75 protein-coding genes and 1 tRNA gene (1 of these 76 only partly in view) are annotated in these 88,676 nt (G+C 63.6%); 33 read left to right on the top strand and 43 right to left on the bottom strand.

What is annotated here, in order from left to right:
• The 5 genes from AC1RUR_RS25935 to AC1RUR_RS25955 all read right to left on the bottom strand — a co-directional run.
• Nucleotides 1–365, bottom strand: the beginning of a protein-coding gene (locus AC1RUR_RS25935) for an MFS transporter (protein ID WP_492849242.1). It extends 928 nt beyond the left edge of the window; the window shows 365 of its 1,293 coding nt (coding positions 1–365); the start codon lies at nt 363–365; its stop codon lies beyond the left edge, outside the window.
• A gap of 80 nt (nt 366–445) precedes the next feature.
• Nucleotides 446–1,435 carry a succinylglutamate desuccinylase/aspartoacylase family protein gene (locus AC1RUR_RS25940; protein ID WP_492849244.1) on the bottom strand — a complete coding sequence of 330 codons (990 nt, stop codon included), beginning with the start codon at nt 1,433–1,435 and terminating at the stop codon, nt 446–448.
• Complete coding sequence (locus AC1RUR_RS25945; protein WP_492849246.1) at nt 1,432–2,649, bottom strand: pyridoxal phosphate-dependent aminotransferase; 1,218 nt, start codon at nt 2,647–2,649, stop codon at nt 1,432–1,434. Before AC1RUR_RS25945 ends, AC1RUR_RS25940 begins: the two co-directional genes overlap by 4 nt.
• 27 nt (nt 2,650–2,676) lie before the next feature.
• Nucleotides 2,677–3,885 (bottom strand): CaiB/BaiF CoA transferase family protein, encoded by a 1,209-nt coding sequence (locus tag AC1RUR_RS25950; protein WP_492849248.1) that lies wholly within the window; start codon nt 3,883–3,885, stop codon nt 2,677–2,679.
• Nucleotides 3,869–5,494: a thiamine pyrophosphate-binding protein gene (locus AC1RUR_RS25955; RefSeq protein ID WP_492849250.1), complete on the bottom strand. Its 1,626-nt coding sequence runs from the start codon at nt 5,492–5,494 to the stop codon at nt 3,869–3,871. Before AC1RUR_RS25955 ends, AC1RUR_RS25950 begins: the two co-directional genes overlap by 17 nt.
• A 99-nt stretch (nt 5,495–5,593) precedes the next feature.
• Here AC1RUR_RS25955 and AC1RUR_RS25960 point away from each other — a divergent pair, with 99 nt between their 5' ends.
• Complete coding sequence (locus tag AC1RUR_RS25960) at nt 5,594–6,517, top strand: LysR family transcriptional regulator (protein WP_492849252.1); 924 nt, start codon at nt 5,594–5,596, stop codon at nt 6,515–6,517.
• Between the two features lie 40 nt (nt 6,518–6,557).
• Here AC1RUR_RS25960 and AC1RUR_RS25965 read toward each other — a convergent pair whose 3' ends face one another.
• Nucleotides 6,558–7,577, bottom strand: coding sequence for a Bug family tripartite tricarboxylate transporter substrate binding protein (locus AC1RUR_RS25965; protein ID WP_492849254.1), 1,020 nt, complete (start codon nt 7,575–7,577; stop codon nt 6,558–6,560).
• A gap of 22 nt (nt 7,578–7,599) precedes the next feature.
• Nucleotides 7,600–8,814: a 3-sulfinopropanoyl-CoA desulfinase gene (gene acdA, locus AC1RUR_RS25970; protein ID WP_492849256.1), complete on the bottom strand. Its 1,215-nt coding sequence runs from the start codon at nt 8,812–8,814 to the stop codon at nt 7,600–7,602.
• A gap of 170 nt (nt 8,815–8,984) precedes the next feature.
• Here acdA and AC1RUR_RS25975 point away from each other — a divergent pair, with 170 nt between their 5' ends.
• The gene (locus tag AC1RUR_RS25975) at nt 8,985–9,827 is read left to right on the top strand and encodes a nitroreductase family protein (RefSeq protein ID WP_492849257.1); all 843 of its coding nucleotides are present in this window, start codon (nt 8,985–8,987) and stop codon (nt 9,825–9,827) included.
• Here AC1RUR_RS25975 and AC1RUR_RS25980 read toward each other — a convergent pair whose 3' ends face one another.
• The 13 genes from AC1RUR_RS25980 to AC1RUR_RS26040 all read right to left on the bottom strand — a co-directional run bounded on the left by AC1RUR_RS25980 (nt 9,828) and on the right by AC1RUR_RS26040 (nt 23,480).
• The gene (locus AC1RUR_RS25980) at nt 9,828–10,814 is read right to left on the bottom strand and encodes a YeiH family protein (protein ID WP_492849386.1); all 987 of its coding nucleotides are present in this window, start codon (nt 10,812–10,814) and stop codon (nt 9,828–9,830) included.
• 123 nt (nt 10,815–10,937) lie between these two features.
• Nucleotides 10,938–12,347, bottom strand: a complete 1,410-nt coding sequence (locus AC1RUR_RS25985; protein ID WP_492849259.1) for a dicarboxylate/amino acid:cation symporter — start codon at nt 12,345–12,347, stop codon at nt 10,938–10,940.
• A gap of 172 nt (nt 12,348–12,519) precedes the next feature.
• Complete coding sequence (locus tag AC1RUR_RS25990; protein WP_492849261.1) at nt 12,520–13,359, bottom strand: amidohydrolase family protein; 840 nt, start codon at nt 13,357–13,359, stop codon at nt 12,520–12,522.
• Between the two features lie 29 nt (nt 13,360–13,388).
• Nucleotides 13,389–14,888 carry a CoA-acylating methylmalonate-semialdehyde dehydrogenase gene (locus AC1RUR_RS25995; RefSeq protein ID WP_492849263.1) on the bottom strand — a complete coding sequence of 500 codons (1,500 nt, stop codon included), beginning with the start codon at nt 14,886–14,888 and terminating at the stop codon, nt 13,389–13,391.
• A 45-nt stretch (nt 14,889–14,933) separates the two neighbouring features.
• Nucleotides 14,934–15,605, bottom strand: a complete 672-nt coding sequence (locus AC1RUR_RS26000) for a fumarate hydratase C-terminal domain-containing protein (RefSeq protein WP_492849265.1) — start codon at nt 15,603–15,605, stop codon at nt 14,934–14,936.
• A 5-nt stretch (nt 15,606–15,610) separates the two neighbouring features.
• Entirely contained in the window at nt 15,611–16,570 is a 960-nt protein-coding gene (locus tag AC1RUR_RS26005) for a fumarate hydratase (RefSeq protein WP_492849266.1), read from the bottom strand.
• Complete coding sequence (locus AC1RUR_RS26010) at nt 16,567–18,300, bottom strand: L-aspartate oxidase (protein ID WP_492849267.1); 1,734 nt, start codon at nt 18,298–18,300, stop codon at nt 16,567–16,569. The genes AC1RUR_RS26005 and AC1RUR_RS26010 overlap by 4 nt, the downstream gene beginning before the upstream one ends.
• Nucleotides 18,301–18,307: 7 nt before the next feature.
• A complete protein-coding gene (locus tag AC1RUR_RS26015) occupies nt 18,308–18,661 on the bottom strand; it encodes a succinate dehydrogenase, cytochrome b556 subunit (RefSeq protein WP_492849268.1) in 354 nt (117 codons plus the stop codon).
• Nucleotides 18,658–18,987, bottom strand: coding sequence for a succinate dehydrogenase/fumarate reductase transmembrane subunit (locus tag AC1RUR_RS26020; protein ID WP_492849269.1), 330 nt, complete (start codon nt 18,985–18,987; stop codon nt 18,658–18,660). The genes AC1RUR_RS26015 and AC1RUR_RS26020 overlap by 4 nt, the downstream gene beginning before the upstream one ends.
• A complete protein-coding gene (locus AC1RUR_RS26025) occupies nt 18,984–19,721 on the bottom strand; it encodes a succinate dehydrogenase/fumarate reductase iron-sulfur subunit (protein WP_492849270.1) in 738 nt (245 codons plus the stop codon). The genes AC1RUR_RS26020 and AC1RUR_RS26025 overlap by 4 nt, the downstream gene beginning before the upstream one ends.
• Nucleotides 19,722–19,826: 105 nt before the next feature.
• Nucleotides 19,827–20,759, bottom strand: a complete 933-nt coding sequence (locus tag AC1RUR_RS26030) for a LysR family transcriptional regulator (RefSeq protein ID WP_492849272.1) — start codon at nt 20,757–20,759, stop codon at nt 19,827–19,829.
• Nucleotides 20,760–20,840: 81 nt separating this feature from the next.
• Nucleotides 20,841–22,088: an NAD(P)/FAD-dependent oxidoreductase gene (locus AC1RUR_RS26035; protein WP_492849274.1), complete on the bottom strand. Its 1,248-nt coding sequence runs from the start codon at nt 22,086–22,088 to the stop codon at nt 20,841–20,843.
• A 6-nt stretch (nt 22,089–22,094) separates the two neighbouring features.
• Nucleotides 22,095–23,480 (bottom strand): aminotransferase-like domain-containing protein, encoded by a 1,386-nt coding sequence (locus AC1RUR_RS26040; RefSeq protein WP_492849276.1) that lies wholly within the window; start codon nt 23,478–23,480, stop codon nt 22,095–22,097.
• Nucleotides 23,481–23,720: 240 nt separating this feature from the next.
• Here AC1RUR_RS26040 and AC1RUR_RS26045 point away from each other — a divergent pair, with 240 nt between their 5' ends.
• From AC1RUR_RS26045 to AC1RUR_RS26075, 7 genes are all read left to right on the top strand, one after another.
• Nucleotides 23,721–24,893, top strand: a complete 1,173-nt coding sequence (locus AC1RUR_RS26045) for an ABC transporter ATP-binding protein (RefSeq protein ID WP_492849278.1) — start codon at nt 23,721–23,723, stop codon at nt 24,891–24,893.
• Between the two features lie 10 nt (nt 24,894–24,903).
• Nucleotides 24,904–25,953 (top strand): ABC transporter substrate-binding protein, encoded by a 1,050-nt coding sequence (locus tag AC1RUR_RS26050; RefSeq protein WP_492849280.1) that lies wholly within the window; start codon nt 24,904–24,906, stop codon nt 25,951–25,953.
• 56 nt (nt 25,954–26,009) lie between these two features.
• Nucleotides 26,010–27,221 (top strand): ABC transporter permease, encoded by a 1,212-nt coding sequence (locus AC1RUR_RS26055; RefSeq protein ID WP_492849282.1) that lies wholly within the window; start codon nt 26,010–26,012, stop codon nt 27,219–27,221.
• Between the two features lie 5 nt (nt 27,222–27,226).
• The gene (locus AC1RUR_RS26060; RefSeq protein WP_492849284.1) at nt 27,227–28,054 is read left to right on the top strand and encodes an ABC transporter permease; all 828 of its coding nucleotides are present in this window, start codon (nt 27,227–27,229) and stop codon (nt 28,052–28,054) included.
• Between the two features lie 8 nt (nt 28,055–28,062).
• A complete protein-coding gene (locus AC1RUR_RS26065) occupies nt 28,063–29,460 on the top strand; it encodes an ethanolamine ammonia-lyase subunit EutB (RefSeq protein WP_492849286.1) in 1,398 nt (465 codons plus the stop codon).
• A gap of 2 nt (nt 29,461–29,462) precedes the next feature.
• Nucleotides 29,463–30,248 (top strand): ethanolamine ammonia-lyase subunit EutC, encoded by a 786-nt coding sequence (eutC, locus tag AC1RUR_RS26070; RefSeq protein WP_492849288.1) that lies wholly within the window; start codon nt 29,463–29,465, stop codon nt 30,246–30,248.
• A 725-nt stretch (nt 30,249–30,973) separates the two neighbouring features.
• Entirely contained in the window at nt 30,974–31,417 is a 444-nt protein-coding gene (locus AC1RUR_RS26075; RefSeq protein WP_492849290.1) for a helix-turn-helix domain-containing protein, read from the top strand.
• Between the two features lie 237 nt (nt 31,418–31,654).
• Here the strand turns inward: AC1RUR_RS26075 and AC1RUR_RS26080 are convergent, their stop codons facing one another.
• Nucleotides 31,655–32,710, bottom strand: a complete 1,056-nt coding sequence (locus AC1RUR_RS26080; protein ID WP_492849292.1) for a LysR family transcriptional regulator — start codon at nt 32,708–32,710, stop codon at nt 31,655–31,657.
• Nucleotides 32,711–32,803: 93 nt separating this feature from the next.
• Here AC1RUR_RS26080 and AC1RUR_RS26085 point away from each other — a divergent pair, with 93 nt between their 5' ends.
• The 7 genes from AC1RUR_RS26085 to AC1RUR_RS26115 all read left to right on the top strand — a co-directional run bounded on the left by AC1RUR_RS26085 (nt 32,804) and on the right by AC1RUR_RS26115 (nt 41,227).
• Complete coding sequence (locus AC1RUR_RS26085; protein ID WP_492849294.1) at nt 32,804–34,270, top strand: ABC transporter substrate-binding protein; 1,467 nt, start codon at nt 32,804–32,806, stop codon at nt 34,268–34,270.
• 102 nt (nt 34,271–34,372) lie between these two features.
• Complete coding sequence (locus AC1RUR_RS26090) at nt 34,373–35,290, top strand: ABC transporter permease (protein ID WP_492849296.1); 918 nt, start codon at nt 34,373–34,375, stop codon at nt 35,288–35,290.
• Nucleotide 35,291: 1 nt separating this feature from the next.
• On the top strand, nt 35,292–36,203 hold the full coding sequence (locus AC1RUR_RS26095) for an ABC transporter permease (RefSeq protein ID WP_492849298.1): 912 nt from the start codon (nt 35,292–35,294) through the stop codon (nt 36,201–36,203).
• A complete protein-coding gene (locus tag AC1RUR_RS26100; RefSeq protein WP_492849300.1) occupies nt 36,203–37,189 on the top strand; it encodes an ABC transporter ATP-binding protein in 987 nt (328 codons plus the stop codon). Before AC1RUR_RS26095 ends, AC1RUR_RS26100 begins: the two co-directional genes overlap by 1 nt.
• Entirely contained in the window at nt 37,186–38,184 is a 999-nt protein-coding gene (locus AC1RUR_RS26105) for an ABC transporter ATP-binding protein (RefSeq protein ID WP_492849302.1), read from the top strand. Before AC1RUR_RS26100 ends, AC1RUR_RS26105 begins: the two co-directional genes overlap by 4 nt.
• Nucleotides 38,185–38,251: 67 nt before the next feature.
• Nucleotides 38,252–39,637 (top strand): M20 family metallopeptidase, encoded by a 1,386-nt coding sequence (locus AC1RUR_RS26110; protein ID WP_492849304.1) that lies wholly within the window; start codon nt 38,252–38,254, stop codon nt 39,635–39,637.
• Nucleotides 39,638–39,802: 165 nt separating this feature from the next.
• Nucleotides 39,803–41,227 (top strand): MmgE/PrpD family protein, encoded by a 1,425-nt coding sequence (locus AC1RUR_RS26115; RefSeq protein ID WP_492849306.1) that lies wholly within the window; start codon nt 39,803–39,805, stop codon nt 41,225–41,227.
• A gap of 15 nt (nt 41,228–41,242) precedes the next feature.
• Here the strand turns inward: AC1RUR_RS26115 and AC1RUR_RS26120 are convergent, their stop codons facing one another.
• From AC1RUR_RS26120 to AC1RUR_RS26130, 3 genes are all read right to left on the bottom strand, one after another.
• The gene (locus tag AC1RUR_RS26120; protein WP_492849388.1) at nt 41,243–41,374 is read right to left on the bottom strand and encodes an Arm DNA-binding domain-containing protein; all 132 of its coding nucleotides are present in this window, start codon (nt 41,372–41,374) and stop codon (nt 41,243–41,245) included.
• 161 nt (nt 41,375–41,535) lie between these two features.
• Nucleotides 41,536–42,666: a mandelate racemase/muconate lactonizing enzyme family protein gene (locus AC1RUR_RS26125; RefSeq protein WP_492849308.1), complete on the bottom strand. Its 1,131-nt coding sequence runs from the start codon at nt 42,664–42,666 to the stop codon at nt 41,536–41,538.
• Nucleotides 42,667–43,682: 1,016 nt separating this feature from the next.
• Nucleotides 43,683–43,772 (bottom strand) — tRNA-Ser (locus AC1RUR_RS26130).
• 196 nt (nt 43,773–43,968) lie between these two features.
• On the opposite strand from AC1RUR_RS26130, the gene AC1RUR_RS26135 reads away from it, so the two are divergent.
• A complete protein-coding gene (locus tag AC1RUR_RS26135; RefSeq protein ID WP_492849310.1) occupies nt 43,969–44,310 on the top strand; it encodes a hypothetical protein in 342 nt (113 codons plus the stop codon).
• Nucleotides 44,311–44,356: 46 nt separating this feature from the next.
• On the opposite strand, the gene AC1RUR_RS26140 is transcribed toward AC1RUR_RS26135, so the two are convergent.
• The 3 genes from AC1RUR_RS26140 to AC1RUR_RS26150 form a co-directional block, all read right to left on the bottom strand.
• The gene (locus tag AC1RUR_RS26140) at nt 44,357–45,820 is read right to left on the bottom strand and encodes a trehalose-6-phosphate synthase (protein WP_492849312.1); all 1,464 of its coding nucleotides are present in this window, start codon (nt 45,818–45,820) and stop codon (nt 44,357–44,359) included.
• A gap of 241 nt (nt 45,821–46,061) precedes the next feature.
• Entirely contained in the window at nt 46,062–46,886 is an 825-nt protein-coding gene (gene otsB / locus AC1RUR_RS26145) for a trehalose-phosphatase (RefSeq protein ID WP_492849314.1), read from the bottom strand.
• A gap of 3 nt (nt 46,887–46,889) precedes the next feature.
• Nucleotides 46,890–48,374: an MFS transporter gene (locus AC1RUR_RS26150; RefSeq protein ID WP_492849316.1), complete on the bottom strand. Its 1,485-nt coding sequence runs from the start codon at nt 48,372–48,374 to the stop codon at nt 46,890–46,892.
• Between the two features lie 182 nt (nt 48,375–48,556).
• Here AC1RUR_RS26150 and AC1RUR_RS26155 point away from each other — a divergent pair, with 182 nt between their 5' ends.
• Complete coding sequence (locus AC1RUR_RS26155) at nt 48,557–48,913, top strand: DUF3175 domain-containing protein (protein WP_492849318.1); 357 nt, start codon at nt 48,557–48,559, stop codon at nt 48,911–48,913.
• Nucleotides 48,914–49,143: 230 nt separating this feature from the next.
• Here the strand turns inward: AC1RUR_RS26155 and AC1RUR_RS26160 are convergent, their stop codons facing one another.
• The gene (locus AC1RUR_RS26160) at nt 49,144–51,177 is read right to left on the bottom strand and encodes a methyl-accepting chemotaxis protein (protein ID WP_492849320.1); all 2,034 of its coding nucleotides are present in this window, start codon (nt 51,175–51,177) and stop codon (nt 49,144–49,146) included.
• A 319-nt stretch (nt 51,178–51,496) separates the two neighbouring features.
• Complete coding sequence (locus AC1RUR_RS26165) at nt 51,497–53,536, bottom strand: methyl-accepting chemotaxis protein (RefSeq protein WP_492849322.1); 2,040 nt, start codon at nt 53,534–53,536, stop codon at nt 51,497–51,499.
• Between the two features lie 277 nt (nt 53,537–53,813).
• On the opposite strand from AC1RUR_RS26165, the gene AC1RUR_RS26170 reads away from it, so the two are divergent.
• Nucleotides 53,814–54,980 carry an FIST N-terminal domain-containing protein gene (locus AC1RUR_RS26170; RefSeq protein ID WP_492849324.1) on the top strand — a complete coding sequence of 389 codons (1,167 nt, stop codon included), beginning with the start codon at nt 53,814–53,816 and terminating at the stop codon, nt 54,978–54,980.
• A gap of 5 nt (nt 54,981–54,985) precedes the next feature.
• On the top strand, nt 54,986–56,335 hold the full coding sequence (locus AC1RUR_RS26175; protein ID WP_492849390.1) for a hybrid sensor histidine kinase/response regulator: 1,350 nt from the start codon (nt 54,986–54,988) through the stop codon (nt 56,333–56,335).
• Nucleotides 56,336–56,528: 193 nt separating this feature from the next.
• Here AC1RUR_RS26175 and AC1RUR_RS26180 read toward each other — a convergent pair whose 3' ends face one another.
• The 6 genes from AC1RUR_RS26180 to AC1RUR_RS26205 form a co-directional block, all read right to left on the bottom strand.
• Nucleotides 56,529–57,224, bottom strand: coding sequence for a response regulator (locus AC1RUR_RS26180; RefSeq protein ID WP_492849392.1), 696 nt, complete (start codon nt 57,222–57,224; stop codon nt 56,529–56,531).
• A 133-nt stretch (nt 57,225–57,357) separates the two neighbouring features.
• Nucleotides 57,358–58,044, bottom strand: a complete 687-nt coding sequence (locus AC1RUR_RS26185) for a response regulator transcription factor (protein WP_492849326.1) — start codon at nt 58,042–58,044, stop codon at nt 57,358–57,360.
• A gap of 138 nt (nt 58,045–58,182) precedes the next feature.
• Nucleotides 58,183–59,355, bottom strand: a complete 1,173-nt coding sequence (locus tag AC1RUR_RS26190; RefSeq protein WP_492849328.1) for a c-type cytochrome — start codon at nt 59,353–59,355, stop codon at nt 58,183–58,185.
• Nucleotides 59,356–59,494: 139 nt separating this feature from the next.
• On the bottom strand, nt 59,495–61,210 hold the full coding sequence (locus tag AC1RUR_RS26195) for a PQQ-dependent methanol/ethanol family dehydrogenase (RefSeq protein WP_492849330.1): 1,716 nt from the start codon (nt 61,208–61,210) through the stop codon (nt 59,495–59,497).
• Between the two features lie 429 nt (nt 61,211–61,639).
• Entirely contained in the window at nt 61,640–62,089 is a 450-nt protein-coding gene (locus AC1RUR_RS26200; protein WP_492849332.1) for an SRPBCC family protein, read from the bottom strand.
• Between the two features lie 171 nt (nt 62,090–62,260).
• Complete coding sequence (locus AC1RUR_RS26205) at nt 62,261–63,172, bottom strand: LysR family transcriptional regulator (protein ID WP_492849334.1); 912 nt, start codon at nt 63,170–63,172, stop codon at nt 62,261–62,263.
• Nucleotides 63,173–63,327: 155 nt separating this feature from the next.
• On the opposite strand from AC1RUR_RS26205, the gene AC1RUR_RS26210 reads away from it, so the two are divergent.
• The 6 genes from AC1RUR_RS26210 (at nt 63,328) to AC1RUR_RS26235 (ending at nt 70,815) form a co-directional block, all read left to right on the top strand.
• Nucleotides 63,328–64,308 carry a Bug family tripartite tricarboxylate transporter substrate binding protein gene (locus tag AC1RUR_RS26210; protein ID WP_492849336.1) on the top strand — a complete coding sequence of 327 codons (981 nt, stop codon included), beginning with the start codon at nt 63,328–63,330 and terminating at the stop codon, nt 64,306–64,308.
• Between the two features lie 16 nt (nt 64,309–64,324).
• A complete protein-coding gene (locus tag AC1RUR_RS26215) occupies nt 64,325–65,107 on the top strand; it encodes a dienelactone hydrolase family protein (protein WP_492849338.1) in 783 nt (260 codons plus the stop codon).
• Between the two features lie 655 nt (nt 65,108–65,762).
• Nucleotides 65,763–66,263 carry a (2Fe-2S)-binding protein gene (locus AC1RUR_RS26220; RefSeq protein ID WP_492849340.1) on the top strand — a complete coding sequence of 167 codons (501 nt, stop codon included), beginning with the start codon at nt 65,763–65,765 and terminating at the stop codon, nt 66,261–66,263.
• Nucleotides 66,264–66,349: 86 nt separating this feature from the next.
• Entirely contained in the window at nt 66,350–68,692 is a 2,343-nt protein-coding gene (locus AC1RUR_RS26225) for a xanthine dehydrogenase family protein molybdopterin-binding subunit (protein WP_492849342.1), read from the top strand.
• 13 nt (nt 68,693–68,705) lie between these two features.
• Nucleotides 68,706–69,506: an FAD binding domain-containing protein gene (locus AC1RUR_RS26230; protein WP_492849344.1), complete on the top strand. Its 801-nt coding sequence runs from the start codon at nt 68,706–68,708 to the stop codon at nt 69,504–69,506.
• A 199-nt stretch (nt 69,507–69,705) separates the two neighbouring features.
• Nucleotides 69,706–70,815: a CaiB/BaiF CoA transferase family protein gene (locus AC1RUR_RS26235; RefSeq protein WP_492849346.1), complete on the top strand. Its 1,110-nt coding sequence runs from the start codon at nt 69,706–69,708 to the stop codon at nt 70,813–70,815.
• A 190-nt stretch (nt 70,816–71,005) separates the two neighbouring features.
• Here AC1RUR_RS26235 and hppD read toward each other — a convergent pair whose 3' ends face one another.
• A complete protein-coding gene (hppD, locus tag AC1RUR_RS26240; RefSeq protein ID WP_492849348.1) occupies nt 71,006–72,124 on the bottom strand; it encodes a 4-hydroxyphenylpyruvate dioxygenase in 1,119 nt (372 codons plus the stop codon).
• Between the two features lie 121 nt (nt 72,125–72,245).
• Between hppD and AC1RUR_RS26245 the strand changes: the two genes are divergently transcribed.
• Both AC1RUR_RS26245 and AC1RUR_RS26250 read left to right on the top strand, forming a co-directional pair.
• The gene (locus AC1RUR_RS26245) at nt 72,246–72,725 is read left to right on the top strand and encodes an Lrp/AsnC family transcriptional regulator (RefSeq protein ID WP_492849350.1); all 480 of its coding nucleotides are present in this window, start codon (nt 72,246–72,248) and stop codon (nt 72,723–72,725) included.
• Between the two features lie 74 nt (nt 72,726–72,799).
• A complete protein-coding gene (locus AC1RUR_RS26250; RefSeq protein WP_492849352.1) occupies nt 72,800–73,111 on the top strand; it encodes a DUF1272 domain-containing protein in 312 nt (103 codons plus the stop codon).
• A gap of 122 nt (nt 73,112–73,233) precedes the next feature.
• Here AC1RUR_RS26250 and fahA read toward each other — a convergent pair whose 3' ends face one another.
• From fahA to AC1RUR_RS26275, 5 genes are all read right to left on the bottom strand, one after another.
• Nucleotides 73,234–74,508: a fumarylacetoacetase gene (gene fahA, locus AC1RUR_RS26255; protein ID WP_492849354.1), complete on the bottom strand. Its 1,275-nt coding sequence runs from the start codon at nt 74,506–74,508 to the stop codon at nt 73,234–73,236.
• A gap of 179 nt (nt 74,509–74,687) precedes the next feature.
• Nucleotides 74,688–76,034 carry a homogentisate 1,2-dioxygenase gene (hmgA, locus tag AC1RUR_RS26260; protein WP_492849356.1) on the bottom strand — a complete coding sequence of 449 codons (1,347 nt, stop codon included), beginning with the start codon at nt 76,032–76,034 and terminating at the stop codon, nt 74,688–74,690.
• A 2-nt stretch (nt 76,035–76,036) separates the two neighbouring features.
• Nucleotides 76,037–76,993, bottom strand: coding sequence for an MBL fold metallo-hydrolase (locus tag AC1RUR_RS26265; RefSeq protein WP_492849358.1), 957 nt, complete (start codon nt 76,991–76,993; stop codon nt 76,037–76,039).
• Nucleotides 76,994–77,016: 23 nt separating this feature from the next.
• Complete coding sequence (locus AC1RUR_RS26270) at nt 77,017–77,241, bottom strand: DUF2783 domain-containing protein (protein ID WP_237864313.1); 225 nt, start codon at nt 77,239–77,241, stop codon at nt 77,017–77,019.
• 8 nt (nt 77,242–77,249) lie between these two features.
• A complete protein-coding gene (locus AC1RUR_RS26275; RefSeq protein ID WP_492849360.1) occupies nt 77,250–78,854 on the bottom strand; it encodes an FAD-dependent oxidoreductase in 1,605 nt (534 codons plus the stop codon).
• A 110-nt stretch (nt 78,855–78,964) separates the two neighbouring features.
• Between AC1RUR_RS26275 and AC1RUR_RS26280 the strand changes: the two genes are divergently transcribed.
• Nucleotides 78,965–79,507: a MarR family winged helix-turn-helix transcriptional regulator gene (locus AC1RUR_RS26280; protein ID WP_492849362.1), complete on the top strand. Its 543-nt coding sequence runs from the start codon at nt 78,965–78,967 to the stop codon at nt 79,505–79,507.
• A gap of 244 nt (nt 79,508–79,751) precedes the next feature.
• On the opposite strand, the gene AC1RUR_RS26285 is transcribed toward AC1RUR_RS26280, so the two are convergent.
• Complete coding sequence (locus AC1RUR_RS26285) at nt 79,752–80,558, bottom strand: N-acyl homoserine lactonase family protein (protein WP_492849364.1); 807 nt, start codon at nt 80,556–80,558, stop codon at nt 79,752–79,754.
• A gap of 411 nt (nt 80,559–80,969) precedes the next feature.
• Between AC1RUR_RS26285 and AC1RUR_RS26290 the strand changes: the two genes are divergently transcribed.
• The 4 genes from AC1RUR_RS26290 (at nt 80,970) to AC1RUR_RS26305 (ending at nt 87,550) form a co-directional block, all read left to right on the top strand.
• The gene (locus tag AC1RUR_RS26290) at nt 80,970–82,493 is read left to right on the top strand and encodes a caspase family protein (RefSeq protein ID WP_492849366.1); all 1,524 of its coding nucleotides are present in this window, start codon (nt 80,970–80,972) and stop codon (nt 82,491–82,493) included.
• A 147-nt stretch (nt 82,494–82,640) separates the two neighbouring features.
• Entirely contained in the window at nt 82,641–83,312 is a 672-nt protein-coding gene (locus tag AC1RUR_RS26295; protein ID WP_492849368.1) for an OmpA family protein, read from the top strand.
• A gap of 159 nt (nt 83,313–83,471) precedes the next feature.
• Nucleotides 83,472–84,401 (top strand): efflux RND transporter periplasmic adaptor subunit, encoded by a 930-nt coding sequence (locus AC1RUR_RS26300; RefSeq protein ID WP_492849370.1) that lies wholly within the window; start codon nt 83,472–83,474, stop codon nt 84,399–84,401.
• Nucleotides 84,401–87,550, top strand: a complete 3,150-nt coding sequence (locus tag AC1RUR_RS26305; RefSeq protein ID WP_492849372.1) for an efflux RND transporter permease subunit — start codon at nt 84,401–84,403, stop codon at nt 87,548–87,550. The genes AC1RUR_RS26300 and AC1RUR_RS26305 overlap by 1 nt, the downstream gene beginning before the upstream one ends.
• Nucleotides 87,551–87,647: 97 nt before the next feature.
• On the opposite strand, the gene AC1RUR_RS26310 is transcribed toward AC1RUR_RS26305, so the two are convergent.
• Nucleotides 87,648–88,322 (bottom strand): Crp/Fnr family transcriptional regulator, encoded by a 675-nt coding sequence (locus AC1RUR_RS26310; RefSeq protein ID WP_492849374.1) that lies wholly within the window; start codon nt 88,320–88,322, stop codon nt 87,648–87,650.
• Nucleotides 88,323–88,676: the final 354 nt, after the last annotated feature.

An 88,676-nucleotide genomic window follows, 5' to 3' on the forward strand; every position in this document is an offset into this window, starting at 1 on the left:
GGCGCCGCCGGTCCGATCACGGCGTATGAAGGCGTCACCGCGATAATCAGCATTCCGACTGCCATGAGTGCAATCGTCAGCAGCATGGCGGGCTTGCGTCCCACACGGTCCGCATAGGCGCCAATCACGACGCCGCCGAGCGGACGGGTGACAAATCCAGCTCCGAACGCCGAGAGCGACAGCAAGAGGCTTGTGATCTCGGACTCTGCCGGAAAGAACGCCCGGCCGATCATGACGGCGAAGAACGAGTAGCTTGTAAAGTCAAAAAACTCGAGCACGTTGCCGACGACAGCCGCCGCGACGCCTCTGGCACCCAGGCGTGGCGCATCTTCGCGCGCAGCACTGCCTGCAACCGCTTCTTGCATGATGACGCTCTCTGTTTGAATGGAATGACTTCGACGATGCACGGACGCATGCGCGACAAGCGGAGAGCCCGTCGAGCAAACTATGTCTCGGCTCCTATCTCGTAGAGACAGTCACCGCGCTTGGTGAGACTTGGAAACCGCCGGCACAGAACGCTCCCGGCGGTCTGGAACGTCGCGATGGCCGGTTCTCGCCACGGCGTGTCCGGGAAGTGAATGCGTGCAGCCGGCTGGCCCGCCGCGACCACCTCACCCAGTTCGGCAAGAGACTGGAACAAGCCGTTTTCGGGGGCGTAGACGTAATTGTCGAAGCCATTGACCGAAAGGATCCGGGTTTCTCTGGGGAGGTCGACCTCGCCTTGCACCACGCCGGAGGCAACCAGGATCCTGTTCACGCCCGCACGCGTCAGCGCCAGATAGTCCTGCTGAATGCTGCCGCCTCCACCGATCTCGATACAGAGATAGGGGACATTGCAACGTGCAGCGGCCGCAGCCATGGTGCGATTCTCGCCGGCAAGCGGCTTGAAGATGCAGCCATAGGGCGCGCCGAACGCGCGTAGCAGCGTCAGCGTACGCTCCGTGATCTCCGGATCGGGATTCGAACGGGCACGAATGGTCGGACAATATTGCAACGAGCTCCCACCGGAATGCAGGTCGATCGCGCAATCCGCCATCGGCAGCAGCCTGGTTTCGATAAAATGGGCAATCATCTCCGTCGGAGAACCGCCCGCGCTACCTGGGAAGCTTCTGTTGAGATTGCCGCCATCGATCGGCGAGACCCGCCGCCCCGCCATCACTGCCGGATAATTTGCGGCCGGCAAAATAATGACGCGCCCCCGGACGCTTGCCGGATCGAGAGTTCGGCAAAGCTCGCCCAGCGCGACCTGGCCCTCATACTCGTCACCGTGATTGCCGGCGACGAGCAGCACCGTCGGCCCAGGCGCACCGGAGATGCATATGATCGGGATTGGTATCCAGCCATAGGCAGACTCGTGCGTCGAATGAGGCAGCCGCAGGAAGCCGACATGCTTGCCCGGCTCATCAAAGGAAATGGTGGGGGAGATCCGGCTCACTTGCGCTCTCCGCTCTTGAGCTTTGCGACAGCTGCCATGATTCGCCGGCACGCATTCTGTATTGCCTCCTCCGAGGTCGCGTAGGACAGGCGCAGATGTGGTGACAGTCCGAAGCCGGCGCCATGCACGATGGCAACATGCGCCTCCTCCAGGAAATACAAGGCGACGTCCTGATCGTTCTGCAAGGCACAACCATCGGGACGAATCGAACCAAGCAGACCCGCAACCGATGGATAGACGTAGAACGCGCCTTCCGAGGCGAGGCATCGAATCCCCGGAATGTCGTTGAGCAGACCGACGATCAGGTCACGCCGCCGCTCGAAGGCACGGCAGCGCTCGACGACGATTCCCTGTGGACCGCGCAGCGCCTCGATGGCGGCGAATTGGGTGATCGTCGAGGTATGCGTGGCCGTGTGTCCCATCACATCGTTCATGGCCTGGATCAGAGTGCGGGGTCCTGCCGCATAGCCGAGGCGCCAGCCGGTCATCGAATAGGCCTTCGAGACGCCATTCATCGTCAGCGTTCGATCGCGCAGATCGGGAAACAGCGCGGCAAATGACGCGTAGGTCCTGCGGTCGTACAGGATGTGCTCATAGATCTCGTCGGACAGGATCATCACGTCGGGATGCTTGCGAAGGACCGCCGCCAATCCAGCCAATTCATCAGCGTCCAGAACCGCGCCGGTCGGATTCGACGGCGAATTAAGGATCAGCCAACGTGTGCGCGGGCCGAGTGCAGCGGCAAGCTGCTCCGGCTTCAGCTTGAAGCCGGCCTCCTGGCCGCAGGGCACAACGACCGGCTGCCCGCCCGCCAGTCGAATGATGTCCGGATAGCTCGCCCAATAGGGCGCCGGCACGATGACCTCATCGCCCTCGTCCAGCGTCGCCAGCATGGCATTGAAGATGACCTGCTTGCCGCCGCAGCCATGCGTGACCTCCTGAACCGCGTAGTCCAGGTCATTCTCCCGTTTGAACTTCTCGACGATGGCCTTGCGGAGATCCGGCAGTCCGGTAATCGAGGTGTATTTCGTCGCGCCGGTCTCGATGGCCGCAATCCCCGCCTGCTTGACGTTGTCGGGCGTCTCGAAATCGGGCTCGCCGATCGACAGATCGATCACGTCGACACCCTGAGCCTTCAGCTCCGCGGACCTCGCGACTACCGAGAGAATGGGCGACGGGTTGATACGACCCATCCGTTGCGCAACTTTATTCATCATCGGTTCCGATTGCGGTTAGCGAGGTCAGGCGGGATCACACGCAGATTGGGTCAATTCGGCCAGCACTTCGCTGGAATGCTCGCCCAGGCGCGGCGGCGGGCGGCGGTAGCTCACCGGCGTTTGCGAGAGTTTCAGCGGACTTCCCAGAAGATCGATGCGTCCGCCCCGCGCGCTGCCGTACGCCATGCTGATCTTCATCTGCCGAGCCAGAACATGCGGATCGGCAAAGACCTGCGCAATGGTGTTCACGGGCCCGCAGGGAACGCCGGCCTGTTCGAGCGCTTTGATCCAGAATGAGGAGAGACGGGTTCGCATACGCTCCACCACGACCGGCTCGAGCACGACACGATTGCCGAGCCGGGCAGCGTTGGTCGCAAAGCGGGGGTCCCGCGCGAGCTCGGGCACACGCGCAATCTCTGCCCATCTTTGAAACTGCGCATCGTTTCCGACGGCCAGGACGACGTGACCGTCCTGTGTCCGATAAACGTTGTAGGGACAGATGTTCGGATGCGAGTTGCCCTTCCGGCGCGGCTCCTCTCCGCTCAGGAAGTAGTTGGTCGCCTCGTTGATCAACCAGGAGACCTGCGTATCGAGCAGCGAACAATCGATGTGCTGTCCAACGCCGGTTCGGTCGCGATGCCGCAGGGCGGCCAGGATGCCGATTGTCGCATAGAGGCCGGTGGTCACATCGGCGATGCCGACGCCAACCTTCATGGGCGGGCCATCGGGATCCCCCGTCAGGCTCATGATCCCGCCCATCGCCTGGGCGACGTGATCATAGCCGGGCCGTGAAGAGTATGGGCCGCTCTGCCCGAATCCGGTGATCGAGCAGTAGATCAACCCCGGAAATCGCTGGCTTAGACTCGCGTAGTCGAGACCATATCGTGCGAGCCCCCCGGCTTTGAAATTCTCGACCAGAACGTCCGACCGCGCGATGAGGGCAAGGATAGCTTGCTTGCCTTCCTCCGTACCCATATCCAGCGCGACGGATCGCTTGTTGCGATTGGCGCAGAGATAATACGCCGACTCCGCGGTCGGCATGCCGTCGGTGCCGCCGACGAAGGGCGGCCCCCATTTGCGCGTGTCGTCGCCTTCGTGCGGCTTCTCGACCTTGATCACGTCGGCGCCGAGATCACCAAGTATCTGCGTGCAGGTCGGACCGGCAAGGATGCGGGACAGATCGAGGACGCGCAGGCCACCAAGGCAGCCGGCCTTGTCAGATTCGTCCGTCATAGGCGCGCCTGTCGATTGTCGCAGCGATCAACGTGAAGCCGTCCTTGCGCGCCACCGCGTCACGGCACGCCCGTTCGAGCGACGGACGATCCGACACCGTCACGCCGACACCGCCGAACGCCTTTGCGATGCCAGCGAAATCGTGCTGGCCGAAGTCCACGCCCAGATTGCCCATCTGGCGGCCGCGCTGCTTCATCTCGATCAGGCTCAAGGAGGCATCGACGAATACGATGATGGTCACGGGAATCCGCAGTTCGGCCAATGTCGAGAGCTCGCCGATCACCATCAGCAGGCCCGCATCACCAGTGAACGCCACGACCGGCCGTAAGGGATCAGCGACCTTGGCGCCCATCGCCAAAGGAAGCGCACAGCCCATGGTGCACAGTCCCGTCGACTGCAGCAGTCCACGCGACTGATAGACCTCCCAAAGCTGCGACAGCAGAATCCGGTGCGCTCCGGAATCGACCGTTGCAACGGTGTCCCTGGGAAAGATGGAGCGCACGCCTTCGACCACAGCCGACGGACCCCATTTGCCATGACTGGCAAATGCGTCGCCGAGCGCGCGTTTGAGCTCGGTGGCGCGATCGCCTGCCCAGGTCTTGCGAGGTTCGATCCCCCTGGAAATCGTACGGAGCCCCTCGCCTGCATCGCAGATGAAGGCCAGTGTCGCATGGTGCATGTAGTGGTCGTTTCGCGCAGCCGCGAATTCGACGACGCGCTGCTTTGCTGGATCCCACACATCGCGCCATCCGATGCGCATCTCGATCGGGTCGTAACCGACAAGAAGGATGAGATCGGCTTCCTTGACGAATTCGACCAGGAAATTGTCGGCGAGCGGAGACAATCCGGCGCCGCCGAGCGCAAGCGGATGGTCCTCCGGCAGGGTGCCTTTTGCCTTGTAGGTGGTGATGACGGGAACGCCGAATGTCTCGGCGAAGCTGCGGATCTGCTCGTCCGCACCGTCGTTCAATGCGTCGAGACCGACGATCATGACCGGGCGCGACGCTTCACCGAGCCATGCGCGGCTCTGCGCCAGATCCTTGCCCTCGGCAGGCGCGACCTTGGCCACCGGCCGATGGCGCGATACCAGCGGTCGCGGCACAGGCATGTCCGCAACCGAGATCGGGATGTCGATGTGGACGGGACCCGGCCTTGCCGATATCGCCAGCAGCACCGCCTTGTCGGCGATGATGTCGGCGCCCTCAGCCGTCAGCGTAAAGGTCGCCTTGGTGATCGGCGCAAGCACGGCGCGATGGTCGAACACCTGATGCGTATAGGTCAGGGCTTCGTCGGCATCGACGCAGCCGGAAATCACGATCAGCGGCACGCGGTCCTGCTGCGCATTCGCGACCACGTTGAGACCGTTGGCAAGGCCAGGCCCGACCGTCGCGACGAGGATCCCCGGCGCGCCCGTCCGGTGATAGGCCCCTTCCGCCATGAAGCCCGCGGCATTCTCGTGCTTGCAGAGATGGAAGGCGATTCCGGCAGCTACCAGCGCGTCCACGATGGTGAGGACCTCGCCTCCGGGCATTCCGAAGGCATGCCTGCATCCGGCATCAAAGAGTCGGCGCGCGAGAATATCGGCAGCGCGCGGTGGGCTGGCGTCCATGCGATTGATCTCCTTCGGGGACCAAGAACATGACAGAAATCATATCAACACAACCGAAATATATTGATGTCTATCTTCACGACCTCTTAAGATAGGACCATGTCGGTCCGAGCCCTCAAGACACTTCTCTGGATCCGCGACGGGCGCTCCTTCCAGGAGACCGCGCGCGAGCTCAACATGACGCTATCTGCGGTCAGCATGCAGATGAAGCAGCTGGAGGAAACCTACCAGGTCGCACTGTTCGATCGCTCCACCCGCCCGCCGAGATTGACCCGGGAGGGCCTGACGCTGGCGGATGCGTCACGCGATATCGTCACGGCCTATGAAGATCTTCCGATCGTCCTGCGCAACAGCCAGCCGCTCTCGGGAAAGCTGGCGCTCGGCGTGGTCGCGACGGCGAGCATCCGCCTCCTGCCGGCGGTCGCCCAACATCTGATGACCGCATTTCCGCAACTCAGGCTGCGCGTCGAAAGCGCGCTCTCGATCGATCTGGTGGACCGAGTCGCCGACGGCCGGCTCGACGCCGCCGTCGTCACGGGAACCGAAGATCTCGGTAACGCCTTCGCGGTCACGCCGATCCTGGTCGAACCTTTCGTGCTGGTTGCGGCCAAGTCGGAGCGTCGGCAGCTGTCGATCAACCTGCTCCGCACGCGCCCGTTCATTCGCTTCGCCCCGCGAACGGGGATCGGACAACTGGTCGATGCCTTCCTGGCCGATCGGTCGATCGAAATCCGCGAAGGCATGGTGCTCGACTCACTGGAAGCGATCGTCGAGCTCGTGGCGCTCAACATGGGCGTGACCATCATCCCCGAACCGGAGGCGAGCCGCTACGGTCAAGGACGCGTCGTCTGGACCGAAAGCCTCGGCAGGCCGCTCACTCGGACGCTCGCGCTGATCACCCGGCGAACGTCCGGATCGCTGGTGCTTCACGATCCGCTTGTGGAGGCGTTTCGCCAGGTCGTGTCGCGACATCGCGCCACGGTTCGGCCTGGTGTAGAGAAGAAGAAGCAGGCAGCGAAGTAGACGTCATCCGAAGTTTCCGCCGGAGCATCCATTTCGACGATCAGTCCAGCTTGATTCCAACGGCCTGCACCGCGTGTTGCTGGCGCTCGAATTCGCGCACTATTTCCGCCTTGAATTGGCTCGGCGAACCACCGACAACGATTGCTTGCTGAGCTCCGAGCTTCTCGCGTACCTCGGGTCGGGAGAGCACTTCCGATGCCGCCCTGTTGATCCGATCGACGACGGAGGCCGGTACCCCCGATGGAGCAATCAAGCCAAAGAACGCCATCCAATCCAAGTCCGGAAGATTGAGTTCGGCGAATGTCGGAACGTCCGGCAGCACGTCGAGCCGCCTTGGCGAGGAAACGGCGAGTGCTCGCAATTGTCCACTTTGGACGAAGGACAACGACGTGGGAAGATTGTCGAACATGATCTGCACCTGACCGCCAATCGCGTCGCTAAGTGCGGGAGCCACGCCTCGATAGGGAACATGAAGCATGTCGGTCTTGGTAGCGAGCTTGAACTGCTCGCCCATGAGATGGCTCACCGAACCGACGCCGGCAGAGGCGTAGGCCAATTTTCCGGGCCGTGACCGAGCCAATCGAATGAGGTCCTCAATATTGGTTACGGGCAAGTCACGATTGACGCTGATGATGTTAGGCACCAAGGCGATCAGACTGATCGGCGCAATATCCTTCAGGACGTCGTAGCCCGGCGATTTGTAGACGGCCGGGTTGATCGCAAGCGTCGAAACGGTTCCTATACCTATCGTGTAGCCGTCCGGCCGTGCTTTTGCGATCGCAGCTGTACCCAGCATGCCGCCCGCTCCGGCGCGATTATCGACGATCACGGGAACACCGAGAATTTGACGCAGCCCCTCAGCGACGAGCCTGCCGATCACATCGCTCGATCCACCTGCCGGAAAGGGGATCACCATCGTAATGGGACGCGTGGGATAGGAGTCCTGAGCTCCTGCGGGAGAATGCAGCGCAAACGAACATATGACGACCAGGAGGCCGATAACGGCGGCTGCCGCGACGTTACGACGATACGAAAGCATCACACCTCTGACCTCAAGCATGCGTTCCCTTTGACTAACCATGTCACTTCGCCACGACGAGAGACGGAGCTTGAGCTGGCTCAACGTAGCCGTCGCGGGTCTGCGGAATCTTCGCGTCGAGGATCCGGGATGCCACCAATGTTCTCAGCACCTGCGCCGTGCCGCCCGCAATCGTGAACATGCGGGCATCGCGGACCATGCGTTCGAGCGGGTAGTCGCGCGAATAGCCTCTGGCGCCGAACAGCTGGAGCGCCTGATTGGTCACCGTATTGGCGGTCTCGGACGCGATGATCTTGGCCTGCGCCGCGAGAAGCGGGTCGGGAAACGGGTCCGCGCTGAGGGCTGCCTGATGCAGTGACAGCCTCGCCGCATTGAGCGCCACCGCCATGTCTGCGAGCATCCACTGCAGGCCCTGGAATTCCGCGATCGGCCGTCCGAACTGCCGACGCTCCTTGACGAAGGCTACCGCCTTCTCGAACGCTCCCTGCGCAATGCCGAGCGCAACCGTGCCGGCGCCGACCCGCTGGCTGTTATAGGCGTTGATCAGGTCTGCAAAGCCGCGCCGCAGTCCGCGCGGCGGCAGCACGAGCATGTCGTCCTGGATAGCCAGATCCTCGAAGATGATCTCGGTTTCGGGGATACCGCGCAGCCCCATCGCCGGCTCGCGCTTTCCGATGATCAGGCCCGGCGTACCTCCCAGAGCAATGAATCCGCCGATGCCTTGCTCCTCGCCCCGCTCGTCGAACACGCGAGCGAAGATTAGATGCAGTTTGGAGACGCCCCCGCCGGTGATCCAGTGCTTCTTGCCGTTGATGACATAGCTGTTGCCGCGCTTGTCCGCGCGGGTCGTCATCTCGGTTGCAGCCGATCCGGCGTTTGGTTCGGTGATGCAGATCGCGGGCTTGTCGCCGGACAACACGATCTCGGCCGCCAGCCGCTTCTGCTTCTCGGTGCCATATTGCATCACCGCAGAAATGGCGCCCATGTTGGCTTCGACGGTAATCCGTCCGGTTGCGCCGCAGACCCGCGCCATCTCCTCGATGATCAGCGCGGCCTCGAAGAAGCTGCCACCGCGACCGCCATAGCCAACAGGAATCGTGTAACCCATGAAGCCCGCGGATTTGAGCGCCGCGACGTTGTCAAACGGATAGGACTCCGTGCGATCGACCTCCGCCGCCTTGGGCGCGAAGGTCGACTCAGCGAGCTCTCGCGCGGCGGTACGGAGCTTGAGTTGCTCGGGCGATAGCTTCATGTCCATCGGAATTATCCTTCTCGCCGGGAGCGACATCAAACTCGGTTGCTATTCGGTCCCGACGCGCAGCAAAAGGCAAACCAATATTTTACGACCTCGACTTCAAATAATGTTAAGTCGTGCCATCCTCGTCACCTTGGCACCAGCTTTGGGGCCCTCAGTCCGGAGCATCAGATATGGCGTTCAGCAACAGCGCGTTGGACGATCGCTTCGGTCCCGACGCCTCGGATCTGCAGTTGCCCCCGGAAGCCCCGGCGGTGCATCGCCAGTTGGCCGCACGCGGCTCGACCAGAAAATTCAGGCCGGATGCCGTGCCGGATCAAACGCTACGGCGATTGAGCGCACTTGCGCTGTGTTCTCCGACCAAGAGCGACCTCCAGCAGCGCGATATCCTCATCGTTGACGATCCCTCCTTGCGAGCCCGTATCTGTGCGCTTCTCGCGACAGGACCGTTGGGACAGCAATGGACGGCAGCGCTGCCGAATCTGCTCCTTTTCTGCGGCAACAATCGCCGCCAGCGACGGCTCCACGCTTTGCGCGACAAGCCCTTTGCCAACGATCATCTCGATGCCTTCTTCAATGCGGCGGTCGACGCGGCGATCGCCCTGTCTGCTTTCGTGATTGCGGCGGAGGCCGAGGGCCTGGGGACTTGCCCGATCAGCGCCATCCGCAATCATGCGGCGGCCGTATCGCGTCTGCTGGACTTGCCCGATCATGTCTTTCCGATCGCCGGTCTCGCGGTCGGATATCCTGCCGAGGCACCGCGACCGAGCTTGCGGCTTCCGTTGTCCGTCACGGTGCATCACAACGTGTACTCGGAAGAAGGGCTCGAATCCGCGATCGACGGCTACGATACGCGGCGGACGGCTGCGCAACCCTATGCCAATCAACGCTACGTCCGCGAGTTTGGAACAACGGAAAGCTACGGCTGGTCGGAGGACAAGGCCCGGCAATATGCCCGTCCCGAGCGCCAGGATTTTGGCGCCTATGTCAGAGCGATCGGCTTCAAACTCGATTGATCACGCGAACAGATGAATAAGGCCGATACTGAGCAACAACAGAAGGAGCAGCGACAGCGTGACCGCTGCAGTGACCCTGCCTCCGACGCGGCCGATGACCCGCACGTCGACGCTGAGCCCAAGCGCCGCCATCGAGACGACAGTCAGAAAGCCGGCGACCTTTGTCAGGGGAGCGATTGCGCTCACAGGGACAATAGCCAGCGAACGCATCGCGGCGAGGATGAGAAATCCGATGATGAACCAGGGCACCAGTTTGAACGGGCTTAGGCGTTTCGGCTCGGTAGTGCCTGCAGACCGTCCCGGCCAGCGACGCGCGAGCAGTGAACAGCCGAGCACGACCGGTCCGAGCATCAGCACGCGCACAAGCTTCACCAATGTGCCGATCTGCGTGCTCACGAGACCCGCAGGGACCGTCGCGGCGAGCACCTGGGGTACGGCATAGACCGTCAGCCCTGCCAGGATCCCGTATTGGGTTGCCGACAAGTGCAGAAGTGGAATCAGGAGCGGCAATCCAAGCACCGTCAGCACGCCCAGAATGGCCGTGAACGAAATCGAGGACGCAATGTCGTCGCCATTGGCGCCGATCACGGGTGCCACCGCAGCTATCGCCGAGTTGCCGCAGATCGAGTTGCCGCAAGCGATCAGGATCGACAACCTGACCGGCAGCCCAAGTGTCCGGCTGATTCCATAGCTGGTTATGATGGTCACGACGACGGTTGCAACGATGACGGAGAGCAGCAGTGTGCCGGCGGCGGCAAGCGCGGCGATGCTGATCGAGGCGCCAAGCAGCATGACGGCGACCTCAAGAAGCTGCTTTGCGCTGAACGCAATGCCGGCCCGCCAGCGCGCGGCTGGATTCCAAATGGTACGGAGGATCATCCCCAGCAGGATGGCGATGACGAGCGCCTCGATGTAGGGATGCTCAAAAGCACGCTCCTCGAGATTCTGGACGGCCAACGAAGCGAAGGTGACCAGCAGGCATAGCATGACTCCCGGCAACCGATCCGTCGCTTTTCCCACCCATTTGTTCAGCAATTTCGGCCGCGGAAGCACACGGATCTCCTAAGTCGGCAGCTCGCCCCTCAAGCAACGGACGGGCCACGTACGCTCTCATGTCGTTACTGGAATGCGGGCTTCCGTGACGTCGCACCCTTCCGGAACCTGCTCGGAAGCGCTCGGCTCCGGAACCGCCTCGCCCGCGAGAATGCGATTCATGCGCTCGGCATCGAGCGCGTTGTCCCACTTCGCAACCGCAAGCGTGCCGACCCCGTTGCCGATGAGGTTGGTAACGGCCCGAACCTCGGCCAGGATCCGGTCCACACCCAGCAGCAAAGCCAGCCCCGATACCGGCAGATGGTGGATGGAGGACATCGACGCCGCCAACGTCACGAACGCAGCCCCCGTGACTGCTGCAGCGCCCTTCGACGTCAGCAGCATGACGGCGAGGATGGATAGCTGCTCGCCCAGCGACAGCTGGATATTGAAGGCCTGCGCGATGAATATCGCGGCCATGGTCAGATAGATGCAGGTCCCATCCAGGTTGAACGAGTAGCCAGTCGGAAGCACGAGACCGACGACAGACTTCGCGCAGCCGAGATGCTCCATCTTGGCAAGCATGCGCGGCAGCACCGTCTCCGAGGACGACGTGCCGACGACGATGAAGATCTCCTCCTTGATATAGAGCAGGAAGCGCCAAAGGCTGAAGCCGGTGATCCGCGCGACCGCGCCAAGCACGACGACCACGAACAGGATGCACGTGGTGTAGACGCCGGCAACCAGCATGAAAACCTGTTGCAGCGAGCCGATACCGTAACGGCCGACGGTGAAGGCCATGGCGCCGAAGGCACCGATCGGCGCGAACCGCATGATTAGGCCGATGATGCCGAACAGGCCGTGCGACGCCTGGTCGAGGATCTCGACCAGCAGCTTGGTATGGTCCTTGAAATGCGAAAGCGCCAGCCCGAAAAACACCGAGATGAACAGCACCTGGAGGATCTCACCCTTCGCAAAGGCGTCGACGAACGTGCCGGGGATGATGTTGAGCAGGAAGTCCGTGAGGCTCAGCTTCTGTGCACTGGTCACGAAGCCTGCTACGACCTTGGTATCCAGCGTCGCCGGGTCGGCGTTGATTCCAACTCCGGGCTTGTAGATGTTGACCACGATCAGACCGATGATGAGCGCCAGCGTGGTCAGTACCTCGAAATAGACGAGGGCCTTGATACCGACACGACCGACCTCCCTGAGGTCGCCGATCTTCGCGATTCCGACCGAAACCGTGATGAAGATGAGCGGGGCGATCATCATCCGGATCATCTTGATGAATCCGTCACCCAGCGGCTTCATCTCTTCGGCAAGGCTCGGGTAGAAATAGCCCAGCGAAATTCCGAGCAACAGCGCAAACAGCACCTGAAAATACAGCCGCATGTAGAACGGGGTCGCGGGTTGCGCAGCCTGCGCATGCGGCAGCCCGTGCTTGGTCGATTGTTGCTGGTCAGCAGCCCTGAGATGCAAAGCGGTCAATTGATCCCTCCCGTTTTCCTCGAAGCTTTCGATGCTTTTTCCGTCCCTGACACCCGAATAAAACGAAGTGCTTCACCCCCGGGCCTCAGAGTGCGATGTTGGTCTCGCTTGTGGGGGATCGGATAAAATGATTGTGCGTTGAGACACTCTCGTGATGATCGATGGCTTGACGTTATGGCAGCCCAAGAAGGTGGGCTGCGTTGTCATGCATGATGCGTTCAAGATTCTCCGGCTTGATCGGCAAAGCGCGAAACCAGTCGGCGTATGCCGCGACGGGCGCGAACGGGAATGCGCTGGCGTAGAGAAATCGATCCGAGAGCCAGCTGTCGGCCGCCTGGAGGTAGTCGTTCGTCCCGGGCATGTTGGCCAGGAGATAGTCCGGCGACAGGTACAGGTTCGGCCGCCGGAAGGCGACATGCAGGATCTGATGGACCCATGGCCAGTTGCCGTGCGAGGACACGATCCGCAGGCCGGGAAAGTCCGTGAGCACCCTGTCGAGGCGCTCGGGCGCGGTGTAGCTGAGGTCAGGACCTGCGTTTCCGCCGGTCATGATGATGAGAGGCAGGCCGCAATCTTCCAGTTGGGCGTAGATCGGGTAGATCCGGCGATCGTCCGTATGCATCGGAGGCGACGCGCCACCCGGTTCGATATTGAACGCCTTGAAGCCTGCCTTCGTCGCCTGCGCAATCGTTGCAGCAGCTCTTTTCCGATCGACGGGGTCAATGGATGCGACAGGAACGAAGCGTCCGGGATAGCTCTCGCAGAACTCCTTCACAACCGCGTTGTCGACTGAGCCGAGGGAGCCTGAATTTCGCCCGACGACCACGCCGCAAGCGACTCCAGCCGTGTCCATCTCGTCGATGAGGAGCTCGATCGATTGCCGGACCGCCGCGGTCGACGGCTTAAACCCGATCGCCCGGGTGATCCCGTCACGTCGTGCCGTACCCGCATACATGGCTGTACCGAGGAAATCCTTGAACGGCGGTCTGATGCGGAAATCAATGATGTTCATGGCGCTGGTACGACCTCGATTGATCCGTCTCAGCGCATCGTCGGCATGACGAAGTCCGCACCCGATCGACCTCCGGTCGGCCAGCGTGTCGTGATCGTCTTCAACTTGGTATAGAAGCGAACGCCCTCGGGCCCATGCATGTGATGATCGCCGAACAAGGAGGACTTCCAGCCGCCAAAGCTGTGGAACGCCATCGGCACCGGGATCGGAATGTTGATCCCGACCATTCCGACCTTGATCCGGTGTGCGTAGTCGCGCGCGGCATCACCGTCGCGGGTGAAGATGGACGTGCCGTTCGCGAAGGTGTGCGAGTTCACCAGCTCGGCTGCTGCATTGTAGTCGGCAGCGCGAACAACCGAGAGCACCGGTCCGAATATTTCTTCCTTCCATATCTTCATCTCCGGGGTGACGCGGTCGAACAGCGAACCTCCCAGGAAGAAGCCGTTCTCATAACCCTGCATCTGGAATCCGCGGCCATCGACAACGAGCCTGGCGCCCTCGCGTTCACCGTCTGCGATGTATCCCTTGACCTTGGCGAGATGCGCCGCGCTGATCAGCGGTCCCATCTCCGCATCGGGATCGGTGCCGGGGCCGATCTTCAGACCGCGCACGCGCGGCTCGAGCCGTTCGATCAGCGCATCGGCGACCTTGTCCGTCACCGGCACGGCGACGGAGATGGCCATGCAGCGTTCGCCAGCCGCGCCATAGGCCGCGCCCATCAAGGCATCCGCCGCAAGATCGAGATCCGCGTCGGGCATGATGATCATGTGGTTCTTGGCACCGCCCAATGCCTGACAGCGCTTTCCGTTTGCCGCCGCGGTCTCATAAATGTACCGGGCGATCGGGGTCGAGCCGACGAAGCTCACGGCCGCGACATCAGGGTGATGCAGCAGTGCGTCAACGGCCTCCTTGCCGCCGTGCACCACGCCAAAGACCCCGTCCGGCAGCCCGGCTTCCTTGAGCAGATCGGCCAGCAGCATCGACGCGCCCGGAACACGCTCGGACGGCTTGAGGATGAAGCAATTGCCGCAAGCGAGCGCGACGGGAAACATCCACATCGGCACCATGGCGGGAAAGTTGAACGGCGTGATGCCGGCGACGATGCCGAGCGGCTGTCGCAAGCTGTGGCTGTCGATGCGCGTCCCGACATTTTCGGTGACTTCGCCTTTCAGGAGCTGCGGCGCGCCCGTGGCAAATTCGACGACTTCGATGCCGCGATCGACCTCACCGAGCGCGTCGGACAGCACCTTGCCGTGCTCCTCGCTGATGATGCGCGCGATCCTGTCCCGGTTCTCCTCAAGCAGGCGCAGAAACCGATTGAGTATCCTCGCCCGGCGCAAGGGCGGCGCTTCGCTCCAGGCGGGGAACGCGCGCGCTGCCGCGGAGACAGCCTCTTCCACCTCGGAAGCGCCGCCAAGCGAGACGACCGCGGTTTCCTCTCCGGTCGCGGGATTGAGGATCGGTTGGGTCCGATTGGAGGAACCAGCCACGCGCCTTCCGTCGATGTGATGCGCGATCAGTCTGGACATGCAACTTTCCTGCTTTTGTGTGAATAGCCGGGAACGGCGATCATCTCAGATCACCTCGTCGGTCTTGTCGTCTGTTTCGCCATATCTGCGCAGTGTGGCGGGCCTGGTGCCCTCGTAGAGCCGCGCGAGGCCCGGCGCTATCTTGGCGTTCTCCCGCTCGAACAGTGAGGCGCCCCCAAGATCGCTCTCGACAAGAAATGGGCCGAAGCGCTCGACGTCCAGAACCCAGACGGCCTGAGCCAGGCCGAGCTCATCGCGCCAGTACACGCCGGGGACTTCGCGAATACCGCGGCCGAGCAGCGCGCCCGTACCGTAACCGACCGTCGTGAGATAGATCGCCGTGTTCGGCACGAAGATGTCGCGGTAGATCTCGGACGTCATGCCGCCCTTGCCGATGATGATGTTGCAGCCCGACAGCTTCAGCCAGTCGTTGAGCCATTTCGCGAAGCGGAAAGACGCCGTTGCCGTGACGGCGCCGACGTTGAATTTTCCGTCCGGCGTGATGGTCGCCGCCGGCGAGCAGTGGAAGTTGGCCGTGCCAAGATCGACATTGGTAGCGGGCATACCGGCGCCATCCTCGATCGCCCGCTTGTAGACCCCTTCCCGTGCGGTGAAGAGCCGACCCGTGAGATAGACAACCGTGCCCAGCTCGAGTTTGCGGAGATCATCGGTGGAGACCGGAAGCTTCAGCTCGACCGTCTTCAGTCCGTGCGACATGCCCATCACTCCGCCGCTACAAGCATCGACGAAGTCCATTCGACGGTCGCACGACGCGAATAGTCCGTGAACCACTCCGGATCCGTCCGATATGCCACCCGCCCATCGCCATGAATGCGAGCGGTCGCCCTGCGGGAGGACAGGCAGAACATGTGGACGCTCATGGGCATTCCGCCGGTGTGGCAATAACCGACCTCGATGTTGCAATCGATGACCATCGACGAGCCCATGAAGCCCATCGCGCCCATGCCGATGGAATTGCCGAGCTCCCTGAACTCGTCTTCCAGCGCGGCAATCCCAGGGTCGGGATTGCGGCTTCCGACTGTGCGAAGGCAGGAGGCCTGCTTGCCGAGCACCATGCAGGCGTCCTTGGATCCGCCGAGGCCGACGCCGACGATCGCCGGCTGGCACGCAAGGCCGCGCTTTCCAAAACCGATCAGCGTGTCGAGGAAGAACCGCTTGATTCCGGAAAGCCCGTCGCCGGGGAACAGCATCCGATAGTCCGAGCCAAACAGCCCGCCCTTGTGGACGGTCGTCAGATCGATCCAGTCGGCGTCCGGATGAAAGGCATACTCGATCTCCGGCGCGTTGATGCCGACGTTGTTGTCGTGGTCGGTCCGCCACAGCGGATGGACGCGGTTCGGCCGCAGCGGCACCGAGGTCGTAGCATTCGCCGTTGCGCGACGAAGCGCGGCCTCCACGCCGACGGGACCACCCTGGGGCCGCGCTTCGTTGCCGTATTTGACGTACCAGCGCGGCACGCCGGTATCGCCGCACATCGCGCGACGGTCTTCCTTAGCCGCCTCGTAGTTCTCGAGCATGGCCTGGATCACGAAGGACGAAAGATCGCCACGTTCCGTGTTCGCACAACGACGCAGCCCGCCGAGGTAATCCTCGGGGATTTCGATGGCAGCCTTCGCCATCAGCATTTCCGCGGTGTGCTCGATGACTGAAAGGGCGATCATTCCGCGGCCTCTTGCTTGAGCAGCGAGTCGCCGGGCTTCACATGGGTGAAGAGCACGGGTTCATCGACGATCGAGAGGCCTTCCGATCCCTGGCGCACGACGGTAAATGTCGACGCCTCGAAATGGCCGGGCGTGGGGAAGTCGGATCTGAAGTGGGCTCCGCGCGAATTTTCCCGGCGCCGGGCGGCCAGGGCGATGACGCGACTGGTCTCGACGAGCGAGCGCAGGTTCATCCAGTCGTGCCACGTCAGATTGAACGCGCGATCACCGTCGGGAACGCCGGTTTCGAGGAACTCGGCTTCGAGGTCGTCGAGCCTCAGGAGCGCCCGCGTGATGCCGTCAGCGTCCCGCACGACGCCGACATCGTCCCACATCAAATCCATCAAGCGTTCGCGCAAGCGGTTGACATCGCCGGGCTTGCGCGTGAACGGGTGCAGGCTCCGCGCAACCTCCGCCGCGAGCACGTGCTCGTCGGGCGCGCGGTGGCCGTCATTGGCGGCGATCCATCCGGGCATGGTATCTCCCGCGATGCCGCCGAACACGGTCGAGTTGGCGACGCCGTTGCCGCCGAGCCGGTTCGCACCGTGCATGCCGCTCGCGTCCTCACCGGCCACGAACAGTCCAGGCAACCCGGTCGACGTATCGGCCTTGCAGACGACGCCGCCCATGAAATAGTGGGCGGTCGGCACGACCTCGACGAGGCCGCCGGCGAGGTCGAAGCCACAATCGCGGCAGCGATCCACCATTCCCTTGAATTGCCTGGACACCTTGTTCGGACCGAGATGGCTCATGCGGATGTAGACTCCGCCAAGCGGCGTCGTGCGGCCCGCCTTCATTTCCGAGTAGATCGCGCGGCTGACAATGTCGCGCGTGGCACGCTCGAGCTTGGGATCGTAGTCGGCCATGAAGCGATGCATCGTGCCGTTGAGCAGATGACCGCCCGCGCCGCGCAGACCCTCCTCGAGCACTGTGCCGGTCATCCGCGTATCAGGGCCGGCCAGCAATCCCGTCGGATGAAACTGCACCATCTCCATGTCACGCAGCGGAAGGCCGGCGCGCAGCGCCATCGCGAGGCCATCCATGCTCTTGTCGCCGGACGGCGTGTGATAGCGATACATGGTCGGACCGCCACCGGTGGCCATCAGGACGGCCTTCGCCTGAACGAAGCGAAAGCCGCCGGTGCGGACATCAACCATCAACACACCGGAGAGCGCGGCTCCGTCGGCGGACGGAATCAGCGCCAAAGCACGATGTTCCTCAAGCCTGCGAATTCCGCGGCGCTTCCACACCTGCTCCATGAGGCGGTTGATGATCTCGATGCCGGTCAGGTCACCCTTGTGCACCGTCCGATCAAACGTCTGGCCGGCGAACGCCTTGCCGTGCAGAGAGCCATCGGCGTTGCGATCGAAGAAGCAGCCGATCTCGTTTTCCAGCTCGCGCACCCGCTCGGGGGCGGTCGAGACGAGTGTCCAGGCGAGCTCCTGATTTGGCAGCCACTTGCCGCCTTCGATCGTGTCCATGAAATGGCGTTCGATCGAGTCGCCGGCGTGCAGCGCGACGTTGTAGCCGCCCTGGACCATGCGGGTGCAACCGCACTTTCCGAGCAACCCCTTGGTGGCAAGAGTCACATTCAACGCCGGATTGCGATCAACCGCGTGCAGCGCCGCGAACAGGCCCGCACCGCCGGAGCCGAGGATCAGGATGTCGGTTTCGAGCCGCTCGATCGTCATGGGGACCTCAGAACACGCGGACGAGGAAGACGAATGCAACGACTGCTGCGAGGCTGCCCGCCGTCGCAGCCAGCCGAAGCTGATTGCTGCGCCACGCGAAATTCTCGACAAACAGCACGCGCAGGCCGCCGAGAAAATGCACCGCGAGCAGGAACACCAGCCCGCCCTCGGCCAGCTTGACGATCGGCAGGTCGGCCCAGCGCAGGAAGCCATCCAGTTTTGCTGCGCTCTGCAGCGAAAAACCGAGAACGAGGAAATGGAACGGAAGGAACGCCGCCAGAGCGATGCCGGAAAGGCGGTGCACCATGGCTGCGACCCATAGCGCGTTCCGCCGATAGGAACGTGGAGCGGAACGCATCATGCGAACACCACGGCGAATACCGCCCGCGCGCCGAAGGCGAGCAACAGGACACCAAAGGCCGAAGACAGAACTTTCGCGAACCGGTCCCGCAGCGACAGCCATTCGATCAGAATGGCGCGAATGCCGATGGTCGCATGGATCGCGGCCGCCGTCACAAAGGTGCTGTAGAAGGTGGCCCAGATCGGGCTGCCGCGCGTCCGGCTGAAAATATCCGCCGCCGTGAGCCCCTGACGCGTGGCGTAGAACATCACGGCGAGGTGGATGGTCACCAACGGCACCATCAGAGCCGCGGTCCCGCGCTGCCACACATAGAGCTTCACACTCATGGCTCGAGTTCCCCGCGAAGATAGGCCTTTGCGGACAGCCGCTTCAGAGAAGCGATCGAAGCCGTGGGATTGAGAGTTTGGGGGCAGAACTCCTGGCAGGACTGATGCGAGTGACAGGCATGGCAGCCGCCACTGGAGGCAATCGCCTGCAAGCGCGGCGCTTGTCCGGCGTCCCGCCGGTCGTTGGCCAGGGTCCAGGCACGGTTCAGGGCTGCTGGACCCAGATAGTCCTCGTTCCAGCGCACGGTATCGCAGGCCGCATAGCAGACGCCGCAGTTGATGCACTCGATTCCGGCATCGGCCGCGACGCGTTGCGGCTCATCCGGACGGATCGGTTCGACGGGATGCTGACGTGTCTTTGACGGTTCGAAAACGCCCTTCGCGTTCTGCCACTTGTCGAAGAACGGCAGCATGTCGGTCGCCAAATCCTTGATTACCGGCAGGTTGGCAAGCGGAGCGATCTTGAGCTTGCTTTGATGCAGGACCTTCGAAACATGCGTTCGACAGGTCCAGCGCGGGCGGCCATTCACCGTCATCGCGCACGAACCGCACATGCCTACTCGGCAGGCGAAGCGATAGGACAGCGTCGGGTCGAGATTACGCTGCACATAGGTGACGACATCGAGAACCGTCTGGTTCGCGCGACCGGGCACCGAGAACTCCTCGAACCCGCCGACTTGGCCGCCTCGCCAGATCGATACGGATATTTCGGATTGCTCACGATCAGGCGTCACTGTTTCGTCCTCCCGGTGCTCTCATATTCTCGAGAGGCACATCCAGGAGCGACGCACTAGCACGCGTGCCGCTTCATAAAAAACGAATAGATTTTGATCGTTTATTCAATTTTTCTTAAGTGGCGCCTTGCTGCGAGCCTTGCGGCCCGAAGCCCTCAATCGCGAGCCGAGCCCGCTGGCTCGCTTCAGCGCGTCGTTCAAGATCGCAATAAGATCGGCCTTCGGATGACCTTGAGGCTGGACGATGCCGATGACCCGCTGGGTGGGAGCGCCCGAGAACGGCACGGTGCGCACGGCCAGTGCGGAAGGATCGTCGTTCGCGCGAAGCGGTACGACGGAGACCCCCAGGCCGTGATGAACCATCGCCGTGATCGCTTCCAGCGTATCGAGCGTAATGAGCTCGCGAACCCGAAGACGCCGCCGCTTCAGGAATGCGTGAATCAGCTGGCCGACCCAGGCGCGCTGCGAATAGCGAATAAACGGATAACTCGAGATCAGCTCTTCCGCCGTCCGGAGTGGCGCATCCATCGGTGCAATCAGCACCAGCGGTTCCCGTGCGATCGGCGACCACTGCAAGCCTCTCTTCGACGTCTTCTTGAAATCACTCACGATAGCCGCGTCGAGGGTACCGCCCTGAACCCTGTCGACCAGATCTTTCGAGAGCCCGACCGCGAGCTCAATATGGATGGCGGGGTATCGGGCACGCAGCGCCACCAGCGCCCTCGGCAAAATGCCGGTGATCACGCTCGGAACCGCGCCCAGCCGCAGATGTCCCTCGATCACCGCATCTGCGGCAGACTGATAGAGGCGGTCGTAAGCCTCGACCGCCTCTATGGCACGCGGCAGGAAGGCTCGCCCGGCCGGGGACAGCACCGGCGGGCGACGCACCCGGTCAAAGAGGATAAGCTGGAATTCCTCCTCGAGCGCTTTCATCTGTACAGTAACGGCCGACTGGGTTCGCCTAACCGAGCGCGCGGCGGCCACAAACGAACCACCTTCAGCAATTGCCAGAAAGGTCCGAAGGTCACGGATGGACATGGCGCAGCCTCTTCAATTATTCTCAAGAGAATAGTAGCTGCTCTTTATTTTCTTCAAGCGGCTCGGGCCGCGAATAGAAACTCAGGCAAACCGGTCAGGCCGGAAAGCTTCAAGGTTTGGCGTGTCATTTCGCCTTTCGACGAGGCCCGCAACAATGCGGCTCGTCACGCCGGCCAACGTCATGCCGAGATGTCCGTGGCCAAAAGCGTGGATCAGGTTTGGATGGCGCCGACTGGGCCCAATGACGGGTAGCGAATCCGGAAGCGAGGGACGAAAGCCGAGCCATCGCGATTGAACGGGCCCGAGATCCGGGAGGAGCTTGCGGACGCCTCGCTCCAGAAGCGCAATCTGGTTTGGATTGAGCGGCGCGGACAGGCCGCCGAGTTCGACCGTTCCGGCAACCCGCAAGCGGCCGACCATGGGCGTGATATAGAAGCCCAGATCGACCGGGCTGACGGGTCTGTTGATCGGACAGACATCCATCGCGAACTCGATGTGGTAGCCGCGCTCCGTATCGAGAGGAATATTCTCGCCAATTGGCGCGGCTAGAGACTGGGACCAGGCGCCGGCGGCGAGCACGACCGTATGCGCTTCGACCGTGCGGTCGCGGCATATCAAGCGGATGTGTCCGCTGTCCTGCGGCTCCAGCCGATCCACGCGGGCGCGTTCAAACGTAGCACCTTTGGCCTCGGCTGCGGCCGCCAGTCGGCGGGTCATCACGGCTGGATCGACGGTATGGGCCGCATCGGGAAAGAAAAGACCGCCGGCCGCGGGAGGAAGCGCAGGCTCCAGCCTTGCCACCTCTGCCGACGTCAGCCATTCCTGTCGGACGCCGAGTTCGTTCCGCAGCCGGGCGCCCCACTCGCTGTCTTTTTGCGGAAGCTTTCCCCGATAGTAATAGAGGCAGCCTTCATAGCGAAGCAGGTCCGCAAGTCGAGCCTCTTCGGCGAGCGCTCGCCAATCCAGCATCGCATCCTTGAGCAAGCCCGCAAGCGCGTGTCCGTTGCGGCGCGCGCGAACCGGCGTGGATTGCCAAACGAACCGCGACAGCCAGGGAACGAGTGCGGGCAAAGCGGCCAGCCTGACGGTGAGAGGGCTGTCCGCCTTGAGAAGCAGGTTCGGCAGATTCCGGAGCACGTCGGGGTTGCCGACCGGCGCACAGGCGTAAGGAGCCAATGTCCCGGCATTGCCGTACGAGGCGCCCGAACCCGCCTCGTTCGGATCGACGACAACGACTTCACGGCCATCTCTCGCCAGCCGAAATGCAATCGCAAGGCCGACGATTCCGGCTCCGACAATCGCGACGTCTGTTTTGATCAACTCCGCCACGGCGCCTCACACCGCGCCCGAGATTTCGAGATGACCGGCATTCAGCAGGTCCCCCATGATCGAAAGCGCCTGCCGCAATTCGCCGGCTGAAGGCGCCGCGCCCACATTGATGCGCACGGCGTGGGCGAGCGTTTCGCGCCCCACGGCGAACGCGTCCGCAGGAAGCACGCCTACACCGCGCTGACGGCAGGCGCGCGCGAAAGCAGCGCCTCGCCACGGTTCGGGCAAATGCAGCCAAGCGTGAGGCGACGTCTCATCCGTCTGAACATCGAACGCCGCGAGGGCGTCGCGCAAAATGGCCTGCCGCCGGCGCAGTTCCTCGCGCTGGAATTCGATGATCCGCTTCGCAGTCCCCTCTTCCAGCAAAACGGTGGCAACCAATGCCGTGAGCGGGCTGATGCTCCAGCAATCGATCCGCAGCGCCGCTGCGACATTGCCCAAAACCGCGCGTGGCGCGACCACGAACCCGTAACGCAGGCCGGGTGCAATGCATTTCGACAGGCCGCTGATGTGGACGGTGAGTTCAGGTTCGAGGGCCGCGAAAGATGGAATGGCGCGATCAAGCAACGGACGGTAGACATCGTCCTCAATGATCAGCACGTTTTGGCGCCGCGCAATTGCCGCGAGCGCGCGGCGGCGCTCTTCGCTCAATGTGACCGTTGTCGGATTGTGCAAGCTGGGAACGAGGAAAACCGCGCGAGGGCGCAAGGCCGCGCATGCCGCCTCGAAAGCGTCAGGTCGCATGCCCTCTCGGTCGATCGACACCCCGCGCAGGTCGACACCTTGTGACCGGCAAAGCGCGCTGATGCCTTGATAGGTGATGGAATCGGCGAGGACGACATCGTCGGGCTGCGTCAAGGCCCGTAGCACGCAGGCAAGGCCATGCTGGGCGCCGTCGGTCAGGACGACGCGACCGGCGTCGCCATCGCCCGCTACGCCGTTGAGCCAATCCGCAACCGCGGCGCGCGCCCATAGCGGACCTTCAGGGGGGTGATAGTCCTGTATGGCGCCAAATCGGCGATCCCTTGCGACGTGCGGCAGAAGAAGCGCCAGCGCTTCACGATAGGCCGACGTCGCCGGTCTGTTGACGGACAGATCGATCAGACCGGCTTCGTCGCTGGGAGCAGACTTGAAGGTGCCTTCCTCCGTCTCCTTCGCGGCGACAAGTGTTCCGCGGCCGGGGCGCGCTTCAACGAGTCCGCGCTGTTGCAAGGCCGAGAAAGCGCGGGTGACGGTCGTGACATTGATGCCGAGCAGGCGCGCAATTTCCCGATGCGGTGGCAGCTTGTCGCCCTCAGCCAGTTCGCCGCGGGCAATTCGTTCACCGATGGCATCCGCCAAACGCTGATAAATCGGTCGATCGTTGTCCGGCAGTTCCAGATTTTCGAGCATTGCAGCTTGCTGCCCCGAGCATTCCTTGTCTTCGCCAACGCATTCTTATCATGGAGAAAAGAGTCGGACAATCCAACTTGTCTGCATGTCATTAGCCTTCATCTGCCCATTATATGACATGGAATATGCCATAAATTGCATCATTTGGCGGCCTTGACGCTCCGATTTACGCTTTGTATGGTCACCCAATCGCTATTTGTGTGATCACATAATCAAGACGAGGCATGTGGAGGTGGAGCGATGGTTGGGACCGGACAGAGTTCGTCGCTTCGCGAGGTCTCGGCGAGAGGAGGCCGCCCCGCGCCGAGCCAGGGCGATGCCAAATTTGTCGAATTCATCGACGTCGAGAAAACCTACGGCAATTTTCATGCGGTCCGTCGGCTGAATCTAACCATCGGGCGCGGGGAGTTCCTGACATTCCTCGGTCCCTCCGGCTCCGGCAAGACCACGACCTTGAACATGCTGGCGGGCTTCGAACGCCCGAGCCAGGGCGTAATTACGCTCGATGGCAAATCGGTCGACCGTCTGCCGCCGTATGACCGCAACATCGGCATGGTGTTCCAGAACTACGCGCTGTTTCCGCACATGACCGTAGCGGATAACGTTGCTTTCCCCTTGTCCGTGAGAAAGACGCCCAAGGCCGAGATCGGGCCACGCGTCGTGCGCGCCCTCGAAATGGTGCGCCTCGAGCAATTCAAGGACCGCAAGCCGGCCCAGCTCTCGGGTGGTCAGCAACAGCGCGTCGCGCTTGCTCGTGCGCTGGTGTTTCAGCCGAGCCTCGTTCTGATGGATGAACCGCTCGGCGCGCTCGACAAGAAGCTGCGCGAGCATATGCAGATCGAGTTGAAGCAGATCCACGAGATGCTCGGTGTCACCATCGTCTATGTCACGCATGACCAAAGCGAAGCGCTGACGATGTCCGATCGCGTCGCCGTGTTCGACAAAGGCGCCATCGTTCAGATCGGTACGCCGGACGGGCTCTATAAGAAGCCCGAGACCGCATTCGTCGCGGGCTTCATCGGTGAAAACAACACGCTGGGCGGAACGGTCGAACGCGTCACCGGCGGGCAATGCCAGGTGACGCTGCCGAAGGGATTGAAGGTGACCGCGCTTGCGATCGGCGACATCAGCCCAGGCGCCCCGGTGCAACTGACGATCCGGCCTGAACGGATCGGGTTGTCGCGCGACGGCACCGAATCGGACAACCGGCTTCAGGCAACGGTCGATGGCCGGATCTATCACGGCGACCATCAGCGCCTGCTCGCGCGCCTGCCGAGCGGACAGATCCTGACCGTGAAAATCGGACCTGAATCGACAATGGCGACGGGCGACGCAATCGACCTTTGCTGGCCGATCGCAGATTGCCGGGCCTTTCCGGCCGGCTCCGTCTCCGACGGTATTCCAACAACATAGGGAAAGCTTCATGAAACGCACCTGCAAGACGTCCTTGCTCGCCCTGGCGAGCGCCACGTTGATTTGTCAGCTTCAGCCGGCCCGCGCCGACGAACTCACTGTGATGGCAACCGGCGGCGCGTGGCAGGCGGCGCTGCGGCAGGCCTGGTTCGAGCCTTTCGCCAAGAAGATGGGCGTCAAGTTCAATGAGCAGGAATACACCGGTGAGCTTGGCAAGATCAAAGCGATGGTCGAGACCGGCAACGTCCCGATCGACCTCGTGACGGTCGAGACTTCGACCGTCCTGCAGGGTTGCGACGCCGGCGTTCTGATCCGCCTCGACTATTCGAAGATCGCCGACCGTTCGAGATTCCTGCCCGGCACGGCGCTCGATTGCGGCGTCGGCATCGACGTCTATGGCGACGTGCTGGCCTATGACACGACCGTCCTGAAAGACGCGCCCACTTCGGTGCTCGATATCTTCGACACCAAGAAATTCCCCGGCAAGCGCGCCATGCGCAAGGCGCCGGCACAAAATCTCGAATGGGCGCTGATGGCCGACGGCGTGCCGGTTACCGAAATCTACAAGGTGCTCGGGACGCCTGCCGGCGTCGACCGCGCGTTCAAGAAGCTCGACACGATCAAGAAGGACATCGTCTGGTGGGATGCCGGCGCGCAGCCGCCGCAGCTCCTGGCCTCCAAGGAAGTGGTAATGACCACGGCGTGGAATGGACGCATTCAAAACGCAATCGACCAGGACAAGCGCCCCTTCGCGCTCGTCTGGGACAACCAGATCGTCGAATACGACATGATCGCGATTCCGAAGGGCGCCAAGAACATCGACCTCGCCTACAAATATCTCGCCTATGCCGCCGAAGCCGAGGTCGGCGCGCAACTCGGCCGCTTCATTCCCTATGGGCCGGTGCTGAAGGATGCGACGCCCTTCGTGCCCAAGGATGTGCTGACGAAACTGCCGACCGCACCGGATCACATGAAGACTTATCTCGTCGCTGACGTCGAATTCTGGGGCGACCATGGCGAGGACCTGGTGAAGCGCTTCAACGCGTGGCTCGCCCAATAGGACAGGCAGCCGCAATAACCCATCGGACCCGTCGATCCCTACCCGCGAGGAGCCTCATGTCATCGATCGCCATGCCAAGGATCGGCGCAACGGATAGGCGGGAGAGCCTGCGTCCACTGGCGCTGGCGGCCCCGCTTCTGCTGCTTCTGCTCTTCAGCTTCGGCGCACCGATCGTGGGTCTGCTGTCGCGAGCCGTCTATGAGCCGACCATCGCCAACGCACTGCCTCGCACCGCCGTGGCTCTTGGGCAGGACGGCGGCGCCGGCGTGCCCGCCGAACCGGTCTTCGTCGCCTTCGCGGCCGATCTGAAGCAAGCGCAGGCGACGGGTGCCGTTCCTGAATTCGCGAAAGCCCTCAACACCCGCCTGCCCGGCGCGCGCAGCCAAGTGCTGCGGCTGGCGCGCATCGCTGCGCAAGATCAGGCGACCGGCAAGGAGGCGATGATCAAGGCAGCGCCGCTATTGGGTGAAGCACAAAGCTGGGCAGCCATTCGCACCGGCACCAATCGCTTCACGACGTTCTATCTCCTCAGTGCCTTCGACCTGCGATGGACCGAGCAGGGCACCATCGGAGCGGTTCCCGCCGAGCAAGCGGTGTTTCTCCGCGTCTTCGGCCGTACCTTTCTGATCGCCACGATCGTCACGCTTGCAACGCTGGCGCTCGGCTTTCCGCTGGCCTACGTGATCACCAACCTGCGTCCCGCCATTGCCGGGGTCGTCCTGGTCCTGGTGCTACTGCCGTTCTGGACATCGATCCTTGTGCGCACCGCCGCCTGGACCGTGATCCTGCAGAAATTTGGCCTGCTCAACGACCTATTGCTCTGGCTCGGCCTGACGTCCGATCGCCTCGAACTGATGTACAGCCGAACCGGGCTCATCATCGCGATGACGCATATCCAGTTACCGTTCACGCTGCTGCCGATCTACAGCGTGATGCGCTCGGTCAAGCCTTCGCTGGTCAGGGCCGCCCAGTCGCTCGGGGCCAGGCCCTTCACCGCGTTCTGGCGGGTCTATCTGCCGCAAGTCATGCCGGGCGTTCTCGCCGGTTGCCTGCTCACCTTCATCCTGTGCCTCGGCTACTACATTACGCCGGTGCTGATCGGCGGCGCGAGCGACCAGTTGATCAGTAATTTCATCGCCAACTACGTCAACGTCGAACTCAATTGGGAGATGGCAGCGGCGCTTAGCTTCGTGCTGCTCGCCTCCACCCTCGGCCTCTACGTGACCCTGACGCGCTACCTCGGCCTCGACCTCTTCAAGATGGGATGAACGCCATGTTGTCGCCCTACCCGACGACCGCCGAATGGATCCGCGTCGCCGCGCTCTGGTTCTGGAGCGGACTGGTGCTGATCTTCCTGATCGTGCCGATCTTCGTGCCGGTGCCATTGTCATTTAACAGCGGCTCGTTCTTCACCTTCCCGCTCGCCGGGCTTTCGACGCGTTGGTACGAGGTCGTGCTCGGGACGGCGCGCTGGCGCGCGGCGATCGGCAACAGCCTCATGATTGGATTCGGCTCCACCATTCTCGCGACGCTGCTGGGAACGCTCACGGCGATCGGCCTGTCGGACCCGAAATTCCCCGCCCGGCGGTTCGTCGTGCCGCTGCTGATATCGCCCCTGATCGTCCCGGTCGTCGTGACGGCGGTCGGCACGTACCTGTTCTACGCCCGGATCGGACTAGCCAACACCTATGTCGGCATCATGCTCGCCCATACGGTTCTGGCGAGCCCCTTTGTCGTCGTGACGGTCGGCGCCAGTCTGACGGGGTTCGATCGCAATCTGATGCGCGCGACCTCGATTCTCGGAGCAAAACCTCTGACGGGATTCTTTCGGGTCATGCTGCCACTGATCCTGCCCGGCGTATTGTCAGGTGCCGCTTTCGCGTTCGTGACATCGTTCGACGAAGTGGTCGTGGTGCAATTTCTCGCAAACGCCCAGCAGCGCACCCTGCCGCTCGAAATGTTCACCGGCCTGCGCGAGCAATTGAGCCCGGCGATCACGGCGGCCGCCACGTTGATGATGGGCTTGTCGATCCTGTTGCTGATCGTCGCAAACCTCCTCGCGCGCCGGTCGCAGCGCAACGCCGGCATCGCGCCGGAATAGGTTGCCGGATGTCCTATCACGCCACGATCAACGGCACACACTGGACGTTCGCCGATCTGAAGACGCTGCTCGCCAAGGCATCGCCCGCACGCTCTGGCGATGCCTTGGCCGGCATCGCCGCGCAGAGCGCTATCGAGCGTGTCGCCGCCCAGATGGCGCTGGCGGATCTTCCGCTCAAGACGTTCCTGAAAGTCGATCTCGTGCCATATGAGGAGGATGAGATTTCTCGTCTGATCCTCGACAGCCATGATCTCGCGGCATTCGCACCGGTGTCCCATCTGACCGTCGGCGGATTCCGCGAATGGCTGCTCGACACGCGGACCACGACGAGCCATCTGACGGCGCTGGCTCCCGGCCTGACCCCAGAAATAGCCGCGGCAGTGTCGAAGATCATGCGCGCCCAGGATCTCATCGTCGTCGCCGCCAAATGCAGCGTCATTACCTCCTTTCGCAACACGATCGGCTTCGCCGGGCGGCTTTCCACGCGGCTGCAACCGAACCATCCGACCGACGACTCCCGCGGAATCGCCGCCAGTCTGCTTGACGGGCTGTTATTCGGCGCCGGGGACGCCGTGATCGGAGTCAATCCGGCCACCGATAGCGTGCAGGACTATTTGCGGATCGTTACGCTCCTGGACGAAGTCCGGCAGCGTCTCGACATTCCGACGCAGACCTGCTGTCTCGGCCATGTCACGACTGCGATCCAGGCCATCAATCTCGGCGCCCCCGTCGATCTCGTCTTTCAATCCATTGCCGGCTCTGAAAAGGCCAATCGGGGGTTCGGAATCAGTCTGTCGGTTCTCGCGGAGGCGCAGGACGCCGCGCTCTCGCTCGGCCGCGGCACGGTCGGCCACAACGTCATGTATTTCGAGACCGGGCAAGGCAGCGCGTTGTCCGCCGACGCGCATTTCGGCGTCGATCAGCAGACGATGGAAGCGCGCGCCTATGCCGTCGCGCGGCGCTTCAAGCCGCTGCTGGTCAATACAGTGGTCGGATTCATCGGTCCCGAATATCTCTACAACGGCAAGGAGATCATGCGAGCCGGACTGGAGGATCATTTCTGCGCCAAGCTGCTCGGCCTGCCGATGGGCTGCGACGTCTGCTACACCAATCACGCGGAAGCCGATGAGGACGACATGGACGGCTTGCTCACGCTGCTGAGCGCCGCGGGAGTAACGTTCGTCATCGCGGTTCCAGGCGCCGACGATGTCATGCTGAATTACCAAAGCCTGGCATTCCACGACATTCTCTATCTCCGGCAGACGCTCGGTCGGCGTTGCGCGCCGGAGTTCGAGAACTGGCTGTGGCGGATGGGCCTCGTTGACACGGATGGACACCTTCTTGAGAAAGCGGCGTCCAAAACCTTCGGCCCGGCCATGGCACTGATCGAGTCGATGGGAGCCTGATCATGCCGGAGCAGCCACTAGATCGAGGTGCTCGGCTTGCGGTGGTCAACGACATCGCACCGTTGAGACGCTTCACGCCAGCGCGGATCGGACTCGGGCGGGCCGGCTCCGGGCAGTTGACCACGACTTGTCTCCAGTTCAGCCTCGATCACGCGCGCGCCCGCGACGCCGTTCATGCAGCGCTTGATCTTGAAGCCCTCGGGCAATCGCTTCGCGAGCGGGGCTGGGACGTCGTCCGTGTTCACAGCGCGGCATCCGACCGCAAGGAGTATCTGCGCCGACCGGATCTGGGACGACGCCTGTCTCCTGACAGCGGGCGCGTATTCGAAGACCGGATAGATCAAAGCGATATCGCGATCGTCGCCGCCGATGGCCTGTCGGCGCTGGCCGTCGAGACCAACCTGCTGCCGCTGCTCGATTGTTTGCGACCACGCCTGCTGGCCAGCGGCAGCTCCATCGGCCCCCTGGTGCTCGCGGAGCAAGCACGCGTCGCGATCGGCGACGAGATCGGTCAATTGCTCGGCACCAGGCTCATTGTGGTTCTGATCGGCGAACGACCTGGCCTGTCGGCTGCGGATTCGCTCGGCGCCTATATCACCTGGCAACCAAGGATCGGCACGATGGATTCGAGCCGGAACTGCATTTCCAATATTCGGCCGGCCGGCCTTTCGCCCGAAGAGGCGACCGCACAGATTGTTGACGTGATCAAGCAAGCGTTTGCTTATCAGACGACCGGCGTTCGCTTGAACGATCTGCGCTCCGTCGCGGCCGGCCACCAGTTGGAGTAAGCTTGCACGCGATGAAATGAAGTATCGGCACGGCGAGGCCACGGAAGCGCCTCACATCGACTGGCTGGCCGATTTCTCCGCTGTGATATGTTACTCCACGATTGGGTGTGGAACAGATTTGCCCAAATCGTCTCCGCCGATACATAGATTGAATGAAGTTCAAGCAGACAAGCCAACAACGATAGCGGCGTCAACTGCATTCCCTCCCGCTATCAGAATGCGGGCGCCGACCTCGACAGCATCGGGCTGTTCAGCGACGACAATTCCTTTATCCATTCCTGTTGGTCAGGGGCGGCGTTCCACGCCGCTTGCGCGCCCGATCGCATGCCCTGGGCGTCGCGGTGAATGCTTCGCGATGGCGGCGCGAAACTATATTTGAAATGGTTCGAGTGACCGTGCGGCGTGCGGCTTCAATCTGGAGCGGTCGATCGTGAGTTACCAAATTCCTGCATCGCTGCCGTCCCATGCAAGCGTCAGGACGTGGCGCGAATGCTATCGCGTACGACATCGCACAAAATCGAAGGTTAGCGCACAAAATCGCGCTGATGGCGGAGAGAGCGTCAGTCAATCCCCACTGGATGATAATGCATTTTCGACCTTCCTAGACCAAAACCCACTGTTCGAGCAACGACCCGAAATGGGATTTCGCCGCAGCGAATTGACTGGCCGAGAATGGCTCGCTTTGTCCTCTTGCGTTCGGCTATCTCGTCGCCCTGCCCGATCGCGTGACTTCTCTGTCGGAAGCTTCATCGCGAAGCGCGGCAAACAGCCTGAGCGAGTTGATTGCAGGTCTCCTCATCGAGGCCAGCCAAGGCAACTCCGCGCTGCAAACCGACCACCGCGATCTCTCCTTGATACGCATCAAGACGTTCGTCGAGCGTCACCTGGAAGATTTCGAATTAAATCCGGCAATGGTGGCGTCCGCGTTGAGGCTTTCGCCGCGTTACATGAACCAGTTGCTCGAACGGGAAAGAACGTCACTGTCTCGCTATATCTGGCGGCGAAGACTCGAGCGGGCGGCTGCTGATCTGCGCAATCCGGCCCTCGATGGTCTCAGCATTTCCTCGATCGCTTTCAACAATGGATTCAGCGACCTCAGTCATTTCAGTAAGGCTTTTCGCGACCGATACGCGCACTCGCCGAGCGAGTATCGCATCGCCAGGCGCTAAGTTAGCGCACCGGCATCGACAGGTCCGGTATCCACCACCTCGCCGCGCTCGAACACCGCAAAGCGATCCGCAAGCCCAAGGACAAATGACAGATGCTGCTCGACGACCAGCATCGCAGTGCCGCGATCAGCGTCTGGTCACCGCGAGCACTTCGGCGAAGCGGTCCACGACGGAAGGCTGAAGCACGTTGAAGCAAGCTTGATCGGGCGCCTGATGTCCGGCGCTTGGTCAGAACGCTCATGCGCGCAGCGCCGCCGCATCGGCGCTCTTCAGCTCCTCCACCAGCATGTTCAGGAAATTCGTCACCAGCTTCGGCAGCACGCGGCCCGACATGGTCTGCACCTGCAGGCTGCGCGCTGGCAACTCGCCGTCCTTGAGCGGCAGCGCCACGACTGAGCCGTCGCGGATCGAGGCGCCGAAGGAGATTGGGCTGGCAAACATCACCGCGCCGCCGAGTTTGCAGAATTGGCGCAGGCTCGCGACATTCGTCGTGACCAGCACCGGCTCGACGGCCAGTCCGCGCGTCGAAAAATAGAAGTCGACCATCATGCGCGCCGTGTTTTCGCCATCCAGCACGGCGACGGGATGGGCCAAAATGTCCTCGATTTGGACCGAGGCCCTCGCCGCCAGCGGATGGTGCGGCGCAACAAAGGCATGGGTCTGCACCGCGCATTGCCAGTTGATCCTGATCCCGCGTTCGGGCTGTAGCACGAAGGTCAAGCCGAGATCGACTGCACCGGTACGGACATGTTCTGTCACCGCCTGTGAGGACCCCACCTTGAGGTCGAAGGCGACATTGGGATAGCGCTGGCGGAAGGCGAAGATCGCCTCCGGGATGAAGCTCACCGCGAAGCCCTCGATCACGCCGAGCCGGATCAACCCCTTGCTGGCGCTGCGCAGCTCACGGATCTCGTTGACGATCTGCTCGGTTTCGAGTTCGACCCGCTGGGCATAGGCCGCCAGCGTCTGCCCGGCCTGGGTCTGGATCATGCCATGCGAGCGCCGCTCGAACAGGCGCGAGTCGAGCTCCTTCTCCAGATTAGCGATCTGTCGGCTGACAGCCGAGGCCGCGACGTGCAGGCGCTGCGCCGCGGCGCTGACCGAGCCGGTCCGCGCCACCGCCAGGAAGTATCGCAAGGCCGCGCTCTGCATGCTCAGCGAGCATAGTGTTGATTTGCCAAAAAGACAACGATTCATTCGAATCATTCTTATTGCAGCAAACGAGCTCCTTGGGCAGATTTCAGGCCGCAAGGACAGCGAACCGGCCTCGAGGCCGGAGCCGCGTCCCGCCATGCGGGCGCAAGGTTGCGAGGGGAATCGGAAATGCTGGGAATGAGCAGAGGCTTTGCCTTGGTGCTGACGTCTGTCGTTCTCGCAGGAACGGCCTTGAGCGGCCCCGCTTGGGCGCAGAAGGCTGCCAACACCATCCGTTTCGCCTACGATCAGGCTCCCGAAAGCGTCGATCCTTTCTTCAACAACACCCGTATTGGTGTGATCATCGGCGCCAATGTCTGGGACACGCTGGTCTACCGCGACCCCGACACCAATGAATACAAGGGCCAGCTCGCCACGAGCTGGAAGCAGGTCGACGACAGGACGATCGATTTCGACCTGCGCCAGGGCGTGAAGTTCCACAATGGCGAAGAGTTCGACGCAGACGACGTCGTCTACACTCTGAACTTCATCGCCAAGCCCGAGAACAAGGTCGTTACCCAAGGCAACGTCAACTGGATCGAGAAGGCGGAAAAGCTCGACAAGTACAAGGTCCGCTTGACCACCAGAGAGGTTTTCCCGGCCGCGATCGAGTATCTCGCCGGCCCGGTCGTGATCCATCCGAACGAATATTACGAGAAGGTCGGTCCCAAAGGCCAGAACGAGAAGCCAGTCGGCTCCGGCCCCTACAAGGTCACGAATTACGTCCCGGGCAAGTCGATCACGCTGGAGCTCAACAAGGACTATTTCAGCGGCTCGCCCAAGCCCAGGGCCAGGATCGGCAAGGTCGAGATCCGCTTCATCCCCGATCGCCAGACCCAGATGGCCGAAGCGCTCTCCGGCGGCGTCGACCTGATCATGAACGTGCCGAAGGACCAGGCCGACCAACTCAAGACGGTGCCTACGCTGCAGGTCGTCTCGGGCGAGACCATGCGTATCGTCTTCATGCAGATGAACGCACTCGAGAACTCGCCGGCTCCTGCGCTCAAGGACGAACGCGTGCGCAAGGCAATCATCTACGCCATCGACCGTGAGGCCATGGTCAAGAACATCGTCGGCGAGGGTTCGCGCGTCCTCAACACGATCTGCTTCCCCTCGCAGTTCGGCTGCACGGACGAAGGCGCGGCGCGCTACCCTTACGATCCCGCCAAGGCTAAGGCCCTGCTGGCCGAGGCCGGCGTCTCAAACCTGACGCTCGACATCGCCGCCTATCGCGAGCGCAACCAGACCGAGGCGCTGATCGGCTATCTCCAGCGGGTCGGCATCAAGACCAATCTGCGCTTCTTGCAATATGCCGCGATGCGCGAGGTCGTCAGCTCGAACAAGGCGATGCTGACCCATCAGACTTGGGGTTCGTTCTCGGTCAACGACGTCTCGGCCTCGACGCCGAATTTTTTTGCGTTCCGCAGCGAGGACATCACCCGCGACGCCGCGGTCCGCGACCTGCTCAACAAAGGCAACAACTCGATAGACCCCGAGATCCGCAAGAACGCCTACAAGAGCGCCCTCAAGATCATCGCCGACAAGGCCTATGCCGTGCCGCTCTTTTCGCTGCCGACCTATTACGTCGCCAGCAAGGACCTCGTCTTTAAGGCCTATCCGGACGAGATCGTGCGGTTCTGGGAGATGAGCTGGCAGTAGTCCGAACGGCGGAGCTTTGCGATCGACTCAGCGCTCCGCTTCGCTGCGGCCAGATTAGGAACAGAATGTTGGAAAAATCATGAAAAAGACCGGACAAACGCCTTGCTAGGCTTCATCCTCAAGCGCCTCGCCCTCGCGCTCCTCGTCGCGCTCGCGGTCTCCGCCATCGCCTTCTTCCTGCTACGGCTTACGGGCGATGTCGCGGTGGCGATCGCCGGCGAGGGCGCGCAGCAGGCCGATATCGACCTGATCCGCAAGACCTATGGGCTCGATAGACCAGTCGTCATCCAGTATCTCGACTGGCTCTGGGAAACACTCAAAGGCGATCTCGGCACCTCGATCTATTTCAAGACCGATGTCGCCCCGCTGATCATCGACAAGCTGCCGGTGACGCTGATCCTGGGCCTGAGCTCGCTTGCCTCCGCGCTCGCGATCTCAATTCCGCTCGGCGTGCTGGCGGCGATCTACGCCAACAGCTGGATCGACCGCGTCGCCCTCGCCATCGCGGTCGTCGGCCAGGCGCTGCCGAATTTCTTCTTCGCGCTGATCCTGGTCATGCTTTTCTCGATCACGCTGCGCTGGCTGCCGGTCTCCGGCTCACAGACCTGGCAGCACTATGTCATGCCGACGATCGCACTCGGCTATTACGCCGCTCCCGCCTTCATGCGCCTGATCCGAGCGGGCATGATCGAGGTGCTCTCGGCCGACTATATCCGCACCGCCCGCGCCAAGGGCCTGCCGGCGCACAAGATCATCTTCAAGCACGCGCTACGCAACGCAGTCGTGCCCGTGGTTGCGCTGGCGGCGGTGCAGCTCGGCTTCCTCCTCGGCGGCTCGGTGGTGATCGAGACCATCTTCGCGCTCGATGGGCTGGGCTACCTCGCCTATCAGAGCATCATCTACAAGGATTTTCCGGTCATGCAGGTCGTCGTCCTGCTGCTCTCGGTGGTCTACGTCCTGCTGACGCTGCTCGCTGACATCGCCAATGCCTGGCTCGATCCGCGCATTCGGGTGGCCTGAGATGCACCCCCCCGAAACAGGAGCGGCCATTCTCTCCGTCGCGGATGTGCCCGAGCTCTCGGAAGGCCGCAAGCTGCTGCGCCGGTTCCTCGGCCAGAAAGCCTTCACCCTAGGCTTCGGCCTGCTCGCGCTGTTCATCGCGATCGCGCTGCTGGCCCCGCTGCTCGCGCCGCACGATCCCTATGGGCAGGATTTGACCGTCCGCAACGTCCCGCCCTTCTGGTACGCCAAGGGCGGCTGGATCCATCCGCTCGGCACCGACCCGCTCGGCCGCGACTACCTCTCCCGCCTGATCTACGGCGCCCGGATCTCGCTGCTGATCGGCATCTGCGTCGTCATCATCTCCGGCGTGGTCGGCACGACCATGGGCGTGCTCGCCGGCTATTTCGGCGGGCGCATCGACATGGCGATGACCTTTCTCGTGACGACGCGGCTGTCCATGCCGGTGATCCTGGTCGCGCTCGCCGTCGTCGCCATCATCGGCTCCTCACTCTGGATTGTCATCCTCGTGCTCGGCCTGCTGAAATGGGACCGTTTCGCCGTGGTGATGCGCAGCGCGACCCAGCAGGTGCGCTCGCTCGACTATGTCGCCGCGGCCCAGGCCGCCGGCGCCTCGACGACGCGCATCATCCTGGGCGAAGTGGTGCCCAACATCGCTCCTCACCTCATCGTCGTCGCCACGCTGGAAGCCGCGAGCGCGATCCTGCTCGAGGCCGCCCTTTCCTTCCTTGGCTTGGGCGTGCAGCCACCCCTGCCCTCCTGGGGCCTGATGATTTCGGAGGCCAAGGCCTACATGTTCTTCTCATTCTGGCAAATCGCCCTTCCCGGTTCGGCGCTGGCGCTGCTGATCTTCGCGATCAATCTCGCCGGCGACGGCTTGCGCGACGTGATCTCGCCAGAGGGGCGCAGCTGATGCAAGCATCGGAAAGCACCGTCATCCTCGAGGTCGACGGCCTCAGCGTCGACATCGCGACACCACGCGGGCCGCTCCATGCCGTGCGTGACCTGTCCTTCAAGGTCGAGCGCGGCAAGACGCTCTGCCTCGTCGGCGAATCCGGGTGCGGCAAGTCGATGACCTCGCTCGCCATCATGGATCTGCTGCCGCAAGCGGCCAGGCGCAGCGCGCGCAAGCTCGCCTTCACCGGCGAGGAGCTCGCCAGGGCCGGGGCCAAGCGCATCAACCGCCTGCGCGGCGACCGCATGGCGATGATCTTCCAGGAACCGATGACGGCGCTGAACCCTGCCTACACCATCGGCGACCAGATGACCGAGGCCTACCGCCTGCACCGAAGGGCGAGTGCGATGGAAGCCCGCAAGCGCGCCATCTACCTGCTCGGCAAGGTCGGCATCGCCAACGCCGCGCAGCGCCTGGGGCAATATCCTCACCAGCTCTCGGGCGGACTGCGCCAGCGCGTGATGATCGCGATGGCGCTGATGTGCGATCCCGAGCTGCTAATCGCGGACGAACCGACGACGGCGCTCGACGTTACCATCCAGGCGCAGATCCTGCGCCTGCTAGCCGATCTCCAGGCCGAGTTCGGCATCGCCATGGTGCTGATCACCCATGATCTCGGCATCGTCGCGCGCATCGCCGACTGGGTCGGCGTGATGTATGCCGGCCAGATCGTCGAGGAGGGGCCGACCGAGGCAATCTTCCGGCACCCCCGCCATCCCTATACGCAAGGGCTGATCGACTGCATTCCGGTTCCGGGCCGGACCGAGCCCGGCGGAACGCTCGGCGTCATTCCCGGCGTCGTGCCCTCGCTTATCGGCGAGATCAGGGGCTGCAGCTTCCGTGACCGCTGCAAATATGCCGAGGCCGCCTGCGCGCAGGAGCCGCCGGTTCGCCGCAGGGCCGATGGCCATAGCTGGCGCTGCATCCGGGAGGACGCGGCATGAGCTCACCATCTTCGCCCGCCGCCCTGCTGGAAGCCCACGACCTGACCCGCTCCTTCTCGGTCAGCCAGGGCCTGTTCAAGGGCAGGCGCACTTTGCATGCGGTCAACGGCGTCTCGCTCTCGATCGCCAAAGGCGAGGTCCTCTGCATCGTCGGCGAATCCGGCTGCGGCAAGTCCACCCTCGCGCGCATGCTGCTTGGCCTGCTGCCGCCCAGCGCGGGCGCGATCGCGTTCGGTGGCGAGGATGTCCGCAGGCTCGGCCGGCTCGGCATGGCAAGGCGCGTCCAGCCAGTCTTCCAGGATCCTTATTCCTCGCTCAACCCGCGCCGGACCGTCGCCTCGATCGTCGCCCTGCCGCTCGCCGTCCAGGGCATCGGCAGCAGCGCCGAACGCCGTAAGCGCGCGCTCGACATCCTCGACAAGGTCGGCCTGCCCAAACGCTTCGCCGACCGCTACCCACGCGAACTTTCTGGTGGCCAGCGCCAGCGCGTCGCCATTGCCCGCGCCCTGATCCTGAACCCCGACGTGGTGATCTGCGACGAGCCGACCTCGGCGCTCGACGTCTCCGTCCAGTCGCAGATCCTGAATCTGCTCGGCGATCTGCGCCGCGAGCTCGGGCTCACCTATGTCTTCATCAGCCACAATCTCGTGGTCGTGGAGCACATCGCGACCCGCGTCGCCGTCATGTATCTCGGGCGCATCGTCGAGCTGACAGGGGCCGCGACCCTCTTCAGGGCCCCGCGCCACCCCTACACCAGGGCGCTGCTCGCCTCGGTGCTGACGCCGGAGCCGGGCGCTGGCATCCCCGACACCGGCCTCGGCCTCGCCTTCCCCGATCCGCTGGACCCGCCGCCGGGCTGCCCCTTCCATCCGCGCTGCCCCTTGAGGATGCCGCATTGCGCGACCGTGACACCGCCTTTGCGCCAGGACGAGAGCGGGCTCGTTGCATGCCATTTGTATGAGCCACGGACGGCAACCCCAACGGTCGCGGCTTGAGATGCTTCTCTCAGCCTCATCCTGAGGACAGAGAGTTGTCGACCTCGAATACCCAAAGGAGATCATCATGACCCGCGTCCGAGCCATCGCGCATGCGCAAGACTATTTCGACTCGGGCGCCTTCAAGAGTGACCTGACACGGCTCGTCGCGATGCCGACCGAGAGCCAGAACCCCGAGCGCGCGCCGGTGCTTGCCGCATACCTCGAGACCGAGATGCGCCCGCTCCTGAAGAAGCTCGGCTTCACCTGCCGGATTCTGACCCATCCCCGCGCCAAGGGGCCGTTCCTCTTCGCCGAGCGCCTGGAGGATCCGAGTCTGCCGACGATCTTCGGCTACGGCCATGGCGACGTCATTCGCGGCCTCGACGAGAGATGGAGCGCGGGATTGTCACCTTGGACTCTGACCGAGCGCGGCGACCGCTGGTATGGCCGCGGCGTCGTCGACAACAAGGGCCAGCACGTCATCAACCTCAATGCGCTGCGCGCCGTGCTGGAGACGCGCGGAAAACTTGGTTTCAACGCCAAATACCTGATCGAGATGGGCGAAGAGTGCGGATCGCCCGGCCTGCGCGAACTCTGCACCGAGCAGAAGGAGCTGTTCAAGTCGGATGTGCTGATCGCGTCGGACGGCCCGCGCCTCAATGCCGAACGCCCGACTGTCTTCCTCGGATCGCGCGGCGGCGTCATCTTCGACCTGACCATCACCGCCCGCGAGGGCGGCCATCATTCCGGCAATTGGGGCGGCATCCTCTCCGATCCCGCGATCCAGCTGGCCCACGCCATCGCCTCGATCGCGTCGTCGACCGGCCGGATCCGCATCCATGAATGGGTGCCGAAGGAACTGCCCGAGCCCGTGCGCAGGGCGCTGGCCGATTGCGAGGTCGATGGCGGGCCTGACGGCCCGACGATCGATCCGGATTGGGGCGAACCCGGTCTGTCGCCGGCCGAACAGGTCTTCGGCTGGTGCTCGTTCGACGTGCTGGCGATGAAGTCGGGCGAGCCGGAAACGCCGGTCAGCGCCGTGCCACCGAGCGCCTGGGCGCGTTGCCAGTTGCGCTTCGTCGTCGGCGTCGACCCGCAGGAGGCGATCCCGGCCCTGCGCCGCCACCTGACGCGCCATGACTTCCCCATGGTCGAGATCGTCGCGCGGAAGGAGATCTTCAACGCCACCCGCCTCGATCCCGAAGACGCCTGGGTACATTGGGCGGTGGCTTCGATCGCCCGATCCACCAACAAGAAACCGGCCCTGCTGCCCAATCTCGGCGGCTCACTGCCCAACGATATCTTCTCGGAGATTCTCGGCCTGCGCACGATCTGGGTGCCGCATTCCTATCCTGGCTGCTCGCAACATGCGCCCGACGAGCATCTGCCAGTTTCTATCGCGCGCGAGGGCCTGACGATGATGGCGGGACTGTACTGGGATTTGGGCGAGGGAACGACGCCGGCGCTCTGAGCCCTCATGGGTTCGGCCGGCGCGGCGGCCTTTCCGGCTGGGCATGGCGGGCCGGGCCCTGGCCGACAGACTCGGGAAGATACATTCATGACAGCTCCCGGCTGTTTCCACGACAAGAGTTGCGGTCCCCAAGTCAGGTAGCCACAGACGATTCAAGGAGAAAACATGAGCGCGAAACAACAGGCCACGAAAACCCTCTCGCATTGGGCGGCCACGGTACCAGCGCGATGGGCACCATCGACGCTCCGGATCGCCGAGCATTCCCTGGAAGACACCATCGCAGCGATGGTGGCGGGCGCAGGAGATCGCGTTTCGGCGTCCGTGCAGCAGGGGCTGGAGTCCGGTGCAGGATCTATTCCCGTCATTGGCAGCACCAAGGGACTGTGCGCGCCATTGAGTGCACTGGCGAATGGAACAGCGGCGCATGCGAGAGAGCTCGACGAAATGTTCTTGGTTGCGGGAGGCCATTTTGGCTGCGCCGTCATTCCGGCGATCCTGGCGCAGGCTTGCGCGATGGACGCCTCGCTGGACCAGGTGCTGGATTCGCTGGTTGTCGGCAGCGAAGTGATGGCCCGGATTGGCGTGGCCATGAACAGGCCGCATTTCGAAAAAGGCTGGCACGGCACGCAAACCATCGGCGTAATCGCCGCAGCCGCAGCGTGCGCAAGGCTCCGGGGCCTGGACACCGACAAGATGACGCACGCGCTGAGCCTGGCGGTTTCGATGGCCGCGGGCCCCAAGGTCCAGTTCGGCACTGACGCCAAGCCGATGCATGCTGGGCTGGCCGCGCAGGGTGGCGTCCTCGCGGCCTCATTGGCGGCGGCGGGAGTAAGAGGCAGTGAAGTGGCGCTGGAAGGCCCGCACGGCTTTGGCGCACTCTATGCCGGCCACACGATGGCTGACTGGTCCACCGTGGCAAACGTCCAGGACGAACCCTTGGCCATCGAGAGCCACGGGCTTTCATTCAAGCTATACCCGAACTGCGCGTCAACGCATCGATGCCTCGATGCGTTGCAATCTCTTGCGGCAGAGCACCGCTTCGATGCTGATGAGGTCGCACGCGTCGAAACGCTGGTAGGGCGGGTCAATATGGTGAACCTCATGCATTCAGAGCCCCGGGATTCGCGGGAAGCCATGTTCTCGATGCAGTACGCCATTGCAACCATGCTTCGCTATGGCACCGTGGGACTCGCCGACTTCACCCCGCAAGCGGTGCGCGATGCGGAAACCCGGCGCCGCATGCAAATCGTCGAGATGCGGCTGGATCCGAGGGCCGAAAGCGGCACGGAAACTGCGAAGAATCTGTTACCGCACACTACGATCGTGACCTTAAAGGACGGCCGGCGCCTGGCGCGATCACTACAGCATGCCAAGGGATCCCTGTTGAACCCGTTTTCCGCATTGGAGCGGCAAGCAAAGTTTGACCAGTGCACGGCCGGCATCGTTCCCGCAGAACGCCTCATGCAGGTTCGCCAGATTCTGTCCGCTCCGCAGGGCATCAAGGTCCGCCGCTTGCTGGAGCTACTCCAGTTCGAGGCTCACGTGGATGACGGAGAACGTTTTCACCGCACCACTGGGCGCACATCCTGAGTCCCATCGGCGTTGTCACGTTAGCGACACTTCCTTGACGGAGCCTAGGCCGAGCCAACGCGGCTTGCCGTCTTTCCAGTACCGGTAGCTCCAGTTCTTCGATGTGGCGCTTGCAACGACGAGGTAGAGACCGTCGCCATCAGATATTTGCCGGGCCGAGTTTCGCGTTCAATGTCGAGAGGCTTGAGCTTGCCGGCCATGTGTTCCCCTCGCGAAATCCCCGGCGATGAACCGATGCAATGTTCGATTCTCTCCGGCGAATTGAGCGGACGCTGCGGTGATCGTGTTCACCTGACCGTCAGAGACCGTTACAGAATCTTCCGCCCATATTTTTTAAGCGCCGCCTCTGACAACGTAACTCCGATACCAGGCTCCTGATTCAATTTGAGCAGTCCGTCAGCCATTTCGGGGGGATTTTCAAACAGCTCGGCCTGAAGCGGGTCCCGATCCGCATCAAATGATTCAAGGATGAGACCGGCGGGCGAGGATGCCACCAGGGGCGCGTGCAGGAAGCAGTCATGGTGAGGCGCGAGATGAACATGATTTAGCTCGCAGAGGGCACCGAGTTTTCTTAGAGCAGTGTATCCGCCTGACATCGTGCTGTCGGCTTGCAAGATCTGGATCGAATGATCCTCGATCAGGTCGCGGCAGCGAAAAACCGTCAATTCGCTTTCACCTGCTGACAACGGGATACTGGTCTGTCTGGCAAGCAGACGGAGTTCGCGGTGATCGTCGGCCCACCGGACCGGCTCCTCAAGCCAACGGATATTCAGAGATTCCAGCGCTCGCGCTCCCTCGATTGCTTCCTTCAAGGACCACGCCCGGTTGACGTCGATCATCAGGTCGAGATCAGCGCCGATGACCTCACGCAATGCCTCCATGCGTTTCATGTCGTCCTTCAGCGGCAAGCCACCGAACTTGGCCTTGAAGGCGCGGTTTCCCTTTGACTTCAGTTCAAGCGCTTCGTCCTTGATCTCGGAAATCGTCTTGCCATCGCGATAGTAGGCGCATGTAACGTAACACCGCACAGTGTCGCGATAGCCGCCGAATAATTTGTAGAGCGGCAGCTTTGCGATTCTTCCGATCGCATCCCAGCAGGCGATATCGACGGCGGAAAGAATTCGAATAAGTGTATCGCGCCCCCAACCCTTTTCGAAGGCGACGCGCTGCGAGGTAAGGCTGAAGAGCTTTTCGTACATCTTTTCGGGTGAAGACGCATCTTCGCCTACGATAAGGTCGCCGATGCCTGACTTGAATGCCTGAACAATCGGCTCTGTCGACGTGAAGCTGGTCGCCAGGCCAAATCCCTCGATCCCGCTTACGGTCCGGATGCGGACCAGCAATTCGTTCGCGCGGGGAACAATGAAATTGCTGACCCAATACGCCGGTCCCTCATTCGGCGCCGTGAGGAGTTGAACGTCGATTTCTGCGATTCTCATGGAGCCTCAGCGCAGTGGCAGTATCCGACAATCGTTGTTAAAGGCGACATTGCCTGTTCACCCTGCCTTTAGTGGCCTCATCCCGAGAGCGGGCGTCGCAGGGAGATAAACGCGAGCGGCACCAATCAACTCCGCTGCAGCGTCCATCGCCCACCGCGCCAACGTGCCGTGACGATCGCCATACGTCGTTCTACTGAAATTCGTAACCGTGCGAAAAATCGGGCGCTTGTCAGCCGCGCGGGAGGCCATTGGCGCACGTCGTCCACGAGGTGACAGTCGACATAGAGCAGACACGTACCGTCCACCTCCTCGCACGACGTGGTCGTTCCAGATCTTGTCATAGAGAGTGCGGGCCAAAGAAGATTTCTCCGTTGAGCGCCGAGCGGATCAAACACGCTGCCGCCAGACTCTCCGTCGTTGTCGTAGCGCCCGCAACAACGTATTGCTGGGGGTAGCCTCAACAAAGCTGAGCCTGACAAGGCTCTCCTCAATGCCGCTTCACTGGCCTTTTCTTAAGTCCATTCCCGATTTGAGCGGCCGCGCCGCTGCGCCTCCGAGACCAACAATGAACTCCCGCCGGCGGCTGCCATTCTTGCAACGATCACTGGGTCAACCAATGCTCAGCTGGCATGCCTGGACGCCGCGACGGCCAGTCAGTCACCATCGCTGGTGAGTTGCCTATTCCGAAAGCCGGCGCCGACAAAAAGCCCGCCGTCATTCTGCGCCATGGTGCGGGCGGTATCGGTGGCGCTGGAGGCTCGATTGACGAGTGATCGAGAGATTTCAACCAACTCGGTGTCGGGACATCCCTGAGGCTGCGACGCCCGGCCCCACTTGTCCGTTTGCTGCGCACATACTGCCCGGCGACCGTTGACGACGGTTCTACCCGCAAATAAGCGTGTCGTACGAGAAGCGAACGAGCCGATCGTTGCTCATTTCGCAACCTGTGCGCCAACCGCTACCGGCAAGCGAACGAAATCGTAGAAAATCGTAGTCCAGCGTGGAAAATCGTGGGCTGGCGGAGAGAGTGGGATTCGAACCCACGGTACGGTTTCCCGCACACACGCTTTCCAAGCGTGCGCCTTAAGCCACTCGGCCATCTCTCCGGAGCGCCCTCTCTTGAAGGGGCGCCGGCGATTTTGCAAGGGATCGCGGGGAAATCGGGTGAATTTTCCGTAAGATATTGTATCTGAAAGGGAATATCTGGCGTCCGCGAAGGCTTGGGAACCGCTCGCGGGCTGAACCAGAGCAGGGTTTGGCGCGACGATTCACTTGAGATCATCCAACACGCGTGGGGACGCCATGACCATCCGCAAGACCATCGCGACGCTCGGCCTGATTTCCGCCCTTGGCTCCGCCTTTGCCGGGCCGGCCCTGGCCCAGGTCTGCACCCGCCAAGGGGTCGACGTCAGCTGCGACGACGGGCGGCGCGGGGTGCTTTCGGGCGATGCGATCATCTGGCCGGACGGGACGCGCTCGAGCGCCTCGCCGCACCCGAGCGTGATCATCGGCAACAAGAGCTCGATTCATGTCGGGCCCGGCGTGTTCGTCGGCCAGGGCAAAGGCATGGTGCCGATGGACGATCCGAATGCACCAAACAAGCGGCAGTGCGCAATTCTGGATGGGGTTTCGTATTGCTATTGAGGCGCGCCCTTCCCTCTCCCGCAAGGGGAGCGGGAGGAGTGTCGCGCTAAATCAGCCTTACGCCTGAGATCGCCGACTTGAGCCAGCGCAGCGCCTGCGGAGGCTGTGCTGCGAGTGGTGCGACGGCGGCCTTCTCGACCCGGCACTTTTCGAGCTCGGCGACGAAATCGGCGGACCATTGCTGGATGGTGTGGCCGCGCAGCTTCTGCATCATCGCGTCCCAGCGCATCTTGCGCTCGGGGAGCGGCATCGCCGCGGCGACCGCGATCGCACGGGCCATGCCGTCGACGTCGTGCGGATTGACCAGCAGCGCCGTGTCGAGCTCGTTGGCCGCGCCTGCAAATTTCGACAGTACCAGCACGCCGGGATCAGCCGGGTTTTGCGCGGCGACATATTCCTTGGCGACGAGATTCATGCCGTCATGCAGCGGCGTCACCACGCCGACCTGCGCGGTACGATAGAGGCCCGCGAGCACGGCCTGGCTGAAGCCCTTGTTGAGATAGCGGATCGGCGTCCAGTCAACTTCGCCGTGGCGGCCGTTGACGTCGGTGACGAGGCGCGCAACTTCGTTCTGGAGATTGCCATAGGCCTCGATCGCGCCGCGCGAGGGATTGGCGATCTGGAGCAGCGAGATGCCGCGCAAGAACTGCGGCTGCTCGGTCCAGAGCCGGTCGAACGCGCTGATGCGGTTGACGAGCCCCTTGGAATAGTCGAGCCGGTCGACGCCGATCGCGAGCCGCTCGCCGTTGAGGCTGCGGCGCAACCGCGACACGTCGGGATGCGAAACAGACTTGGCGGCATACTGCGCAAACTTCTCCGCATCGATGCCGATGGGGAAGACTTCACAGCGCGTGCGGCCGTGCTGCGAGCTGACGACCCCATCCTCGATGGTGAGACCGAGCTCGCCGCCGGCATAGCCGAGGAAGTTCTGACAATCTTCGTCGGTCTGGAAGCCGAGGAGATCGTAGGCCAGCATTGCCGTGATCAGCTCGCTATGATTGGGCACGCCCTGCATCACCGCGGCCACCGGCCACGGCGTGTGCAGGAAGAAACCGATCGGATCGTCGACGCCGAGATCGCGCAGCTCAGCACCGAGCGCGAGGAAATGATAGTCCTGCACCCAGAACGCGGTCTGCGGTTTGCGGAAACGCATGAGGGCGCGCGCCATGAACGCGTTGACTTCGCGATAGCTGACATAGTCGTCGCGCGAGACGCGGATCAGATCGCTGCGCGAATGCAGCGCCGGCCACAGCGCCGAATTGGCGAAACCTTCGTAATAGCCGCCGTAATGCGCCGCCGGCAGATCCAGCGTTGCAATCGCGCCCGATCCAAGCGCCTCGATCTCGGCGAACGGTTCCTTCTGATGGCCGTCACGCACGCGGCCTGAGGACCCCACCCAGATGGCACCCGAATGCTCCACGACGGGAAGCAATGCCGCAGCCAAGCCACCCGTCATGGGCTCGTTGGGTTTGCCGCGCGCGACGCGATTTGAAACGACGACTAAGTTCACAGGTCGTCCCCTCCTGTTCATTCCACCCTGTTTAACTGATGTTCATCAATATGGTTCCTGATCATCGTTTCAACCAATTGAAACCAAAATCGGGCGCGCGCGTTGAAGCTGGTTTCCATTGCGGAACCCGGCAATTTCGCTGCAAAAACAGATTTTGTGGTCCCGTCGCGCCGTATCGACCGCCGCGCACAATGGAACCGTACGAACACGCATTGTGTCTGTGACGTGGTCTGCCTTGCTTTTACCTTCGATCATCGAGCAGGCGCGCGAGGAACGCGCGCACGTCGCTCGGCGCATCGAAGTGACCATTCACGCCCATGGCGCGGCGGCCAACCGAGAAAGCGAGCCCGTTCATGTCGGGCATGATCGCGAACACGGTTTCATCGGTGACGTCGTCGCCGATGAACAGCGGGCGGCGTCCCCTGAACGGCTCGTGCTTCATCAATTCGCGCACGCCGCTCGCCTTGGTGAAGCCGGAATGCTTGATCTCGCAGACGAACTTTCCGGGCAGCACCTCGATCGGCGCGTTGGGCAGATCGGCGCGGATCAGCGAAACGGATTCGTAGATCGCCTTCTCAGCATGCGGCGCGAGGCGGTAGTGCAGCGCGAGCGAATAGCCCTTGTCCTCGAGCAGGATGCCAGGGCTGAGCTTGGCGATCGCCGCGAGCCGCCGCTTCAACTCCTTGTCCAGCGGCGGCGCGTGCACGGCATCCGCTTCATTGTCCACCGACAGCCGCATCTCTGCGCCATGACCTGCGACGGCGCGATGCACGTCCGGCGCGAAGATCAGGTCGATGTCGTTGAGCGAACGGCCGCTGACCAGCGCCAGCGCCCCGGACGTGCGCTCCACCAGCCGGTTGAGCGTCCCCGACAGGCCCGGCGGCACCCACACCTCGCGCGGCGTCGGCATCAGGTCGAGCAGCGTGCCGTCGATGTCGAGCAGGATCGCGGTCTCGTCGAGATGCGGCACGAGGGCATGCGGCACCGGCACCGTTTCGGGCGCGTCGTCGTCAACGGGCATGATGCGCTTCTGGTCCAATGTCATTTCCGCAAGTTCCGATTTCATAGTCTACTCCATAAAGGCCAGCGGCCGCGCGACTTGTTCGAGCGATTTGCGTTCCGCGGATATGGCGTAGCGCCACGCCACGATCGCGGCCGCGATCATGAGGAATGCCCCCAGCAAATAGCCGGCGAACACGCTGGCGCGAGAGCCGGTATCGATCAGCACGCCGAACAGCGCGGGGCCGGCGACGCCGCCGATGCCGGTGCCGACCGCGTAGAACACCGCAATCGCCAGCGCGCGGACCTCCAGAGGGAAAGTCTCGCTGACGGTGAGATAGGCCGCACTCGCGGCCGGCGAAGCAAAGAAGAAGATCACCATCCAGGCGATGGTCTGTCCTTGCGCACTGAGTGCGCCGATCGAGAACAGGTAGCCCGACAGCGCCAGCAGCAGGCCCGACGCGCCATAGGTGAACATGATCATGGTACGCCGTCCGAGCGTATCGAACAGGCGACCGAGCAGCAGCGGGCCGAGGAAGTTGCCGGCGGCGAAGGGGAGCAGGTACCAACCGACATGATCGGCGCTGATGCCGTAGAAGTCGGTCAACACCAGCGCGAAGGTGAAGAAGATGGCGTTGTAGAAGAACGCCTGCGCGCTCATCAGCACGAGGCCCACCAGCGCGCGCTGGCGATAGACCGAGAACAGCGTGTGCACGACCTCCGGGATCGGCGTGTGATCGCGCATCTTCAGCCGGATCCTGGTGAAGCGCCCGTCGCTCGCATCCTGGCCGTGTCCGATCACCGAGCGCTCGATCTCGTCGACGATGGCATGGGCCTGATCGGGCCGCCCGTGGATCATCAGCCAGCGCGGACTTTCCGGGATCCACATCCGCATCAACAGCACGACGAGGCCGATGGCCGCGCCGATGAGATAGGCGAGGCGCCAGCCGAGATCGGGGCCGATCACATGGGGATCGAGCAGCACGATGGCCGCCACCGCGCCCATCGCCGCGCCGATCCAGAAGCTGCCGTTGATGACGAGATCGGTCCAGCCCCGATAGCGCGCCGGCACCAGTTCCTGGATGGTCGAATTGATCGCGGTATATTCGCCGCCGATGCCGGCGCCGGTGAGAAAGCGAAACAGCGCATAGCTCGCGATATCCCACGACAGTGCGGTTGCGGCGGTCGCAGAGAGATAGAGCGCGAGCGTGATGAAGAACAGTTTCTTGCGACCGATGCGGTCGGTCAGCCAGCCGAAGCCGAGCGCGCCGAGCACCGCGCCGGCGAGGTAGGCGGAATTGGCAATGCCGAGATCGAGATTGGAGAAGTGCAGCCTGGGACTCTGTTTCAATGCGCCGGAAAGCGCACCGGCGAGGGTCACCTCGAGCCCGTCGAGAATCCAGGTGATGCCGAGCGCCAGCACGACGCGGGTGTGAAAACCGCTCCACGGCAACGCGTCGAGACGTGAGGGAATGCTGGTCTCGATGATGCGATCGGTCGCGACCGCCGAGACGGCAGGTCCATAATTCAGCGCTGGGCTTTGCTGCAATTCCATCGCGTTGTCGGGTCTGACCAATGGAAGCGACCCCGGTGCACATGATGTGGCCGGGGGCGAACCGATCATCGGGGTGCGGCATTCCGCCTGCCACCTGCGACAACGTCTGCGGCAACGCCAGGTTCCCAGAGGAACAGCCTCCGGCACCGTCCGTTTCCGAAGGAGCCGCAAGGAGTTGACGCATGGCTCATGTCAGAAAGACGACACATTCTCGCAAAACTGCCGGACGCACGAAGACCAGCGTGCGCAAGAGCGCGAAACGTGCGACGCCGAAGCGCTGGTCGCAACGTGTGACGAAGGAAAGCGACGCGCTCGATCTCAAGCGCGGCGTTTTCACGCTCACGGGTCCGAAGAAGATCGCAGCCTCGCTGAAGCGCTCGGCCGAGCACAGTTCGCGCCGCAAGACCGGCGCCTACCGTTCGGCGCTGTCGATGCTGACGTTCTACATCAACCGCGCCGGCAAGACCCTCCCGAAAACCCAGCGCGCGCGTCTGGAGCGCGCGAAGGTGGAGCTGAAGCGGTCGTTCGGGAAGGAGTAAGGCCTCGCGTTCTCTAGTCGGTCGTCGTCCCGGACAAACGGAGCGCGTGGCAGCGCAAAGCGCTGTCAGGTCCGGAGCGCCGATCCAGGGCCCATTACCACAGGGCGTGGTTTGACGAAGATTCGGAGTTGCGAGCTCGCATCACGAGTCCCCCCGGAGGTAATGGGTCCCGGCCTTCGCCGGGACGACAGTGGAGAGGGACGCAACGGCGGAGGATGAGACGGCGAGTCTTACGCCGCCCGGATATTCCCCATGAAGCGATCGAGCTCGGCGCGGAGACGGGTGCTTTCGGATGACAGCGTCTTGGCCGAGTTCAGCACCTCCTCCGAGGCCGAGCCGGTCTCGGCGGCGCCGCGGTTGACCTCGCCGATGTCGGTGGCGGCGGTCTGGGTGCCCTGGGCCACCGTCTGGACGCTGCGCGCGATCTCCTGGGTCGCGGCGCCCTGCTGCTCGACGGCGCTGGCGATCGAGGTCGAGATCGACGAGATCTGGCCGATGGTGGCCCCGATCTCCTTGATCGCGGCAACCGATTCGGCGGTGGCGCCCTGCATGCCCGTGATGTGCGAGGAGATCTCGTCGGTGGCCTTGGCGGTCTGGCTGGCCAGCGACTTCACTTCGCTGGCGACCACGGCAAAGCCGCGGCCGGCTTCACCGGCGCGTGCCGCCTCGATGGTCGCGTTGAGAGCGAGAAGGTTGGTCTGCTCGGCGATCGCGGTGATCAGCTTGACGACCTCGCCGATCTGCTGGGCGGCATGCGAGAGCTTGCCGATGCGGCTGTCGGTCTCCTTGGCCTGCACCACGGCGGCCTCCGCGATGCGGCTGGAATCGCGGACCTGGCGGCCGATTTCCTCGACCGAGGCCGAGAGCTCTTCCGTCGCGGTGGCGACCGACTGCATGTTGGATGAGGCCTGCTCGGAGACGCCGGCGACCTGGCTCGACAGGCTCTGCGTGGTCTCGGCGGTCCGGGTCAGCGTGGACGCGGCCGATTCGAGCTGCACGGCCGAGGCCGAGACGTTGGAGACGATGGCGCCGACGGCGCTCTCGAAATCGTCGGCGAAGCGGATCAGCTCGGAGCGGCGTGCGGTGGCCAGTTCCTTGTTCTGAGCTTCGCTGGCGGCGGCATCGCGCTCGGCCTTGGCGACGGCCTGAACCTTGAATTCCTCGACCGCGCCGGCCATCTCGCCGATCTCGTCCTTGCGGCCGAGACCCGGCAGCACGACGTCGAAATTGCCCGAGGCGAGCTCGCGCATCGCCTTGCACATCGCGATCATCGGACGCGAGATGCCGTTGCCGAGCATCAGGGCCAGCACGGCGCCGACGGCAAGGCCGCCCAGCGCCATCATCAGCATCAGCTGTTCGGTTTCGCCGATGGTGGCATTGGCGCTGGCTTCGATGCGCTGCTGATCGGCGGTCAGATCCGAGCGCAGCTCGCCCGAGAGCTTGAGAATGGTGGCGGCCGTCTTGGTCATCTCGCCGTTCGACTTGACGATGACTTTCACGTTCTCGGTCAGCTTGGCAAAGGAGGTGCGGTACTGCTTCAGCAGGTTACCGATCTCGGTGACGCGGTCGGTGATCTTCTGGTCGTTGGCATAGATCGAGACCAGCAGGGTCTCCAGGAACTTGATGCGGGCGATTACGCCATCGGCAGCCTTTGGCTCGGGCTTGGCCACGAAAGCGCTGACCGAGGTGGAGACCGCCAGATATTGCGAAGTGATGTCCTTGGCCGTGGTCTGGACCGAGGCGAGCCCGGCGAGCGCCGCTGTATCGGCGAGGTCGTCGAACTTGAAGCGGATCTTGTTGCCGACACTGTTGAGCTCATCGGCGGCGATCTTGTTGTTCTCGCGCGTCAGGATGATGATCTCGCTGAACACCTTGGTGAAGCGCTGGAATTCGGCCTCGAGCTTGCCGACCTGCTCGCGGCGCGCAGCGCCGGTCGTGGCCGCCATGGACTTGGCGATTGCGCCCTTCAGATTCTCCTCGGCCGCCTTGGCCGCGGTCTCGTCATCCACTGCGCCGGTCAGGGTGTAGGCTCGCGCCAGCCCCTGGTAGGCGATCAGCTCGCGGTCGACCGTCCGCGCGAGATCCGCTTCGGCGACACTGGAGCGGTAGGACGCCACGGCGCCTGCGATCCGCTCGAACCCGAAATAGGCGAAAGCCATGCTGACGGCGAGGATGGCTAGCACCGCCACGAAGCCGAGGATGATTTTTGCGCGAAAGCGCAAAGTTGGCAGTTTCGATGTGTTCGGCTTGGACTTGACGGACATTCCCCCACCCCATTCCATTCGCGGAAAACCAGGCGCAGCCCGGAAGCAGCCCGCTTCCTGACTCGTATGCACGGTAATTGGCAAAGGATAAGCCGCGGTAAATTTGTGGCATCGCAACTTGCGGTTCGGTGACGCGGGAGGTCTGCCCGCTCCGCCGTCGTCCCGGCGAAGGCCGGGACCCATAACCACAGGATTGGGTTTGGCGATAGATCGGAGTTACCAGCCTGGCGTTGCAACTTCTCCCTGGGGGTATGGATCCCGGCCTTCGCCGGGACGACAGTGGAGAGGGACGCAACGGCGGAAGATGAGACGGCGAGCCTTACGCCGCCCGGATATTCCCCATGAAGCGATCGAGCTCGGCACGGAGACGGGTGCTTTCGCTCGACAGCGTCTTGGCCGAATTCAACACCTCTTCCGATGCCGAGCCGGTCTCGGCGGCGCCGCGGTTGACCTCGCCGATGTCGGTGGCGGCGGTCTGGGTGCCCTGGGCCACCGTCTGGACGCTGCGCGCGATCTCCTGGGTCGCGGCGCCCTGCTGCTCGACGGCGCTGGCGATCGAGGTCGAGATCGACGAGATCTGGCCGATGGTGGCCCCGATCTCCTTGATCGCGGCAACCGATTCGGCGGTGGCGCCCTGCATGCCCGTGATGTGCGAGGAGATCTCGTCGGTGGCCTTGGCGGTCTGGCTGGCCAGCGACTTCACTTCGCTGGCGACCACGGCAAAGCCGCGGCCGGCTTCACCGGCGCGTGCCGCCTCGATGGTCGCGTTGAGAGCGAGAAGGTTGGTCTGCTCGGCGATCGCGGTGATCAGCTTGACGACCTCGCCGATCTGCTGGGCGGCATGCGAGAGCTTGCCGATGCGGCTGTCGGTCTCCTTGGCCTGCACCACGGCGGCCTCCGCGATGCGGCTGGAATCGCGGACCTGGCGGCCGATTTCCTCGACCGAGGCCGAGAGCTCTTCCGTCGCGGTGGCGACCGACTGCATGTTGGATGAGGCCTGCTCGGAGACGCCGGCGACCTGGCTCGACAGGCTCTGCGTGGTCTCGGCGGTCCGGGTCAGCGTGGACGCGGCCGATTCGAGCTGCACGGCCGAGGCCGAGACGTTGGAGACGATGGCGCCGACGGCGCTCTCGAAATCGTCGGCGAAGCGGATCAGCTCGGAGCGGCGTGCGGTGGCCAGTTCCTTGTTCTGAGCTTCGCTGGCGGCGGCATCGCGCTCGGCCTTGGCGACGGCCTGAACCTTGAATTCCTCGACCGCGCCGGCCATCTCGCCGATCTCGTCCTTGCGGCCGAGACCCGGCAGCACGACGTCGAAATTGCCCGAGGCGAGCTCGCGCATCGCCTTGCACATCGCGATCATCGGACGCGAGATGCCGGTGCCGAGCAGGAAGGCGAGGACCGCGCCGAGCAGCGTGCCGCCGACGGCGAGCATGAGGACCAGTTGCTCGGTCTGCCCGATGGTCGCTTCCGATTCGGAATCCAGCCGCTGCTGTTCGGCGACGAGGTCCGCCTTCATGGCGGTGGCACCTTGCAGGATTGCACCGGCCGAGCCGGTCATCTCGGTCACGAGCTCATCGACCATCTTGGCGTTGGCGATCAACTTCTCCAACGCCTCGCGATAGGCCGCGAGCAGCGCCTTGGCATCCTTCAGGCCGGCGACGATCTTGTCGTCCATGGAATAGACCGCGCCCAGCGAGTTCTCGACGAATTTCAATCGCGCCAGCGCGCTTGCCGCGACCGCCTGGTCGGAGTTGAGGATGAAATTGCTCGCGGCGGCGCTCGCGGTCTGGAACTGGGTGTTGACCTGCTTGGTGCCGAACTCGATCGCCTGCGCCTCGGAGTCGGAGGCGTTGTTGCCGATGTCGTCGAGCTTGTACTTGAGGAGGTTGGCGTTGCGCTGAAGCTGGTTCTGGACCAGGAGCGCGCTGTCGCGCTTGGCTTGCAGGATCTTGGCAAACGTCGCGGAGAAGTTGGCGAACTCCTTGGCGAGCTTGTTGAGGCTCTCCTGCCGCGCCGGCCGCTTGGCACCCTTGACCGCCTGGTCGATGGCGTTCTTCAGGCTGGCCTCGGCATCCAGCGCCACCTTGGCATCGTCTTCCTTGCCGGTGACGACGAAGTAGCGGGCGGCCGAACGATAGGCGAGCAGCTCGCGGTCGATGTTGCGGGCGAGGTCGGCCTCCGAAACGCTGGTGCGGTAGGACCCGACGCCCGACGACACCCGCTCGAAGCCGAAATAGGCGAAAGCCATGCTGCCGGCGGAGATCACCAGCACTGCGGCAAAGCCCAGAATGATCTTGGCGCGGAACCTGAGGGTCGGAATTATGGTGCGCTTAGACGGCGACGCGATACGCCCGGACATTCCCACCCCCACCCTATGTTCTTGCAACGATCAGGCGGTCCGGAAGCAGCCCCTTCCGAACCCGTGCGGAAAATTAAGGCAGAAACGTCAAGGGGTGGTAAATCCATCCGGCCTGCACCCCGGGTGGAGAGAGTTTCTGCGCCTTTGGGCGCGCCCTCCCGGGCCGAGCGGCGCCGTGTTGCGGCTAACCGGAAAACGCCTTATTCCTTGTATACTTGTCAGGCACTTATCAGGCACTTGGCGTCAGACCAGGCTGGTCCTCGAGGGGAGAAACGGAGTGGGGCAAACCGATTTTCGGTTTGGCGGTGCGTCTGGCGTTGCCGTTGCCAAATCGAAGGCTGCGGGCGTCGATGAAGCCGTGGCCGAGCTCGCCGCCCAGCTCCCGTCCGACGAGCTGGCGCTGATTCTGGTCTTCCTCTCGCCCAGCTACGACCCCCATCACTTCATCGCCGAGATCACCCGGCAATTCGACGACACGCAGGTCTGCGGTTGCACGACCGCGGGCGAACTTGCTCCCGACGGCTGGGATGAGAACAGCGTCGTGGCGCTGGCGTTCAGCCGTGCCGACTTTTCGGCGGTGGTACGGCCCATTCTCAACCTCGACAGCTTTCGCGTCGAGGACGGCCGCAGGATCGGCGGCGAGCTCCGGCACGAGCTGTTGCGGGTCACCCCGCAAGTCGATCGCGGCAATCCCTTCGGCCTGGTGTTGATCGACGGCCTGTGCCGCCGCGAAGAAGCGGTGATGTCCGCGATCTATGCCTCGCTCGACGACATTCCCGTCGTCGGCGGGTCCGCAGGCGACGGGATGCGCTTCGAGAAGACCTGGGTGTTCTGCAACGGCAAGGCACACAGCAATGCCGCCCTCCTGATCCTGTTGAACACCTCGCTGCCGTTCCGGGTTTTCAAGTGCGACAATTTCGAGCCGAGCCCGCAGAAGATGGTGGTCACCGAAGCCGACATCGAAAATCGGACGGTCAGGGAGCTGAACGCGGAGCCGGCGGCCCAGGAATATTCGCGCGTGGTCGGGATCCTCGACGCCAAGCTCGACCCGTTCTCCTTCGCGTCCCACCCGGTGCTGGTGCGCGTCGGCGGCGCCTATTACGCGCGGTCGATCCAGCGCGTCGAGCCGGACGGCTCGCTGCATTTCTTCTGCGCCATCGACGAGGGCATGGTGCTGACAGCGGCGACCTCGCGCAGCCTGGTCGGCTCGACGTGCGACACCTTCGCCGAAATCCGCGACCAGATCGGAGAGGTCTCGCTCTATATCGGCTTCGAGTGCCTGCTCCGCCGGCTCGACGCCGAGCAGCATCAGCTCGCCCGCGACATGTCCGAACTGTACCGGCAGAACCGGGTCGTCGGCTTTCACACCTATGGCGAACAGTTCGGCTCCATGCATGTGAACCAGACCTTCACGGGCGTCGCGATCGGAAGGCGCCCGTCGTGACGGACATGTGGCAGGGCCCCGATGCGATCGACCAGCTGCGGCGCGAGGCGGCGAAGCTGAAGAAGATCAATGCCGCGCTGATGTCGCGTGTCGAACGCTCGATGGACCAGCAGCTCAACGCTTTTTCCTTGTTCGAAACCGCCATTGCGCTCGACCACAAGGTTCGCGACCGGACGCACCAGCTGCGCGAGGCGCTGCATTCGGTCGAGCGCGCCAATGAGGGGCTCTACCGCGCCAAGCAGCAGGCCGAAGCCGCCAGCTCGCTGAAATCGTCGGTGCTGATCTCGGTCACCCACGATTTGTTGCAGCCGCTGAACGCCGCGCGCCTGACCCTGTCGGCGCTGACCGAGATGATGGAATCGCAGGAGGCGGGCCTGCTGATCGACCAGGCCGACCGCTCGCTGCTGATGCTGGAGGACCTGCTGCGCTCGCTGCTGGAGATCGCAAAGCTCGACGCCGGCGCGCTCAAGCCCGACGTGCACGCGATCGCGCTGGCGCCCCTGTTCGAACAGCTCCGCAACGAATTCGAGCCGGTGGCGGCGCGGCAGGGTCTTTCACTGCGCATCCGCACCTCGCCGCTCGCGGTGCGATCGGATGCGATGATGCTGCGGCGGATCCTGCAGAACCTGCTCGCCAATGCGATCCGCTACACCCGCCGCGGCGGCGTCGTGATGGGATGCCGGCTGAGGGGCGACCACATCTGCATCCAGGTCTCCGACACCGGACCCGGCATTGCGCAGGGGCAGCAGGAGGCCATCTTCCGCGAATTCCAGCGCGGCGAGGCAATCGCGACCGGCCAGGCCGGCTTCGGGCTCGGCCTCTCCATCGTCCGCCGTTTCGCAACCGTGCTCGGGCACGAGGTGCGGCTGTCGTCGCAGGTCGGCAGGGGATCGACCTTCATCCTGGAGCTGGAGCCGGCCGATCTCGTGGAGGTCAGCGACGAGGTGCACGAGGTCAAGCTCACCGAGCGGCACTATAGCGGGCTCGAAGGCGCCAAGATCCTGCTGATCGAGAACGACCCGAACGGCTCGGAGGCGATGGCCGCGCTGCTGGAAGGATGGGGCTGCGATGTCGCGACCACGCGCTCGGCCGCGGATGCGCTGCTGCGCCTCAGCGAGCTCGGCGGCGCCCCCGATGCCGTGATCGCCGATCTCCACCTCGATCACGGCGAGAGCGGCCTGTCGGCCATCGCCGACGTCCGCCAGCATCTGAAGCTCGACACGCCGGCCATGATCATCACGGCCGACTACTCCGAAAAGGCCGCGAAGGAAGCGAGCCTTCACGGCCTCGAAGTGCTGAAGAAGCCGATCAAGCCCGCCGAGATGCGGGCGCTGCTGTCGTTCCTGCTGAGCTAGCCCGCGCGGGAGGTCTTCGCCGCGTCCCGCTCACGGCGGGGCGAGCGCGCAGGGGCTCGCAACAAAAATGGCGAAAACAACCCCATGCACAGTACCGGTAATATCTTACGCTTCACTAAGGAATTGATTTCATAGACTTTAAGTCAGCAACGATCCGCCCGCAATCTGGAGGGCAAAACAGAAGCAAATCGCCTCACTGCTGGTCCGGCTGGGCCCGCTCGCGCCGGGCCGCGGAGCCCTCCGCTGCCAGCGTCGCGAAGTCGATCCTGGACATTTCGACGATCGCCTTGGTGCGGCTGATCACGTTGAGCTTGCGCAGGATGTCGGAGACGTGGACCTTCACGGTGGTCTCCGAGATCTTCAGTTCATAGGCGATCTGCTTGTTTTGCAGCCCGCGCTTGAGCATCTCGAGCACGCGCAATTGCTGCGGCGTCAGCTCGTGCAGGCGCTTCAGGAGATCCTGCGCGGGGCCGGACGCGCGTTGCGGGCGGACCAGCCCGCGATAGGCGGCGGGAACGCAGACCGCGCCGCGCAGCACCTCGCCGATCGACTGCGCCAGATCCTGCTTGGACGACGATTTGAGAATGTAGCCGGACACGCCGAGCGACAACGCGGCGGACATGATCTGCCGGTCCTGATGCCCGGATACGATGACGACGGGAATCCTGGGAAATGCCTTGCGGATGCGGATGATGCCCGAAAGACCCGTGGTGCCCGGCATCGACAGATCGAGCAGGATCAGGTCGAGCCCGGCGCTCGCCGCGACCTGCTCCAGCGCACCATCGATCGATGTCGCCTGAAGAATATCGGCCGTGGGCGCCACCATCTGAAGCGCGCCTTCGAGCGCCTCGCGAAACAGCGGGTGGTCCTCGACGATCAGAAATCGCATCACGTATGAGCCATTCTGAAGACCTTGCTGAAGACCTTGCCCAAGATGCCGCCGGGTCCGGCGTCGCATTGAAGACGTCGAGAATGGCTCAGCGGGGCCATGCCGGCTTGATCCAGGTCAAGGACGACACGCATCATTGCGGCCTGCCGCGATCGACCCGCGCATAAGGCCGGCTGCGCGGATCGGGCAGGTCCATCTCGCCGATCTCGATGATCGCCTTGTTGCGGCTGAACAGGCCGAGCTTGCGCAGGATCTCGGTGATATGCGCCTTCACCGTGGATTCGGCGAGCTGGAGCTCCTGGGCGATCTGCCGGTTCGGATAGCCGCGACGCAAGAGGTCGAGCACGCGAAGCTGCTGCGGCGTGAGCTCGCGCAGCTTGACCTTGAGCGCCTTGCTGGCATCGGCCCGCCGCCGCTGCGGCGTCGCCACGAAATCCTTCGGCACCGACACCGATCCGCTCAGCACGCCCTCGATCGATTGCGCCAGCTCACGCTTCGACGTCGACTTGGGCAGATAGCCGGCGGCGCCCAGTGCCAGCGCCTCGCGGACGACGTGCTGGTCCTCCTCGCTCGACACGATGGCGACGGGCAGGCGCGGATAGGCCTCGCGCAAGCGCAGAAAGCCGGAGAAGCCGGTCGCATCCGGCAGCGACAGATCGAGCAGCGCGAGGTCGATGCCCGGCCCGGCCGACAGGATATGCAGGGCATCCCCGATCGACATCGCTTCGAAGATCCGCGCCTCCGGCAGGGCCAGCCGCACCGCATTGCCGAGCGCCTCGCGAAACAGCGGATGATCGTCGATGATCAGGAAGCTGGTCATGGCGCCTTCCCAACACTGCACTGCGCGCGCATCTGCCGCGACAGCGGAAACGGCACATCCATGCGATAGCCGCCCGGCGCCGGAATGATGCCGGACGGACGCTACCACATCCTCCCGATCGCGTTCGGTCAAGATCGTTCAATCGTTCGATTCGGACTGGACCGTGAGCAGGAAGGCAAAGATGTGATCGAACTGGTCGTCGGTGAAGACCTCTTTCCAGGCCGGCATGCCCTTGGCCGGCCGACCCTCATGCACCGTCGTCCAGAATTTCTCGCGCATCTCGTCGCCGTAGCGGTGACGCAGCAGCCGCAGATCGATCTTCCGCTCGCTCTGGATCGCGTCGGGACCGTGGCAGTGCGCACAGGTTCCGTTGAAGATCTCCTTGCCCGCGCCGACGGCCTCGGGGCCCGGAGCGGCTGCGTCCCCCTTGGTCTCGGTCGCCACCACGTTGGCGATCTGCGTCGCGCCGGGTCCGGTCCCGGTCGTCGTTCCCGCCGGCATGGCCTGGGTCGCCCCGAAGCGCGCCGGCTGGCCGGTCGGCAAGCCGTATTTCACCGCGAGCGCACCGATGGTGCCCTGAAGCTGCGGCAGAACGGCATCGACGCGGTCGCGCAGCTCGGTGGACGTCTTGGCAAAGCCGATGGCCGCGTCCCATGACAGGCCTTCGCCCTCGGTGAGCTGAATCTGATAGCGATCGCCGTAGCTGGTCTTGTTCAGCCAGCCGGCGACAGGGCCCCAGATGAAGGCGACGTCGGCCTTGCCCTGATCGAGCGCCTGCATGCCTTCCTCCGGCGACAGCACCGTCACCTTCTGGATATCGTCGCGGCTCGCGAGCAGGTTTTGCGGCGTGCTGGCGAACTGCACGGCAACACGCTTGCCCCTGAGGCCGTCAATGCCGTCGAGCGCCTGCCCCTTGGCGGCCACCAGGGCATAGCCCTCCTTCGCGAAGGTGCTGGAGAAGATCACGGCCGGTCCCATGAAATCCTCGGACCGCGGCAGCCCGATCATGGCATCGCATTGCTTGCCGAGCAGCGTGACGCGCACGGTGCGCTTGCCGAAGTAGGATTTGTACCAGTCGTAGGCGACCGGCCGGCCGAGCGCCTGCGCCAGGGCCTGCCCGATCTCGACATAGAAGCCCGGCTGCGACGGACTATCGCTCGAGAACGGGAGGTTGGTCGGATCGGCGCAGAGCCGGAGCGGCTGCGCCTCGTCTGCGTGCAGCGCCCCCGGAACGATCAGCGCGGCACATGCGAGCAGACCTGCGATGGCGCGATTTCGGCTCGCACCGATGCCAGAATGAGTCGGACGCATCCTCGTCTCCCGTAGCTTTGTTGGGCCAGAGCTTTGTCGAGCCAGACGCGGCGGCACCAGGCATCGGCCGCTGCCGGAATTTATCGTCTGGAAAAGGCGCGCGCGTATCCCGTCACCGCAGGGATACGCGCGCGAGTGGTCACTGGACGGAGAACACGAAGAGCGAACCGCCCTCGGGCGCTGCGGCCGTCATCTTCTTGCCTACCTCGCCCAGGAACGCGGGCAGCGCAGCCGTGCGGCCGACGACGATGGCGACATATTGCTTGCCGTCGACCTGATAGGTCACCGGACCTGCGCCGATGCCGGAGCCGAGATTCTTGCTCCACAACACCTTGCCGGACTTCGCATCGATGGCGCGGAAATCGCCATGGATGTTGCCGGCAAACACGAGGCCACCGCCGGTGGTCAGCGTGCCGCCGTTGAACGGCAGGTCTTCCTTGATCGACCAGACTTTCTTCTGCGCGACCGGATCCCAGGCCACGAGCTCGCCGAGGAAGCCGCCGGGGCCTTCCTTGGTCGGGAATTCGGCGCCGAGATAGAACACGCCGCGCTTGTAGGCGACATCGGAGACCGACCAGTCCATGCAGACGTTGTTGGACGGGATGTAGACGAGGCCGGTCTGCGGGTTGAACGACATCGGCTGCCAGTTCTTGCCGCCGATCAGGTTCGGGCAGATGTCCTTGGCGGGATGGTTCGGCCCGGGACGCTTGTCGGGATCCTCGACCGCGCGCATCGTGGCGACGTCCCACTTCTTGGCCCAGTTGGAAAACACGTATTTCTCGGCCGACAGCACCTTGCCGGTCTCGCGGTTGGCGACGAAGAAGTAGCCGTTGCGATCCGCCTTCATCAGCGTCGGAACGGTGCTGCCGCCGATCTTGAGATCCGCGAGCACGGCTTCGTTGACGCCGTCATAGTCCCAGGCGTCGGCCGGCGTGGTCTGGATGTGCCACTTGATCTTGCCGGTGTTGGGATCGAGCGCCAGCGTCGAGGCGGTGTAGAGGTTGGTCAGCTTGCCGAAATTGCCGTCGCCGGTCGAGCGCACCACCGTATTCCACGGGCCGGGATTGCTGGTGCCCCAATAGACCGTGTCGCTCTTCGGATCGTAGGAGCCGACCAGCCAGGCCGCGCCGCCGCCGTGCTGGGCGGAGTCGCCCTTCCAGGTGTCGCCGCCGGGCTCGTCCGGCGAGGGAACGGTGTAGGTCTGCCACAGCTGCTTGCCGGTGTTGATGTCGAAGGCCTGGAGCGAGCCGCGCACGCCGTACTCGCCGCCGCCGAAGCCGGTGATGACCTTGTCGCGCACGACGAGCGGCGGCGAGGTGATGACCGAACCCTGCTTGTAGTCGACCACCTTCGCCGTCCACAGCGACTTGCCGGTCGCGGCATCGAGCGCCGTCAGCTTGCCGTCGAGGCGGCCGACGAAGATCTTGCCGTCGGCATAGGAGACGCCGCGATTGTTCACGTCGCAGCAGGCGTATTGCAGCACGTCCTCGGGAATATCGGGCTCCCAGGTCCATTTGCGCGCGCCGGTGGCCGCATCGAGCGCGTAGACGTATTTCGGGCCCCAGGAGCTCGAAACGTAGAGCGTGTTGCCGATGACGATCGGCGAGGATTCGTTCGAGCGCAGCGACGCCAGCGAGAACGAATAGGCGAGCGTCAGCTTGCCGGCGTTCTCGGTGTTGATCTGCTTCAGCGGGCTGAAGCGCGTGTTGCCGTAGTCGTGGCCGGCAACGGCCCACTGGTTCGCATCGGATTGCGCCTTGAGCAGGGAGTCGTTGGCGCGAACGCCTGACGTAGCGGTAGCCAGCATCGCAATCATCGAGATGCCAGCCAAGAAGCCCTTCGTTCCAAAGGTCATGTATTCCTCCGCGGTGTTGTTGTGCACGCCATGTTGGGCGCTTGAGCGCACTGCGCTCGTGATGCGCAGTTCGTCTGCGAGCCATCGTTCGAAATTACAGCATCGCCCTTTCGCGCTTAGTATAGGCGGAAGGTAGTAGTGCAAATCATCGGCGGCTTTCGCCGCGCATCCCGTTGTCCGGACTTGTGTCTTGCGCCTATTTTGCAGCGCAAACAGCGCTCTCGGATTCCGGCAAAGTCATGCCGCAATCCGATTCATCCGGCCCGCTCAGCGCAGTAGGGTGGGCGAGGCGACTTGTCCGCCGTAGCTCGAAGAGCGAAGGCGGAAGCGTGCCCACGCATTCGTGGATTAGTAAGTGGTGGGCACGGCGCAAGAGCGCCTTTGCCCACCCTACGAGTTCGCATCATGCCGCCGAGGACGACGCGTTGATCACGATGATGGCGCTACCACCGCCGCGAAGTTCTCGAAGAAGTTCGCGGCAAGTTTTCGCGACGTCGAGTCGATCAGCCGCGAGCCGAGCTGCGCGAGCTTGCCGCCGATCTGCGCGTCGGCCTCGTAGTGCAGGATGGTGACGTCGGGCGATTCGTCTTCCAGCCAGACCTTGGCGCCACCCTTGGCAAAGCCTGCGACGCCGCCCGCGCCTTCGCCGACGATGCGGTAGCCGTTGGGCGCATCGATATCGGTCAGCGTCACCTTGCCGCTGAACGTCGCCTTGACCGGGCCGACCTTCAGCACCACGGTCGCCGTCATCTCCGTCGGCGATGCCATCTCCAGCGATTGGCAGCCGGGAATGCAGCGCCTGAGAATGTCGGGATCGTTGAGCGCTGCCCACACCGCGGCTTTCGACGCGGGAATACGCTGACTGTCGTTCATCTGCATCGCTTCCATCCCTTTTTTGCCGTTGCCTGTATGGCTCGACTAAAGGCGCGCGGAGCTGCAATCAATCGCCAGGAAGTACTAGGCCGTGCACCCTTGGACCAAGCGGAGCGATGCGGCGCTGGTGCGGCATCGCAATATGTCGCGATGAGCCGCAAGCGGACCTCCGGCTCGTCACTTGCGTTTCGCCGTTGGCTCTGCAAGCTCACGGGCGCTGTCAATGACGAGTTGCACGACCGGGCTGATGGCACGATCCCTGACGGTGACTATCCCGTTTGGTCGACGTGCCGCCGGCAGTTCAACGGACAAGACCTTAAGCGCCGAGCCCCTGGCGAGAAATTTCAGTGCGGAAGCCGGGAAAACCGTGATGAACCGCCCTGTCTCCAGCAGGCTGACCCGCATATGGGGGGAATCGGTGACCACCGTCGCGCGTGGATAGTCAAATCCGCTGGCGCGAAAGGCCTGCGTGATGATCGATCCGATCACGCTCTCCCTGGGTGGAAGCACCCAACGCTCCTCCGCCAGATTGGAGAGCTGGATGTTGCGCCGCCGAGCCCATGGATTTTTTGTACCCGCCGCGACGACATAGCAATCTTCAAATAGAAACTCGAAATGCAGCCGTTCGTCAGCAATCGGGCCGCCACTCCGCATGATCAACAGATCGACCTTGCGCTCGCTCAGGTCGCGGTGCAGTGCTTCCATGTAGCCGGTCACGAGCTGAAATCTGATCCGCGGATGACGCCGGGACAGCCGATCTACGAGAGCGGAAACAAAGCTCGCCGCCAGAAAGGCCGTGCTTCCAATCCGCACTTCTCCAGCGGTGGGGTCGGCCAGAAATTCGATGCTCTTCACGCCCCGACGCAGTTCGTCGAAAACGGCGGCGCCGCAATCGAGCAGGGCGCGACCGCACTCGGTCGGCTCGACGCCGCGGCGGTGGCGATCCAACAAGCGGACGCCGAACGCAAGCTCGAGCTCCGCGATCGATCTCGAAATATTGGGCTGAGTCGTATTGAGCATGAGCGCCGCCTTGCCCATGCTGCCGGCCTGCACCACCGCCATGAGCACGTGCAGGTCCTGCAGCTTCATTCGCTTTCCGATGCGATCGCTCATCTGCATCAAAGCACCCATTTCCGTTCTGAGATGATATCATCAGACAATAGCCTTATGTGCTTATGACAGCATCAACTATCCTCGGCGTTGAAGAGAGCCGGCGCGCGTGCGGGTTCGACAGAGCAAAGCCTATGACTCCCTCCCGACGTCAATTTCTGCACCTCGCAGCGGGGGTGGCCGGTCCGCCTCTGCTGTCGGGTCTGGCTTACGCGGATACTTACCCCTCGCGGCCGGTCCGGATCATGGTTGGCTTCGCCGCGGGCGGCCCGAATGACATCCTTGCGCGCCTGATCGGGCAATGGTGTTCGGAGCGGTTCGGCCAGCAATTTATCGTCGAGAACCGCCCCGGAGCTGGCAGCAATATCGCCACTGATGCGGTCGTGCGCGCGCCTCCGGACGGCTACACGCTTCTGCTGGTTGGCTCCCCCAATGCGATCAATGCGACGCTTTACGAAAATCTCGATTTCAATTTCCTGCGGGATATTGCGCCGGTCGCGAGCCTGACCCGCGGCGCCCTGGTGATGGTGACACATCCATCGGTTCCTGCCCTTACAATTCCAGAGTTCATCGCCTATGCCAAAGCCAATCCGGGGCGACTCTCCTATGGGTCGGGCGGCGTGGGCGGGATCACCCATATCGCCGCGGAACTGTTCAAACAGGAGGCCGGCGGGCTTGATCTTCAGCATGTGCCCTATCGTGGCGTGGCGCCCGCGATCACGGATCTGCTCGGCGGACAGGTGCAGTTCGTCTTTGCGAACCTGGCGACATCGATCGGATACATCGGCAGCGGCAAGCTGCGCGCGCTCGGGATCACGACGGCAGCGCGATCCGAAGCGTTGCCGGATGTGCCGGCCATTGGCGAATTCGTGCCCGGCTATGAGGCGAGTTCGGTGTTCGGCCTCGGCGCGCCGAAACACACGCCAGCCGAGACTATCGATCGCCTCAACAGGGAGGCCAACGCCGCGCTGGCCGATCCCACGTTCAAGATGCACCTCCGTAGCCTCGATGCTGCGGAACTGGCCGGCTCGCCTGCCGATTTCGGCAAGGTCATGGCCGGTGAAACCGAGAAGTGGGCCAAAGTGATCAGCCTCGCGAAGATCCGACTGGAGTAGCGCTGCGGGGTCTCAGATGGCTGCGGCCTCCATGCCGCGGATCCCGGCCAGACCCGACGTTGGCCTCTACATCGAGCTAAGTGCTGGATCGGATATGCAGGGGAAGTTCAGCAGGATTTGCGCGAAAGGCGGCAGCGCGTTCGATTGCTATCTGGTCACGCCCGAGCCTGAAAAGCCGGTTGCTGCCATTGTGCTTGCTTCTGCCATCCATGGCGTGGACACCGACATGCGCGCAATTGCCGACGAGCTTGCAGCATCTGGCTTCATCGTCGCGGTGCCCGATCTGTTTTGGCGGTCGGTTGCCGGCCCACTTTCGCGCAAAGATCCGCGCGCGGCCCAGCGTGCACAGCCGCGCCTGGAGCAAATCAGAGCCGGCGAAGACGATATGATCGACACGTTGAGGCACCTCGGCACACTGCCGCAATTCAATGGGCAGGCGGCTGTCATGGGATTTTGCTACGGCGGTCCCTATGCGATCCTCGGGCCGAAGCGACTTGGCTATGCCGCCGGTATCTGTTGCCACGGATCCCAGATGCTGGACTATCTTCACGAGCTTGTCGGGGTCCGCGAGCAAGTCTGCCTCATTTGGGGCGACGATGACGATCGCGCGCCGGTCGAGGTGCTGGAGGCGTATCGTAATTTGGCGGCGAGCATGGAAAACGTCGAAGTTCACATCTTTCCCCGGGTGCGCCACGGTTACATGATGCGGGGAAGCCCGTCCTTCGATCGGGCGACACACGATTTTTCAATGAAGCGCACCCGTGAAATACTCGAAGGTCTCGAGTCGGCAGTTCGTTGAAATCGCCTATTCCACCTGGTCCTGCAAAGGGAGATACCGGATCGACTGAGAATGCCGTCCATCGGCGGACTGCGCCGCTTGTCGCGCGCCCGCAACCGGGTTGAGCGATTTATCGACAGCGTCACAATGCCGTCGGGTGGCGAGGCGCCACGACAGGCCTGCTGCCAGTTCAACTCGTATCAATCAGGCTATGGATGCGCCTTGACGAGTGCGCGTCCCTGGACGACCCGGCAAGCGCAGCTTGCCGGTGGCGGCTTGCTGCATCGCCACGAACAAAATCAATGACTTAGCCTGCCGCCGCCTACTACCAAGATCGCGATTACAACGGCGAGAGCGCGTGCTCCTATTCAAGACAACGAACAAGACACCAAAGGGAGAAACGACGCGCGGAGAGCGCCGACGTCCAGGGCCCGCGCTTCACGCCGGCGGTTGAATCCAGGCCGCCGCCGACGAAGCGAAAGATCGTTTTCGAAAGCGCCTTGCAAGGTCGCGCCACGTACTGGCGGCGGCACGGAGCATCGCGACCGAATCGCACACCTGTGACAACCGCCACGATGACCTTTCCATGACGTGCGGTCCCTAAAATCCCAGTTGCAAAGTTCCGTCCGCGCTGTCTCTAATTGGAATAACTACAAACATTCGGGAGGACTTCATCGTGTCTACAGTCAAACTGACGGTGAACGGCAAGGCCGTTGCCGTCGACGTCGAGGATCGCACGCTGCTGGTCCATCTCCTGCGCGACCACCTCAACCTCACCGGAACCCATGTCGGCTGCGACACCAGCCAGTGCGGCGCCTGCGTCGTGCACATGGACGGCCGCGCAGTGAAATCCTGCACCATGCTGGCAGGGCAGGCCGACGGCGCCAACGTCACCACCATCGAAGGCATCGCCAAGGGCGACGAGCTGCACCCGATGCAAGCCGCCTTCCGCGACAATCACGGCCTGCAGTGCGGCTATTGCACGCCGGGCATGATCATGTCGGCGATCGACATCGTGCACCGCCATAGTTCTCAAGGATCTGGTGGCGGGCTCGACGAGGCCACCGTCCGCCACGAGCTCGAAGGCAACATCTGCCGCTGCACCGGCTACCACAACATCGTCAAGGCGGTGCTGGATGCGGCCGGACGCATGAAGGTTGCGCAGGCGGCCGAGTAAGGCCGCCCGCCTCGAAACGAAAAACCACCACTTGCTGCTTTCGATGGAAAGCGCAGTCGAAATAATTCCGGTCGGGAGGACCAGACATGGGTGTTGAAGGCATCGGCGCACGAGTCGTGCGCAAGGAAGACAAGCGCTTCATTACCGGCAAGGGCCGCTACGTCGACGACATCAAATTGCTGGGCATGACCCATGCCCATTTCATCAGAAGCCCGCACGCGCACGCCAAGGTGAAGAAGATCGATTCGTCCGCCGCGCTGAAAATGCCTGGCGTGGTCGCGGTGCTCACGGGACAGCAGATCGTCGACGACAAGGTCGGCAACCTCATCTGCGGCTGGGCCATCACCTCGAAGGACGGCAGCCCGATGAAGATGGGCGCGTGGCCGGCGATGGCGCCGGAGACGGTGCGCTTCGTCGGTCAGGCCGTCGCGGTCGTGATCGCCGACAGCAAGAATCTGGCGCGCGATGCCGCGGAAGCCGTCGTGGTCGATTACGAGGAACTTCCCGCGGTTGCCGACGTGCACAGCGCGATCAAGGCCGGCGCGCCGCAGCTTCATCCCGAGGCTCCCGGCAACCAGGTCTATGACTGGGTGATCGGCGACGAGGGCGCGACCGATGCCGCCTTCGCCAAGGCCGCCAATGTGGTGAAGCTCGACGTCACCAACAACCGCCTCGCCCCGAACGCGATGGAGCCGCGCGCGGCGATCGCGGACTACGACGCGGCGGAAGAGCATTTCACGCTCTACACGACGTCGCAGAACCCGCACGTCGCCCGCCTCGTTCTGTCGGCGTTCTACAACATCGCCCCCGAGCACAAGCTGCGCGTGATCGCGCCCGACGTCGGCGGCGGCTTCGGCTCCAAGATCTTCATCTATCCCGAGGAGATGGTGGCGCTGTGGGCCTCGAAGAAGGTCGGCCGTCCCGTGAAATGGACCGGCGACCGCACCGAGGCCTTCCTCACCGACGCGCATGGCCGCGACCATGTCACCCATGCCGAGCTGGCGTTCGACGCCAGCAACAAGATCACCGGATTGAAGGTGAAGACCTACGCCAATTTCGGCGCCTACATGTCGCTGTTCTCCTCGTCGGTGCCGACCTATCTCTACGCGACGCTGCTGTCGGGCCAGTACAACATCCCGGCGATCCATGCCGAGGTGATCGGGGTCTACACCAACACCACGCCGGTCGATGCCTATCGCGGCGCGGGCCGGCCCGAGGCGAGCTACCTGATCGAACGTCTGATGGAAACGGCCGCGCGGCAGCTGAAGGTCGATCCGGCGGCGCTGCGCCGGGCCAACTTCATCACCACGTTCCCGCACCAGACGCCCGTGATCATGGCCTATGACACCGGCGACTTTAACGCCTCGCTCGACGCCGCGATGAAGGCGATCGACTATGCCGGTTTCGCTGCGCGCAAGGCCAAGGCGAAAGCCGACGGCAAGCTGCGCGGCATCGGCGTGTCCTGCTACATCGAGGCCTGCGGCATCGCGCCGTCGAAGGCGGTCGGCAGCCTGGGAGCCGGCGTCGGTCTTTGGGAGTCCGCCGAGGTCCGCGTCAATCCGGTCGGGACCATCGAGATCCTGACCGGCTCGCACAGCCACGGCCAGGGTCACGAGACGACGTTCTGCCAGCTCGTCGCAGAGCGCCTCGGCGTTCCCATCAGCCAGGTCTCGATCGTCCATGGCGACACCGACAAGGTGCAGTTCGGCATGGGCACCTACGGCTCGCGTTCCGCGGCCGTCGGCCTCACCGCTATCCTGAAGGCGATGGAGAAGATGGAGTCCAAGGCCAAGAAGATCGCCGCGCATGCGCTGGAGGCTTCCGAGGGCGACATCGTCATCGAGAACGGCGAGTTCAAGGTCGCCGGTACCGACAAGGCGATCGCCTTCCCGATGGTCGCGCTCGCGGCCTACACCGCGCACAATCTGCCCGACGGGATGGAGCCGGGCCTGAAGGAAAGTGCCTTCTACGATCCGACCAACTTCACCTTCCCGGCCGGCACCTATATCTGCGAGCTCGAGGTCGATCCCGGCACCGGCAAGACGAGTTTCGTCAACTTCGTCGCGGCCGACGATTTCGGGCGGCTGATCAATCCGATGATCGTGGAAGGCCAGGTTCATGGCGGCCTTGTGCAAGGCATCGGCCAGGCGCTGCTCGAGCACGCGATCTACGACGCCAACGGCCAGCCGGTGACGGCCTCGTTCATGGACTACGCCATGCCGCGCGCCGATGATGTGCCCTCCTTCAACCTCTCCCACACCACGACGCTGTGCCCGGGCAATCCCCTGGGCATCAAGGGTTGCGGTGAGGCCGGCGCGATCGGCGCCTCTGCGGCCGTGATCAACGCGATCACGGATGCGATCGGCAAGAACAATCTGGAAATGCCCGCAACCCCCGACCGGGTGTGGCGCACGATCCACGCGGCTTAAGGGAGGAATCAAGATGTACCAGACCATTTATCATCGCGCGTCCTCGGTCGACGAAGCCGCGAGCCTGTTCGGCAAGAGCAGCGAGGCGAAATTTCTCTCCGGCGGACAGACCCTGCTGCCGGTCATGAAGCAGCGGCTCGCCAGCCCGTCCGACGTGATCGACCTCGCCAAGATCAAGGACATGATCGGCGTCGAGGCTTCCGGCGACACGCTGACCATCAAGGCCGCCACGCCGCATTACGACGTCGCGACCAGCGATGCCGCCAAGAAGGCGATCCCCGCGCTCGCCTATCTGGCCTCGCTGATCGGCGATCCCGCCGTGCGCTATCGCGGCACGATCGGCGGCTCGATCGCCAACAACGATCCCGCCGCGGATTATCCGGCCGCGCTGCTCGCGCTCGGCGCCACCGTGAAGACCAACAAGCGGTCGCTTGCGGCGGAGGACTTCTTCAAGGGCCTGTTCACCACCGCGCTTGAGGACGGCGAGATCATCACCGCCGTATCGTTCCCGGTTCCGGCGAAAGCGGGCTATTCGAAGATGCGGCATCCGGCCTCGCGCTTCGCGCTGACAGCCGTGTTCGTGGCGCAGACGAAGGCGGGCGAGATCCGTGTTGCCGCGACCGGGGCATCGCAGGGCGGCGTGATGCGGGTGCCCGCGATCGAGGCTGCGCTGAAGGCGAGCTGGTCGCCGGCGGCGATCGACGGCGTGAGCATTTCGGCGAGCAATCTGCTGGCCGACATCCACGGCACGGCAGAGTACCGCGCCAACCTCATCAAGGTGATGGCGCAACGCGCGGTGACGGCTGCCGGCTGATAGCGCCTCAACACAAATTTTCCGCGGCGCGCACTTCGGTGCGCGCCGTTTTATTTTGGCCGTGCGTCACGAAAACCGCTTGCCTCGCTGACGTGAAGGCGGGAAAAGTTAATCGATCGATTAACTCGCCCCACAGAGGAACGTCCCGGGCCTTTGCCGCGCCATCGGCAATCCGCCCGCGACCCGAGGAAACAAAAACGTGCTCGATAAACCAGCCCAAAACGCCTCCGTCCGCACCTCCGGCCCGCTGTCAGGTTTCCGCATCGTCGAATTCGCCGGCATCGGGCCCGGCCCATTCGCCTGCATGATGCTGGCCGACATGGGCGCCGACGTCGTCACGCTCGACCGGATCGGCGCCAAGAAGAGCATGAAGTCGGTGGCGGGCCGCGGCCGCAAGGTGATCGAGCTCGACCTCAAGGACAAGGCGGCGATCGCGGAGGTGCTCGACCTGCTTGCGAGCGCCGACGCGCTGGTCGAGGGCTTTCGTCCCGGCGTGATGGAGCGGCTCGGGCTCGGCCCCGATGCGGTGCTCGCGCGCAATCCGAAACTCGTCTACGGCCGCATGACCGGCTGGGGCCAGCAAGGCCCGCTTGCGAATGCCGCCGGCCACGACATCAACTACATCTCCATCACCGGCGCGCTCGCCGCGATCGGACCTCAGGAAGCGCCGGTGCCGCCGCTCAACCTGGTCGGCGATTTCGGCGGCGGCGCGCTCTACCTCGTCGTCGGCGTGCTCGCTGCCCTCCTCGAAGCGCAGAAGTCCGGCAAGGGCCAAGTGGTCGACGCCGCCATGTGCGATGGTGCGGCGTCGCTGATGTCGTTCTTCTTCGACATGACCACGATCGGCCGCTGGACCGAAGGGCGCAACCAGAACTTCCTCGACGGCGGCGCGCACTTCTACGGCGTCTACGAATGCGCCTGCGGCCATTTCGTCTCGATCGGCTCGATCGAGCCGCAATTCTACGCGCTGCTGCGCCAGCACGCGGGCCTGCTCGATGCCGATTTCGACGCGCAGATGGACCGCAAGGCCTGGCCGGCGCTGAAGGAGAAGCTGAAGGCCGTGTTCAAGAGCAAGACGCGCGAGGATTGGTGCAAGATCATGGAAGGCACCGACATCTGCTTTGCGCCTGTTCTGACCATGTCGGAAGCGACCGAGCATCCGCACATGGTCGCGCGAAATGTGTTCGTCGAGCGCCACGGCGTGAAACAGCCCGCACCGGCGCCAAGGTTCTCACGCACGCCGTCGGCGGTGCGGGAGCCGGAGGGCGCGGAGATTGGGGCGGTGATGAAGGCGTGGGCGGGGCGTTAGGCGTCCGCTGTCGCGTCAACCTTCGTCGTCGTCCCGGCGAAGGCCGGGACCCATAACCACAGGGAGTGGTTTGGCAAAGACTCGGAGTTCGGTACTTTCACCGATCGCAATCGACAGATCACGCGGTGGGTCCCGGCCTTCGCCGGGACGACACCTGTTTTGACGCGACAGTATGCCCAACGACAGCTGCTTACGCCGCCGTCTCCACCTTCAGCACCCCGCGCCGGATCTGGTCTTCCTCGATCGATTCGAACAGGGCCTTGAAGTTGCCCTCGCCGAAACCGTCGTCACCCTTGCGCTGGATGAACTCGAAGAAGATTGGGCCGATCGCGTTGGCCGAGAAGATCTGCAGCAGCACCTTGGTCTGGCCGCCATCGACCACGCCTTCGCCGTCGATCAGGATGCCGTTCTTCTGAAGCCGGGCGATGTCCTCGCCGTGCTTGGGCAAGCGGGCGTCGATCCGCTCGAAATAGGTCTCCGGCGGCGACGGCATGAAGGGCAGGCCGGCTTCGCGCAGGCCTTCGATGGTGCGGTAGATGTCGCGGCAGCCGCAGGCGACGTGCTGGATGCCTTCGCCGCGATAGATCTTCAGATATTCCTCGATCTGGCCGGACTCGCCGGCGTCCTCGTTGATCGGAATCCGGATCTTGCCGTCGGGGCTGGTCAGCGCGCGCGAGAACAGGCCCGACGCGCGGCCCTCGATGTCGAAGAAACGGATCTGGCGGAAGTTGAAGAGCTTTTCGTAGAAGCCGGTCCAGACATCCATGCGGCCGCGATGGACGTTGTGGGTGAGGTGGTCGAGATAGAACAGGCCGGCGCCGGCCGGCTTGGGATCGCGCGCGCCCAGCCATTCGTACTCGGAATCATAGGCCGAGCCCTTGGCACCGTAGCGATCGACGAAATAGAGCAGGCTGCCGCCGATGCCCTTGATCGCGGGCACATCGAGCGTCTTCCGCGCCGATGACACATCGGCGGGTTCGGCGCCGAGCGCGATCGCGCGGTCATATGCCGCCTTCGCATCGACGACGCGAAACGCCATCGACGGCGCGCAGGGACCGTGGGCGGCGACGAAGTCGGTGCCGTGCGTGCCGGGCTCCTCGTTGACGAGATAGTTGATGTCGCCCTGGCGATAGACGGTGATGGTCTTGGCCTTGTGGCGCGCGACCGGCACATAGCCCATCAACTTGAACAGCGCGTGCAGCTCGTCCGGATTGGGATGCGCATATTCGACGAACTCGAACCCGTCGGTGCCCATCGGATTGTCGGCGGTGATGGTGGCCGGCGGTGCATCGTGCGGAAACGGACCCATGCTGCTCTCCCAAATGGCTGCCGGGAGGAACTATCCTTCATGGGACGCGCAAGGGGCGTGCAAACGGGACGCGTTTTGGCTATCATGTGCACGATCCGTGCATCAAATGGACGAAACACGCATGATTCCGGTGGATGCCTTCGACCTCAGGATTCTCGGCGCGCTTCAGGACGACGGCCGCCTCACCAACCAGGAGCTCGCCGATCTCGCGGGGCTCTCGGCCTCGCAATGCTCGCGGCGGCGGATGCGGCTGGAGGAGGAGAAGGTGATATCAGGCTATCACGCCGACCTCTCCAGCGAGGCGCTCGGCTTCGGTGTGATCGCCTTCATCCAGGTGGGGCTCGCGACGCACTCGCCGGACAATTCCAAGCGGTTTCGCGCGCTGGTCAATCGCATCGACGAAATCCAGGAGGCCTATTCGCTGACAGGCGATGCCGACTACGTGCTCAAGGCCGTGCTGCGCGACCTCAAGGGCCTCTCCAACCTCGTCAACGACGTGTTGATGCCGCACCAGAGCGTGGCGCATGTGCGCTCCTCGATCGTGCTCGACCGGCTGAAGGAGAGCACGCGGCTGCCGCTGAAGGAGCTGAAGGCTGGCTGAAATCGAGGGAACTACGGCCTTCGCGCGTCGCGCGCCGTCTGCGATGATCCGAGTCAATCTGCGGAGATTCCAGCATGGCCCTCCAGCTTCGACCGAACTGCGAATATTGCGACCGCGACCTGCCGCCTGATGCGACCGATGCGCGGATCTGCTCCTATGAATGCACGTTCTGTGCGGACTGCGTCGAGACAAAACTCTCCAATGTCTGCCCGAATTGCGGCGGCGGCTTTGCCCCGCGCCCGATCAGGCCGACGCAGGAGTGGCGGCCGGGCGTGTGCACGGCCAGGCAGGCACCGTCGGACAAGCGGGTGCATTTGAAGTACAGCGTGGAGGACGTCGCCGCGCATTGTGCGAGGATACGCGAGGTGCCGCCGGAGAGGCGGTAGGCTCTCTCCACGCCGTCATTGCGAGGAGCCCTTGCGACGAAGCAATCCAGACTGCTGCTGCGGAGAGATTCTGGATTGCTTCGCTGCGCTCGCAATGACGGAGGTTGTGGCGATCACGGAGTTCAGTCCGCCACCAGAATCGTCCCCTCGACCTCGCCGAAGCCGACGCGGTAGCCGTTGCCCTGGCACCAGCCGCGCATCACGAGGCTGTCGCCGTCTTCCAGGAACGAGCGCTTGACACCACCGGGTAGCTCCACCGGCTCGGTGCCGTTCCAGCTGATCTCCAAGAGGCTGCCGCGCTGGTTCTTCTCCGGGCCGGAGATGGTGCCGCTGCCGAGGAGATCGCCGACATTCATGGCGCAGCCTGAGGAGGCGTGGTGCATCAGCTGCTGCACCGAGGACCAGTACATGTACTTGAAATTGGTGCGGCTGATGCTCGTTGGCGCGTTCGCGCCGCCGGGCCGCAAGGAGACGTCAAGCTCGACATCGTAGTTCTGCGGCCTGGCCTGCTTGAGATAATCCAGCGGCACCGGCTCCTGCTCCGGCCCCTTCAGGCGGAACGGCTCCAGCGCCTCGCGCGTCACCACCCAGGGGCTGATCGAGGTTGCGAACGCTTTTGCCAGGAACGGGCCGAGCGGCACATATTCCCATTGCTGGATGTCGCGCGCGCTCCAGTCGTTGAGCAGCACGAAGCCGAAGATCATCTCCTCGGCGTGTTGCTCGCTCAGCATGCCGCCCATGGCCGAGGGCTGGCCGACCACGACGCCCATCTCCAGCTCGAAATCGAGCCGCTTGCAGGGCCCAAAGCTCGGCACCTCGACATTCGGCGGCTTCAGCTGCCCGCGCGGCCGCTTCACCTGGGTGCCGGACACCACGACGGTCGAAGCGCGGCCGTTATAGGCGATCGGCATATGCAGCCAGTTCGGCTGCAGCGCATTGTCCTTGCCGCGGAACATCACGCCGACATTGGTGGCGTGCTCCCTGGACGAATAGAAATCGGTGTAGCCGGACACCGCGAACGGCAGATGCAGCGTGGCATCGCGCATCGGCACCAGCGCCTGCTTGCGCAGCTCCTCGTTGTCGCGCAGCTCCGGATGATCGTGACGCAGCAGCTCGCTGATCCGCGCCCGCGTCTTCGTCCAGACTTTTGGTCCCAGCGCCATGAACGGATTGAGCGAGGCGCCCGAGAACACGCCGAGCGGACCGACATCGAGGCGGGAATCCTGCTCGAGCTCCCAGAGATCCAGCACGTAATTGCCGATCGCGACGCCGACACGCGGCGTCGGATTGGCCGCGGTCGCGAACACGCCATAGGGCAGGTTCTGGATCGGGAAGTCGGAGGCCGGATCGATGTCGATGAAGGAGCGGAGGCCGGGGTCGTTGGGGTGGGTTGTCACGTCTGGCTCAATTCTTTCTTCCTTCTCCCCTTGTGGGAGAAGGTGGCGCGAAGCGCCGGATGAGGGGTTGTCTCCGCGTATTCGAATGAGAGAGGTTCGCCTCGCGGAGAGAACCCCTCACCCGTCTCGCCGCTCCGCGGCGAGCCACCCTCTCCCACAAGGGGAGAGGGTTAGACAAGCTATGGCCTGTTCGGATCGAACCGCTTCTCGAGGCCCTTCCAGCAATCCGCGTAATCGTCCTGGAGCGTCGAGGCGTTCGCGGCATGCGCTGTCACGCGCTGCGGGTAGCGGGTCTCGAACATGAAGGCCATGGTGCCGGTCAGCTTCACCGGCTTCAACTCGCCATTGCTGGCATGCTCGAAGGCGTCGCGATCGGGGCCGTGCGGCAGCATGCAATTGTGCAGGCTCATGCCGCCGGGTACGAAGCCCTGCGGCTTGGCGTCGTAGACGCCGTAGATCAGGCCCATGAACTCGCTCATGATGTTCATGTGATACCAGGGCGGACGGAAGGTGTTGTCGGCGACCATCCAGCGCTCCGGGAAGATCACGAAGTCGATGTTCGCGGTGCCTGCGGTCTCGGACGGCGAGGTCAGCACCGTGAAGATCGAGGGATCGGGATGGTCGAAGCCGATCGCGCCGACAGGCGAGAACGTGCGCAGATCGTACTTGTACGGCGCGTAATTGCCGTGCCAGGCGACGACGTCGATCGGCGAATGCGGCAAGGTGGTCTTGAACAGCGCACCGCCCCATTTCACGTAGAGCTCGGTCGGCGTGTCCTTGTCCTCGTAATGGGCAACAGGGGTCAGGAAGTCGCGCGCATTGGCGAGGCAGTTGGCGCCGATCGGTCCGCGCTCCGGCAGCGTGAAGGCCCCGCCATAGTTTTCGCAGAGATAGCCGCGCGCCGGCCCGTTCGGAATCTCGACGCGGAATTTGACGCCGCGCGGGATCACCACGATCTCGCCGGGCTCGGCATCGATGCGGCCGAACTCGGTGACGAGGCGCAAATTGCCCTGCTGGAGCACGAACATGAGTTCGCCGTCGGCATTGTAGAAATGCTGGTCCACCATCGACCTGGTGATGAGATAGACATGCGCGGCCATTCCGGCTTGCGTGTTGACATCGCCGGCGGTCGTCATGGTCTGCACGCCCTGAACGAAGGTCACGTCGTCCTTCGGGAGCGGTGTCGGGTCCCAGCGCATCTGCGCGATCGGCAGATCGTATTCATGGCACGGCGCCGAGCGCCACAGGCCCGCATCGGCCTTCTCGAAACGGCCGGAATGCTTCACCGAGGGACGGATGCGATAGAGCCAGGAGCGCTCGTTGCTGCCGCGCGGCGCGGTGAAGGGCGAGCCCGACAGCTGCTCGGCATAGAGCCCGTAGGCGCAGCGCTGCGGCGAGTTGCGCCCGATCGGCAGCGCGCCCGGCAGCGCCTCGGTCTCAAAGCTGTTGCCGAAGCCGGACATGTAGCCCGGCGTGACCTGGGCCGAGCTGCGGATGATCTGATCGGGTGAGGTATTGATGTTCATGACTATCCTCCTCCTTGCAAGGCAGCCCACATCTCCTGGTCGCGCTTGTCGGTCCAGATCACGGGATCGTCGATCCCCGACGCTTCGTCATAGGCGCGCGAGACGTTGAACGGCAGGCAGTGCTCGTAGATGGCGAAGCTCGAAAATTTCGGATCCATCACTTCGCGCGTCGCCGCCATCGATTCCTTCAGCGTGCGGCCCTTCGCGACCGAGATTTCGGCGGCACCATAGAGCGAGGTGACGAAGTCGCGCGTCATCGCGATGGCTTCGCGCACCGTGGCGGTGCCCTTCAGGGCATCGCCGCGGCCCGGCGCGATCGCCTTGGGATTGAAGTTGCGGATCTCGTTCAGCGTCAGCGGCCATTCGCGCAGATGCGCGTCGCCGCAATAGCAGGCCGAGTGATATTCGATGAGGTCGCCGGAGAACATCACTTCGGCATCCGGCACCCAGGCGACGATGTCGCCCGAGGTATGGCCGGCCCCGAGCTGCATCAGACGCACCTCGCGTTTTCCCAGATAGATCGACATCTCGCCTTCGAAGGTCAGCGTCGGCCAGGTCAGGCCGGGAATGCTCTGCGCGTCCTGGAACAGGCGCGGAAAGCGGCCGTATTCGGAATCCCAATCCTGCTGGCCGCGCTCCTCGATCAGACGATACGTCTCCTGCGAGGCGACGATGCCCTGCGCGTGATAGGCCGAGGCGCCGAGCACGCGCACGGCGTGATAATGCGACAGCACGACATATTTGATCGGCTTGTCGGTGACGGCGCGGACGCGCTCAATCACCTTGTTCGCCATTGCCGGCGTTGCCTGCGCGTCGAACACGAGGCAGCCGTCGTCGCCGACGATGACGGCCGTGTTCGGATCGCCCTCGGCGGTGAAGGCGTAGAGATCGGTTCCGATCTCCGAGAAGGTGATTGTCTTCTCGGCGAGATCGCCGGTGGATGCGAAGTTCTTCGCCATCAATTCATCCTTAGGTCACAGGGTTATTGTTGTTGCTGTTGTTGCTGCTGGCCGTCGATCATGCGGCGCTTGGCGAGCACGATCGCCTCGCGCAGCACGTCGATGTCACCGATATGGTTGGCGAGAATCAGCACCAGCGCCGCGTCGAAATCGGCGCTCTGCTCCTCGGTGAGACCGCGATGCGCCTCGACGATGGCACGAAAGGCATCGTCCGGCCGCGCGAAGTTCGAACTGGTGGACAGCGGCATGCGGGACCTCAATTCAGACCTGCGGCGCGCGACAGCGCTGCCGCAATCGCCTCGCGCGTCGGCTGACGGAAGCGCGCTGCGACATAGCCGTCCGGCCTGAGCAGATAGGCCGTATCAGGCTCGGCGTCGTAGCGCTTTGCGACCAGGCCCGCGGGATCGGCAAGGCCGCCCTCGCCGCCGATGCGGATATCCTTCACGCCATCCGGCGCCTCGATTGCCGCGCCATTGCTGAACGACAGCAAAGTGAAGTCCGTTCCGCCCTTGCGGAATGCGTCCGTCAAATAGGCGTTCTCGCCCGCAACCGGCGCATCCAGCATGGAACAGCCGGGCGATGGTCCGCCACGCCACGTATCCGCATCGGGCGATGAGAGCGGCGAGTCGTAGCTGCACGGCACCGAGAGCCGGCCGCCATTGACCATACGCTTGCCGAACTCGGTCTCCTTGGCCAGCGACAGCACCGCCTTGCGCAGCCGCGCTTCCTGGTGCGAGTTCGGCGCCATGAAATCGGTCGAGCGGGTGGATTCGCGGATGTTCTCGTCCGCCGCCAGGCTGCGCTCGGCGTGGTAGCTCTCCAGCAGGCTCGCAGGCGAGGTCCCGCGCAGCACGCGATCGAGCTTCCAGGAGAGATTCTCGGCGTCCTCGAGCCCGGAATTCGCACCGCGCGCGCCAAAGGGTGAGACCTGATGCGCGGAGTCGCCGGCAAAGATCACGCGGCCATGGATGAAGCGATCCATCCGCCGGCACTGGAACTTGTAGAGCGAGATCCATTCGAACTCGAACTTGTCGTGGCCGAGCATGCGCGCGATCCGCGGCCGCACGTTTTCCGGCTTCTTCTCGATCACGGGATCGGCGTAGCGATTGAGCTGAAGGTCGATGCGCCAGACGTCGTCGGGTTGCCGGTGCAGCAGCGCCGAGCGTCCGGCATGGAACGGCGGATCGAACCAGAACCAGCGCTCGGTCGGGAATTCCGCAGTCATCTTGACGTCGGCAATCAGGAACTGGTCCTCGAACACCTGGCCGGCGAACTCGGCACCGACCATCTGCCGCAGCGACGAGCGCGCGCCGTCGCAGGCGACGACATACTGCGCGTGCAGGCGGTAGGCGCCCTCCGGGGTCTCGATCGTCAACGCGACGGAATCGTTGCGGCTTTCCAGCGCCGTCACCTTGTTGCGCCAGCGCAGGTCGACCTCAGGCAGGTCGCTGATGCGATCGACCAGATAGGCTTCAGCGTAATATTGCTGGAGATTGATGAAGGCCGGCCGCTTGTGACCGTCTTCGGGCAGCAGGTTGAACTGGTAGAGCTGGGACTCGCCATGGAAAATGCGGCCGACGCTCCACACCACGCCCTTCTCGACCATGCGGTCGCCGACGCCGAGCCGGTCCCAATATTCCAGCGAGCGCTTCGAGAAGCAGATCGCGCGCGAGCCTTCGCCGATGCGATCGGCGTCATCCAGAAGGACGACGCGCTGACCGCGCTGGGCCAGATCGATCGCCAGCGACAGCCCGACCGGGCCCGCGCCGACGACCACGACCGGATGCTCGGCCGTGCCATGGCCCGGGCGATCCTGATCGGGATGGCGGCGATAGCCGAACTGGGATTTGGCCTGCGCCATGCACTAACCTCGGCTCTGGTCAGGAGAGGACTGATCTGCTAGATAGTCTCACGTGCAACTATTTTGGACCGGAGCCGGCCGGCCGTCAACTGGAATTCGGAGCGCAAGCCTTGGCGAGAACATCCAGCGATGCGGCGCTGAAGCGACAAGAGTTGGGCGAAGTGTCGCCGCGGTCCAAAGCACGGCTCGACCTGTTCAAGTTCGTACCGTTCCGCCTCAACCGGCTCGCAGCGGAGGTGAGTTCCGCGCTCTCGGTCGAATATCAGGAGCGTCACGGCCTGGATATCCCCGCATGGCGCGTGATCGCGACGCTCGGCTTCCGCAACGATGCCTGCAGCGCGCAGTACATCGCGCAATGCACCCGCACGCACAAATCGACCATCAGCCGCGCGGTGACCACGCTGCTGCAAGACGGCTTGATCGAGCGGGTCGAGAACGAAGCCGACCGCCGCGAATTCCGCCTGCAACTGACCAGGAAGGGCCGCGCGCTCTACGAAGAGCTGTTCCCGCAATTGCTGCGGCGGGAGGATGAGATCCTCGCGTGCCTGTCCGCGCAGGAGCGCAAGCAGCTCTCGGCCCTGCTCGGCAAGATCGAGCAGAGCCTCGATTTGATCCAGACCAGCGAAGAGGCCGACGCCAAGCAGGCGTATTAATTGAGTCGCCCGCGCGTAGTGCCGGCCCCGTCATCCCCGCGCAACGGCGAAGCCGTTGTCGCTGGAGGTGCGAGGCGCGCGATGCGAAGCATCGTGCGGGGAGCCTCGAAGGATGAGCGGCCCCCGATGCAGCCGGGCCGTCGCCCTTCGAGGGCCGCTGAAGGAGCGGCCACCTCCAGCGACAAATGGCTTCGCCATTGCGCGGGGTGACGGTGATGGAATCGAGCTCGCTTGGTCTACGCCGTCACTTCGCAAACGACCGCGACGGCGGCAGATGCAGCGCGAAGGCATCGACCTTGTCGCTGGCGCGCGGATAGATCTCGGTGACGATCGGATCGTGGCCGGGAATGAACCGGTCAGGATGCCCCGCAAGGCGCTCGATCGTCTCCCAGCCCTGCGCCATGTCGCCGACATTGTAGACGATCGGAAACGGGCTGCGGCGCTGCAGATTGGCGTAGTAATGCGCGGCGTCGGACGCCAGCACCACCGGGCCGCGCGCGGTCTCGACCTTGACCACCTGCAAGCCGTCGGAATGACCGCCGACACGGTGGACGGTGATTCCAGGCGCGATCTCGCCGTCGCCGGAATAGAAATTGACGCGCTCGCCATAGACATGGCGCACCATCTGGGTGACGTGCTCGACCGAGAACGGATGTCGCAACAGGCCGTTGCACATGCAGCGGCCGGTCGCGTAAGCCATCTCACGCTCCTGAAGATGAAAGCGCGCGTTCGGGAAGCGGTCGAGGTTGCCGGCATGGTCGTAATGCAGATGCGTCACGATGATGTCGGCAATAGCTGACGCCGCAACGCCAAAGCGCTCCAGCGCGTCGACCGGATTGAGCGTCAGCTTGCGCGCCCGCGCGCTCGCCTCCTCGGCATTGAAGCCGGTATCGACCAGAATGTCGCGGCCGTACCCTCGGATCAGCCAGACGAAGTAATCGAGGTCCTGCGCCGCACTGTCATGCGGATCCGGCGCCAGGAAGTTCATGCTGAGGGTGCGCGGCGACATCGTCGCATAGCGCAGTGCGTAGATTTCGTAGGCGTTTCCCATGATCTTGCTTTTGGTTTTGCTTTTTCTGAGTGGACCGTCGGGGACGGACCGAGCACACCAAGCCATCGTCCGCGGGAAAGGTCAAACGCCGCGTGTGACGGTGGAAGAGCCGCGCCAATGTGAGACCAATCACATTTTCGATGCCATATCTGTCCTAAGACATATCTGTCCTAAGACATGGCTGCCCCCATACGGCCGCTGCAATGCCCACCAGAGCGCGAGAGCACAACCGTGACAGCCCGTTCATTCCCCTCGCAGCGTGCCCGTGCATTGCGGTCAATCGTCGCGATAACGCCGAATCTCCAAGCGGTTGACGCCCCCTCTCCCCGGTTTGATAATGCCCATTGCGTAAGTTAAGGTCGCCGCGGCGCAAGCTGGGATCGGCGCCTTTTTGGCTGGACCGCGCTGATTATGAAAATTCGCTTCCTTTTCGTTCTTCCCTTGCTCGTTTCGCTCGTCCCGGCCGCTCCGTCGCTTGCGGCCGGCGACCGTTATGCGCTGGTCATCGGCAACGCCAAATATCCGGATGCGGACGCCCCGCTGAAGGAGCCGCTCAACGACGCCCGTGACATCGCCGACGAACTCAAGCGTGACGGCTTTTCCGTCGAGATCGGCGAGAACCTGACCGGCGACGGCATGCGCCGCGCCTTCGACAAGCTCTACGGCAAGATCAAGCCGGGCTCGGTGGCGCTGGTGTTCTTCAGCGGCTTCGGCATCCAGTCGGCGCGCCAGAGCTACATGCTACCGGTCGATGCGCAGATCTGGACCGAATCCGACGTGCGCCGCGACGGCGTCAGCCTCGAAACCGTGCTCGGCGAGCTCAATACCCGCGGCGCCGGCGTCAAGATCGCGCTGATCGACGCCTCCAGGCGCAACCCGTTCGAGCGCCGGTTCCGCAGCTTCTCGGCCGGCCTGACCCCGGTTATCGCGCCGAACGGCACGCTGGTGATGTATTCGGCGGCGCTGGCCTCGGTCGTCTCGGACGCCGGCGGTGAGCACAGCCTGTTCGTCCAGGAGCTGCTGAAGGAAATCCGCGTCCCCGACCTGATGGCCGAGGAGACGCTGAACCGCACCAAGATGGGCGTCACCCGGGCCTCGCGCGGCGAGCAGGTGCCGTGGATTTCCTCCTCGCTGGCCGAGGATTTCTCGTTCATTCCCGGAGCCAGCGGATCGCGCCCGACCGCGAAGGCGCCACAACCAACTCCGCCTGCGCCGTCGCCACCGCCCGTTGCGAACAACCCGCCCCCGGCTCCGCCCGCCCCACCGGCGCCCGTGGTTGCGAACAATCCGCCGCCGGCACCTCCCGCGCCGCCGTCACAGCCCCCCTCGCCGAAGCCGCAGGTCGAGGCCGCTTTGCCGCCGCCTCCGCCGCCGGTGAAGCCGGCCGATCTGGCGCCCGCGCCGAGCCTGGACAGCGGCCCGAGCGCGGCCGTCCTGGCGGATGACCCCACCATCAAGGGCCTGACGGCCAAGATCGCGGCCAACCCTGATGACGTCAACGCGCTGTACCGGCGCGGTCAGGTCTATGCCAGCAAGGGTGCCTACAATCTCGCCATCAAGGATTTCGACGACACGCTCCGGATCAATTCGAAGGATGTCGAGGCGCTGAACAACCGCTGCTGGACCCGCACCGTGGTCGGCGATCTCCAGGGCGCGCTGAAGGATTGCAACGAGGCGCTGCGGTTGCGGCCGAACTTCGTCGATGCGCTGGACAGCCGGGGACTGGTCAATCTGAAATCGGGCGCGGTCAAGAATGCCATCGCCGATTTCGATGCAGCCCTGAGGATCAATCCGCGCCTGACCTCCTCGCTCTATGGACGGGGCCTGGCCAAGCAGCGCAACGGTTCCGCCCAGGAGGGTGCGCTGGACATTGCCAATGCCAAGGCGATGGATCCGAACATCGTCCAGGAATTCGCAAGCTACGGAGTACGCTAGTATTTTTTTGAGTCGGGGCGGCGGACGCCTCGAACCCTCGGCGGCCCAGGCAAGACTAATGAACGGATGCCGCAGGCGGCCTTTCCCGAGGGGCCTATTGCAGGAATTTTGGAACCACGCAGGTCAGCTGCGCAGGAGGGACTGGCAATGACATTGGCTGCAAAAGGACTTACCGCGATCCTGTCCATCTTGGCCATCGGCGCCGCGCTGGCGCTGCCGGCCTCACCCGCATTCGCCGGCGACGACGGCAACAGCAAGAACGTCACCGAGGACGAGATCGTCCGCGCGCTGGCGCCGTCGCAGAAAAAGCCGCTGACCCGCGGCCTCTCGATCGCCCCGCAGGCCGATCCCGCGCCGAGCGTGTCGGAGACCAAGCTGATCCAGTCGGTGCGCGGCCGTTCGACGCGCTCGCTGTCGTCGACCGAGCGCGAGGAAATCGCGTCGGCCGCCAAGGACAAGCCGAACATCGATCTCGATATCACCTTCGACTACAACTCCGCCAATATCAGCAACAAGTCGCTGGCTTCGGTGCAGGCGCTCGGTCGCGCGCTGACCAGCCCCGACCTGAAGGGCTCGACCTTCGTGCTCGCCGGCCACACCGACGCCGTCGGCGGCGACAGCTACAACCAGGAACTGTCGGAGCGCCGCGCCGATTCGATCAAGCGCTACCTCGTCGAGAAGTACAGCATCACCGCGACCGACCTCGTCACCGTCGGCTACGGCAAGAGCAAGCTGAAGGACCCGAGCCAGCCGATGGCGGAGGTGAACCGCCGCGTGCAGGTCGTCAACATGGAAAACAAGACCACCGCATCGAAGTGAGCACGACTCAAATCCTTTGAAATGACCGGTCGTGATGTGGTGTAAAATCTCGCTTCCAGAGCGCGTCCCGCAACCTTGCGGGACGCCGCTTTGTTTCAGGGAAACGCTCTCAGCAGGCCTCGTGCGGATGGCCGTGAGCCAGGCCAGGACAATCCGGCGATGACCCTCTCCGAATATCTCAAGCCGGCCGGAACCGTGGCGTTCATCGTCGTGCTCGGCATCGGCTATTATCTGTTCGAGCATCGGCGCCGACCCGAAGAGAAGGAAACGCCGGGCGAGGCGCTCGTCATCGTGACGAAATCGACCAATGCCTGCTTCTCCGACCTGGTGCGCGTGACCGGCTTCTTCGTGCCGCGGCGCGAAGCCGTGGTCGTCGCCGACCAGGAAGGCTCCAGGGTGACCGACCTCTTCGTCGTCGAGGGCGCAATCGTCACCGACAACCAGGAGCTGGCGCGCCTGACGGCGCCGCCGCAGATTCCGGGCCAGCCGCAGCGGCCCGGGCCGCAGGGCCCGGTCTCGCTGAAAGCGCCGGCACCGGGCCTCGTCACCGAGATCCGCACCATCGTCGGCGCACCGGCCTCGCCGCAGGCGGGCCCGATGTTCCGCATTGCCGTCAACAACGAGATCGAGCTGGATGCGCAGGTGCCGGCCGTGCACATGTCCAAGCTCAGCTCCGGCGCCACCGTACGCATCAGCCGGGACGACGCGCCCGACCTGATCGGGCGGGTGCGTCTGGTTGCGCCCGACATCGACCGCGCCACGCAGCTCGGCCGCGTCCGCATCAGCGTCACCAACAATCCGTCGCTGAAGATCGGCACCTTCGCCCGGGCCTCCATCGACGCCAAGCGAAGCTGTGGCGTCGCGGTGCCCAAGACCGCGATCGACCATCTCACCGTGCAGGTCGTCAAGAGCAACACGATCGAGACGCGCAAGGTGCGGGTCGGATTGTCGTCCGACACCGCGACGGAAATCCTGGAAGGGCTCGAGGTCGGCGAAATCGTCGTCGCCGACGCCGGCTCTTCGCTGCATGACGGCGACCAGATCAAGACCATGTTCGCCGATGAACTCGATCGCACGCGGGGACGCTGATGGCACTCAATATCTCGGCATGGTCGATCCGGAATCCGCTGCCGTCTGTCGTCTTCTCGTTCATCCTGCTGCTGCTCGGCTGGGCCTCCTTCACCAAGCTCGCGGTGACGCGACTGCCCTCGGCAGACATTCCCGTGATCTCGGTCGCGGTGTCGCAGTTCGGCGCGGCGCCGGCCGAGCTTGAATCCCAGGTTACCAAGACGATCGAAGACGCCGTGTCCGGCGTCGAAGGCGTGTGGCACATCACCTCGTCGATCACCGACGGCTTGTCACTCACCACGATCCAGTTCGCGCTCTCGACCAACACCGACCGCGCGCTCAACGACGTCAAGGACGCGGTGACGCGCGTACGCTCGAACCTGCCGCAGAACGTCACCGAGCCCTTGATCCAGCGCGTCGACGTGATCGGCCTGCCGATCGTCACCTATGCCGCGATCTCGCCCGGCAAGACGCCGGAGCAGCTGTCCTATTTCGTCGACGACGTGGTCAAGCGCGCCATGCAGGGCGTTCGCGGCGTTGCCCAGGTCGAGCGCATCGGCGGCGTCGAGCGCGAGATCCTGGTCTCGCTCGATCCCGACCGGCTGCAGGCAATGGGGCTGACCGCCGTCAATGTCAGCCAGACCCTGCGCGGCACCAATGTCGACGTCGCCGGCGGCCGCGCCGAGATCGGCAAGAACGACCAGGCGATCCGCACGCTGGCCGGCGCCAAGACGCTGGGCGATCTCTCCGGCACCATGATCCCGCTGTTCGCCGGCGGCGAGGTGCGGCTCGACGATCTCGGCACGGTCACCGACACCATCGCCGACCGCCGCACCTTCGCCCGCTTCAACGGCGAGCCGGTGGTCGCGCTCGGCATCAAGCGCTCCAAGGGCGCCAGCGACGTCGTCGTCGCGGCCGCCGTGCAGAAGCGCATCGATGCGCTCAAGGCCACCTATCCCGACGTCGACCTGAAGCTGATCGACACGTCGGTCGAATACACCAAGGGCAATTACGAGGCCGCGATATCGACCCTGTTCGAGGGCGCCATCCTCGCCGTCGTCATCGTGCTGCTGTTCCTGCGCGATCTGCGCGCCACCATCATCGCCGCGATCTCGCTGCCGCTGTCGATCTTCCCGGCGTTCTGGGCGATGGACATTCTCGGCTTTTCGCTGAACCTCGTCAGCTTCCTCGCCATCACGCTCTCGACAGGCATCCTGGTCGACGACGCCATCGTCGAGATCGAGAATATCGTGCGGCACATGAACATGGGTAAATCGCCCTATCGTGCCGCGCTGGAAGCCGCCGACGAGATCGGGCTCGCGGTGATCGCGATCTCGCTCACGATCATCGCGATCTTCGCGCCGGCGAGCTTCATGTCGGGTATTGCCGGACAATTCTTCAAGCAGTTCGGCATCACCGTGTCGGTGCAGGTGTTCTTCTCGCTGCTGGCGGCGCGCTTCGTCACGCCGGTGCTGGCGGCCTACTTCCTCAAGCACCACACCCATGCGGAGCCGCCGCCGGGCCGTGTGTTGCGGGCCTATCATAGCCTCGTGACCTGGTCGGTGAGGCACTATTTCTTCACGGTGCTGATCGGCCTGGGTGTCTTCGCTGCCTCGATCTGGAGCATCACGCTTCTGTCTCAAGGCTTCCTGCCGACGCAGGACAGCGCGCGATCGCTGCTCGCCCTCGAACTGCCGCCCGGTACCCAGCTCGCCTACACCGAAAAGGTCACCGAGGACATCGTTGCGCGGCTGCGCAAGCGGCAGGAGGTGAAGAGCATCTTCGTCGACGGCGGCCGCATTCCGCCGGGCACCCAGGAAGTCCGACGCGCATCCCTGATCATCAATTACGTGCCCAAGGTCGACCGCGACATCACCCAGCGCGAGCTCGAATTCTCCATCAACCAGGAACTGGACAACATTCCGGACCTGCGCTTCTGGTTCCTGGACGAGAACGGCCTGCGCGCCATCTCGCTGGTCGTGACCGGCGTCGACGCCAACATCGTCAACAACGTCGCAAGCGAGCTTGCGACCCAGATGAAGCGGATTCCGACCATCTCCAACGTGATCTCGGAGACCACGCTGGAGCGGCCCGAACTGCGCATCGAGCCGCGCGCCGAGCTCGCGGCCCGGCTCGGCGTCTCCACCGAAAGCCTGTCGCAGACCATCCGCGTCGCCACGATCGGCGACGTCGGGCCTGCGCTCGCCAAGTTCGACGTCGGCGATCGACTGGTGCCGATCCGGGTGCAGCTCGAGGATGCTGCGCGCGGCAATCTGAAGACGCTCGAGCAGTTGCGGGTGCCGCTCGGCGAACACGGCGAGAAGGGCGGCGTGCCGCTGTCCGTCATCGCCGACGTGAAGCTCGATCAGGGCCCGACCAGCATCAACCGCTACGACCGGGACCGGCAGGCGACCGTTGCCGCCGACACCGTCGGGTCGACGGCGCTCGGCGATGCCACCAAGCAGATCAACGAACTTCCGGTCATGAAGAGCCTGCCGAAGGGCGTGAAGGTCTCACCATCAGGCGACGCCGAGAGCCTGAACGAATTGTCCGAGGGCTTCGCCACCGCCATGAAGGCCGGCCTGCTGATGGTCTATGCGGTGCTGGTGCTGCTGTTCGGCACCTTCCTGCAGCCGATCACCATCCTGTTCTCGCTGCCGCTCTCGATCGGCGGCGCGATCGCGGCCCTGCTCGTCACCGGCAAGCAGCTCACAACGCCGGTGTGGATCGGCATCCTGATGCTGATGGGCATCGTCACCAAGAACGCGATCATGCTGGTGGAGTTCGCCATCGAGGCGATCCGCGACGGCAAGCCGCGTGAGGAAGCCATGATCGACGCCGGCATGAAGCGTGCCCGCCCGATCGTGATGACCACGATCGCGATGGCCGCCGGCATGATGCCGAGCGCGCTCGCGGTCGGCGCCGGCGGCGAATTCCGCTCGCCGATGGCGCTCGCGGTGATCGGCGGCCTGATCTTCTCGACCATCCTGTCGCTGGTGTTCGTGCCCGCGATGTTCATGGTGATGGACGATCTCGGCGCCCTGATCTGGCGCTTCGGCAAGCGGCTGATCGTGCACAGCGAGGATGCGGAGACGACCGATCATCACGGGGCTGCGCCGGCGGAGGCCTCGCCCGTGCCGAAGAATATCGTGCACCCTGCGGCGGAGTAAGGCGCGGCAAGAGCCGGCTTAGAGGCACAGGCCGGCGCAAGTCGCGGGCGCGCGAGCTTATGCCTCCCGCCGTCCAGGCGGCGGGAAATTGCTTGGCTTACTCGTTCCGCGCGATCGCCGTCAGCTTGGTCATGTTCCTGAGCAAGATACGCCCACGCTGGAGATCCAGGATCGCCTCCTTGCGCCAGGTCTGAAGCTGGCGGTTGACGCTCTCGCGGGCGGCGCCGACGAAGACGCCGAGCTGCTCCTGCGAGATGTGCACCTCGGAGCCGAAATCGGCGGCGAGCGCGCAGAGCCGCCGCGCCAGCCGCACCGGGAGCGGTTGCAGCATGGATTCCTCCATGCGCTCGCTCTGCCAGCGGATGCGCTGGCACAGCAGCGCGATGATCTTGATCGCGACCTTCGGCTCGCGCTCGAGAAAGGCGAGAAAGTCTTCGCGTCGCAACACGAACAACTCGCTGACCTCGCCCGCGGTCGCGTCCGCGGTGCGGTTCTGGCCGTCCAGCACCGCAACCTCGCCGAACAGGTCGCCCGGCCCCATGAAGTTCAGCGTCAACCGGCTGCCGTCGGAGGCGCCGGTCTCGATCCGGACCTGTCCGCGGCGCACGCCGAACAGCGCATCCCCTGCATCGCCCTTCTGGAACAGCACCTCGCCATTCGCCAGATGCTGGGTGTGGCAGAGACTGGACAGCCGCTGGAGCTCGTCCACGCCGAGATCGGCGAACATCGCGTTCATCTTCAGGATGACCGCAAATTCGGCCTGCTTGCTCATCTCAATTCCTTTGTTAATTTGCTTGTTAATTTCGCTGGCAAATCGCTTGGAACCATCAACGTCACAGTCGCGTAAAACCGCGCTGGAGAAGTGTGTCATAAGTCACATAACTTTGCAGCACCCTCCGATTATTTTTAGCGGCTTGGTGCAGCTTCCCGTCCCGGGATAGGCTGTGGCGCAGAGGACGGGCGACCGGCCGGGTTCGACGCCGCTTGTTCGCCGTTGGAAAGTCGACATGAGAGCAGCTAAATTCGCCGGCGCGGCGGTGATGGTCGTCATCATCGGGATCGCGCTCCTGCTGGTGATCGGAATCCCCTCGGGCTTCCTGGCGTCGACGATCGCCTCGCGCGTCGA

Source organism: Bradyrhizobium sp. GW821-FHT12B03 (genome assembly GCF_058807535.1).

Coding starts and splice junctions, on each gene's coding strand:
- AC1RUR_RS26200 (WP_492849332.1), bottom strand. CDS start 62,089: ATGCAGATGAACGACAGTCAGCGTATTCCCGCGTCGAAAGCCGCGGTG.
- AC1RUR_RS26210 (WP_492849336.1), top strand. CDS start 63,328: ATGACTCCCTCCCGACGTCAATTTCTGCACCTCGCAGCGGGGGTGGCC.
- AC1RUR_RS26010 (WP_492849267.1), bottom strand. CDS start 18,300: ATGACGATCGAGCGGCTCGAAACCGACATCCTGATCCTCGGCTCCGGC.
- AC1RUR_RS26180 (WP_492849392.1), bottom strand. CDS start 57,224: ATGCGATTTCTGATCGTCGAGGACCACCCGCTGTTTCGCGAGGCGCTC.
- AC1RUR_RS26110 (WP_492849304.1), top strand. CDS start 38,252: ATGACCCGCGTCCGAGCCATCGCGCATGCGCAAGACTATTTCGACTCG.
- AC1RUR_RS25960 (WP_492849252.1), top strand. CDS start 5,594: ATGTCGGTCCGAGCCCTCAAGACACTTCTCTGGATCCGCGACGGGCGC.
- AC1RUR_RS26230 (WP_492849344.1), top strand. CDS start 68,706: ATGTACCAGACCATTTATCATCGCGCGTCCTCGGTCGACGAAGCCGCG.
- AC1RUR_RS26310 (WP_492849374.1), bottom strand. CDS start 88,322: ATGAGCAAGCAGGCCGAATTTGCGGTCATCCTGAAGATGAACGCGATG.
- AC1RUR_RS25945 (WP_492849246.1), bottom strand. CDS start 2,649: ATGAATAAAGTTGCGCAACGGATGGGTCGTATCAACCCGTCGCCCATT.
- AC1RUR_RS26080 (WP_492849292.1), bottom strand. CDS start 32,710: ATGGCGGGACGCGGCTCCGGCCTCGAGGCCGGTTCGCTGTCCTTGCGG.
- AC1RUR_RS25995 (WP_492849263.1), bottom strand. CDS start 14,888: ATGTCCAGACTGATCGCGCATCACATCGACGGAAGGCGCGTGGCTGGT.
- AC1RUR_RS26300 (WP_492849370.1), top strand. CDS start 83,472: ATGACCCTCTCCGAATATCTCAAGCCGGCCGGAACCGTGGCGTTCATC.
- AC1RUR_RS26305 (WP_492849372.1), top strand. CDS start 84,401: ATGGCACTCAATATCTCGGCATGGTCGATCCGGAATCCGCTGCCGTCT.
- AC1RUR_RS25980 (WP_492849386.1), bottom strand. CDS start 10,814: ATGCTATGCCTGCTGGTCACCTTCGCTTCGTTGGCCGTCCAGAATCTC.
- AC1RUR_RS26125 (WP_492849308.1), bottom strand. CDS start 42,666: ATGAGAATCGCAGAAATCGACGTTCAACTCCTCACGGCGCCGAATGAG.
- AC1RUR_RS26195 (WP_492849330.1), bottom strand. CDS start 61,210: ATGACCTTTGGAACGAAGGGCTTCTTGGCTGGCATCTCGATGATTGCG.
- AC1RUR_RS26165 (WP_492849322.1), bottom strand. CDS start 53,536: ATGTCCGGGCGTATCGCGTCGCCGTCTAAGCGCACCATAATTCCGACC.
- AC1RUR_RS25975 (WP_492849257.1), top strand. CDS start 8,985: ATGGCGTTCAGCAACAGCGCGTTGGACGATCGCTTCGGTCCCGACGCC.
- AC1RUR_RS25990 (WP_492849261.1), bottom strand. CDS start 13,359: ATGAACATCATTGATTTCCGCATCAGACCGCCGTTCAAGGATTTCCTC.
- AC1RUR_RS26060 (WP_492849284.1), top strand. CDS start 27,227: ATGTTGTCGCCCTACCCGACGACCGCCGAATGGATCCGCGTCGCCGCG.
- AC1RUR_RS26135 (WP_492849310.1), top strand. CDS start 43,969: ATGACCATCCGCAAGACCATCGCGACGCTCGGCCTGATTTCCGCCCTT.
- eutC (WP_492849288.1), top strand. CDS start 29,463: ATGCCGGAGCAGCCACTAGATCGAGGTGCTCGGCTTGCGGTGGTCAAC.
- AC1RUR_RS26005 (WP_492849266.1), bottom strand. CDS start 16,570: ATGATCGCCCTTTCAGTCATCGAGCACACCGCGGAAATGCTGATGGCG.
- AC1RUR_RS26290 (WP_492849366.1), top strand. CDS start 80,970: ATGAAAATTCGCTTCCTTTTCGTTCTTCCCTTGCTCGTTTCGCTCGTC.
- AC1RUR_RS26250 (WP_492849352.1), top strand. CDS start 72,800: ATGGCCCTCCAGCTTCGACCGAACTGCGAATATTGCGACCGCGACCTG.
- AC1RUR_RS25965 (WP_492849254.1), bottom strand. CDS start 7,577: ATGCTTGAGGTCAGAGGTGTGATGCTTTCGTATCGTCGTAACGTCGCG.
- AC1RUR_RS25950 (WP_492849248.1), bottom strand. CDS start 3,885: ATGACGGACGAATCTGACAAGGCCGGCTGCCTTGGTGGCCTGCGCGTC.
- AC1RUR_RS25955 (WP_492849250.1), bottom strand. CDS start 5,494: ATGGACGCCAGCCCACCGCGCGCTGCCGATATTCTCGCGCGCCGACTC.
- AC1RUR_RS26175 (WP_492849390.1), top strand. CDS start 54,986: ATGTGGCAGGGCCCCGATGCGATCGACCAGCTGCGGCGCGAGGCGGCG.
- AC1RUR_RS26000 (WP_492849265.1), bottom strand. CDS start 15,605: ATGTCGCACGGACTGAAGACGGTCGAGCTGAAGCTTCCGGTCTCCACC.
- AC1RUR_RS26045 (WP_492849278.1), top strand. CDS start 23,721: ATGGTTGGGACCGGACAGAGTTCGTCGCTTCGCGAGGTCTCGGCGAGA.
- AC1RUR_RS26225 (WP_492849342.1), top strand. CDS start 66,350: ATGGGTGTTGAAGGCATCGGCGCACGAGTCGTGCGCAAGGAAGACAAG.
- AC1RUR_RS26190 (WP_492849328.1), bottom strand. CDS start 59,355: ATGCGTCCGACTCATTCTGGCATCGGTGCGAGCCGAAATCGCGCCATC.
- hmgA (WP_492849356.1), bottom strand. CDS start 76,034: ATGAACATCAATACCTCACCCGATCAGATCATCCGCAGCTCGGCCCAG.
- AC1RUR_RS26185 (WP_492849326.1), bottom strand. CDS start 58,044: ATGACCAGCTTCCTGATCATCGACGATCATCCGCTGTTTCGCGAGGCG.
- AC1RUR_RS26205 (WP_492849334.1), bottom strand. CDS start 63,172: ATGAAGCTGCAGGACCTGCACGTGCTCATGGCGGTGGTGCAGGCCGGC.
- AC1RUR_RS26285 (WP_492849364.1), bottom strand. CDS start 80,558: ATGGGAAACGCCTACGAAATCTACGCACTGCGCTATGCGACGATGTCG.
- hppD (WP_492849348.1), bottom strand. CDS start 72,124: ATGGGTCCGTTTCCGCACGATGCACCGCCGGCCACCATCACCGCCGAC.
- AC1RUR_RS26295 (WP_492849368.1), top strand. CDS start 82,641: ATGACATTGGCTGCAAAAGGACTTACCGCGATCCTGTCCATCTTGGCC.
- AC1RUR_RS26275 (WP_492849360.1), bottom strand. CDS start 78,854: ATGGCGCAGGCCAAATCCCAGTTCGGCTATCGCCGCCATCCCGATCAG.
- AC1RUR_RS26245 (WP_492849350.1), top strand. CDS start 72,246: ATGATTCCGGTGGATGCCTTCGACCTCAGGATTCTCGGCGCGCTTCAG.
- AC1RUR_RS26055 (WP_492849282.1), top strand. CDS start 26,010: ATGTCATCGATCGCCATGCCAAGGATCGGCGCAACGGATAGGCGGGAG.
- AC1RUR_RS26270 (WP_237864313.1), bottom strand. CDS start 77,241: ATGCCGCTGTCCACCAGTTCGAACTTCGCGCGGCCGGACGATGCCTTT.
- AC1RUR_RS26155 (WP_492849318.1), top strand. CDS start 48,557: ATGGCTCATGTCAGAAAGACGACACATTCTCGCAAAACTGCCGGACGC.
- AC1RUR_RS26150 (WP_492849316.1), bottom strand. CDS start 48,374: ATGGAATTGCAGCAAAGCCCAGCGCTGAATTATGGACCTGCCGTCTCG.
- AC1RUR_RS26265 (WP_492849358.1), bottom strand. CDS start 76,993: ATGGCGAAGAACTTCGCATCCACCGGCGATCTCGCCGAGAAGACAATC.
- AC1RUR_RS26095 (WP_492849298.1), top strand. CDS start 35,292: ATGCACCCCCCCGAAACAGGAGCGGCCATTCTCTCCGTCGCGGATGTG.
- acdA (WP_492849256.1), bottom strand. CDS start 8,814: ATGGACATGAAGCTATCGCCCGAGCAACTCAAGCTCCGTACCGCCGCG.
- AC1RUR_RS26215 (WP_492849338.1), top strand. CDS start 64,325: ATGGCTGCGGCCTCCATGCCGCGGATCCCGGCCAGACCCGACGTTGGC.
- AC1RUR_RS26160 (WP_492849320.1), bottom strand. CDS start 51,177: ATGTCCGTCAAGTCCAAGCCGAACACATCGAAACTGCCAACTTTGCGC.
- AC1RUR_RS26015 (WP_492849268.1), bottom strand. CDS start 18,661: ATGATGCGTTCCGCTCCACGTTCCTATCGGCGGAACGCGCTATGGGTC.
- AC1RUR_RS26105 (WP_492849302.1), top strand. CDS start 37,186: ATGAGCTCACCATCTTCGCCCGCCGCCCTGCTGGAAGCCCACGACCTG.
- AC1RUR_RS26020 (WP_492849269.1), bottom strand. CDS start 18,987: ATGAGTGTGAAGCTCTATGTGTGGCAGCGCGGGACCGCGGCTCTGATG.
- AC1RUR_RS26050 (WP_492849280.1), top strand. CDS start 24,904: ATGAAACGCACCTGCAAGACGTCCTTGCTCGCCCTGGCGAGCGCCACG.
- AC1RUR_RS26030 (WP_492849272.1), bottom strand. CDS start 20,759: ATGTCCATCCGTGACCTTCGGACCTTTCTGGCAATTGCTGAAGGTGGT.
- AC1RUR_RS26115 (WP_492849306.1), top strand. CDS start 39,803: ATGAGCGCGAAACAACAGGCCACGAAAACCCTCTCGCATTGGGCGGCC.
- AC1RUR_RS26100 (WP_492849300.1), top strand. CDS start 36,203: ATGCAAGCATCGGAAAGCACCGTCATCCTCGAGGTCGACGGCCTCAGC.
- otsB (WP_492849314.1), bottom strand. CDS start 46,886: ATGAAATCGGAACTTGCGGAAATGACATTGGACCAGAAGCGCATCATG.
- AC1RUR_RS26040 (WP_492849276.1), bottom strand. CDS start 23,480: ATGCTCGAAAATCTGGAACTGCCGGACAACGATCGACCGATTTATCAG.
- AC1RUR_RS26065 (WP_492849286.1), top strand. CDS start 28,063: ATGTCCTATCACGCCACGATCAACGGCACACACTGGACGTTCGCCGAT.